This is a genomic window from Ornithinibacillus gellani, from assembly GCF_003730295.1.
GTDB lineage: Bacteria > Bacillota > Bacilli > Bacillales > Amphibacillaceae > Ornithinibacillus_A > Ornithinibacillus_A gellani.
Window position 1 is genome coordinate 230,687 of sequence record NZ_QTSZ01000037.1, and the last position, 115,343, is coordinate 346,029.

Annotated in this window: 113 protein-coding genes, 5 tRNA genes, 1 other RNA gene, 1 pseudogene, 1 riboswitch and 1 other annotated feature (2 of these 122 running past the window's edge); of the genes and pseudogenes, 13 read left to right on the forward strand and 107 right to left on the reverse strand. The window is 37.1% G+C overall.

Annotated elements, in window-relative coordinates; genetic code table 11:
• From DX933_RS11545 to rpmG, 6 genes are all read right to left on the reverse strand, one after another.
• On the reverse strand, positions 1-69 hold the start of the coding sequence (locus DX933_RS11545; protein WP_123316585.1) for a YqgQ family protein. It extends 135 nt beyond the left edge of the window; the window shows 69 of its 204 coding nt (coding positions 1-69); its start codon is at positions 67-69; its stop codon lies off the left edge, out of view.
• Positions 70-103: 34 nt separating this feature from the next.
• A complete protein-coding gene (locus DX933_RS11550; RefSeq protein ID WP_123316586.1) occupies positions 104-1,651 on the reverse strand; it encodes a rhomboid family intramembrane serine protease in 1,548 nt (515 codons plus the stop codon).
• A gap of 190 nt (positions 1,652-1,841) precedes the next feature.
• Positions 1,842-2,024, reverse strand: coding sequence for a hypothetical protein (locus DX933_RS11555; protein WP_123316587.1), 183 nt, complete (start codon positions 2,022-2,024; stop codon positions 1,842-1,844).
• Positions 2,025-2,086: 62 nt separating this feature from the next.
• On the reverse strand, positions 2,087-3,094 hold the full coding sequence (locus DX933_RS11560) for a ThiF family adenylyltransferase (RefSeq protein WP_123316588.1): 1,008 nt from the start codon (positions 3,092-3,094) through the stop codon (positions 2,087-2,089).
• Between the two features lie 12 nt (positions 3,095-3,106).
• Positions 3,107-3,655, reverse strand: a complete 549-nt coding sequence (locus DX933_RS11565; RefSeq protein ID WP_123316589.1) for a 5-formyltetrahydrofolate cyclo-ligase — start codon at positions 3,653-3,655, stop codon at positions 3,107-3,109.
• A gap of 124 nt (positions 3,656-3,779) precedes the next feature.
• A complete protein-coding gene (gene rpmG / locus DX933_RS11570) occupies positions 3,780-3,929 on the reverse strand; it encodes a 50S ribosomal protein L33 (RefSeq protein WP_089062448.1) in 150 nt (49 codons plus the stop codon).
• A 187-nt stretch (positions 3,930-4,116) separates the two neighbouring features.
• Here rpmG and DX933_RS11575 point away from each other — a divergent pair, with 187 nt between their 5' ends.
• On the forward strand, positions 4,117-4,458 hold the full coding sequence (locus DX933_RS11575) for a hypothetical protein (RefSeq protein ID WP_223805952.1): 342 nt from the start codon (positions 4,117-4,119) through the stop codon (positions 4,456-4,458).
• A 20-nt stretch (positions 4,459-4,478) separates the two neighbouring features.
• Positions 4,479-5,084: a hypothetical protein gene (locus DX933_RS11580; RefSeq protein WP_123316590.1), complete on the forward strand. Its 606-nt coding sequence runs from the start codon at positions 4,479-4,481 to the stop codon at positions 5,082-5,084.
• A 46-nt stretch (positions 5,085-5,130) separates the two neighbouring features.
• On the opposite strand, the gene DX933_RS11585 is transcribed toward DX933_RS11580, so the two are convergent.
• From DX933_RS11585 to DX933_RS11630, 10 genes are all read right to left on the reverse strand, one after another.
• On the reverse strand, positions 5,131-7,266 hold the full coding sequence (locus tag DX933_RS11585) for a peptidoglycan D,D-transpeptidase FtsI family protein (RefSeq protein ID WP_123316591.1): 2,136 nt from the start codon (positions 7,264-7,266) through the stop codon (positions 5,131-5,133).
• Positions 7,267-7,323: 57 nt separating this feature from the next.
• Positions 7,324-8,595 (reverse strand): MFS transporter, encoded by a 1,272-nt coding sequence (locus DX933_RS11590; RefSeq protein WP_123316592.1) that lies wholly within the window; start codon positions 8,593-8,595, stop codon positions 7,324-7,326.
• A 151-nt stretch (positions 8,596-8,746) separates the two neighbouring features.
• Complete coding sequence (locus DX933_RS11595) at positions 8,747-9,355, reverse strand: superoxide dismutase (RefSeq protein ID WP_123316593.1); 609 nt, start codon at positions 9,353-9,355, stop codon at positions 8,747-8,749.
• 386 nt (positions 9,356-9,741) lie between these two features.
• Positions 9,742-9,814, reverse strand: a tRNA-Phe gene (locus DX933_RS11600).
• Between the two features lie 96 nt (positions 9,815-9,910).
• A tRNA-Ser gene (locus tag DX933_RS11605) sits at positions 9,911-10,003 on the reverse strand.
• A 9-nt stretch (positions 10,004-10,012) separates the two neighbouring features.
• Positions 10,013-10,089 (reverse strand) — tRNA-Ile (locus DX933_RS11610).
• A gap of 16 nt (positions 10,090-10,105) precedes the next feature.
• Positions 10,106-10,181: transfer RNA gene (locus DX933_RS11615), tRNA-His, on the reverse strand.
• Positions 10,182-10,201: 20 nt separating this feature from the next.
• A tRNA-Met gene (locus DX933_RS11620) sits at positions 10,202-10,275 on the reverse strand.
• 417 nt (positions 10,276-10,692) lie between these two features.
• Complete coding sequence (locus DX933_RS11625) at positions 10,693-12,315, reverse strand: Na/Pi cotransporter family protein (RefSeq protein ID WP_123316594.1); 1,623 nt, start codon at positions 12,313-12,315, stop codon at positions 10,693-10,695.
• A gap of 200 nt (positions 12,316-12,515) precedes the next feature.
• Positions 12,516-13,148 (reverse strand): NfeD family protein, encoded by a 633-nt coding sequence (locus DX933_RS11630; RefSeq protein ID WP_123316595.1) that lies wholly within the window; start codon positions 13,146-13,148, stop codon positions 12,516-12,518.
• Positions 13,149-13,223: 75 nt separating this feature from the next.
• Here DX933_RS11630 and DX933_RS11635 point away from each other — a divergent pair, with 75 nt between their 5' ends.
• The gene (locus DX933_RS11635; protein WP_123316596.1) at positions 13,224-13,565 is read left to right on the forward strand and encodes a hypothetical protein; all 342 of its coding nucleotides are present in this window, start codon (positions 13,224-13,226) and stop codon (positions 13,563-13,565) included.
• A gap of 101 nt (positions 13,566-13,666) precedes the next feature.
• On the opposite strand, the gene DX933_RS11640 is transcribed toward DX933_RS11635, so the two are convergent.
• Positions 13,667-14,071, reverse strand: coding sequence for a hypothetical protein (locus tag DX933_RS11640; protein ID WP_123316597.1), 405 nt, complete (start codon positions 14,069-14,071; stop codon positions 13,667-13,669).
• 172 nt (positions 14,072-14,243) lie between these two features.
• On the opposite strand from DX933_RS11640, the gene DX933_RS11645 reads away from it, so the two are divergent.
• Entirely contained in the window at positions 14,244-14,528 is a 285-nt protein-coding gene (locus DX933_RS11645; protein ID WP_123316598.1) for a DUF2624 family protein, read from the forward strand.
• 49 nt (positions 14,529-14,577) lie between these two features.
• On the opposite strand, the gene DX933_RS11650 is transcribed toward DX933_RS11645, so the two are convergent.
• The 38 genes from DX933_RS11650 to gpr form a co-directional block, all read right to left on the reverse strand.
• Entirely contained in the window at positions 14,578-15,474 is an 897-nt protein-coding gene (locus DX933_RS11650; RefSeq protein WP_123316599.1) for a deoxyribonuclease IV, read from the reverse strand.
• 19 nt (positions 15,475-15,493) lie between these two features.
• On the reverse strand, positions 15,494-16,819 hold the full coding sequence (locus DX933_RS11655; protein ID WP_123316600.1) for a DEAD/DEAH box helicase: 1,326 nt from the start codon (positions 16,817-16,819) through the stop codon (positions 15,494-15,496).
• A gap of 76 nt (positions 16,820-16,895) precedes the next feature.
• Positions 16,896-18,011, reverse strand: coding sequence for a Nif3-like dinuclear metal center hexameric protein (locus DX933_RS11660; protein WP_123316601.1), 1,116 nt, complete (start codon positions 18,009-18,011; stop codon positions 16,896-16,898).
• A complete protein-coding gene (locus tag DX933_RS11665; RefSeq protein ID WP_123316602.1) occupies positions 17,989-18,711 on the reverse strand; it encodes a tRNA (adenine(22)-N(1))-methyltransferase in 723 nt (240 codons plus the stop codon). Before DX933_RS11665 ends, DX933_RS11660 begins: the two co-directional genes overlap by 23 nt.
• A 225-nt stretch (positions 18,712-18,936) precedes the next feature.
• Entirely contained in the window at positions 18,937-19,308 is a 372-nt protein-coding gene (gene cccA / locus DX933_RS11670) for a cytochrome c550 (protein WP_123316603.1), read from the reverse strand.
• Between the two features lie 442 nt (positions 19,309-19,750).
• Positions 19,751-20,866, reverse strand: coding sequence for an RNA polymerase sigma factor RpoD (gene rpoD, locus DX933_RS11675; RefSeq protein WP_123316604.1), 1,116 nt, complete (start codon positions 20,864-20,866; stop codon positions 19,751-19,753).
• An 89-nt stretch (positions 20,867-20,955) separates the two neighbouring features.
• The gene (dnaG, locus tag DX933_RS11680) at positions 20,956-22,770 is read right to left on the reverse strand and encodes a DNA primase (protein ID WP_123316605.1); all 1,815 of its coding nucleotides are present in this window, start codon (positions 22,768-22,770) and stop codon (positions 20,956-20,958) included.
• Positions 22,771-23,306: 536 nt separating this feature from the next.
• Positions 23,307-24,113 (reverse strand): pyruvate, water dikinase regulatory protein, encoded by an 807-nt coding sequence (locus tag DX933_RS11685; protein WP_123316606.1) that lies wholly within the window; start codon positions 24,111-24,113, stop codon positions 23,307-23,309.
• A gap of 15 nt (positions 24,114-24,128) precedes the next feature.
• Positions 24,129-24,773, reverse strand: a complete 645-nt coding sequence (locus tag DX933_RS11690; protein ID WP_148667372.1) for a helix-turn-helix transcriptional regulator — start codon at positions 24,771-24,773, stop codon at positions 24,129-24,131.
• 120 nt (positions 24,774-24,893) lie between these two features.
• Positions 24,894-26,978, reverse strand: a complete 2,085-nt coding sequence (glyS, locus tag DX933_RS11695) for a glycine--tRNA ligase subunit beta (protein ID WP_123316608.1) — start codon at positions 26,976-26,978, stop codon at positions 24,894-24,896.
• 1 nt (position 26,979) lies between these two features.
• The gene (glyQ, locus tag DX933_RS11700; protein WP_123316609.1) at positions 26,980-27,858 is read right to left on the reverse strand and encodes a glycine--tRNA ligase subunit alpha; all 879 of its coding nucleotides are present in this window, start codon (positions 27,856-27,858) and stop codon (positions 26,980-26,982) included.
• A 305-nt stretch (positions 27,859-28,163) separates the two neighbouring features.
• A complete protein-coding gene (gene recO / locus DX933_RS11705) occupies positions 28,164-28,907 on the reverse strand; it encodes a DNA repair protein RecO (RefSeq protein ID WP_123316610.1) in 744 nt (247 codons plus the stop codon).
• A gap of 36 nt (positions 28,908-28,943) precedes the next feature.
• Positions 28,944-29,090, reverse strand: coding sequence for a YqzL family protein (locus DX933_RS11710; RefSeq protein ID WP_123316742.1), 147 nt, complete (start codon positions 29,088-29,090; stop codon positions 28,944-28,946).
• Between the two features lie 194 nt (positions 29,091-29,284).
• Positions 29,285-30,187, reverse strand: coding sequence for a GTPase Era (era, locus tag DX933_RS11715; RefSeq protein WP_123316611.1), 903 nt, complete (start codon positions 30,185-30,187; stop codon positions 29,285-29,287).
• Positions 30,188-30,483: 296 nt separating this feature from the next.
• On the reverse strand, positions 30,484-30,846 hold the full coding sequence (locus DX933_RS11720; protein ID WP_223805953.1) for a diacylglycerol kinase family protein: 363 nt from the start codon (positions 30,844-30,846) through the stop codon (positions 30,484-30,486).
• On the reverse strand, positions 30,836-31,300 hold the full coding sequence (gene ybeY / locus DX933_RS11725; protein ID WP_123316613.1) for an rRNA maturation RNase YbeY: 465 nt from the start codon (positions 31,298-31,300) through the stop codon (positions 30,836-30,838). The genes DX933_RS11720 and ybeY overlap by 11 nt, the downstream gene beginning before the upstream one ends.
• A complete protein-coding gene (locus DX933_RS11730) occupies positions 31,300-33,438 on the reverse strand; it encodes an HD family phosphohydrolase (protein WP_123316614.1) in 2,139 nt (712 codons plus the stop codon). The genes ybeY and DX933_RS11730 overlap by 1 nt, the downstream gene beginning before the upstream one ends.
• Positions 33,439-33,516: 78 nt before the next feature.
• Entirely contained in the window at positions 33,517-34,476 is a 960-nt protein-coding gene (locus DX933_RS11735) for a PhoH family protein (RefSeq protein ID WP_123316615.1), read from the reverse strand.
• A gap of 47 nt (positions 34,477-34,523) precedes the next feature.
• Positions 34,524-35,735, reverse strand: coding sequence for a sporulation protein YqfD (gene yqfD, locus DX933_RS11740; protein ID WP_123316616.1), 1,212 nt, complete (start codon positions 35,733-35,735; stop codon positions 34,524-34,526).
• 50 nt (positions 35,736-35,785) lie between these two features.
• Entirely contained in the window at positions 35,786-36,070 is a 285-nt protein-coding gene (gene yqfC, locus DX933_RS11745; protein ID WP_123316617.1) for a sporulation protein YqfC, read from the reverse strand.
• Between the two features lie 270 nt (positions 36,071-36,340).
• The gene (locus DX933_RS11750) at positions 36,341-36,895 is read right to left on the reverse strand and encodes a hypothetical protein (protein WP_123316618.1); all 555 of its coding nucleotides are present in this window, start codon (positions 36,893-36,895) and stop codon (positions 36,341-36,343) included.
• A gap of 29 nt (positions 36,896-36,924) precedes the next feature.
• Positions 36,925-37,917, reverse strand: a complete 993-nt coding sequence (gene floA / locus DX933_RS11755) for a flotillin-like protein FloA (RefSeq protein ID WP_123316619.1) — start codon at positions 37,915-37,917, stop codon at positions 36,925-36,927.
• A 69-nt stretch (positions 37,918-37,986) separates the two neighbouring features.
• On the reverse strand, positions 37,987-39,318 hold the full coding sequence (locus DX933_RS11760) for an NfeD family protein (RefSeq protein WP_123316620.1): 1,332 nt from the start codon (positions 39,316-39,318) through the stop codon (positions 37,987-37,989).
• 238 nt (positions 39,319-39,556) lie between these two features.
• Entirely contained in the window at positions 39,557-40,003 is a 447-nt protein-coding gene (locus DX933_RS11765) for a GatB/YqeY domain-containing protein (RefSeq protein ID WP_123316621.1), read from the reverse strand.
• A gap of 14 nt (positions 40,004-40,017) precedes the next feature.
• Positions 40,018-40,194 (reverse strand): 30S ribosomal protein S21, encoded by a 177-nt coding sequence (gene rpsU, locus DX933_RS11770; RefSeq protein WP_047183793.1) that lies wholly within the window; start codon positions 40,192-40,194, stop codon positions 40,018-40,020.
• A gap of 143 nt (positions 40,195-40,337) precedes the next feature.
• Complete coding sequence (gene deoC, locus DX933_RS11775; protein ID WP_123316622.1) at positions 40,338-41,009, reverse strand: deoxyribose-phosphate aldolase; 672 nt, start codon at positions 41,007-41,009, stop codon at positions 40,338-40,340.
• A gap of 172 nt (positions 41,010-41,181) precedes the next feature.
• Positions 41,182-42,540, reverse strand: coding sequence for a tRNA (N(6)-L-threonylcarbamoyladenosine(37)-C(2))-methylthiotransferase MtaB (mtaB, locus tag DX933_RS11780; RefSeq protein ID WP_123316623.1), 1,359 nt, complete (start codon positions 42,538-42,540; stop codon positions 41,182-41,184).
• Positions 42,541-42,637: 97 nt separating this feature from the next.
• Positions 42,638-43,396, reverse strand: a complete 759-nt coding sequence (locus DX933_RS11785) for a 16S rRNA (uracil(1498)-N(3))-methyltransferase (RefSeq protein WP_123316624.1) — start codon at positions 43,394-43,396, stop codon at positions 42,638-42,640.
• Positions 43,397-43,411: 15 nt separating this feature from the next.
• Entirely contained in the window at positions 43,412-44,350 is a 939-nt protein-coding gene (gene prmA / locus DX933_RS11790) for a 50S ribosomal protein L11 methyltransferase (protein WP_123316625.1), read from the reverse strand.
• Positions 44,351-44,601: 251 nt separating this feature from the next.
• Positions 44,602-45,726, reverse strand: a complete 1,125-nt coding sequence (dnaJ, locus tag DX933_RS11795) for a molecular chaperone DnaJ (RefSeq protein ID WP_123316626.1) — start codon at positions 45,724-45,726, stop codon at positions 44,602-44,604.
• A 254-nt stretch (positions 45,727-45,980) separates the two neighbouring features.
• Entirely contained in the window at positions 45,981-47,810 is a 1,830-nt protein-coding gene (dnaK, locus tag DX933_RS11800) for a molecular chaperone DnaK (protein ID WP_123316627.1), read from the reverse strand.
• Positions 47,811-47,839: 29 nt separating this feature from the next.
• A complete protein-coding gene (grpE, locus tag DX933_RS11805; protein ID WP_123316628.1) occupies positions 47,840-48,424 on the reverse strand; it encodes a nucleotide exchange factor GrpE in 585 nt (194 codons plus the stop codon).
• 104 nt (positions 48,425-48,528) lie between these two features.
• Positions 48,529-49,563 carry a heat-inducible transcriptional repressor HrcA gene (hrcA, locus tag DX933_RS11810; protein WP_123316629.1) on the reverse strand — a complete coding sequence of 345 codons (1,035 nt, stop codon included), beginning with the start codon at positions 49,561-49,563 and terminating at the stop codon, positions 48,529-48,531.
• A 76-nt stretch (positions 49,564-49,639) separates the two neighbouring features.
• Positions 49,640-50,797 (reverse strand): radical SAM family heme chaperone HemW, encoded by a 1,158-nt coding sequence (gene hemW / locus DX933_RS11815; RefSeq protein ID WP_123316630.1) that lies wholly within the window; start codon positions 50,795-50,797, stop codon positions 49,640-49,642.
• 88 nt (positions 50,798-50,885) lie between these two features.
• The gene (gene lepA, locus DX933_RS11820; protein WP_123316631.1) at positions 50,886-52,694 is read right to left on the reverse strand and encodes a translation elongation factor 4; all 1,809 of its coding nucleotides are present in this window, start codon (positions 52,692-52,694) and stop codon (positions 50,886-50,888) included.
• Between the two features lie 206 nt (positions 52,695-52,900).
• The gene (locus DX933_RS11825; RefSeq protein WP_123316632.1) at positions 52,901-53,212 is read right to left on the reverse strand and encodes a hypothetical protein; all 312 of its coding nucleotides are present in this window, start codon (positions 53,210-53,212) and stop codon (positions 52,901-52,903) included.
• A gap of 5 nt (positions 53,213-53,217) precedes the next feature.
• Positions 53,218-54,381, reverse strand: coding sequence for a stage II sporulation protein P (gene spoIIP, locus DX933_RS11830; RefSeq protein WP_123316633.1), 1,164 nt, complete (start codon positions 54,379-54,381; stop codon positions 53,218-53,220).
• A gap of 183 nt (positions 54,382-54,564) precedes the next feature.
• A complete protein-coding gene (gene gpr / locus DX933_RS11835) occupies positions 54,565-55,659 on the reverse strand; it encodes a GPR endopeptidase (protein ID WP_123316634.1) in 1,095 nt (364 codons plus the stop codon).
• Positions 55,660-55,831: 172 nt separating this feature from the next.
• Between gpr and rpsT the strand changes: the two genes are divergently transcribed.
• Positions 55,832-56,095 carry a 30S ribosomal protein S20 gene (gene rpsT / locus DX933_RS11840; RefSeq protein ID WP_123316635.1) on the forward strand — a complete coding sequence of 88 codons (264 nt, stop codon included), beginning with the start codon at positions 55,832-55,834 and terminating at the stop codon, positions 56,093-56,095.
• Positions 56,096-56,173: 78 nt separating this feature from the next.
• Here the strand turns inward: rpsT and holA are convergent, their stop codons facing one another.
• Positions 56,174-57,205: a DNA polymerase III subunit delta gene (gene holA / locus DX933_RS11845; protein WP_123316636.1), complete on the reverse strand. Its 1,032-nt coding sequence runs from the start codon at positions 57,203-57,205 to the stop codon at positions 56,174-56,176.
• A gap of 347 nt (positions 57,206-57,552) precedes the next feature.
• Between holA and DX933_RS11850 the strand changes: the two genes are divergently transcribed.
• Positions 57,553-57,687 carry a YqzM family protein gene (locus DX933_RS11850; RefSeq protein ID WP_123316637.1) on the forward strand — a complete coding sequence of 45 codons (135 nt, stop codon included), beginning with the start codon at positions 57,553-57,555 and terminating at the stop codon, positions 57,685-57,687.
• 93 nt (positions 57,688-57,780) lie between these two features.
• Here the strand turns inward: DX933_RS11850 and DX933_RS11855 are convergent, their stop codons facing one another.
• The 11 genes from DX933_RS11855 to DX933_RS11905 form a co-directional block, all read right to left on the reverse strand.
• Positions 57,781-60,066 carry a DNA internalization-related competence protein ComEC/Rec2 gene (locus tag DX933_RS11855; protein ID WP_123316638.1) on the reverse strand — a complete coding sequence of 762 codons (2,286 nt, stop codon included), beginning with the start codon at positions 60,064-60,066 and terminating at the stop codon, positions 57,781-57,783.
• Between the two features lie 4 nt (positions 60,067-60,070).
• Positions 60,071-60,637 carry a ComE operon protein 2 gene (locus DX933_RS11860; protein WP_123316639.1) on the reverse strand — a complete coding sequence of 189 codons (567 nt, stop codon included), beginning with the start codon at positions 60,635-60,637 and terminating at the stop codon, positions 60,071-60,073.
• Positions 60,638-60,735: 98 nt separating this feature from the next.
• Entirely contained in the window at positions 60,736-61,326 is a 591-nt protein-coding gene (locus tag DX933_RS11865) for a helix-hairpin-helix domain-containing protein (protein ID WP_123316640.1), read from the reverse strand.
• Positions 61,327-61,438: 112 nt separating this feature from the next.
• Complete coding sequence (locus tag DX933_RS11870; protein ID WP_123316641.1) at positions 61,439-62,194, reverse strand: class I SAM-dependent DNA methyltransferase; 756 nt, start codon at positions 62,192-62,194, stop codon at positions 61,439-61,441.
• A 7-nt stretch (positions 62,195-62,201) separates the two neighbouring features.
• Positions 62,202-62,549, reverse strand: coding sequence for a ribosome silencing factor (gene rsfS / locus DX933_RS11875; RefSeq protein ID WP_123316642.1), 348 nt, complete (start codon positions 62,547-62,549; stop codon positions 62,202-62,204).
• On the reverse strand, positions 62,550-63,122 hold the full coding sequence (yqeK, locus tag DX933_RS11880; RefSeq protein WP_123316643.1) for a bis(5'-nucleosyl)-tetraphosphatase (symmetrical) YqeK: 573 nt from the start codon (positions 63,120-63,122) through the stop codon (positions 62,550-62,552).
• Positions 63,115-63,678, reverse strand: a complete 564-nt coding sequence (locus tag DX933_RS11885; RefSeq protein WP_123316644.1) for a nicotinate-nucleotide adenylyltransferase — start codon at positions 63,676-63,678, stop codon at positions 63,115-63,117. The genes yqeK and DX933_RS11885 overlap by 8 nt, the downstream gene beginning before the upstream one ends.
• A 39-nt stretch (positions 63,679-63,717) precedes the next feature.
• Positions 63,718-64,011: a ribosome assembly RNA-binding protein YhbY gene (gene yhbY, locus DX933_RS11890; RefSeq protein ID WP_123316645.1), complete on the reverse strand. Its 294-nt coding sequence runs from the start codon at positions 64,009-64,011 to the stop codon at positions 63,718-63,720.
• A 1-nt stretch (position 64,012) separates the two neighbouring features.
• Positions 64,013-64,858 carry a shikimate dehydrogenase gene (aroE, locus tag DX933_RS11895; protein ID WP_123316646.1) on the reverse strand — a complete coding sequence of 282 codons (846 nt, stop codon included), beginning with the start codon at positions 64,856-64,858 and terminating at the stop codon, positions 64,013-64,015.
• A 17-nt stretch (positions 64,859-64,875) separates the two neighbouring features.
• Complete coding sequence (gene yqeH, locus DX933_RS11900) at positions 64,876-65,976, reverse strand: ribosome biogenesis GTPase YqeH (RefSeq protein WP_123316743.1); 1,101 nt, start codon at positions 65,974-65,976, stop codon at positions 64,876-64,878.
• Between the two features lie 2 nt (positions 65,977-65,978).
• Positions 65,979-66,494 (reverse strand): YqeG family HAD IIIA-type phosphatase, encoded by a 516-nt coding sequence (locus tag DX933_RS11905; protein WP_123316647.1) that lies wholly within the window; start codon positions 66,492-66,494, stop codon positions 65,979-65,981.
• Between the two features lie 726 nt (positions 66,495-67,220).
• Here DX933_RS11905 and sda point away from each other — a divergent pair.
• From sda to DX933_RS11920, 3 genes are all read left to right on the forward strand, one after another.
• Positions 67,221-67,361 (forward strand): sporulation histidine kinase inhibitor Sda, encoded by a 141-nt coding sequence (gene sda, locus DX933_RS11910; RefSeq protein WP_123316648.1) that lies wholly within the window; start codon positions 67,221-67,223, stop codon positions 67,359-67,361.
• Between the two features lie 229 nt (positions 67,362-67,590).
• Entirely contained in the window at positions 67,591-68,604 is a 1,014-nt protein-coding gene (locus DX933_RS11915; protein WP_123316649.1) for a DUF1646 family protein, read from the forward strand.
• A gap of 291 nt (positions 68,605-68,895) precedes the next feature.
• Complete coding sequence (locus DX933_RS11920; RefSeq protein WP_123316650.1) at positions 68,896-69,270, forward strand: sigma-70 family RNA polymerase sigma factor; 375 nt, start codon at positions 68,896-68,898, stop codon at positions 69,268-69,270.
• Here DX933_RS11920 and DX933_RS11925 read toward each other — a convergent pair.
• The 5 genes from DX933_RS11925 to DX933_RS11945 all read right to left on the reverse strand — a co-directional run bounded on the left by DX933_RS11925 (position 69,267) and on the right by DX933_RS11945 (position 76,675).
• The gene (locus DX933_RS11925) at positions 69,267-70,757 is read right to left on the reverse strand and encodes a recombinase family protein (protein WP_123316651.1); all 1,491 of its coding nucleotides are present in this window, start codon (positions 70,755-70,757) and stop codon (positions 69,267-69,269) included. The genes DX933_RS11920 and DX933_RS11925 overlap by 4 nt on opposite strands.
• A 274-nt stretch (positions 70,758-71,031) precedes the next feature.
• Positions 71,032-73,323, reverse strand: a complete 2,292-nt coding sequence (metE, locus tag DX933_RS11930) for a 5-methyltetrahydropteroyltriglutamate--homocysteine S-methyltransferase (RefSeq protein ID WP_123316652.1) — start codon at positions 73,321-73,323, stop codon at positions 71,032-71,034.
• Positions 73,324-73,356: 33 nt separating this feature from the next.
• A complete protein-coding gene (locus DX933_RS11935; RefSeq protein WP_123316653.1) occupies positions 73,357-75,195 on the reverse strand; it encodes a bifunctional homocysteine S-methyltransferase/methylenetetrahydrofolate reductase in 1,839 nt (612 codons plus the stop codon).
• On the reverse strand, positions 75,192-76,319 hold the full coding sequence (locus DX933_RS11940) for an aminotransferase class I/II-fold pyridoxal phosphate-dependent enzyme (protein ID WP_123316654.1): 1,128 nt from the start codon (positions 76,317-76,319) through the stop codon (positions 75,192-75,194). The genes DX933_RS11935 and DX933_RS11940 overlap by 4 nt, the downstream gene beginning before the upstream one ends.
• Before the next feature lie 176 nt (positions 76,320-76,495).
• A complete protein-coding gene (locus DX933_RS11945; protein ID WP_123316655.1) occupies positions 76,496-76,675 on the reverse strand; it encodes a YezD family protein in 180 nt (59 codons plus the stop codon).
• Positions 76,676-76,818: 143 nt separating this feature from the next.
• Positions 76,819-76,921, reverse strand: a riboswitch (SAM riboswitch).
• Between the two features lie 84 nt (positions 76,922-77,005).
• Here DX933_RS11945 and DX933_RS11950 point away from each other — a divergent pair.
• A pseudogene (locus tag DX933_RS11950) lies at positions 77,006-77,422 on the forward strand (sigma-70 family RNA polymerase sigma factor); the annotation flags it as partial.
• A 67-nt stretch (positions 77,423-77,489) separates the two neighbouring features.
• Here the strand turns inward: DX933_RS11950 and mtnN are convergent.
• From mtnN to DX933_RS12035, 17 genes are all read right to left on the reverse strand, one after another.
• Complete coding sequence (gene mtnN / locus DX933_RS11955) at positions 77,490-78,179, reverse strand: 5'-methylthioadenosine/S-adenosylhomocysteine nucleosidase (RefSeq protein ID WP_123316657.1); 690 nt, start codon at positions 78,177-78,179, stop codon at positions 77,490-77,492.
• Between the two features lie 17 nt (positions 78,180-78,196).
• On the reverse strand, positions 78,197-78,883 hold the full coding sequence (locus DX933_RS11960) for a YrrS family protein (protein ID WP_123316658.1): 687 nt from the start codon (positions 78,881-78,883) through the stop codon (positions 78,197-78,199).
• A gap of 369 nt (positions 78,884-79,252) precedes the next feature.
• Positions 79,253-80,626, reverse strand: a complete 1,374-nt coding sequence (locus tag DX933_RS11965; protein ID WP_123316659.1) for a type VII secretion protein EssB/YukC — start codon at positions 80,624-80,626, stop codon at positions 79,253-79,255.
• Between the two features lie 24 nt (positions 80,627-80,650).
• The gene (locus DX933_RS11970; RefSeq protein ID WP_123316660.1) at positions 80,651-81,550 is read right to left on the reverse strand and encodes a serine/threonine protein kinase; all 900 of its coding nucleotides are present in this window, start codon (positions 81,548-81,550) and stop codon (positions 80,651-80,653) included.
• Positions 81,551-81,574: 24 nt separating this feature from the next.
• Positions 81,575-82,507 (reverse strand): PP2C family protein-serine/threonine phosphatase, encoded by a 933-nt coding sequence (locus DX933_RS11975; RefSeq protein WP_190279506.1) that lies wholly within the window; start codon positions 82,505-82,507, stop codon positions 81,575-81,577.
• The gene (locus tag DX933_RS11980) at positions 82,504-84,039 is read right to left on the reverse strand and encodes a DUF6382 domain-containing protein (protein WP_123316662.1); all 1,536 of its coding nucleotides are present in this window, start codon (positions 84,037-84,039) and stop codon (positions 82,504-82,506) included. Before DX933_RS11980 ends, DX933_RS11975 begins: the two co-directional genes overlap by 4 nt.
• A gap of 21 nt (positions 84,040-84,060) precedes the next feature.
• Positions 84,061-84,579 carry an A24 family peptidase gene (locus DX933_RS11985; RefSeq protein ID WP_223805955.1) on the reverse strand — a complete coding sequence of 173 codons (519 nt, stop codon included), beginning with the start codon at positions 84,577-84,579 and terminating at the stop codon, positions 84,061-84,063.
• Positions 84,580-84,612: 33 nt separating this feature from the next.
• A complete protein-coding gene (locus tag DX933_RS11990; protein WP_123316664.1) occupies positions 84,613-85,206 on the reverse strand; it encodes a TadE/TadG family type IV pilus assembly protein in 594 nt (197 codons plus the stop codon).
• A 24-nt stretch (positions 85,207-85,230) separates the two neighbouring features.
• Positions 85,231-85,827, reverse strand: a complete 597-nt coding sequence (locus DX933_RS11995; protein ID WP_123316665.1) for a hypothetical protein — start codon at positions 85,825-85,827, stop codon at positions 85,231-85,233.
• Between the two features lie 99 nt (positions 85,828-85,926).
• Positions 85,927-86,586 (reverse strand): hypothetical protein, encoded by a 660-nt coding sequence (locus DX933_RS12000; protein WP_190279507.1) that lies wholly within the window; start codon positions 86,584-86,586, stop codon positions 85,927-85,929.
• 21 nt (positions 86,587-86,607) lie between these two features.
• Complete coding sequence (locus tag DX933_RS12005; protein ID WP_123316667.1) at positions 86,608-88,872, reverse strand: TadE/TadG family type IV pilus assembly protein; 2,265 nt, start codon at positions 88,870-88,872, stop codon at positions 86,608-86,610.
• Between the two features lie 35 nt (positions 88,873-88,907).
• Positions 88,908-89,513, reverse strand: coding sequence for a TadE/TadG family type IV pilus assembly protein (locus DX933_RS12010; RefSeq protein ID WP_123316668.1), 606 nt, complete (start codon positions 89,511-89,513; stop codon positions 88,908-88,910).
• Between the two features lie 30 nt (positions 89,514-89,543).
• Positions 89,544-89,735 carry a Flp1 family type IVb pilin gene (locus DX933_RS12015; protein WP_123316669.1) on the reverse strand — a complete coding sequence of 64 codons (192 nt, stop codon included), beginning with the start codon at positions 89,733-89,735 and terminating at the stop codon, positions 89,544-89,546.
• A 40-nt stretch (positions 89,736-89,775) separates the two neighbouring features.
• Positions 89,776-90,639: a type II secretion system F family protein gene (locus tag DX933_RS12020; RefSeq protein WP_123316670.1), complete on the reverse strand. Its 864-nt coding sequence runs from the start codon at positions 90,637-90,639 to the stop codon at positions 89,776-89,778.
• 6 nt (positions 90,640-90,645) lie between these two features.
• Positions 90,646-91,596, reverse strand: coding sequence for a type II secretion system F family protein (locus DX933_RS12025; protein WP_123316671.1), 951 nt, complete (start codon positions 91,594-91,596; stop codon positions 90,646-90,648).
• The gene (locus DX933_RS12030) at positions 91,589-92,785 is read right to left on the reverse strand and encodes a CpaF family protein (RefSeq protein WP_123316744.1); all 1,197 of its coding nucleotides are present in this window, start codon (positions 92,783-92,785) and stop codon (positions 91,589-91,591) included. The genes DX933_RS12025 and DX933_RS12030 overlap by 8 nt, the downstream gene beginning before the upstream one ends.
• Before the next feature lie 64 nt (positions 92,786-92,849).
• Entirely contained in the window at positions 92,850-93,965 is a 1,116-nt protein-coding gene (locus DX933_RS12035) for an AAA family ATPase (protein ID WP_190279508.1), read from the reverse strand.
• A 599-nt stretch (positions 93,966-94,564) separates the two neighbouring features.
• Between DX933_RS12035 and DX933_RS12040 the strand changes: the two genes are divergently transcribed.
• On the forward strand, positions 94,565-95,986 hold the full coding sequence (locus DX933_RS12040; RefSeq protein WP_123316673.1) for a TcaA 3rd/4th domain-containing protein: 1,422 nt from the start codon (positions 94,565-94,567) through the stop codon (positions 95,984-95,986).
• A 226-nt stretch (positions 95,987-96,212) separates the two neighbouring features.
• On the opposite strand, the gene greA is transcribed toward DX933_RS12040, so the two are convergent.
• The 15 genes from greA to cymR form a co-directional block, all read right to left on the reverse strand.
• The gene (gene greA, locus DX933_RS12045; RefSeq protein ID WP_123316674.1) at positions 96,213-96,689 is read right to left on the reverse strand and encodes a transcription elongation factor GreA; all 477 of its coding nucleotides are present in this window, start codon (positions 96,687-96,689) and stop codon (positions 96,213-96,215) included.
• Positions 96,690-96,868: 179 nt separating this feature from the next.
• A complete protein-coding gene (udk, locus tag DX933_RS12050) occupies positions 96,869-97,501 on the reverse strand; it encodes a uridine kinase (protein ID WP_123316675.1) in 633 nt (210 codons plus the stop codon).
• Positions 97,498-98,160: an O-methyltransferase gene (locus tag DX933_RS12055; protein WP_123316676.1), complete on the reverse strand. Its 663-nt coding sequence runs from the start codon at positions 98,158-98,160 to the stop codon at positions 97,498-97,500. The genes udk and DX933_RS12055 overlap by 4 nt, the downstream gene beginning before the upstream one ends.
• A gap of 88 nt (positions 98,161-98,248) precedes the next feature.
• Positions 98,249-99,367, reverse strand: a complete 1,119-nt coding sequence (mltG, locus tag DX933_RS12060) for an endolytic transglycosylase MltG (protein WP_123316677.1) — start codon at positions 99,365-99,367, stop codon at positions 98,249-98,251.
• Between the two features lie 253 nt (positions 99,368-99,620).
• Positions 99,621-99,911, reverse strand: coding sequence for a DUF1292 domain-containing protein (locus DX933_RS12065; protein WP_123316678.1), 291 nt, complete (start codon positions 99,909-99,911; stop codon positions 99,621-99,623).
• Positions 99,912-99,924: 13 nt separating this feature from the next.
• Positions 99,925-100,338, reverse strand: a complete 414-nt coding sequence (gene ruvX, locus DX933_RS12070; RefSeq protein WP_123316679.1) for a Holliday junction resolvase RuvX — start codon at positions 100,336-100,338, stop codon at positions 99,925-99,927.
• Entirely contained in the window at positions 100,339-100,605 is a 267-nt protein-coding gene (locus DX933_RS12075) for an IreB family regulatory phosphoprotein (RefSeq protein WP_123316680.1), read from the reverse strand.
• Positions 100,606-100,687: 82 nt separating this feature from the next.
• Entirely contained in the window at positions 100,688-103,330 is a 2,643-nt protein-coding gene (gene alaS, locus DX933_RS12080; RefSeq protein WP_123316681.1) for an alanine--tRNA ligase, read from the reverse strand.
• Between the two features lie 67 nt (positions 103,331-103,397).
• Positions 103,398-103,606: a binding site (T-box leader), on the reverse strand.
• Positions 103,607-103,654: 48 nt separating this feature from the next.
• Positions 103,655-104,728, reverse strand: coding sequence for an AI-2E family transporter (locus DX933_RS12085; RefSeq protein ID WP_123316682.1), 1,074 nt, complete (start codon positions 104,726-104,728; stop codon positions 103,655-103,657).
• A 42-nt stretch (positions 104,729-104,770) separates the two neighbouring features.
• Complete coding sequence (locus tag DX933_RS12090) at positions 104,771-104,959, reverse strand: hypothetical protein (protein WP_123316683.1); 189 nt, start codon at positions 104,957-104,959, stop codon at positions 104,771-104,773.
• Positions 104,960-105,033: 74 nt separating this feature from the next.
• Positions 105,034-107,346: an SF1B family DNA helicase RecD2 gene (recD2, locus tag DX933_RS12095; protein ID WP_397316465.1), complete on the reverse strand. Its 2,313-nt coding sequence runs from the start codon at positions 107,344-107,346 to the stop codon at positions 105,034-105,036.
• Positions 107,347-107,366: 20 nt separating this feature from the next.
• Positions 107,367-108,020, reverse strand: a complete 654-nt coding sequence (locus tag DX933_RS12100) for a tetratricopeptide repeat protein (protein WP_123316685.1) — start codon at positions 108,018-108,020, stop codon at positions 107,367-107,369.
• 67 nt (positions 108,021-108,087) lie between these two features.
• Positions 108,088-109,200 carry a tRNA 2-thiouridine(34) synthase MnmA gene (gene mnmA / locus DX933_RS12105; RefSeq protein ID WP_123316686.1) on the reverse strand — a complete coding sequence of 371 codons (1,113 nt, stop codon included), beginning with the start codon at positions 109,198-109,200 and terminating at the stop codon, positions 108,088-108,090.
• A gap of 9 nt (positions 109,201-109,209) precedes the next feature.
• Complete coding sequence (locus DX933_RS12110; protein WP_123316687.1) at positions 109,210-110,358, reverse strand: cysteine desulfurase family protein; 1,149 nt, start codon at positions 110,356-110,358, stop codon at positions 109,210-109,212.
• A 30-nt stretch (positions 110,359-110,388) separates the two neighbouring features.
• The gene (gene cymR / locus DX933_RS12115; protein WP_123316688.1) at positions 110,389-110,808 is read right to left on the reverse strand and encodes a cysteine metabolism transcriptional regulator CymR; all 420 of its coding nucleotides are present in this window, start codon (positions 110,806-110,808) and stop codon (positions 110,389-110,391) included.
• Between the two features lie 276 nt (positions 110,809-111,084).
• Here cymR and DX933_RS12120 point away from each other — a divergent pair, with 276 nt between their 5' ends.
• Both DX933_RS12120 and DX933_RS12125 read left to right on the forward strand, forming a co-directional pair.
• Entirely contained in the window at positions 111,085-112,362 is a 1,278-nt protein-coding gene (locus tag DX933_RS12120; RefSeq protein ID WP_123316689.1) for a replication-associated recombination protein A, read from the forward strand.
• A gap of 136 nt (positions 112,363-112,498) precedes the next feature.
• Entirely contained in the window at positions 112,499-113,152 is a 654-nt protein-coding gene (locus DX933_RS12125) for an RsfA family transcriptional regulator (protein ID WP_123316690.1), read from the forward strand.
• 37 nt (positions 113,153-113,189) lie between these two features.
• On the opposite strand, the gene DX933_RS12130 is transcribed toward DX933_RS12125, so the two are convergent.
• The 3 genes from DX933_RS12130 to aspS all read right to left on the reverse strand — a co-directional run.
• Positions 113,190-114,113 (reverse strand): fumarylacetoacetate hydrolase family protein, encoded by a 924-nt coding sequence (locus DX933_RS12130; RefSeq protein ID WP_123316691.1) that lies wholly within the window; start codon positions 114,111-114,113, stop codon positions 113,190-113,192.
• Between the two features lie 497 nt (positions 114,114-114,610).
• Positions 114,611-114,793: non-coding RNA, 6S RNA (gene ssrS, locus DX933_RS12135), on the reverse strand.
• A gap of 91 nt (positions 114,794-114,884) precedes the next feature.
• Positions 114,885-115,343: the 3' end of an aspartate--tRNA ligase gene (gene aspS / locus DX933_RS12140; RefSeq protein WP_123316692.1), read on the reverse strand. It continues 1,323 nt past the right edge of the window; the window shows 459 of its 1,782 coding nt (coding positions 1,324-1,782); its start codon lies off the right edge, out of view — the gene reads right to left on this strand; its stop codon occupies positions 114,885-114,887.

A 115,343-nucleotide genomic window follows, 5' to 3' on the forward strand; every position in this document is an offset into this window, starting at 1 on the left:
TCGATTTCCTACATAAATAAATATTCCAAATCGCTTTAATAGCTGCTGTACATCATACATATTTTTCATATTTAACCAGCCTCTTATTTATACCGACACAGTATTATTTAGCAGTTTCACCCGTTATTTCTTCATAAAGCTCTTGATACATATCATCATCTGGATTCAATTCATATGCTTTTCGGACGGCCTGATCTGCCTTTTCTGTTTCCCCTGTATCTTGATACAGTATCGCTAAATTAAAATATGCTTCCGGAAGCTCATCTAGAGCGATAGACTGTTCTAAATCTTTGATGGCTAGATCATATTTTTCCATACCGATATAAGCATAGGAGCGCTGAAATAGCAGAACACTTTCGAAATCTCCCGGATTTTCTAATGCTTTTGTTGCACGGTCGATAATTTCTTCATATTCATTTTCCTGTACCAGCTCTTCAATATGTGCCAATTGGTAGGCAGCATTATTTTCGTTATTCTCTATTCCAAAATAAATTAATCCAATACTGGCCAGGACATAGATAAGAATAGCTGTTGCTTGCGTAAGCAGCTTACGTTTGCCGGGAACTGATACAATGGCTGCAGCAATAAATCCAGCAATCAAACCTCCAATATGTGCACCATTATCAATTTGTGGAACAGAAAAGCCAAAAATAAGATTGATAACAATTAATACTAATACATTGGTGCCCATCGTTTGGAAAAACAAATGCCTATATTGTGTTCCAAAAAACAATAGAGCGCCAAAAAGTCCAAATAAAGCCCCTGATGCTCCTGCAGATACACTCATGGAAAAAGTAAAACTTGCTAGTCCACCACTAATTCCCGCTAACATATAGATGATAAAAAATCGCCATGAGCCATAAATTCTTTCCACAAGTGTTCCTAAGTAATACACAGCTAACATATTCATTGCCAGATGGAGAAAACCAATATGTAAGAACATCGAGGTGATGATACGCCACCATTCCCCATCCATCATGATGGCGGGATTATACTTTGCACCAAATTGGATGAGTGTCTCAATTGAATTACTGCCACCCTTTAATTCCAATACAATAAACATGAGAATATTTAACGCTAAAATGATGTATGTTAGCAAAGGTTTTCCAAAGTGAAATACACCTTCAGTTTGTTTACGCTGATGTTCATACATGCTTTCCAGTTCTTGTTTATGATGTTCAATTTCTAAAGATAAATTTTCCTCTGAAACTAGATTGTGAGTGCTTTCTTGCTCCATACCAGTTGTCTTGAAATAACGCGCTTCTTCCTGTTCAAAGTTATTTTCATCCATATAATATACATGCATTGCAATTGGCTTTTTTTCACGCAGTACCATTGGCTTTTTCAAAAGCTCCCAATCATCTACAGGAGTATGTTTTGCAATATAAACATTATGAATAATGATCTGTTTTCCTTGCAGCAATTTCCCCATTGATTTTACGCGTTGAAACACACTACCAATATCCTGTTTCAAATGATTTTTCCAATTATAATCCTTATGAAAAATCCTTGTGATAATAGATTGTTTATCTTGATATTTTACCAACCATATTTCTTCGTTCTCTTCATTAATATGGAGTATTTCAAAATGATGTTGTTTTGCCAAATGATTGGCAAACGAATACATTCTATATACTTCTAAATCATTCATTCGATTTCCTCCCTACACCACATCATACCAAAACAGTTATAAAAACACTCTTTTAATCACTTCTTTTATTCAAAAGATATATCTTTTGAACCATCCTAACACATTTATTACAGCTTATGACCATTCATAAAAAAATAAGTACCCAGTAAAGATCCAGGTACTTATTTTTGGATATACAGAACCGTTTGTATCATGATTGGGAATCCATGATTTCCAATGCGCTTTTTTTTACGATTGGAACCTTCATGAATGAACGAACTGCTATTTTTCTAAACACGCCAAATTTCATCAATACGTTTAAAATACGATAACGCAGCTTCAATATAAAAAACACAGAAATCAATATTCCTAGGAACACATATACATTTCTCATCCTTTGCACCCTCTTTACCAATGGTGCACTTAGTTATTTTCATAATGATAGGATATTATGCATTAGGAACCTATATAACGGTCGTACCATGCGCGTGCTTCAATCGGGTCTTCCGTTCCTTGCACAAGTACCCTGCCATCCGGGAACAGAACAAATTCTTTTTGAGCGTCTACGTGTGCTTTTAATAAAAATGGTGTTTGTTTCACATCTGCTATAGATGACAGTTGTTTTCCCCACTGTGCTAAATCAATACTTTGTTTCTGATGGATTTGTACTGTATTTCTTCCACATAAAACAGAGGTGTCTGATGATGGACTTCGCTCTAGCGCAGGAAATGTATCGTGGGTACAAACAGGACATGCTGAATCCTTTGATTGTAAGCTAATGTCATAGGATTGATTTCCCCATATATCTATCGTTTGTAGTGTGCCACGTAGCGCATCCAGATTTCCAGTCAGGTATTTTAAAGCTTCCGTTACCTGCAATGATGAAATGATGTCAACAACTGGTGAAATCACACCTACTGTATCACATGTCTGTCCTGTTCCAGCACCTTCTTTCACATGACACCGTAGACAAGCAGTTGTATGCGGTATAAACAACGCCGTCATTCCTCTTGAACTAACTACGCCACCATACGCGTATGGTATACCACGCTGAAAGCATATGTCATTCATTAAAAATCTTGTTGCAAAATTGTCCGTTCCATCTAATACAATATCCACATCTTTCGTTAGTTCTTCGATATTTTCATTAGAAACATGTCCGACAATTGCTTCCACCTGGACTTGGCTATTGATGTTAGAAAGTTTTTCTTTGGCAGCAATCGCTTTTGGCAATGCATTGGCAACATCGCTTTCATCAAATAACATTTGTCTTTGCAAATTACTTGCTTCAACAACATCCCGGTCAATTAGGCGAATATTCCCCACACCTGCTCGAACCAAATGATTACTAATTACTGTGCCTAACGCACCGACCCCAACTACCAGCACCCGACTCTCAGCAAGTCGTCGCTGTCCTTGTTCTCCAATCGGTTTAAAAAGAATTTGTCTTGCATATCGATTCATCGTCTTCCCCCCTCACCCATCATAAATAATGAGATGCTCTACGCTACGGTCGAAAGGCTCTGCTGGAATTTCTTTTGTGAATTGCATGGGATGCAGAAGAGACACCGTTTGATTTGGAAAATTAGTGAGGAAACGATCATAATATCCACCACCAAAACCAATTCGATATCCACGCTCATCAAAAACAAGTCCGGGCACAACAAGTAAATTAATATTTGTCTTGTTGACGCGATGTGAATCTGTTGGGATTGGTTCTAATAAATTATAATAAACGGTTTCCAATTGATCATAGCTTTCTATTATATAAAATACCAATTCTTTTGATTTTGGATTACATTTCGGAACACAAATATTCTTTCCCTGATTCCAACCTGCTTCAATAATCATTCTTGTGTCCCACTCAAAGCCTTGCGATATCGTAATACCGATTACTTCCGCGCTCTCCCAATAAGGGGATGCAAGTAGTTGTTCCGTCATTCTTTTTTCAATAGTTTTACGGTAATTGACATCTAGACTTTGCATTTGATGTATAAGTTGTTGTCTCCATGCTTGTTTATTCATAAACGCCCGCCTCCATGATTAAGTTTACACGCTAACAAAAGTATACCTTAAGACGAAAGTATAAGAAAAAAATTGATGGTATTAAAAAAACCCTCGATATGTACATACAAGGGTTTTTCAATACTTATTTTGTTTCACGATGAAGCGTGTGTTTTTTCAAACGTGGGCAATATTTCATAAGCTCAATTCGCTCAGGATTTGTACGCTTGTTTTTCGTAGTAATATAATTACGTTCACCAGATTCAGTGCAAGCTAATGTAATGTTAACGCGCATGGTTTTCCCTCCAAACTATAAAATCTTACCATTTCATTATCGGTAAAAAATACATCTCTGACTTAATTATAATAGCAGATATTAAACATTCTATCAACAGACAAAGGAAAATTTTTTATGGTTTATACTTTTCCAATTGTATGGTATAAATAATAGAGTATTGTATTACAATTGGGAGGGCAAGAAAATGTTGATTTATGTTGGAATAGCGATTATCGCAATCGCTGTGATACTGTTTATATTATCATTCTTTATGAATGATCGGTTCGAAAGTCTGGAAAGTCAAATTGAACAATTATCCATATCGACCATGCAGGATGCATATCAAATGAAAAAGAAAATCAAAATTCTGGAAGAGGAGCTACTAACCAACTCAACTGATACGCAGCAAGTTGCAAGCAGGGATTTCCAACCACTGCTTATCCAAAAGGTGTATGAGCTATCACAACAAGGTTACTCTCCGACAGATATCTCTAAAAACACAGATCTAAGTGTGCATGATATACAAACAATACTAAAAAATTATTAATACAAAGATAGGTGAATACGATGAGAAGTCCGATACGAGCATTTTCTTTAGGCCTCTTTGCTGCTGGACTCATCATCCTAATATCATCCCTGTTCTTTAACACCTCTGAAAAGAGAGCTGAAGAATATCCAGTGGATGATATGATAAATATTATGAAGGATGAAGGGTACCGTGTCATGTCAGAATCCGAGTACATTGCTTTGTCGTTACAAAAAGATGATGAACAACAAAAAGCCAATGAAGATACAGAGAAAACGGATAAAGATGACAAGCAGGATCAAGCAAAAGACGACCAGACAACCGATTCGAAAGATAACAGTAAGAAAGAAACAGACAAGAAAGAAGACAATACAAAAGATAAAACATCTGAACATGAAAAAACAGATAAAAAAGATGACAAGAAAGATGATAAAGATAAGGTTGTTACATACACCTTAAAAATTGAATCAGGTATGCCTTCTTCTACAATTGGTGATTTACTAGAAGAAAATAAAGTCATCAAGGATGGCTCGAAATTCAATAAATACTTGGAAGATGAAGGTTACAGCTTAAAGATTCAGCTGGGTAACTTTAAAGTAAATAGCGATATGACGTTTAATGAAATAGCTAAATTACTTACAAAATAACTTAAAGCAGCATTTCCATTTTGGGAAATGCTGCTTTATTCATTACTTATTCATCTGAATCTGTTTCTTCCTCTTTTGTATCCTTCGCCTTCTCTTCGCCTTGATCACGTTCTTTCTTCAATTCAAAATACGTATCTAAAATCCCCTCACCTATCTTATGCTGGATTGGATGCTGGCCACGTACACTGCCTAAATAAGGGACGATTACAGCAAAGGCAATTTCCGGCTCGTCATATGGTGCATAACCAATTAACGATAAATTCTCAGTATAAATTTTATTCCCATTTACAAATACTTCGTTCTCCGCTGTACCTGTTTTACCAGCAGGTTTATAGTCCTTATTCGCAAAATAACTATATCCCGTACCACCTGGAGATTGCAGTGCTTGACGGAAACCTTCTTGAACTCGTTTGATATAACTACTATCCATTTCAACTCGATTAAGCACTTCTGTATTTTTGCTTCGATAAATGGTACCCAATTCATCTTCCGCATTACCATCGGGATTCCGTATTTCCTTTAAAAAATGTGGTCGAACACGATAGCCATCATTTGCAATTGTGGCAACATATTGGGCCAATTGCATAGGGGTATAGGTATCATACTGTCCAATTGCAAAGTGTAATAAATTACCAGCTTGTGGAGTTTGTCCAACATATCCTGTTGATTCAAAAGGAAAATCGATTCCTGTTTTTACACCGAGTCCAAACTGATAAAAATAATTACGCATTTCCTGAAACGCACTATTATTAAATTTAACAGAAGCGTTATTTGGAAATGGATTCCGATAATCTCCGCCCATACGAAGGGCAATATAAAACATGTAAACGTTAGAAGATCTTCTTAGGGCATCCAAATCGTTCACATACCCTAGATTCATCCAAGAACCCATCTTTTTCGTTCCAGCAATTTTTAATGGTCGGTCATAAAAAGCATCCCCTGGCGAAATGACACCGGATTGATAGCCTGCCAGTACGCTGGCACCTTTTACGGTTGAACCAGGACGGTGTGCATCATATAAGGTGCGGTAGGAATTATCGACAAATTTCTTTTCATCCCGATCATAATGCTGTCCTGAAACTGCGAGAATCTCACCCGTTTGAGGATTAAGCACAACTGCAAGTGCATCCTCTAAAAATCTATTTTGATACGGGAACTTGTTGATTGCAGTTTTAAGCTCTTTACGAACAACCTCATCTACTTTTTCCTGGAATTCCATATCAACAGTTAGGACGAGATCTTTACCTCGTTCCCCTTTTACAACGGTTTTTGTGTCGACAATTTTTCCATTTTTATTGGTTGAATATTGTATTTGTTCCTTACGTCCTCTTAACACATCCTCATATTGCTCTTCTAATCCACTCGTACCAACTCTATCGTTACGACTGTATCCTTTTGCAAGATAATACTGAAGCTTTTCAGCAGGTAAGCCAATTTTTTCAGTAGAAATATTTCCGAGTATATTTTTGAATGTTTCATCATACAGATACTCTCGGTTCCAATCGGTTGTCGCGTTAATACCAGGTAATTCATCCAGATGCTCGGCAACCTTGGCATATTCCTCGGAGGTCACATTTTCGTTCTTAACAATCTGCGGTGTTAAAGAATAGGCTTTGTCTAATTCTCTTTTTATCAGGATGATATGTTCATCCTTCTCTGTTATTTCAGCAAGTTCTTCGTCTGTTATTCGCTTTAAAATCGTCTTATATTGTTCAGCGTTCGACAGTTTTTCAAGTTCACCGTCTTTCAATTTTGCCACAGCCTCTTCTTCATGTAGCAAATACCAGTACTCCTTACGTTGACGTTCCGAAATAGACTTTAATTTAGCTTTTTTATCTTTTTTATCGGTCGTATCATACATCGTAATATAATTCGATAACTTTTGAGCAAGCTCTAATTTATCCTTTGCCTGTACACCCTTTGGCGGGGTATAGGTTATGGAATATAGTGGTTTATTATCCACGACTAAATCATGATTCCGATCATATATCTTTCCACGTGGTACTGGAATTTTCGTTGTATCCTTCACTGTTTTATTGATTTCTTCTTCATATTTCTCACCATTTAGAATTTGAACAACTCCAAGCTGGATGATCAAAACAGAGAACATCAAAAATACAATAAAGAATAAAATATTTAATCGAAATGGAAGTTGTGCTTTTTTCTTCTTTTTCTTTATCATATTTTTCTCCCCCTTGAATTTACCTATTACATTATAACATCTTTTTTATCTTTATGATTAACGATTTTTTTCATCAGATAATTGTTCCTTTACGAGTAACTCTTTTTCTTCTGTCGTTTGTAAGTAAATGTTTTTGATAAGGGGGTAAATCATTAAATGTCCAACTCCAAATAAAATAAGTAAATATGGAATAACCCTTTCTATATCTAAAAAGATGGCAGATACAATAAAAACGGAAATGGACAGCACCCTGCCTAGATTTATGAACAATTCCCGAATCACAATGTATTCAATTCGCATTTCCTTTGCTTTCCATGCCTTGCCAATAACATCATATGTTAGGGATGCATAAGGTACATTAATTAATGGATAGGCTATGCCGATAATTACCGCATATATTATGAGCGATTGGTAGTTCATTCGATATAAAATGATAAATAGGGATGCATATAAAACCAAGCTGCCATATAAAATAAATATTTTTCTTTTCGTTGGAGTAATTAATTTAATTGCAACAAAATAAACCAACAAAGACATCCCGGAAAAAGCTAAATTAAATACGCCAAGATAAAATTCACTCTTTGTTATTAAGTAAACCCAAATGGTAATTACAAATGCAAAGATACCTTCACGCAATCCCTGAAAAAAATGGGCATACAATATACGTTGCCAATTTTTATTATGATGTCTTTCATCTAAAATCCTTTTGAAATAAAATCTTCCCTCTGCGTGTCTGCGTCTAAGGAAAAAGCTGCAAACAACAGCAATGATGAATAGCATAAATGAAATACTAAATATCCACGTATATCCTGTTGCCTCAGGTAACTGCGTAATGATATATCCCGCAGCAATTGGTCCAGCCATACCTCCAAAGGATTGTAATATACCGAGAAAGCCATTAAAGAAATCTCTTGTTTCCGGCTCCGTAATTTCAAATGTCAATACATTATAAGCCAACCAATAAAAGCCGTATCCAATTCCCAACACAATACCAAGCATAAAGTTATACGTTGCTGCTTGTTCACCGAGTAAGAGGACGATGATGAAAAATAATGATAAAAAAATGACTCCCATTCGTAACACAATAACCCTTTCGATGCGCTTAGCCATTTTACCAGCGATATAAAAAGAAAGTGGTTGAAATAAAAAAATTGCTAAGTTATACATAGCAATTGTCATGTAGTCCCCCGCCTGACGCCATAGGTAGATATTGACAAAAGTATTAGACAGAAATATTCCCAATGAATATAATCCACCAATAACAAGCAAGATGACTAAATCCCGATTAATTTCATGACGACTCATAAATGATTGAACCATTTTATTCATATCTGAATTGCCCCTTTTCATCTTTCATTAGTGTTGGCAAAACAGATATGGATATACAATATTTCATAGGAATTATGATTTATTCAGCACCAATCCTTTAAAGCAATAGGAGCATATCCAAGTGGATATGCTCCTATATTTTTAATGAAAATTATTTAGCTTCATTGTAGTTCTTAGCAACTTCATCCCAATTTACAACATTCCAGAATGCTGCGCAATATTCAGGACGCTTGTTTTGATATTTTAAATAATAAGCATGCTCCCACACGTCTAATCCTAGTAAAGGAGTTTTACCTTCCATTAGAGGGTTATCTTGGTTAGGAGTACTAATTACATCTATTTCTCCATTATCAAGAACGAGCCATGCCCAACCGGATCCAAAGCGCGTTTTTGCAGCAGTTTCAAATGCTTCTTTAAATTTATCAAAGCTACCAAACTTTGCATCAATTTTTTCTGCTAATTCACCAGAAGGATTTCCGCCACCGTTTGGTGAAAGAGTTTTCCAGAATAGGCTGTGGTTAGCATGTCCCCCACCATTGTTTCTTACAGCGGTACGGATATCTGCTGGTACAGCATCTAAATTGCTGATTAAGTCTTCCAATGATTTAGATTGTAGATCAGCATGACCTTCCAATGCACCATTTAGATTCGTCACATACGTGTTATGATGCTTTGTATGGTGAATGTTCATGGTTTCTTTGTCAATTGTAGGTTCTAGTGCATCATATGCATAAGGTAGTTCTGGTAATTCAAATGCCATTATAATTCCTCCTCTAATAATTTGGATATTAAAAAGGAATGAAAATTCACCCTTTCCTATTCAGATTATCAAAGCAGCACTTAGGTTGCAAATCATATGCATGTTGATACGCACATGTCTACAGACACACAAATCCTACACTTTAGGGTTAAAGCCATTCAATTATCCGTCCTCCTTATCCTTCCAAGCTTCATGGCGGTCTACGAGTTACATTGGCTTCCTTGTTTAGAAAGACAGTATCTATATGGCATAATCATGATTTATTATTCCAGTTTTTTATATGATGGGAATAAGCTTTTCCAATATTTCTTCCATATTTTACGCATATGTTGTCGGTTTGCATAAAAACAGCATAAAAAAACAAGCGTTTTCGCTTGTTAAAAAAGTGGCTCGGGACGGAATCGAACCGCCGACACAAGGATTTTCAGTCCTTTGCTCTACCGACTGAGCTACCGAGCCATGTAATATTAGATTTTTTTGTTGCAATTCTGATGTCAGAGTTCTTTCATCGAACATTCATTGATATTCCACAAAATATGTATTACTTAAATAAAATGGAGGAGGAAGAGGGATTCGAACCCCCGCGGGCTTTGACACCCCTGTCGGTTTTCAAGACCGATCCCTTCAGCCAGACTTGGGTATTCCTCCGAGTTTTAATGGTGGACCCTGCAGGACTCGAACCTGCGACCGATCGGTTATGAGCCGATAGCTCTAACCAACTGAGCTAAGGGTCCGAATAGCTATTATGTATGGGGCGATCGATGGGGATCGAACCCACGTCTGCCGGAGCCACAATCCGGTGCGTTAACCACTTCGCCACGATCGCCATAGGTGTGATGATTAGGATAGCGGCGGAGGGGATCGAACCCACGACCTCACGGGTATGAACCGTACGCTCTCGCCAGCTGAGCTACGCCGCCATTAATTTCCAGGTTGGTATGGAAGATATGATTCATTACGAAATCTTGGCTTAAAATAATTGTCGAAAGGATAACAACGAAATTAAATTTACCATGTAGAATGATTTCTGTCAATCATTTATTTAAGTTCATTAAAAACATGTGTTTGAAACAACAATTAATACTATAGCACTTTCAAAACTTGTTTTCAATAGTTAAAATGCAAAAGATATTATATTCTTGATGATGAGACAATAAAAATATAAATAACCTTACAATTCAAGACCGTTTAGTCTCCTAACAGCGGAAAGTAATTCCGTTATTTAGCGTGTCGATAAAAATTTCAAACAGGTCTCTACTGGCTGTTCATCTGTGTTAAAAGTGTTTTCATTTCCGAAATTTACAAATAAGGAGCTGCGTTAGTCAGCTCCTTATACATTAACTCAATACTTCTTCCGCTATGTTAACTGCATGGTCACCAATACGTTCTAAATTACTGATTATGTCTACGAATACAATGCCTGCTGAGGCATCACATACGCCTTCATTTACGCGAATGATATGTTTTTTACGATATACGCCTTCCATCTTATCAATTTTATCTTCTTTCTGTACAACAGCAAGTGCTTCTTCACGATCCATGGTGTCAAGTGCTTTAATGGCTTGTTTCACCGTAAGAATCGTTAAATCAAACATATTATTCAAGTCTTCCTGGGCCTGCTCGGTAATGACAACTTTATTAGAAATTTTAAAATCAATTAATTCAATAATATTTTCAAAATGGTCACCAATTCTTTCAATATCCCTCACCGTATCCATTAATGCAGTATGCTTTTCACTTTCCAGTTCAGACATGGATCCGCGTGAAATATCAACTAAATAATTGGTAATATGCCGATCTAAATTATTTAATGCACCTTCTATTTGTCTAGCCATTTCAGCGTGTTTTTGCTGATGGCTAGTCAGATATGCATTCGTTTCTTCTAGACCTTGAAATGCATATTCTCCCATACGAATTAATTCGGCTTTTGCTTGATCCAATGCTAGTGCTGAAGATTGCTGTACAAAAATTGGATCCAAGTGCTTTGGATTATACTCAATCAGTACATCCTTACCTGGGATGATTTTAGTTACCAGCCATGCCAAAGCACCTATAAACGGAAACTGGATAATGGTATTCATGATGTTGAAATTTCCATGCGCAAAAGCAATGGTCATCGCAGGATTTAGATCCAACGCCTGCTGTAGATACCCAATATAAACCGTGAAAATTCCAAGCAATAGCATGAATACGACTGTACCAATGACGTTGAAAATCACATGGGTTAAAGCAGCACGCTTCGCAGCAACACTTGTGCCAATTGCAGCTAATATAGCTGTGATGGTTGTACCAATATTATCTCCAAACAACACTGGGATTGCTGCTTTTAGCTCTATTGCCCCTTCGGTAAATAATCCCTGTAAAATACCAATTGTTGCACTGGAGCTCTGTACAATTAAGGTAAACACTGTACCAATTACTACTCCTAAAATAGGACTATTACTCATACTTTGGGTAAGTTCATGAAAAGTTTCCAAATCACGTAATGGCGACATTCCGCTACTCATCAAATCCAGACCAAAGAATAATGCTCCAAAACCAAAGACAGCCTGTCCCAATGCATTTATTTTTTGGTTTTTAAAGAATAAAATTAAAAAGCTTCCTACAGCTATGATTGGTAAAGAATATGCCCCAAGGTCAAAACCAATAATGAATGCTGTAACAGTAGTACCGATGTTAGCACCCATAATTACACCGATAGCTTGTCTTAATGTCATAAAACCTGCATTAACCAATCCAACAGTTAATACCGTTGTCCCAGAGCTACTCTGTATTAGCACCGTTACGACTATACCAGCCAGTACACCCAGAAAAGGATTACTCGTAAATCGATCAAGTATATCACGAAGACGATCGCCAGCTGATTTCTGTAATCCTTCCCCCATAAATTTAATTCCAAGCAAGAAAATCCCGAGTCCACCCAAAAAATCAAATAATAATCTCTGTACATCAATATCCACTGGTTGCGACTTCCTTTCGATAATCATGTAGTTATGTATGATTTCATTATTCTGCATGCTAGTCCATTTGTAAATGGTACGCTAACAAACTTTACAATCATTTAACAATCGGTTCATATTGTCATTAGTATTTTCTATAAACAAAATAAAAACCGGCAGAAGTTGAATATCATCTTCTACCGGTAAAATCAATTATTGAATCAATCTGTCAGTTCTTCTACCATAATCTTTGTTCCATCTACTTGAACAACTTTTACCTTTGTATGTTTCGGAATCCATTGTCCATTGGATACCGCACTATAATCTTTATTATTAATTCTTAACGTACCTACAGGTCGAAAATCATTCAGTGTTTCCCCCGTTTGATTGATTAATGCAGCATATTCCTCACTTAAGGAATTATAACCGGCTTCTGTGGAGAGCTGATCTGTCAAAGCAATCTTTGTCCACATCTCTCTTCTCTTAAATACCTTAAGGAAAAGCAATGAACCTGCACCACCAAGCAGGACGCCAAGCACCCCGTACATACCTGCTACAAAGGAAGGTGCTGGTAATGCGACGGCGATAAACATACTGGCAACCCCTAATGTTGCCAATGTACCATCGTTGAGCAATTTACCATCAATAATAATCAGTAATAAACCAATGAAATAAATAATAAGCATAAGCATAAGAGAACCTGTCTCTAAGTAAACAGAAAAATATACAGTTATAAAACCGATTCCTAATAAAGCGAATAATCCTCTCATATTGACAAGTATTTCACCAATTAAAAACATCGTTGCAAAACCAGTAATTAATAACCCGATCCAATCATGAGAAAATATTTCCAATATGTCCCCCTCCTTACCTTTCACTACTTATACGCAATACCCTTACAGAATGTTTCACTAAAAGGAGAAATTTTATTGCGCTTCTTAAAAAGGTTAAGTTTATATGTATTAATATTTCTCGTACTTACAAGTATATATAAAGATTTAACAATTGGGTCCACCCCAAAACGTCAAGAAAACGAAGAATCTGCTTCTATCAAACACGTAGCCTTTGTCGTTATTAAGCAAAAGGTACTGCCAGGTGATTCTTTCCTTACCATCATTGAGCAAATAAATGCACCACATATTTTTTTGATGAATGTAGAGCAGATGAGAGCAGATTTTATGATGTTGAATCCGAATGTAAATCCAAATGAGCTGCAAGCACATACGTACTACTATTTCCCATTATACCACGCTGGGGAAAATACGGAATAACAATTGTCTTCTTAAAATAGTTCAATAAAAATTATAAAAAAACCCGTGGAAACAATGCTTTCGTTCCACGGGATGTACTGGTATTGATATTTGTTTTAAAGTCAAAAGGTAAATGGTGCGATAAACAATCGAAGTACAATTGCTACTGCACCAGCAACGATTGCAATCGTACCAAGCGTCTCCGCATGACGACTTCTTGCTACAAAACCTACAATAATCCCTGCCGCTCCCAAGATAATTGGCAGCCAGAAAAAGGATATCGCAGATAAAGCAATCGCTATCCAACCCATTGCTTTACCACTTACATGCGCATCATCCGTATCAGAATCAGCTTGACGAAAATCTGCCCTGTCTGGTGTTAATTCAGCCGCTGTTTCTTCTTCTCGTTTGCTAAATGCGGTAATGTTTTCAGGCGCATCATAGGTAATTGGTTTTCTTGGTTCTCCATTACCTTGTGCACGTCCGTCTTTTGTGTCATCAGGATTTTTCATATCCCACGGCTCCATATACAAGACCTCCTTTATCGTATTGAGGTGCAAGTATAGTTTGTGAAGACAGCGGTTGAATTATGATGTTATTTTTTGGACAACCATTATATGTTAATGTCATTTTTTCTGGTGACATTACGAGTATGTTGCTGCATATAATAGCACCAATCAAATAAAAGGAGCTTTGTTCATGTCGAAATTTATTCAAGAACTAATTTTAATGAAGGTAAAACAGCTAAAGAAAAGAGACCTCATACATTATGGCAATACCTATGGCTTCTCATTGACTGATCAGGAGGCTAGTCAGATTATCCACTATATACAAACCCAACCATTGGATTTATTTTCAATACAAGGTAGAAAAAACATGCTAAGGGAACTTGCCGCTATTACGAATGAACAGACGGCTGCAAAAGCAGAACGTTTATTTTATGAAATCGTCCAATCTTATGGTGTGGAGTCGCTTTTTGAATAAGTCATCGTATAAATAAAACAGCACCCTAGTAAGGTGCTGTTTTATTTATTTATGCTTGCTCCATTATTTTTTCTTTTAGATTTGGATCAAAATTGCCGTCTTTGATCATCTTGATTTCAAATTGATAAGGTGGTTTTTTGTTTTTCTTATCTTCCCCTACATATGGTGTTTCTAAAATCTTCGGTAATTCTTTTAATTGTGGGTGGTTAATCACACCATGTAAGGCATCAAAACCAATATGACCAAAACCAATATTTTCGTGACGGTCCTTTCCTGCACCACGTTCATTTTTACTGTCATTGACATGTACAACCTTAATTCGATCTACACCAATAATATGATCAAATTCATTTAAGACACCATCAAAGTCGTTTACAACGTCATAACCAGCATCATGAATATGGCAGGTATCCAGGCAAATAGATAGCTTTTCATTATGGGTAACCCCATCAATGATTCGCGCAAGTTCATCAAAGCTTCGTCCAATTTCAGTACCTTTACCAGCCATTGTTTCCAGCGCAATTTGTACATCATCTTCTTTTACAAGGACTTCATTTATACCTTCAATGATTTTTTTAATGCCAGCCACATCTCCCGCGCCAACATGAGCACCTGGATGTAATACGATTTGTTTTCCCCCAAGTGCAGCTGTTCTTTCTATCTCACTTCTCAGGAAACGAACACCTAAATCAAAGGTCTCGGGTTTAACCGTATTAGCAATATTTATGATATATGGTGCATGAACAACCATATCCTGCATGCCATGCTCTTTCATATGTGCTTGACCTGCTTCAATGTTTAATTCTTCAATTGCTTTTCTACGTGTATTTTGTGGTGCACCAGTATAAATCATAAACGTATTTGCACCATAGCTCGCTGCTTCCTCACTCGCACCCAATAGCATTTTCTTTCCACTCATGGAAACATGAGAACCTATTTTTAACAAAGCAAACACTCTCCCCAAATTATTTTCTTCGATTTCTATTTGATTTCTCTTTCTTTTGCAATTGCTTTTTGATTGCTTCTTGCTGCTTTTTCATTTTTTTCTTATAACCAGGTTTAACCTTTGTTGGTTTTTTTACCCTTTTCCATGCTTCTTTATCCAAATCCGTTGCCGTTTGTGTTCTTAACTGGCGTTTATTCCATGGTTTGGCATCCGTCCATTCCCCATCTTTTACATCACAATACACAAATGATAACCCTCTTTTTTCAAGCAACTTTAACATCGGTATATCTTGTTCTGTGTACAAACTTATCACTGTACCTTCTAGTCCTGCACGAGCTGTTCTACCGCTACGATGTATATAAAAGGGCTCCTCTTTTGGCAATTGCGCATTGATGACATGACTAACTCCTTTAATATCAATCCCTCTCGAAGCTAAGTCTGTGCATACAACATATTGATACCGTAGATTCTGTATTTCTTTAACGACTCGTTTTCTTTGTCTTGGTGTTAAACCACCATGAAGTAGACCCACATCCAGTCCTTGCTGCTGCAACTTCTCCGCCAATTGATCCGCATTATCTTTTCCATTTGTAAAAATAATGGCCAAATAAGGCTGTATTACAGTGGAAAGATGTTTAATAACCTTTGCTGCATCACGATGACGTAAATCAATCATTCGATGTTCCATTAATTCAGGAGATATCTTTTGATCGATTTTGACATACAATGGATTCTCCAAATATTTTTTAAAGAAATGCTCTAAACGTGTTGGAATGGTAGCTGAGAAGACAAGCAGCTGTACATCCGAATGAGAGCGAACCAATAATTTATCAATATCACTAATAAAACCCATATCTAACATTAAATCTGCTTCATCAATAACAAATGCTGTTGCAGAAAATATAGAAACTGCACCACTTTCAACCATATCCAAAATTCTGCCAGGGGTACCTACAATAATATCAGGTGCAGTTTTCAGCTTGTCCTGCATCCGTTGCTTGTCCGTTCCGCCGATAAGCAGTTTTGCCGTCCATACTTCTTCTTTATTCGTGTATTGAATCATACGTTTTACTTCATCAAAGATTTGACTGGCTAACTCTCTAGTCGGCGCGGTCAATACAAGTTGAACATCCTTACTTTGTTCCTTCAGTTGATTGAACAAGGGCAGTAAGAATGCATGTGTTTTCCCAGATCCCGTCTGAGATTGTCCGATAACACTCTGCCCATTTAAAATCGCCGGTATTAACTCCTGCTGGATTTCTGTTGGTTTAATAAAATGCAGTTGCTCCACAGCTTGTTTAATTAGCGGTTTAAAATCGAATGAATCAAACGATTGGTTTTTCATCTGAAAACTCCTTTTGCCAAGCTACCGAAATACAATATTTTGATAACTGGCGACTAATATATCTCATTTCTAGATACTAAATAAATGTAAATGGTTCTGTATCAACATTTGAGCCTAACACTTCTATTTCGGTTTGATGAAGCTGTGCTTTCAAATAAGATACCGTCCCATTAATCATCACTTTTTCAACGTGATGTCCAGGATCAATTAAAGTTATTCCATCCAATTTACCATCTAAAGCTGGGTGGAAGGACAAATCTCCAGTAATAAATGCATCAGCTCCTGCTCGGATCGCAGCATCAATATATTTCTCCCCACTCCCCCCAAGTATAGCAACACATGTAGCTGAGGACTCTAAATTACCTGCAATACGTAGATTGTCTACTTGATAAGCTGATTTGACAACTGAACATAATTCTGCGGTCGTCATTTCTTTTGGCAGCATACCAATTCTTCCCAAGCCTAAATTATTTGTTTTATTTTGTAATGGATATATATCATATGCCGGTTCTTCATACGGATGGGCAGCTATCACAGCAGCCAATGTATCGTGAAGCAAACGTTGTGGTACAATTGTTTCCACCTTTTTTTCTGCGACCTCTTCCAACTGATGTGGTGTTCCGATAAATGGAATGGTGTCTTCTAATGGTTTAAACGTTCCGATACCTTTCGTTTGAAAACTGCAATGACTATAATTTCCAATATGGCCTGCACCATGCACAGCAAACGCATCAAGAATCTGTTCAATATGTGTTTCAGGTACATACACTGCTAATTTATATAATGGCTCTTGGTAAGTTACAACTAGGGGCTTACGGTGTTGTAAATTTAAGCAATCCGCTAACATATCATTTACACCACCGGCAGCAATATCTAAATTCGTATGAGCTGCGAACACAGAAATTCCGTGTTGAATCAGTTTCTGGATGATTCTTCCTTTTTGTGAATCCATGTCCAGTGTATGAATTGCTTTAAAAAGTAAAGGGTGATGTGCGATAATTAAATCGATCCCCTTTTCGATTGCCTCATCCACTACAGGTTCTACAACGTCAAGCGTAACCAATATTTTACTTACCTCTTGCTTATAAGAGCCAACCTGTAGACCGACATGATCCCAATCATAAGCGAGATGCGCTGGTGCCCAATCTTCCATGATTTGAAATACATCTTTATTTGTCCAGTTTTTTGGCAATTTGCAGCTCCTCCTCCATCCATTTGCATTCTGCTTTAAATTGATTTACTCTTTTCTCCGACGCATGCACTGAATGTTCCATCTGCTTTATTATCCGTTGCTGTTTTTTATATATGGCCAACCATTTATTCATAAAATCATTACTTTTATTTTTCCGTAAAATAGGTCCAAACAACAAATCCTTTTCAGAAAGTTCCAGTGATTGTTGATCATGATTCTTTCTGGCACAAATGATTTCATATAAATGACCATTCTCTTCAAGTAGCTTTTCCGATTCAATTGTGTATCCATTATCCATAAACCATTGACGTACACTTCGCTCATCTATGTTTGGTTGGACAATTATTCGGTCTACTTTATCTAGTTTCTTTTTACCCGCTTCCAGAATGGACGTAATTAACGATCCCCCCATCCCCGCTATTACAATTTCATTTACCTCATTATCGTCTAGAATAGATAACCCATCTCCCAGCCTAACATCTACACGTTGTGTAAGGTTATAAGCCAGAACGGTTTGTTTTGCACTTTCATATGGTCCTTGATTAATTTCACCTGATATTGCGTGGGCTGTTGGATCATTCATACAAACAAAACAAGGTAGGTAGGCGTGATCTGAACCAATATCAGCAAAATTTGCGCCTTTGGGCAGTAGGCTCGCAACTAATTGCAATCGTTTAGAAAGCTTTATTTGTTTACTCATTATTTACCCCTTGCATAGAATTATTATCATACATTCATATTCGCTAACCATAACGTATCATCACATAAAAAAATAGTAAAACAGGAAGCATATTAATAAGGTAAATCATCAACAGGTATGGAGTAATAAATTGGTTTTCATTCAGTAATACGTCTCCTACGAAAAAACGTGTTTTAATAAAGAAAAGCTTTCTGTTCTAGGCAGAAAGCTTTTCTACTTATTCATTTACTTTTTTTCACCAAGCCATTCCGCCAATGCTGCGGCTTCTTCATCACCAACAAGGCCACCAGGCATACCGCCATCTGTACCTTTTATGATAATTTCTTTAATTTCATCAGCCGAATGATCATTTCCAACCTTCGTGAGATCTGGAGCACTTCCACCGGATAAATCTGAACCGTGACACATTGCGCAGTTCTTCTCAAAAATCTCTTCCGGCGCTGCAACTTCTCCGCCTTCAGCCTGTTCTTCTCCGCCCTCAGCAGCATTGTTAATTTCTTCACGCTGATTTACACCGATCACAGAAATGAATATTACTGCTAAGATCCCCACAACAGCAATAATTGCATAAGGGATAACAGGGTTCTTACTGCTCATTTTGCTTCCTCCTTATGTATTCCCATAAAACATGATGATAATGACAAGCTATCTTTATATTACTCGATAACTACAATTGTTTAAAGGGAAAGATATAATAAAAATTAAAAATTGAAGTAAAACCAGTACATATTATACCAATAATCAGCATGAACAGTAAAACAATTTCCGACTGTTCACGATTCGTTCACAATTAAAAGTTTTATATCATCTGTCTCATGAATGCATTTATGTTAAAAAATCAAAACAAATTTGCAAAACCATTTCATATTTAGTAAAATGAATATCAAATCATGAAAACGGTACCATACGTTGATAAAGAACTTTATTCTTACTTTGTGCTGAAATAACATACAAAAGTGCAAGGAGCCTACTTTGTAACAACAGTCGGTACATTAGCCTTGCACAGTTGTATAGTTAAATCAATTAGCTATCTTGTGGTTTATTCCAAGAAATCCTTTAGTCGTTTACTTCTACTAGGGTGTCTAAGTTTACGTAACGCTTTCGCTTCTATTTGACGAATTCTTTCCCTTGTCACGCCAAATACTTTTCCAACCTCTTCCAATGTTCTTGTACGGCCATCATCCAAACCGAAACGAAGTCGAAGCACATTTTCTTCACGGTCTGTAAGCGTATCTAATACATCTTCCAACTGTTCTTTCAATAACTCATATGCTGCGTGATCAGACGGCGATACCGCTTCCTGATCTTCAATAAAGTCACCCAAATGTGAGTCATCTTCCTCACCGATTGGTGTTTCAAGCGAAACCGGTTCTTGTGCTATTTTAAGGATGTCACGGACTTTATCAGGAGTTAATTCCATTTCTTTACCGATTTCTTCTGGTGTTGGTTCACGACCAAGATCTTGTAACAATTGGCGCTGAACACGAATCAACTTATTGATTGTTTCCACCATATGAACTGGAATACGAATAGTCCGGGCTTGGTCAGCAATTGCTCGAGTTATTGCTTGACGAATCCACCAAGTTGCATAGGTACTAAATTTAAACCCTTTGCTGTGATCAAATTTCTCCACAGCCTTCATGAGACCCATATTACCTTCTTGAATTAAATCCAAGAATAGCATACCACGACCAACATAGCGTTTCGCAATACTAACAACCAAACGTAAATTAGCTTCGGCCAATCGTCTTTTAGCTTCTTCATCTCCAGCTTCGATTCGAGTTGCTAATGCAACTTCTTCATCGGCAGATAATAAATCCACTCGACCAATTTCTTTTAAATACATGCGAACAGGGTCATTTATTTTAATTCCCAAAGGAACACTTAGATCGCTAACATCAAATTCCTCTTCTTTGGATATTTCCTTCATATTTGGATCCTCATCTGATTCGCCAATAACTTCGACTCCCTGCTCTCCAAGGTACTCATAAAATTCATCCATCTGATCCGATTCAATTTCATAATGGGACAAGCGATCCGCGATCTCTTCATAAGCCAATGTTCCACGTTTTTTCCCCATCTCAACCAGGACATCTTTTGCCTGTTCCAGCGTTAGCTCTGTGTCTTTGGTTTGAGAAGATTTTTCTTCGGCCATGAGTCCCCCTCCTTCCAATAGCTACTTTCCAATTTAAATTCAGTCTACTTGCTGTTTACATATATAAGCTTATTACATATAACAAGAAGTTAATAATGCTCTTTCATTTGTTTCTTTAATAAAATAATCTGCATTGCAATTTCTGCCGCTTTCATTGGATCATCCTGCTGTTCGGCAAGTTTCTGCTGCTGCTTTAAATGCCTCATACTTGCCAAATCTTTATTTTCGGAGCGAATGATTCGTATATAATCATTTATTTCCTTATCAGTTATTTCACCATATATCGGTATCATCGCAATCTCGGAAATATATTTCCTGTGTGTTTCGTCTGTTAATCGTTCTATAAACAAACTTACATCTGCGTCCTTACCTTCTTCATAAAATGCATAAAGATAAGTGGCAATTACTTTATGCATTTCAATATTAAAATCCACTCCTATTTCTCGCTGAACCTTATCAGCAATAGAAGCATCTTGCAGCATATAAGCAATCAATTGCCTTTCCGCATTATGAAACGCGGGAAGTAAACGCTTTGGTTTGATAAAATGATTTGTCTTATTAGTATATCGGTCTTTTTCCCTATTATCCTTGACTTTAACCGATTGCTGGCGATATGCTTGTACTTCCTGAAGTAAAGTATCTGCCGACAAATCATATTCTTTTGCAAGCTCCTGTACATAATATTCCCTTTCCACAGGGCTTTCAATCAAAGCAATTCGCTTTAATACTACTTCAATATACTGAAAGCGATCTCCTTCAACCTGTACATTATAATCTTTTTTTATATATCTCATAAAAAAAGACATATACGTGTCGCTCGCGTCAATAATATGCTTCTGAAAAGCTTCCGCCCCGTATTCTTGGATATATCCATCTGGATCCAATCCTTCGCCAACATTTGCTACCTTAACAAGGCAGCCTGCATTTTGAAGAATTGCTGCAGCTTTATATGCGCCATCCAACCCGGCTTGATCAGCATCAAAACAAATCACAACCGTATCAACATAGCGTCTTAATAATTTCGCTTGCGATTCGGTCAGTGCAGTTCCCATTGTAGCGATACTATTTCTGACACCAGCTTGGTAGGCGGAAATAACGTCCATATATCCTTCAAACAATACTGCTTCATTTTGCTTGCGAATATGCTTTTTCGCTAAATCAAAATTATAAAGTAATCTTCCTTTTTGAAACAATTCACTTTCTGAACTGTTCAGGTACTTGGGTCCTTGTTCTGTAATCGTTCTACCAGCAAACGCAATTGTCTTACCAATATGATTACGGATTGGGTAAATCACTCGACCTCGAAAGCTATCCGTTATAGAATGATCATCATTTAATGATAATAAACCAGCTTTCACGAGCATGGATGAATGGAAGCCTTTCTTTTCTAAAAAGGTTTTTGTAAAATCATTCACATTGGGAGCAAATCCCAATTTAAACTGATCAATCGTTTCATCCGTTAATCCTCTGCCTTTAAAATAGGCATAACCCTCTTTTCCATCCTTTGCATGGCGAAGCAAATGATTATAAAGCTTCGTTAACCATTCGTAAGCAGAAAGAATATCTTGATTTTCTTTTGATATGGAGTTTTCTTGCTGCATGGTTGATTCAGGAAGACTAATCCCAGTTTTAGCAGCCAAATATTTTAAGGCTTCAAAAAACGAAAATCCTTCCATTTCCATCATAAAAGTTATGACGTTTCCGCCTTTACCACATCCAAAGCAGTGGAAAATCTGTTTTTCTTGAGTAACAGAAAATGAAGGTGTATTCTCCCCGTGGAATGGGCACAGACCAAAAAAGTTTTTCCCCTGTTTTTTAAGTTGAACATACTCACCGACAACATCAACAATATCATTGGATTTACGAATAGATTCAATTGTTTCTTCAGGTATTTGATTCGACATTCATCCCACCAAGCTTTATCGTTTATTTAATACATTTAAATAAACACATTTTATAGTAATTCGATATTCCAATAAATAATCCTCCAATATTCGACAAATTTCTTTTCTGAAAAATCGCCTCTCCACTGCATTGCCCCTCGATGAGGAACGTAACTCATTGCTGTTTTAGGCGTTTTTAGTTTAAAATACCTCATTTTTGGTATTTATAAACTTTATTCATTTGGCAAGTATCTGCACGTAAAATTAAAATTTTACCCCAAATAATTACCCTGTTATACATTATTCTACATGACTGCTTTAAATTCCTTCTTGAAAATCAATGTTTTATTTTTCAGAATATCTTTGTCCGTCAAACATAAACATTGGAGGTATAAAAAGGTACTTAGCAAGTACTTTTAACACAAAATCTAATTATAATACACATTCTGTTAAAATACTATTTTTTTATCTTCCTTTTGGATCGAAATAAAAAGATAAACATTTTGTTAAATCACACAAAATGCTTACCTTTTAATTCTACTTTACATGTATGTTTCTTATTTCTTTTGGATAAACTGTAATATGATATTAGCTGTTTCTTCTACTGCTTTATTAGACACATCAATAACATGACAGCCAATCCGGCCAACCACTTTATCAAAGTATTCCAATTCGTGGTGAATCCTTTTAATGTTCGCATATGTTGCTTCATCAGCAAGTCCAAGTGCTTTTAATCTTTCTTTTCTTATATCATTTAATTTATCTGGTCGTATACGTAAACCAATACATTTTTCAGGATCAACATCGAATAATTCTTCAGGTGGGTCAACCTCTGGTACGATTGGTACGTTGGCAACCTTTAATCGTTTTAATGCAAGATATTGAGATAATGGTGTCTTTGACGTCCGAGAGACACCAATCAAAATAATATCAGCTCTCGCTATGCCTCTTGGATCTCTTCCATCATCATATTTCACAGCAAATTCAATTGCTTCTACTTTTTTGAAGTAATCTTCATCCAGCTTATGAACAAGTCCTGGCTCCAGCCTTGGTTTTGTATCAAATACTTCCTCCATCGCATGAAGCATCGGCCCCATAATATCTACTGCCTTGATATTCAGTTTTGTTGCTTGTTCATTCACATAATTGCGCAAAACCGGATCGACTAGTGTGAAACCAATCATTGCGCCATTTTCTTGAACAAGCTGCATTGCATCGTCAATAGTTTCCACATCATCCACATAAGGGATACGTTGAATTTTGTATTCCCCATTATTGAATTGGCTTAAGCCCGCTTTTATAACTAACTCTGCTGTCTCACCAACGGAATCCGAAAGTACATATACTAGTGGCTTGGCTTCCATTTACTAGCCCCCTCATTATATATGCTCGTCTGTAATTAATTCGACAAACACCTTTGTAATCGTTGTTTTGGTGATACGACCAATCACTTCTAATCCTTGTTCTGTATCTTTCACAACTGGAAGACCATCGATTTGTTTCGTAATTAATTGCTTTGCTGCATCAATTAATAAATCGTCTTTTCGACATACTGCAATATTTGGCATCCGAGTCATAATAATATGTACAGACAAGGAGTGCAAATCTTGATTGCCAATACTGGCACGCAATAAATCTTTACGAGATAATACACCAGTTAGACATGAGTGAACATCCACTACAAAAAGTGTTCCAACATCCTCCAAGAACATGGTCGAAATTGCATCATAAACGGACATTTCTTCATTTACTACAATAGGTATGGAAAGATGCTCATGAATTTTATACTTTTTAATTTTCTCTGTCAACAACTCCGTGCCCGTCTTGCCGGTAAAGAAATAGCCGACCCTCGGCCTTGCATCCAAAAATCCAGCCATCGTTAAAATAGCGAGATCAGGCCGTAATGTTGCTCTCGTTAAATTCAGCTGCTCCGCAATGTTCTCACCCGTTATTGGTCCGTTCGCTTTTACGATTTCCAGGATCTTCTCTTGTCTCATTGACAGTTCCACATCATCACCACCCATTATTCAGTATGTCATACTACTTTTCAATATTATATATGATTGGGCCATAAAAAGAAATCTATGTCATACTTTTGTGCGAAATAATGTGGATATTAGCTAAAAAACACAGAAACTATTTACTTATCGTTGGTGCTGCTTCCATTCTACACTGCCAAAATCTGCGTAATCAATGATAAGCTCTGCAATATACTTAATTAATGCTAAGCGATTTTCTCGTAATTTTTCATCATCGACCATGACCATATTATGGTCAAAGAATTCATGAATCGGATTCGCTAGTGCACTAAGCTGCTCCAGCGCCTCTGTAGCATTTTGATTTTCTTTAGCTGCTTGATATGAATTCGTAATTTCCATTATCTTATCATGCAACGCTGACTCTGAAGGCGTTTCAAAAAGCTCCGGTTGAATGGATGTAGACTCTGCCTTTTTTGCTAAATTTAAAATCCGAACGAGTGCTTCTTGTATATTTTTGAATTCTATATTATTTCTTTGCCGCATAAGTTCCTTCGCTTTATTGACAGAATAAGTTAAGACACCTATTTCATTACTTAATATCGCTTCAATCACATCTGGTTGAACAGATATTTCTTTTAATAAAAAGGCAGCTCGTTGGCGAACAAAATCTTTCAATTCTTCTATAGTTGGAACATTTGTATCCATATTGTCTAAAGATTGATATACGTCAACTGGTATATGAATAAGTTTTTCAACGGTTATATCCCAATCATGCTCTTGCATGATACGAAGAACACCAATTGCTTGTCTTCTCAATCCATGCGGATCCTGTGAACCAGTTGGTCGTAATCCTGCAAAAATGCAGCCAGCAATTGTATCTAATTTATCTGCTACACTTACAATTGATCCAGCAACCGTTTTAGGTAGATCGCCATTAGCATGATTTGGCAAATATTGTTCCCCAATTGCGATGGCTGTGTCTTTATCTTCACCAAAGTGGATAGCGTATTTCATTCCCATCAACCCTTGAAGCTCCGGAAATTCATTCACCATATTGGTAACAAGATCAAATTTACATAGCTCAGCAGCACGTTTTGTGATCTGTTTCTCGTCATTACTAAGATTTAATTGGTTTGCAATTTCACTTGCAATTTGAACTACTCGATTAACCTTTTGCTGATAAGTACCTAATTTTTCTTGGAATACAACCCGTGATAACTTATCCTGGAACGTTGCGATGGACTGTTTTCGATCCTCATCATAAAAGAACTGCGCATCTGCAAGACGAGCATGGAGTACTTTTTCATTTCCACGAGCTACCGTATCCATTGCATGCTTATCTCCATTTCGTACTGCTGCAAAAAATGGTAATAACGATCCAACTGCAGATTTCACTGGAAAATAACGTTGATGCTCCTTCATAGAAGTAATCAACACTTCTTCTGGTAGGTTCAAGTAGTTTTCGTCGAAATTACCTACAAACAAGCTTGGATATTCCACAAGATTACGTACTTCCCGCATTAATGATTCATCAATTGCAATTGTAAAATGCCGTTGTTGTTCTAATTCCTTCATCTGGTTTCGAATCATTTTTTCACGAACGTTTGATTGCACAATGACAAATTGGCTTTTTAATGTTTCTACGTATGCATCTGCAGTGTGTATTTGTGTGTCTGCACCTAGGAAACGATGGCCATGGGTTATATTTGAGCTTTGTACACCGGCAATTTGAAAAGGAATGACCTGCTCACCATACAACGCAGTAATCCAACGTATTGGTCTGATAAATTTCATTTGACCGTTTCCCCAACGCATATTTTTTGGGAAATGCATGGAGGTGATCTCCTGTTGAAAGTCCGGTAATAATTCAATTGTACGCTTTCCTTCTATGCGTTTATTGATATGGATATACTCCACACCTTTTATTTCTTTCACATAAATATCATCTGTTGTTTTTCCTTGGCCTTTCGTAAATCCAATGGCGGCTTTTGTCCAATTTCCTTCACTGTCTTTCGCGATTTTAAGAGCCGGTCCCTTACTTTCTTCTTCAATTGTCTCTTGTTCTGTTGCAACATTTTTCACGAGTACCGCAAGTCTTCTAGGTGTAGAATAGGATTCAATGGCGTTAAAAGAAATGCGCGAGGCGTGTAGCCAATTATGCATTTTATCTGCTAATTGTTTTTCTGATGCATCAATAAATCTTGCTGGAAGCTCTTCTAATCCAATTTCAATTAAAATAGACGCTGTCAATTTAATTTACCTCCTTTTTCAACATTGGGAAACCAAGTCTTTCTCTTTCAGCTACATATGCCTTGGCAATATTTCTTGCTAGACTTCTAATTCTCCCAATATAACCTGTTCGCTCTGTCACAGATATAACCCCACGTGCATCCAATAAGTTAAATGTGTGCGAACACTTAAGGACATAATCATAAGCAGGAAAAACGAGTCCCTTATCCATTGTTGCAGCCGCTTCTTTTTCGTACATAGTAAATAATTGGAACAACATTTCTGTATCAGATTCTTCAAATGTATATTTAGAATGCTCGTATTCTGGCTGACCAAAAATATCCCTTACTGTAACACCCGATGTCCACTCTAAATCAAACACATTATCTTTGTCTTGGATATAAGAGGCAAGTCGTTCTATGCCATAGGTGAGTTCCACAGCCACTGGATTTGCTTCCAATCCACCGATTTGTTGGAAATAGGTGAACTGCGTAATCTCCATACCATCTAGCCAGACTTCCCATCCAAGCCCCGCAGCCCCGAGTGTCGGGTTTTCCCAATTATCCTCTACAAAACGAATATCATGTTCCAATGGATTAACACCCAGTGCTTTTAATGATTCCAAATAAAGTTCTTGTATACGATCCGGTGATGGCTTCATAATCACTTGAAATTGGTGATGCTGATATAATCGATTAGGGTTTTCGCCATAACGACCATCAGCTGGTCTTCTAGACGGCTCTACATATGCCACATTCCATGGCTCAGGCCCCAAACTGCGGAGCAATGTCATTGGTGACATCGTACCAGCCCCCTTTTCAACATCATATGCCTGCATTAAAATACAGTTTTGCTTGGACCAATATTCTTGTAACGTCAAAATCATTTTTTGAATGTTCACTACTGTTGCACTCCTTTTCTAATAGGTAAAGCAGAACATCATGAAAAAGCCGTCCCTATGCCTAAATTATAGACATAGGGACGGCTTATTACCGCGGTTCCACCCTACTTGCCCAGCCTTAGCTGTGCCACTTTATATCATACTGCTCCGAAGGCTCCTTTCCCTATAGCATCCGTATCCAGCTCTCACCAACCTGGATTCGCTTCAATAGATTACACAAGGTACTCTTCTTCATCTAAACAGCAAATGTATTAATAAATATGTAAAAATCATACTGATATATTGTTCATTTGTCAACTAAACCACTATTTTAGCACGTCTAATTGCTTTAAAACTTTTTTTGTTTTTAAAAAATATCCACCATATCGATCATAATAAGCATCTAATAACTGCCGAATCAATTGGATATTTTCTTCTTTCACAGATATGGAGCTAACTTGGTCTAAACTAACATTTGCAAACAAATATAATAATCTAGGAACAGCTGAAGGCAATGGTATACTGTCGGGATCTTTCATCTTACAGCTGTTGCATAATAGGCCGCCCTCCACAATCGAAAAGTGAAAGGGGGCAGACGTTGACCCACAATTCACACACTGATTAACAACTGGCGCAAATCCACCTGTTCTAAATAGCTTCATCTCATACATCATAATCGGAATATCTGCTTGATCATGCTCATTAATCCAATCAATCGTTTGACGTAATTGTTCAAACAAGAAAGCATCTGGTTTTTGTTTATCGACCAGCTTATCTGTGAGTTCCATTATAAAAGCCGTATATGCCGTCTTAAAAATATCCTCACGAATCTCGCGAAAGGAATCCAGAATTTCACCTTGCTGAATGGAACTCAATCCTGTTGATACATATATGAGATATTGACCATAGACGAATGGCTGTGTGGAAGCAGCCATTCGACTTTTAGGTTTCTTCGCTCCTCTAGCAATTGCTGAAAATTTCCCGAGTTTTTTACTAAAAATCGTTACAATTTTATGTGATTCCCCATAATCTTGTGTTTTCATAATAAACCCTTCAATTTTCTCAAGCACCTTTCCACCTTCTCCCAATGAACCTTTATCTATCTTTTATAAATTTGTGTCTTGCGTTGCAGCCTCTGAGTTTGCTGGTGAATGGTGCTCACTTGCTTGTGGTTCATCTTCCAACTCTTTCAATAACAAATAGGCTTCAATATTCCCTGTTTGACTAAATATTTTCCAAGTCAAGTCAATCACAAGAAAAACCACCTTTCTTAACCAATGAAAAAGCTTATATGCATCCATCTAGGCACAAATCCTTTAGCAAACAATGTGTTCACGGCTTGCTACAGCTAATTGGTCTATGCAAATATATTACAGACAATTCAATGACTGCCTATTTATAGATTTTCCACTCTGAAGAAAACAATGACATTTAAAATTTACCAGTATTAATATTCATCATTTCGGAACCCTAGCTGATATAGTTGAGATTGTTTGTTTCTCCAATCCTTTTGCACTTTTACCCAAAGTTCAAGATATACCTTTGATCCGAGTAAAGCCTCTATATCCGCTCGAGCTTTACGGCCGATGTTTTTTAGCATCGATCCTTGTTTACCTATTAAGATTCCTTTTTGGGTACTTCTTTCCGTGATAATCGTCGCTTGAACGAGTAATTTTTCATTTTCACGTTCTTGAATATTTTCAACGATAACCGCAACTGAATGTGGTATTTCTTCCTTCGTCAATTGCAGTACTTTTTCACGTATAAGCTCACCGATAATAAAGCGTTCGGGATGATCTGTTACTTGGTCCTCTGGATAAAATTGTGGTCCTTCAGGCATGTGTTTTTTTAACACTTGCAGCATATGCCCCACATTATTTCCTTCCAAAGCAGATATCGGAATGATTTCTTCAAAAGAATGCTTATCTTTATATTGTTCAATTAAGGGTAATAACTCATCTGGATGAACAAGATCAATTTTATTAATAATAAGAAAGACAGGTCGCTTCACACGGTTTAAAAGCTCTAAGATATATTGATCTCCCTTACCATAACCTTCTTTCGCATTAATCATAAACAATACTGCATCTACTTCATTTAATGTGTTCTCAGCTATTTGGACCATAAAATCACCGAGTCGATGTTTTGGTTTATGAATACCTGGCGTGTCAATGAAAATGAATTGTGCATCCTTATCTGTTAACACACCTTGAATTTTATTTCTAGTTGTTTGTGGTTTGTCACTCATAATTGCAATTTTCTGGCCGATTACTCGATTCATAAACGTGGACTTCCCGACATTTGGTCTACCAATTATTGCAATAAAACCTGATTTATAATGCTCCGTCATGTATGTTCCTCCATTGATGCATCTTTAAGAGACCATCTGATTTTATTATCTTCATTTTTATTATCTTTTATCATACTATAAAAAAGTCCAAGTTTCATGCATTCGACAAAAGATGTAAAAACATACTTTTCTTCGCTTCTGAAACAAGGAATTTGTCGAATGATATTCATCGAAAAATAAAAAAATAAAAACCACCTGCTTGGTGGCTTGTAATTATCGTACGTATGCGTATTCTTGATACATCAATTCTTTCTAAAAGTAAATTACTAGATGGAAATGAAAGGCTATCTGTTGTATTAAAAGAACTTCCACAATTTTGGTAAGAAAATAAGGAAGCCTACTATGACAGAAATGAATGCGGCTATAAGGACACTGCCGGCAGCAATATCCTTTATTGCTTTGGCAGATGGATGTATGTCTGGTTTTACATAGTCAATTATTTTTTCAATCGTTGTATTGCACATCTCGGCTGTAAGAACCAGACCTATGACCACTAAAATGGTAACCCATTCCAGTCGATTTAATGATAACACTATTCCCGCCACCATCACGATTCCGATGAAAACAAGATGTATTCGAAAGTTTCGCTCTGATTTCATTACCTGCAAAATACCGTCCAAAGCATGGCGAAATCCAATACCATGTTTCTTACCTTTCAAGACCAAACTCCTCCAGTAATTCATCCTGACGACCAAACATTTTCTTCTCGTCTGCCTCATTCAGATGATCGTATCCGAGTAAATGAAGGAATCCATGTACGGCTAGAAAACCAATTTCTCTTTCCAATGAATGTTCATACTCTCCTGCTTGTGCTTTTGCTCGATCAATTGAAATTACGATATCGCCTAATACAAGCGGTAAATGATCGCCGACAATTGGTAATTCTCCTTCTACAGGCTCTTGCATTGCGAAGGAAATCACATCGGTTGGACGATTTTGCTGTCGGTAATTTCGGTTTAATTCCTGAATTTCAGCGTCATCAACGAAGTTAACGGAGAGCTCAGCTTCATTGGTTACCGATTCTTTCGTTGCTGCAAAGCGTAGCAAGTCTTGAAGCATCGTGATTATGTCTGATGAAACAGACGCCGTCCGGTCATGAAAATAAATGTGCATTATTTTGCCTCCTTCATTGGGTATTGAATTCTGGAATGGAATATACCCTTTAGTGCCTCACAAATTGTTTGATGAACTGTTTTTAATTCATGAATTGTCAAAGGACACTCATCTAGTTGTCCATCCATTAAACGATCATTTACAATCGAAGAAACAATTTCATCAATCTTTTCTTCTGTTGGTTCTTTTAATGAACGAACCGCCGCCTCCACTGAATCACAAATACAAATAATTGCTGCTTCTTTCGTTTGTGGCTTCGGTCCAGGATAACGAAAATCTTGTTCTGTCACGTCTTCGTTACATTCCTTTTCCTTATAATAGAAAAACTTCAATAGAGTTGTTCCATGATGCTGCTTGGCAATATCAATAATTTCCTTTGGCATTTTATGCTTCTTCAGTAATGCCGCACCATCATACGGATGATTAATGATTATTTCCGCACTTTGTGTCGGCGGAATACTATCATGTGGATTTTTAATAGATAATTGATTTTCAATAAAATAATGGGGGCGAACCGTCTTCCCAATATCATGATAATACGCACCCACTCGTGCGAGCAATCCATTTGCACCAATTGCATCACAGGCTGTCTCACTTAAATTTGCTACCATAACAGAATGATGATAGGTTCCTGGTGCTTCCGTCAATATTTTTTTCAACAATGGTTGATTGGGACTGGAAAGCTGTAATAGCTTAATGTCAGATAGGATGCCCAAACCAGTTTCAAAAAAAGGCAATAATCCAATGGTTAATACCGCTGATAGGAATGCAGATGCTATTCCAAATCCTGATTGGATAAGAACATCATTCCATGCATATTTTTCAAACGACAGAAATAGAAATATAAGGACACAAACAATGTTAATGATGGACATGCCTATTCCTGAACGAATGATTGCTAATCTGTCTTTTACATTCATTAAAAAGATAATCGCAGCCAATTGTGAAAAAAAGAAATAAATGCCAGCTTCTACATTTAACGAGCCAGGAATTTGTCCGTTGAAAATAATGCTGCCAATGATGGCATATAATGCTGCCATGACTATTGCTAGTCTTTCATTGATTAACTGCTTGACTAACAATACACCAGTTGCCACTGGAACAACAATGAAGAGCTGATTCGATTGAGTAGTGTATAGACTTACTATTTTCATTAGCGTAGCCACAACAACACTAATTAATACGATGGCTGCAACCTTGCGTAAATCAAACATTCGCTTGCGATATAATAAATATAGTTCATAAGCCATTACGAGTACGATTAATAATAAGAGTAAAGCAAGCCCAATCACAGGATATACATTACGTTCTTTATTTAATAGACCAACCAATTTAAGTTCCTCATATATTTCATTCGTAATCGTTTGACCCTCTCGTACAATAATTTCTCCTGCACGAATGACTACTGGCTCCACATTACTTGCTGCTTCTTTTCTAGCTTGATCTGTTTTATCATAATCAAAAAATGAATTTTCTATTACTGCAAAACTACTTAAATCGATTAAAGTATTTTTCATTTGATCATTTAAATTAGAGAATTTTATAGATTGTTTTAATTCGGCTGTTGCACTTTTTATATTCTCTGTACGAACGCCACGATTCATGACCTCTTCAAGTGATGTGACAAACATTTTTTTTGCGCTTTTCCTATCTTCTGCTGGCGTTTCCAGTAATGTTACGAGAATTTTTTCCTCTATATTTTCAACAATTTCATTGGAAAGAATAAGCTTCAGCTTCAATAATTTTTCATGTGTTGTACGTACTTCAACATCTTTATCATTTTTTTTATCCGACTTTGTATTATCAGATTCCAGCTTGTCAATCGCATCAAATATTTCCTCGGTATAATCCATTCGTTCCTGGGTGATTTCATTATTTATATCATAACGATCCTCAACTGCTTGAACAGTTTCTCGTGTTTTCCGTTCGGTTTCTTGCTCATTTTCAATCGTAATTGGAGAGCGAATGGTTTCCTTGGCAATGCCAAAACGTTCGAGGTCATATGTTTGTGTATAAACATTATTTAATGTCAGCAAAAGCAAAAAAACAGCAAGCAAAAGCAAGGATAGGCTAGCTGTTATCCATTTGGCATTTAAATGATCCATAAATTGTTTGATAGCTGTTAGGATTTTTTTCATCATTACACCTCATTCATTGCGACGATGATATAGAAATAAGACCCTCCCATAGGGTCTTACCTCTAATATGAAAAACATTCAACTTTTACTGTCATATGCAGCGATAATTCGCTGTACCAGTGGATGACGAACCACATCTGTTTGTCCCAGATGGATAAACGAAATACCCTTTACTCCTGTTAACAAACCCGTGGCTGCTTCTAAACCTGAGCGAACACCCTTAGGCAAATCAATTTGTGTAATGTCTCCTGTTATAACCATCTTTGATCCAAAACCTAAACGCGTTAGAAACATTTTCATCTGTTCTGGTGTTGTATTTTGTGCTTCATCCAAAATGACAAACGCATCATCCAGCGTCCGACCTCTCATATACGCGAGCGGCGCTATCTCAATGGTCTCTCGTTCAATTAATCGGAGTGTGTGTTCAACCCCAAGTACATCATGAAGTGCATCATAAAGTGGACGTAAATATGGATCCACCTTTTCCTTTAAATCACCTGGTAAGAATCCTAGGCTTTCACCTGCTTCTACTGCTGGTCTTGTTAAAATAATTTTCTTAACAAGACCATTTTTGAGGGCATGGACAGCCATCACGACTGCGAGGTACGTCTTACCTGTACCTGCAGGGCCTATTCCAAACACAAGATCATGGCTCCGAATTGCGGCAATATAGCTTTTTTGACCCAATGTTTTGACACGAATAGATTTACCTTTTGCATTTTTTGTGATGACATCTTCAAATAAAGTTTCAAATTGATTTAATTTACCTTTTTTGGCTAGATCAATTGCATAAACAACATCCCGCTCAGCTACTGTCAATCCTTTTCGAATAACTGCAAGAATAGCTTGCAGAATTGCCTGGACAAGCGCTATGTCCGTTTCATTGCCCGAAACACTTATTTGTTCGCCTCTCGTCACAATCGATACCTGTAGCTCATCTTCAATATGCTTTAAAAATTTATCATTAATACCAAACAATTGCAACGCTTCATTCGGCCCTGAAAGCTCCAAATTCATAGTGCGTAGATTTTCTGACATGTTCTATCTCCTTGGTTTTTTACGTTTGCCCGATCACAAATTCTTACTCATTCCGAACGAGCATCAATTGCTTTTGCAGTTGCTATATTTTCCTCTACGGTAAAGTATAAGTTCATTTTAACTTTACCATGCTCCACGGTTTCATGCAAAAGTTTTTCAGACACGATTTTTGCTTTCGGTCCCAATTGAAGCTGTAATTGTTCTTTTGCTTGCAATTTGCCGGCTGCCAATGCTTCTTCGCGGGTACGCGTGTCTTGAAAAATTATTTTTTCATTCCAAGTTGATTTTATAAATTGAAACGGCAATTTCCATTTTAAAAAGTAAATATCATGTATGTCCCTATCGACATCATATGCAACAAAATCTGGATCCTTAAAACCCCAAATAGGAAGAACCAACTGTTTCGTTCCAAAATAAAATTTATTCTTATGTTTTCCTGTTAATAGCTCATAAGATGCTTCTAGTGGTACAGTCGTCTCCACCTCGTACCATGTTGTAGCAATAATTTCCCCTGTTGCCGATACAAGTTGTGAAGTCTGTTCCTTTTTCTCTTCCTGCTGTTCCGTTTTTGTCAAATTGCCGGCTACAAGTAAATCACCTTTTTGAACCAGTTCATTCCGCTCTACCATTGGTATTCCCTTTGATACATAGATACGCTGAATTACTCCTTTTTTTGCTGCAACCAAATCTCGCGGTCCGGTAACTTTTTCTTCTTCAACCAAGACCTTTTCGATTCCTTCTAAATAAAAGGTTGTCCCTTTTTTATGGACACCAACCCATAATAATTCTGGTATATCTTCAATGAGCTGTTGTTGTATTTTACCCGCGCCATCCAATGAAAAGGACCAAACTCCTCGATGAACGCCATATGAGGTTAATTGTTTATATATTTTTTCCTCTATTTCCTTTGGTACCCCAGTTACTTCAACCTTCCAAATGATATTGGAAAGGAACACAATTAACGACAAACTTAATATTAATGCGATCATCATCGCTTTTCTTGCTAAAAACCGTTTTACAGCAAAGGGGAGACCTTTTTTATGTGTAAACGTAATGTGTTGTCCTTTTCTTTTAATCTTACGTAAATGTTTTAGATCCTGTAATCTCATATTAGCTTGATACGTATCCATTGCTATTTTACGTACTTGCCAAAAAATAATTCCTTTTTCTGAACATGCTTGTAGGAATTCTTCTGGATGTTCACCTTTGATAGCTATCGTAATATAACCGGTAAGAAATACACCCTGAATATGCTTCATCTTATCCCCCTCATTGCTAACGTTGTAACTTATAGCGTTATATACGTTATTTAAGCGTCCATGATAAATTTCACTTCTAAAATTTTACCTTCAAGTAAAATTTCCTTAGGAAGCATTGTTTTCATAACGAAGGAGGATCCGATGATTTGTATCGCGCCGTTAGCAGATTTCAACTGAAGCTCTGTATTCGTAAAAGTAAGCAATCCGCGATGATTTTCCACATATATATGTATATCCCCAATGATGGTAATGCGTGGAAGCTCCAGCATGACATCTGGTGGTAAGGATAGATGATTGATAAGCCAAGGTCTGATTCGGCGCTGCCATTTTTTCATGCAGATCGTTCCCCCTCTCATTTATACGTATGAAATAAGCGGTGTTTTCAGAACGGAATGCATTTGTTTTTCATAACTCATAAAGCAGCACCCTTTTGTAAGTCAAGTATGTTACATCCATCAACTGCAATAGGCTCCCATATAAACTGTATTACGCGAAGTAATGTGGAATTGCGAAACAGTTAACATGACCGCACGGCTTAACTATATTTACAATTTTAAAAAACCATCTGCACTTAGACTAATAAGCACAGATGGTTTTAGCTCTAACTATTTTTTTCTTTGCTCCAATATGGTTTGATATGGTTTTCTTGCCCTTGGTGGACCAAGTACTTCTGCCATCACAATACTGTCGACGAGACCTCTTTGATTCAATTTATTTCTAATTTGTTTTTTAAACCTGCGTTTATGATGGTTAATCGCGTCCGGATTCTTCACTTCATCGTCGATGGAAGCACCTAATCCATGATGCAAGTGACCATTCTTTTTGCCTGAAGCGCTTTGGTTTAAATTAGTCTTATATTTTCCAGCTAACTTTTCCAATTGCTGTTGTTGCATCTCTTCAACAGTTGGCGAAGTAGTGTGTGTGGTTTCTTTTGTTTGTTTTTGCTGCTTTGCTTGACTCATCGTCTTTGATGCTGTTTGACGTGGCCCAGAAGGTGTTCTCGCTGGGCGAGGGGTCGGGGCATGCCTTGGTTTATCCCATGGCTTTTCCTTTTTCTCGCCTTGTTCTTTTTCAGCATTTGAAAAAAACCTATAAAGGGCACCGATGATAATTATAATGAGAATTGGATTACCAAAAATCAGATCAAATAATTCATCCATCTTAATCCTCCTTTACAGTCAGATTGGAATTATTGATCGTTATCTTCGTGTTCTTCCTTCGTTAGTTTACCAATGGTATCCCGCATATCTGTATCGGCATCAATGTTTTTATAATTCATATAATCCATAACACCCAAGTTTCCGGAACGTAGTGCTTCTGCCAAGGCTTTAGGAACCTCTGCTTCTGCCTCAACCACATGTGCGCGCATCTCTTGTACACGAGCAACCATTTCTTGTTCTTGTGCGACAGCCATTGCACGACGTTCTTCTGCTTTCGCCTGTGCGATGTTTTTATCTGCCTCTGCTTGGTCTGTTTGTAGAATAGCTCCAATGTTTTTGCCGATGTCCACATCTGCAATATCAATGGATAAAATTTCAAACGCAGTACCTGCATCCAATCCCTTTGCTAATACCGTATGGGATATGGAATCAGGATTTTCCAATACTTGTTTATGTGTCTGTGAGCTACCGATTGTACTAACAACCCCCTCACCAACACGAGCGATTACTGTTTCTTCGCCAGCTCCACCAACAAGTCGGTCAATATTTGCACGAACAGTAATTCTTGCTAATGCTTTTACTTCAATACCATCCATTGCAATACCTGCAATAAACGGTGTTTCAATTACTTTAGGGTTAACACTCATTTGCACTGCTTCCAATACATCTCTACCTGCAAGATCAATTGCAGCGCCACGTTCAAATGTTAACTCAATATTCGCACGATGTGCAGCAATCAGTGCGTTAACAACGCGATCTACGTTACCCCCAGCTAAATAATGACTCTCTAGTTGGTTTGTAGTAACCGTTAGCCCCGCTTTATGGGCTTTGATTAACGGATTAATAACCCGATTTGGTACAACTCGACGAAGTCTCATACCCACTAGCGTAAAGATACCAACTTTAACACCGGCTGCAAGTGCACTAATCCATAGCATTACCGGAATGAAAGTAAATAAAATTGCGACTGCAATCAATATAACCGCAATTATAATGATTGGCATTAAATCCATAACTTCCATGTTTTATTCCTCCTGTATTTGGATATTTTATGTTAACCGGCCATGATATCACCGGACAACCGTATTATACTATACTTCTCTTACTACGACACGAACTCCTTCAACTTTTACAACTTTAACCTGTTGATTAGGCTGGATGAAACTTCCTTCCGAGACAACATCGATAAATTCATTGTCAAATTTTGCTGTACCAGCTGGACGTAATGGTGTAACAGTTACGCCCTCCAACCCAATTAGTTCTAATCGATTTTCAGATGAAACATAGCCCTGTTCCGTAGTTGTGCTATCACGTAAAATAATATGTCGGAACAAACCTTTCTCCATACCAATTGTTTTGAATAGAATAACGGATGCAATAACAGAAACTAAAAATGCAATACCAATGCTGAGTGACATATGTGCGATGTCTGCTCCTGCCAGGAATAAAGAACCTATCACAGCACCAGCACCAAGTAAACCAATAATACCGCCGGCAACAAAAAATTCAGCAATGATTAACCCAAGGCCTACAATGAGCAATATGATGGCTTCCATACCAGCCAATCCAGCTACCACATGACCATAGAAAAATAATACAAGTGATACAAGACCCATAATACCTGGCACACCAAATCCTGGAGAATAAAGTTCTACGATGAGCCCTAGACTAGCAATGGATAGTAGAATGGGAACTACAACAGGATTTGTTAAAAATCGTGCTACTTCCTCTGCGGGTGTTGGCTCCGACTCTATAATCGTAGCATGCTTTAAACCGAGCTCATGTAGCAATGCGACTCGGTTATTGACGATTCCCTCAGCATATCCTACTTCAACTGCATCATTAGGCCCCAACGTTAAAAATTCACCTTTACCAGCACTGTATTCTGGTAAATCAATATCTGGATCTGCCATCGCCGCAGCATAAAGTGGATCCCTTCCCTTTGATTCAGCTGCACTCTTCATTGCAGCTAACCAAGCTGATTGTGCTTTTTTATCAGCGGCATTACCATCTGAGGTAATGACACCACTTGCACCCATCGTAGCTTGTGGATTCATATAGATTGTATCTGTATTTAATGCCAGATAAGAGCCGGCAGAATATGCCCTGCTAACGATATAAGAGGTGGTTGGAATTTCAAGCGATTGCAATAGTTTTCCAATTGCTTCCGCAGAATCTACTCTTCCACCAGGCGTATCGATTTCAAAAATAATATGATCAGCACCCTCTTCTATCGCCTCTCCTGTTACTCGTTTCATAAATGCTAGCAAACCTTGCTCTACTTCTCTTTCAATTGGAATAACATAGACAAGGCTATCCTCACCATCCGCAAAAACTGCCTGCTTTTGTATATCTGGATAAAATAAACCAATAGTAATGAGCATCATTGCCAGTATGTAAATCGTACTTTTTTTCCCCGGCATTACCCTTCACCCCCATCCCTTATATATTTTTACGTATCAATGTCATTTTAGGTTTCAAAAATTTTTGCATTCTATGTAATAGTATCATAAAAACATACCGTTAACCCATTGGATATTCATTATTTCAAACAGATTAGATGTTAATAAATAAAATCGTTTCAACATATTTTCATATATAATTTAAAACAAATAAAAAGGCCCCTACCTAGAATTCTAGACAAGAACCTTTTTATTATCATCAACTTAAATGCTTTTGCACAAGCTGATTAATTTTTGCTCCATCAGCCTTTCCTTTTACCTTAGGCATGATGGCGCTCATTACTTTACCCATATCTTTTTTAGAAGTTGCTCCAACTTCTGAGATCGTTACCTGAACGATTGCCTCCAGCTCATCATCTGTAAGCTGAGTCGGCATATATTCTTGTAAAATATTGATTTCATCTTCAAGTTTTTTAACAAGATCTTCGCGTCCAGCAGACTTAAATTCTTGGAGGGAATCTTTTCTTTGTTTTAATTCTCTTGATAAAATAGTTAATTCTTCGTCCTCGGACAATTCCGATTTACCAAGTTTTATCGATTCATTCTGTAATGAAGCTTTCACCATACGGATAACAGCAAGGACATCCTTGTTGCGATCTTTCATGGCTTGCTTCATATCTGTATTCAGTCGTGTCAGTAACGACAATTCAAGCACCTTCTTTAGTATTTACGCTTTCTAGCTGCCTCTGATTTCTTTTTACGGCGCACACTAGGTTTTTCATAATATTCACGCTTACGATATTCAGATAGTGTACCACTTTTCGACACACTACGCTTAAAGCGACGAAGAGCATCCTCAAGAGACTCGTTTTTACGAACGCGAGTTGTATTTGACATGCTAATTTCCCTCCCTCCGAAGCACAAAACAGTTTGTACAGGCATCGGATTGTTAATCCTTACCTTCCGTAATTATAATATATACATTCTTCTAGGTCAACTGCTTATTTTCAAGCATTCTCTAGGAAATAATCAAATCTACATTAATAATCTGTATGTGCGGAATCTCCTTCAATAATTGCTATTCCAGCACTTGCCCCAATTCGATTAGCCCCTGCTTCAATTACAGCAATTGCATCTTGTTGATTACGTACACCCCCAGAAGCCTTCACTCCGATATCTTTTCCGACAACCTCTCGCATTAATTTAACATCCGCAACCGTAGCTCCTCCACCGGAAAAACCAGTAGACGTTTTGACGAAATCAGCACCTGCAGCAACTGCAAGCTCGCATGCTCGTCGTTTTTCATCCTCCGTTAATAATGATGTTTCAATAATTACTTTGACCAATGCTTCGCCGGTTGTCGCCTTAACTACAGCTTCTATATCTTGTCGAACAACGTCGTCCATGCCGGACTTCAAAGCACCAATATTGATCACCATGTCCACTTCGTCTGCGCCATCAGCAATGGCTTGCTTTGTCTCAAATGCTTTTATTTCGGTAGCACTAGCTCCCAAAGGAAATCCAATAACCGTACAAACCTTAACCGAAGAATCCTTTAACTGATCCGCACAAAAAGACACCCAATAAGGGTTTACACATACAGATGCAAACTTGTATGTATCTGCTTCCTTAACAAGCGTTGTAATTTGATCTTTGGTTGCATCTGGTTTCAGTAATGTATGATCGATATACGTTGCAAATTGTATAGACATATTTATACTTCCTTCCATTCTTTGTTATACACTTCACCGTTATAATAGCATGTATGCGTTGATAAATCTAATAACCAACTAGGTTTTGAAATAATATAATCGACATTTTTTATAAAACATATGCAATAGTAAAAAAACAAGTTCGGCCACATTATGGCTGAACTTGTTTTACCTATCTACTGGAATGCGTAGCATGATCCATAATCCGTACAAATTGACCTTCACTATATGGATAACCAGCTTTTGTTATCTTAACGCGGGCAAGTTTTCCAATCATATCGGGTGTACCCTCAAATTGTACCTTTAAGTAATTATCAGAATATCCGACGAGCATATTTGGATGTTCTGTATCGACAACTCTTTCTTCCGGGATAATTTCCAATACCTCATCTTCATAGCGGGAAGCATATTCTTTCGCTAGCTGGTTAGATAATTCAATGAGACGATGTACACGATCATTTTTGACATCTTCATCAACCTGGTCATCCATTCGTGCGGCAGGTGTTCCTGTTCTTCTAGAGAAAGGGAATACATGTAGTTCAGCATATCCGACCTTTTGAATAAATGAATAGGTTTCATTAAATTCTTCCTCTGTTTCTCCAGGAAAACCAACAATTACATCTGATGTGATTGCTAAATCCGGAAGTGCTTTACGAATCTTTTTGATCTTTTCGTAATAATAATCACTAGAGTACTTTCTTCTCATTCTAGCTAATACAGAATCTGATCCGGACTGAAGTGGTATATGCAAATGTCGAACAATCTTCTCAGATTGATCTAGTACTTGAATTACTTCTTCGGTAATTTGACTCGCTTCTATTGAAGAAATGCGAATTCGCATTAAACCTTCCACTTTTGTTTCCAAATCCAAAAGAAGTTTTGCAAAATTATAATCCGTCATATCTTCTCCGTAGCCTGCCGTATGAATCCCGGTAAGTACGATTTCCTTGTATCCAGCATCCACAAGCTTTTGTGCTTGTTCGATTACATTTTCTGGATCTCTGGAACGAAGCAAACCACGTGACCATGGAATAATACAAAAAGTACAGAAATTATTACAGCCTTCTTGAATTTTCAATGAAGCACGCGTTCTATCCGTAAACACAGGCACATCCATTTCTTCAAACACACGATTTTTCATGATATTCATCACACCATTGACAGGTTCTCGTGTTTTCTGGTGTTCTTCAATATAACCAATCATATTTTTTCTATTTTGTGTACCTACAACAACGTCCACACCTGGAATTTCTAAGATTTCACCTGGTGACGTTTGTGCATAACAACCTGTTACACATACGATTGCCTCAGGATTTTTCCTTACTGCTCGCCGAATAATCTGTCGACTTTTTTTATCACCGGTATTGGTTACAGTACATGTATTGATTACGTAGACATCCGCTTGTTGTTCGAAATCAACACGTTCATAACCTTCCTTCATGAACATTTGCCAGATTCCTTCTGTTTCATAATGGTTTACTTTACAACCTAAAGTATGAAAACTGACGGTTTTGGGCAGCTTTTCAGCCATTTATATAGCATCCTTTCATTAACTTTATAGTTTAGTTTAATCGTGTTTTATCATATCACAAAAATATAGGAATCGAATACAGAAAACCTGTTTAAAATCATTTACTTGTCAATTCCTCTAGATGGTAAGAAATGCTTGCTAACACATATAATGCTGCTGTTTCTGTTCTTAAAATCCGCGGTCCCAATCGAACAGGAATAAAATCATGTTGCTTAAGCAAATCTGCCTCACGCTCCGAAAATCCACCCTCTGGTCCAATACACACCAATACGGATTGCCCATTTTCAAGCGCTTGTACAGTAGTAGAAAAAGAATGAAATTGTGAAGTTTTTGCTTCCTCTTCATAGGCGAATATACGATGATCATAAGATTGGCCTTCATGTATTAATTCATCTAAATCCATCAACGCTCTCATTTCAGGGATTTGATTCCGATGACTTTGTTCACTGGCTTCTTTAATAATTTTAGCAAATCTCGTCTGTTTTTTTGCTTGTTTTTTATCATCCCACTTTACAATAGAACGATCTGCCTGAAAAGGAATAAAACAAGCAGCACCCAATTCCGTTCCCTTCTGTAATATAAAATCCATTTTATCGCCTTTGGGAAGCCCTTGTGCTATGGTTACAAATACAGGCAACTCTGGTTGCTCACTTAGCCATTCGATAATTTCTGCTTCTACTTCCTTACCATCCTGATCAGCTATGCGACAAATTGCTGCTTGACCTTGCGGATGATTACATATGATTTTATCATGGATATCAAAGCGCATGACACGTAGTATGTGGTGCGCATTATCGTCCTTTATGGTAACTTTCGTATCCTGCCAATCTTCATTTGGAATGAAATATCTTTGCATATAAATACACCTGCTCTATGAATGCTTTTGTGCCACAATCGCAACCCAGTCTTCTAATTCATTTATTTCTACCACATGAAAACCAGATTGTTTTAGTCGCTCTAACACGAGACTCTTTTTATCTTGAATAATACCGGATGTGATGAAATATCCCCCAGGAAGGAGCTGTTGAAACGCATCATCTGTAAATTGAATAATAATATCGGCTAAAATATTAGAGACAATCATATTTGCTTGCACAGAGACATTTTCCAATAAACTGTTTTGTTGTATATGAATGTGATCAAGTACTCGATTAATCTCTGCATTTATTTTTGTACTGCTTACCGCTACTTCATCTAAATCATATGCATATACCTTTTCTGCCCCCAGTATGACTGAGGCAATGCCAAGTACACCAGATCCGCATCCAACATCGATTACGGTATCTTTTTCTTGAATATACTTCTCAATTGCTTGTAGACAAAGCTTTGTCGTTGCATGTGAACCTGTCCCAAATGCCATTCCGGGATCAAGCTCAATAATTTTTTCATGAGAAGAGGCTTCATATTGTTCCCACGTTGGAACAATTGTAAGCGTGTCGGTTACTTGGATTGGTTTATAATACGTCTTCCACGCTGTTGCCCAATCCTCTTCATGTACTTCTCGTAGCGCCAATTCATTGTTCCCAATATCAATGTCAAACTTCATTAAATCCCCAATCGCCAATCTAATTTTTTCAATTCTTTCATTGGAAGCATCCGTTTCCGACAAATATGTCTTGATGTACACACCCTCAGTAGGGTAATCGTCTGGATTTAATTCAAACACTTCACCAAATTTGGATTCATGTTCCCGCACAAGGTCTGCTGGGTCTTCAACCACAAGTCCGCTAGCACCTCGTTCACTCAAAATATTTCCAATTGGCTCAATTGCTTCATTTGTTGTGTGAATACGAAGCTCATACCATTTCAAATGACATCCACTCTCTTCATCTAAGTATTTGATACATAGAAGGTCAATAAAAAAAGCGAACAATGGTTACATGTAAATACTATTTTAGATTAAACGCACCACAATAGAAAAGATAGAGATGCGGATAGTCAATACCCGCATCTTACCACATATATCCTTCACGTTTCTATCTATGATCCTCTAATGTATCCTACGTATTCTACATCCATTCATGTTCGCTTTTCATTATAGAGGGTCAGGCTTAACCAACCCTATTCCCCTTTAAATGCCTTTTTGAATCGTTGAAAGAAAGAACCGCCTTGTTCATCTGTAGCATCATGACCACCAATTTCATTAAATTCACGCAGCAATTCTTTTTGTCTTTCCGTTAAATGCGTAGGTGTTACGATTCGAATATGAATATGCTGATCTCCTGTACCATATCCACGAACGTTTGGTACACCTTTCCCGCGTAAACGGAACACCTTTCCTGTTTGTGTGCCCGCAGGGATTTTCAGCATAACCTTACCATGCACAGTCGGTACTTCTATTTCATCCCCAAGTGCTGCTTGGGTATAGGTTAATGGTACTTCACAGAAAATATTATCGCCCTCTCGTTCAAAGAAATCATGTGGCTTAATTTGAACGACAACATAAAGATCTCCTGGAGGACCTCCATTTATTCCTGCCTCTCCTTTTCCGGATACACGAATTTGCTGTCCATCATCAATACCGGCAGGAATAGTAATCGAAATTTTCTTATGTTTTTTCACTCTTCCTGTACCACTACATGTTGAACATTTGTCAGGTATGATTTTACCCGATCCATTACAATGATGACAGACCCGTTTATTAACCACACGGCCAAATGGTGTATTTTGTTCTGTGTTTAACTGACCTGTACCGTGACAGTGGGAGCAAGTTTTTGTTTTCGTTCCTGGTTTTGCTCCTGACCCGTGGCAAGTATCACATTCTTCTTCCTTTGGAATCGTAATTTCGGTTTCTTTTCCAAACACAGCTTCTTCAAATTCCAATACCATTGTATACTGTAAATCTGCTCCTTGGCGTGGTGCGTTAGGATCTTGTGTCCTGCCTCCACCCCCAAAGAACATATCGAATATATCTCCGAAGCCTCCAAAGTCTTGCGCACCACCAAAACCTCCGAAACCTTGCCCTTGGGCACCGGCATGACCAAACTGATCATACTGGGCGCGTTTCTGTTCATTACTTAATGTTTCGTAGGCTTCTTTAGCTTCTTTAAATTTACCTTCTGCATCCGGTTCCTTGTTGACATCCGGATGATATTTTCTAGCGAGTTTTCGGTATGCTTTGCGGATCTCTTCTTTAGAAGCGTCCTTACCAAGCCCGAGAACCTCGTAATAATCTCGCTTGCTCACTTGTAAATCACTCTCCCGATACACTTTTGCATAAGTCCTATCTTATCATTTTAATACATTTGATAGCAAATAAACGCTTATTCAGCCATCATGTAAAGTAACCATTTACGTTGGATGTAGTACACGGCTTTGTTGATTGTAAAACCCACCTGCCAAGCCTGGTAATTGAAATAATATGATGCTTGCACTTTCCTTACTATCAAAAAAGTCAAAGCCAAGGATTTCCTGACTTTGACTTTTGGATCTAGCTTATTTTATTTTTGTTCTTCGTCATCGACTTCTTTATAATCAGCATCAACTACATCATCATCTGCACCTTGTTCAGATTGTCCTTGTTGTGCTTGTTGTTCTTGTGCCATCTGTTCATACAATTTTACAGATAGCTGTTGCACTTGCTCTTCAAGTGCTTCTTTCTTCGTTTTAATAGCCTCTAAGTCTTCTCCTTCTAATGCAGACTTAAGCTCTGCCTTTAGGTCTTCAGCTTTTTGCTTATCTTCATCAGATACTTTATCACCTAGGTCTTTAATTGTCTTATCTGTAGTGAAAATTAATTGATCAGATTCGTTTCGAAGATCAATTTCTTCTCGACGCTTTTTATCTGCTTCTGCATTTTCTTCTGCGTCTTTAACCATTTTATCAATTTCTTCATCACTTAAACCAGAAGAAGATTTAATCGTAATGGATTGCTCTTTATTTGTACCAAGATCCTTCGCGCGAACATTTACAATACCGTTTGCGTCAATATCAAAGGATACCTCAATTTGTGGTACGCCTCTCGGTGCTGGTGGAATATCAGCCAATTGGAAGCGTCCAAGTGTTTTATTATAGTTCGCCATTTCTCTTTCCCCTTGCAGAACATGGATATCAACTGCTGTTTGATTATCCGCTGCTGTAGAGAATACTTGGGAATGGCTCGTAGGTATCGTTGTATTTCTTTCGATTAGCTTTGTAAATACGCCACCCATTGTCTCAATTCCTAATGATAGAGGAGTTACGTCCAATAGTAGCACGTCTTTTACATCCCCTTGAAGGACACCACCTTGAATCGCCGCACCAAGTGCCACAACCTCGTCTGGGTTAACCCCTTTTGAAGGCTCTTTACCTGTTTCGCGTTTGATGGCTTCTTGAACTGCAGGAATTCGTGTAGAACCACCAACAAGTAATACTTTATCAATATCGCTTGCAGATAAATCTGCATCGGATAGCGCCTTGCGTACTGGTGTCATCGTACGCTCTACCAATTCACTAGTTAATTCATCAAATTTGGCACGTGTTAAAGTCATTTCCAAATGCAATGGTCCAGCATCCCCTGCTGTGATAAACGGAAGTGAAATCTGTGTTTGCGTGACTCCGGATAAATCTTTTTTCGCTTTTTCAGCAGCATCTTTCAAACGTTGTGTAGCCATTTTATCTTTGGAAAGATCAATGCCATTTTCTTTTTTAAATTCTTGTACCATATAGTCCATTACTAATTGGTCAAAGTCATCTCCACCAAGACGATTGTCCCCAGCAGTTGAGATAACTTCAAATGTTCCATCACCAATATCTAGAATAGAAACATCAAACGTACCTCCACCAAGGTCATACACAAGTATCGTTTGGTCTTTATCACCATTATCAATACCATATGCCAAAGCTGCTGCAGTTGGCTCGTTAATGATACGCTCTACTTCTAAACCAGCGATAATTCCCGCATCTCTTGTGGCTTGACGCTCAGCATCATTAAAATATGCCGGAACAGTAATAACTGCTTTATCTACTTTTTCACCAATATAATCCTCAGCATATGACTTTAAATACTGAAGGATAATGGCTGAAACCTCTTGTGGCGTATACTCTTTACCGTCAATTACTTCTTTATGATCTGTACCCATATGACGCTTTACAGATTGAATGGTATCTGGGTTTGTAATTGCTTGACGTTTGGCAACTTCACCAACTTGTCTTTCTCCATTTTTAAATGAAACAACAGAAGGTGAAGTACGATTTCCTTCCGGGTTAGGAATAACGACAGCTTCGCCACCCTCCATTACGGATACGCATGAATTTGTAGTTCCTAAGTCAATACCAATAATTTTACTCATTATATTTCCTCCTTAACCAAACCACTAAATTATTTATTTACTTTTACCATTGCTGGTCGAATCACACGATCTTTAAGCATATATCCTTTTTGAAATGCTTCAACGATATGGTTGGATTCCACATCTGCTTCTTCCACCTGCATTACAGCATGATGAACATTTGGATCAAACGGTTTTCCAACAGTCTCTATTTCTTCTACACCCTCAGATTTCAGCGCATCTATTAATTGACGGTGAACCATTGACATTCCTTCCGCGTAGCTCGCGTTTTCCTCCGTCAGCTCTACCTGTAATGCACGTTCGAAATTATCCAATGCAGGTAATATTTCTTGAATTAAATCCTGCGACTTATACTTTCGATCGGCTTCTTTCTCTTTCTGGGTTCTTTTTTTGAAATTATCAAATTCTGCTTGTAACCGTACATAACGATCAAATACTTCTTGTTTTTCCTGTTCAAGCTTGGCCAATCGTTCCGCTAAAACGTTCACGTCTTCCAGCGTTTCTTCCACTTCCACTTCTTCAGAAGGTTCATCCACGGTTGGTTCCGTCTCTTCATTTAAGATTGTTTCTTCCTCATTTTCGTTTGCAGGCTGCTCCTTATGTTTTTGATTCAAAGCTGCCACCTCCACTATTCAATTCAATCAAATGCATCCGTACAGTATAAAGAGGTAATGAGTAGACAATCAATCTCATTACACTCTTTCCACAATGCTTTGTTTTATTGTCCATTGTTTTTATACCATATATATAGTGCATCTGTCATTTCATTTGCAACTGCATTTAGTAAAGTCATCACTTTACGATATTCCATCCTGGTCGGACCGAGTAATGCGATGGTGCCTTGCTGACCTTTATCCAAACTATATGTTGCAGTAATCATACTAAAATCCTTGATTGCTTCGAATTTATTTTCATGACCTATCGTAACATTCATACCTGATTGCATATTGCTGAACAACTGAACGAGTTCATCTTTATTCTCCATCATTGTATAAAAAGAACGAACTTTTTCAACATCTTTAAATTCAGGTTGTGTTAATATATTGGACTTTCCACCTATATAAATGTTGACTGGTTGCTCACTAAAAAATGCATGTTTCAAATAAGAATAGGATCTTTCGTAATCTTGGACATACATTTTCATTAAGGTAACTACTTCTGTATTCAACACATCCTGAAGATGAATTAATGGTACACCATGTAGACGATCATTTAAAATATTTACCATCTTTTCCAGATCTGATGCAAGTATCTCCACCGGTATGGTGAAGGATCTGTGTTCTACATGACCTGTATCAGTAATTAAAATAGCTACAGCCTTGTGTTGAGATAACGGCACAATTTGCAGTTGCTTTAATTTTGTTTCAAAAACTTCTGGACCAAGGATGATGGAAGTATAATTCGTTAAATCTGATAATATCTCAGCAGATTTTTGTACGATTTCTTCCATTTCAAAGAAATCATCCTGAATAATATGCTCCATAATATTTAATTTGCTTTGCGTCATCGTAGGAACAATCACATGATCCACATAATAGCGATAGCCTTTTTCAGAAGGAATCCTGCCAGAGGAAGAATGTGTTTTTTCCAAATATCCCATATCTTCTAAGTCAGCCATTTCATTTCTTATTGTTGCTGGACTATAGGAAACATGTCCTTTTTTGGAAATAGCACGAGATCCAACTGGATGAGCGGATTCGATGAATTCATCAATGATGACTTGTAAAATCAACAACTGTCTATCTGTTAGCATGATGTTCACCTCTGTTAGCACTCAACCTTACCGAGTGCTAATGCTATTAATAAATTATCAAATCCTATATTTTTTGTCAACGCAGATGATTCAAATCCTCTTCATCCAATAAAAATTTCTCAAAAACATCATTTCCAAACAATCTTCCCTGTTCAGTTAAATGCACACCGCTCGCATTTTCTGCTAACCAGCCTTTATGAATTAATTCATCTATTTGTTTTCGATACACGTCATCATACGAAAAACCATATCGTTCTTGGAATAGTTTTTTATCTACACCCGTTAATTTTCGTAACCCCAGGAAAAATTCTTCTTCCAGCTTTTCCTTCAATCCAATTGGGACGACTTGTAATACAGGTTGTCCATCTTTCATGGCCTGTTTTATATAGGCTGGTAGGGGTCTTATATTACCTGTTCTTTTTCCAGGCAAATAACCATGTGCTCCGGCACCAAATCCATAGTAATAGTCATTGCTCCAATACGTTAAATTATGCTTGCTTTCATAGCCTGGTTTAGCAAAGTTGCTAATTTCATATGCGATGAGCCCTTTATCATGCATAGACTGTTGCAGACGCATGTACATTTCAACCTCATCTTCATGCGGTGGTCGATGCAATTGTCCTTTTTTATGACGATTATAAAAAATCGTCTTTGGTTCAATCTGCAATGAGTATGATGAATAATGCGGTAAATCAAAAGATAATGCCTCATCAATAGTATGTTGGAAATGATCTACCGTTTGATGTGGCAAGGAATAGATCAAATCGATGCTTATATTATCGTAATGATACTGCTTTAACCAATGTACTGTTTCATAAACATCTTTGACGGTATGCGCTCTTCCCAATTCTCGTAGCATTTCATCATCAAAAACTTGAACACCAAGTGAAAACCGATTGACACCATACCCTCGTAATAATTGAATCTTTTCTGGATCGATATCACCTGGGTTTGCTTCAATCGTAAATTCCTCACAATGATTAATATCAAAAAGATCAACGATTGCATTAAATAACGTTGTTAATTGGGCTATATTTAATGAGGTAGGTGTTCCTCCACCAATATAGATGGTGCGAACCTTTTGTTTTCCTCTGGGCACATTCTGTTTCATTTCATTCACCAATGCATCAATATATTCCGTTGCGAGTGCTTCATTATAGAAGAATTTTGTGAAATCACAATAATGACAGATATATCGACAGAATGGGATGTGTATATAAACCGAAGAAATCATTTCATTCATCCCCTTTCAGGTAGGTTATCCGTATAAAAGAAAAGAGGAAAATCTTTTGCAGCATATGCTAAAGATTCTCCTTTCGCAATTAATCGTCATCCATCTTAAGAACAGCCATGAATGCTTCCTGTGGTACTTCCACGGACCCTACCATTTTCATTCGTTTTTTACCTTCTTTTTGTTTCTCAAGTAATTTCCGTTTACGAGAGATGTCCCCACCATAACATTTTGCCAACACATTCTTTCGCATTGCTTTTATAGTAGAGCGAGCTACAATTTTATTTCCAATCGCTGCTTGAACAGGTACTTCAAATTGTTGTCTTGGAATCAAATCCCTCAGTTTGTCTACAATTTGTTTCCCTCTTTCATATGAAAAGTCACGATGAACGATAAAAGATAATGCATCAATTTTCTCTGCATTTAATAGAATATCCATTTTCACCAGACTGGATGGTTGATAGCCAATCACTTCATAATCAAATGAAGCATAGCCTTTCGTTTGTGATTTCAACTGATCAAAAAAGTCATATACAATTTCAGATAATGGAATATGATAAATTACATTCACACGAATATCATCCAAATATTGCATGTCAATAAACTGTCCACGTTTTTTCTGAGAAATTTCCATTACTGTTCCTACATAATCATTTGGAACCATAATGGTCGCCTTAACAAAGGGTTCCCTAATCTCTTCAATCACTTGAGGATCGGGCATCATGGATGGATTATCCACAATAATTGTCTCATGATTCGTTTGTTCCACCTCGTAAATAACACTTGGTGCTGTCGTAATTAATTCGATATTAAATTCTCTTTCGATACGTTCCTGGATAATTTCCATATGCAATAATCCGAGGAAACCACAACGAAAACCAAATCCTAGCGCTTGTGATGTTTCAGGTTCATATTCTAATGCGGAATCATTTAATTCTAATCTTTCCAACGCTTCTCGCAAGTCATTATATTTATTAGAATCAATTGGATACAGACCGCAGAAAACCATTGGATTTAATTTCCGATAACCCGGTAATGGCTCGTCAGCCGGGTCTTGTACATGTGTAATGGTATCGCCGACACGGGTATCACCCACATTTTTAATCGATGCGGTTAAATAGCCAACATCTCCAACATGAAGTGCATCTTTACTTTCAGGATTTGGTGTAAATACACCAACATCATTCACTTCAAATGTTTTACCAGTGGCCATCATTTTGATTTTATCACCGACTTTTACGGAACCTTCCTTCACACATACATATGCAATCACACCACGGTATGGATCATATAACGAGTCAAAAATTAAAGCTTTTAAGGGACTATCTTCATCACCAATCGGTGCGGGAACCGCCTCTACAACACGCTCTAGAATATCATCAATACCAATATTCGCTTTCGCAGAGGCTAAAATAACGTCATCTGGGTCAATCCCTATAACGTCCTCTAATTCTTTTTTTACACGTTCAGGATCTGCATTTGGCAAATCAATCTTATTGATAACGGGTATAATTTCAAGATCGTTGTCCATTGCCAAATATACGTTTGCCAATGTTTGCGCCTCTATACCTTGTGCGGCATCCACAACGAGGATTGCACCTTCACATGCTGCAAGACTTCTCGACACTTCATATGTAAAGTCGACATGCCCTGGTGTATCAATTAAATGGAATACATAGTCATCACCAGACTTACTCGTATAATGAAGCTGCACAGCATTCAATTTAATCGTAATACCACGTTCTCGTTCTAAATCCATCGCATCTAGTATTTGTTCTTTCATTTCTCTTTGAGTTAAAGCTTTTGTATTTTCCAATATCCGGTCGGCCAAAGTTGATTTTCCATGGTCGATATGGGCGATGATTGAAAAATTACGTACTTTATTTTGTTTTTTTACCATGAATGATGTCCACTCCTACATGTCTTCTAACATTCAATCGCAAAAGAAATAAACATTCGCTATTAAATAAATATCTACTCTCTGATACGTTGTCAGCTAGGATTGATTATAGCAATTGATACAGGCAGTTTCAAGGTTGAAATGTATAGGTACCTAGCATATTTACGAAATATATAGCGCCCATGAAAAAATTCATTCCAATACAATTAGAAAAATAACTTTGCAAATTGATACATTAATTGAACAATGATTTCAAAGAAACCCTTCATTCCAGCCTCTAATATGGATGCTGTTTTTTCGGTGAGCAATTGTTCTCTAGCTGGTGAAGGTTGTTGTTCCACAGCCGTTTGTTCTACTGTTGCAGTGCTTTTGTTTGTTGGTGTTTTTGTTTTCTGTGGTATTTCTATCGCAGCATCTGGTACTTCAGGCTGTGTCGATTTACTATGATCAACCCCATACAACACTCCACCTAAAAAACAAATAGCAAACAATAATAATATGGTAATAAGCCGAAACATAATTATCACTGCTCCGTTTCTTTATTTACTTTTTCAGCTTCCCAATAATAATCACTAAAAATATCTGCCAAAATATCAACTGTGCGATATATCTCTTCCAAAGTATTGTCTACTCCGCCAATTTCAATAATAATGGCATGATCAAATAAATCTTGATTAAAAACGCCATTCGTTTGCTTCCCTTCCTTTGGTAGAACATTTCGACTCAATCCGGGGTAATCTTTTTCCAGAAGTTTATGTAATGTCGCACCAAAAGCGGCATTTTTTTTGTAGTTCGGATTTTCTTTACCAATAACTATCATTATTTTTGCGTAATCTACCCCATCAATCGTTACAGTTGTGATATCTCGTCTCATCGAATCACGATGTAAATCAAATACATATTGAATATCTTTATTGGTAGCCAATGCTTCTTTGACAATATCTCGTGACGCTCGATAGGATTGTGGATACTCCCAGCCCTTCTTCTTTAATGCGAGCATCGTATCCGTTTGATCAACTTGTGCACCAATACCATTTGCTTGTAAAGCCTGTGCAAATCGGTCACTAGCTTTCGTAATATTAACCTCTTTATGCTGCGCCAAATTTGGGTCGGTTACACCAGGCAAATGCGGAAAAAATGATTCATAATTATGGGTATTATATATAAAAACCACATTTTTCTTACCTGTAGTCAGATTTCTTTCTGGGTTGGACGGATCATATGCTGGACTTTCTTCATCCATCACAGCTTCGCGATCTTTGATAATATCATCCAGAGGCGGTGGTGATTCATAAGCTAGCTCCATATGGCCAATTTCCTCACTCGCAGTAGCTTGCCATTGTTGATACATACCAATTCCCGGAAGTTCACTACCAAATAAACTTATTGGATCATCCGGTTTCATACTTGTTAACATTTGCAAGACCGTTTTTGTTCCCGGCAATTCAAATACATCGGAAAATTGTATTTGAAGCGCCGTGTTTTCCATCGCTAATAAATGAAAAAATGTGTTTGCTTCCATACGTTTCGTCCAATTCGATACGGTATCAGATGTCCAACGATTTGATGTCGTACTAGTAAGTAAACCAATCAAGAAAAATAAGGTGATAACTAACAATACAGAAAAACATAATTGTTTCATTAATAGTGGGAATCTGATTGACTTTATAGGAAATCTTCTATTCATTCTTCCACCTCTCTACTTCCAAATGACCTGTTTAATAGATTCTATGCAATTTCTAATTTAATAGACCATTTTTCAAGCGTGGAAATTGTTTTTTGGTTGATGTCCTTTTACCTCCGTGTGTAATATTTTCCAACAAAAAAACTGCAAGCATACTTTTTGCCTGCAGTTAAATCCAAGAATTATTCAGCGAGAATAAAATGCGAGGTTATCAACATCCACGGTTTCATGTAATGATGCATTAATTCCATTGGCTAATAAATGAGACATATCAATCATAAAACCGTCTACTTCTTTTGGTGTAACCATCATATTATGTCCAGTCGGTGTGAGCACTTCTTTAATAAGTGCACGTTTATCTTCTTCAGACAAAGTACCAATCATTCCCAGAAATGCTTGACGTTTTTCCGTATCGGGCATATGCTCTTCGGTTAATTTTGATTTACCAAAAGTAAAACCACCAGGTGATAATGCATTTGCAGGGCGATCTTTATCGCTCCATTCCTTTCCAAGATGCTTCAGCATATAATCGATTGTATCACTGGTGATCGTAACAGCATCAACTACTGTAGGAACCCCAATAGCAATAACTGGAACACCCAATGTTGCTTTACTCAATTCTTTTCTCTTATTACCAACCCCTGAGCCCGGGTGAATACCTGAATCCGAAATTTGAATCGTTTCATTAATCCTTTCAATTGATCGAGAAGCAAGTGCATCGACTGCAATAATAAAATCCGGTTGAAACTTTTCCACAATACCATGAATAATATTACTTGTTTCCATACCAGTTACTCCCATAACGCCAGGTGATACAGCTGAAACGGGACGGTAGCCTTCAGATACAGTTTCCATATTTAATTCAAATAGATGATTCGTTACCATGACTTTTTCAACAGTCATGGGACCTAGTGCATCTGGAGTAACATTCCAATTCCCCAACCCGACAATTAAGGCTTTTCCATCATCTGGAATATCATTATCTCGAATAAGTTGTTCTAGTTCCGCAGCTAATATTTTAGCTGCATTGGCTTGACTCTTTGTATCTTCATTTTTTACGCCATCAGCGTATATGGTGATATAGTTTCCGGGTTTTTTACCTATTTCCTTCCCACCTGCTTCATCAATTTGTACGTGGGAGACTTGTATCCCTGCTTCTGTCCGTTCCTTCGTAATAATACCTTGAATTTCTTTCGGTTTTTCTTGTTGTTTGATATACATGTCTTTTGCTTCAACTGCTAAATCTGTCCGAACACTGAAATTATTTTCATCTTGTTTCATAATTTCCATCCTTTCAATCCTATTCGGTTTTATTAGCGTATACAGTTGTAGCAAAAACATACTTTTAAACCAAATTTAATATCGTTCATAAATGTTGCGATTAATAAACTGAATTGGTAAAATAAAAATGTAGCTTTTACTTTATGTTTGATTATTTTCGGAGGTGTATGGAATGGCAAACACAGTATCGTCCAATAAGCGAGTTCGTATTAATCAAGACAAAAGAAAAGTAAACCAACGTACAAAATCTGATATGCGTACACAATTGAAGCATGTCAATGAGCTCATTGCCAGAAATGATTTGGAAGGAGCTAAGACTGCACAGCAAAAAGCTATCAAAAGCATTAATAAAGCCGTTAATAAAGGTGTGGTTCACAAAAACACCGGGAATCGTCAAAAAGCACGACTTGCGGCACGTATTGCCAATTTACAATAAAACATGGCGGTTCACTCGCTAACACATATGTTTAAAAAGCCTGCAATCGGACAAAATCCAATTTGCAGGCTTTTCATATTATGACAGTTTTACACTATCATCTTGAATTAAATTGTATAACAGTAATTCGAATGCCAGGTTCTTCTCCATTTTTCCTTGCTTCATCGCGGCATCTGTGTTGGCTAAATTATCCATAACTTGTTTAAGACGATCCATTGAAAACCTGCCTTCACGATTCCAGGCGATTTTTATCACATATGGATGGGCACCAATTTGTCTTTGAATTTGCTGCTGCGTGTAGCCCTTCTGCTTAAGTAACTTCACTCGTAACATGGTACGAAACTGAAAGGCAAGCAGGGCAATTAGAGCAATCGGTTCTTCCTTCATTATCTGTAATTCCTTAGAAATCGAAATTGCTTTATGTAGATTACGCTCGATTACAGCATCAGCCAGCATCATAGAGGAGCTGTTAGCCGTTCTAGATATCAAATCTGCTGCAATCTCTTTTGTCACAATCCCGTCTTCTCCAACGTAAAGGGCAAGTTTTTCTACCTCTGATTCCAGCATCTGAAGATTACCTGACAGTTCGGATTCAAATATCTCATATGCGTGTGAGTCGATTGTAATTCCTTTTGCTTTTGCCAATTGGTTGAGCCATTGATTGATATCTCCTGGTTTTACTGGATTACATTCTACTACTGTACCCCGTTTTTTAAGTAGCTTTACTAATTTTTTTCTTTCATCGACTTTTTCATAGGGAGCAATAATAACAAAAACGGAATAATCCACTGGCTGCTCTAAATAGCGTTCAAATGCCGTTAATTCATGCTCAAAAGCCAGCTTATCCGGCTTTGCTTTTAGAAATACTGGATTTGTAGCGATGATTAACTTTCTGTCACTAAAAAATGGATAGGTTTCCACATCTGCAATTACATCTTCTATGGGCGTTTCTTCCAGGTCATAGACAACCGCCTCTTCGTCTTTTGTCAAAACACTTTCAGCCAAAGTGGTTTTTGCGCGCTGGATAAAATATGATTCTGTACCATATAATAAACAAACAGATGGAATTTTTCCTTGTTTGATCCGTTTCAATAATTCATTAAAGTTCATGAAAACCACTCCGTTATCGTGATACCTTTAATCGTAATCTGTCTGTTTTAGAATAGCAAGTAAAAAAATGATGGGCCTGTCATAAACAGCCCCACCACTATCTATATTAACATTTCCAGTCATCATCTAATGACAAGAAATGATAGCTTTAGTTTTCTCCTTATGAACCATATTTATTGCTGACAACACCTTCTAAAGCTGGTGTGAGTTGCCAATATTTCTCGTAAATTCTAAGTCTTTTTATACCTATGACTTATCGGCAATCCAACTAGCGTGATTTTTGAGGTTACCGGTAGATTTTATTTTTAATTTGATTTATAATGTAAATGATATAGGAGGGGTAGATTATGAACGAATTTGAAAAAAACGTACAATCAAAAAATAGCGATGTCGTTGATTCCATCAAAGGATTTGGTTTTTCATTTCTGTTTTTTGTTTTAATCTTCGCAATCGGTGTCACCATTAGTGTTATTGGTTCATAAGTAAAATAACATTTTTCATGAGGGATAATCTCCCACCATACATAGTAAAAGAGACTGCATTTGCAGCCTCTTTTTTCGTTTTTACCGTTCATTTCATGGTTCTATTTGTAAATAGCTTTGAAATAGCCTGTTATTCTGTTTCCCTTCCTGATAACGATAAATAACCGCTCCGTGCTGAGGTGTTTGGAATACAAATATTCCTGCCTCATGCAATGTGGCTATTACCTCTGGTGCTGGATGACCATAACGGTTTTTAATCCCAGCTGAAATGAAGGCATATTTCGGCTGCACATGATTGATAAAATCTTTATCTGAAGATGATTTGCTGCCATGATGACCAATTTTGAGTACATCCACCGGTATATTTGGATTTTGCTCCAGTAAAATTTTTTCAGATGGCTTACCCGCATCCCCCATAAATAACCAATGTAAACCAGCAAATTCACTCTGGATTATAAGTGAATTCTCATTTGCATCTTTCTGATCAATAGATGGAGCAAGAACATTAAAAACATGGTCACCAATTTTCCAACTCTCGCCGCTTTTCACTCTCTTGATTTCGACATCCTTCATCCAATATTCATTTGGATAAAACGTGCTGACAAGAACTTGTTTCACACGAAAATCTTGAATCAAATACGGTATGCTACCTACATGATCCACATGCTCATGACTTGCAAAAATCGCGTCAATTTCATATATTCCTTTTACATGAAGATAAGGCTTCAACACTTGACGATACACCTTATCTGAAATCTTTTCATCCTGAAAATGAAAGGTTGCACCTGCATCAATCATAATCACACCCTTCCGATAAGGTAATTCGATTATAAATGCATCCCCCTGCCCCACATCCAGCATGGTAACTGTGCCTTCAGAAGAAAAATAGGGACGAATAAGCAGGATCATCATTATAAAAACTGCCATTGTGTGATAATAAAATGATCGTTTCAGGCGTCCACTTTGTGCAAACATCATTCCACAAATAAATACAGCGTAATATATTATCCCGAACAGAAATGGTACCTCACCAAATATCCAAGGGTAATTTGCAACTTGATCAATATAATTAATAAGTTGGATAACACTTGTCATCAACTTTTTGAAAACAATATCTATCAGATTGGGGATAACTGGAAGATAGACCATTATAGCTAATATAAACATAAGCGGAATTACAACAAATGAAAAGTAAGGTACAATTAATACATTTAAGAGAATAGACAGAGGCTGAACGATATAAAAGTAATGAAATTGTAAAGGCAGGATAATCATTTGTGATATGAAACTAATACGGAGCATGGAAATGAATAGACTTGGCGATTTTGCTATCCAAGCCGAAGATAATAATATGCCAAATGTAACTAGAAATGAAAATTGGAAACCGACATGATATATGAGGGATGGATTTAGAACAATTAACAGGATAAATACAATACTAATTCCATCAACTGTACTGATGTACATTCGCCATTTAGATAAAAGAATAAATAACAAAACCATCAGGCTTGCTCGCCAAACAGAAGGTTCACCGCCTGCAATGATCGCATAAATAGGTAAAAAGACAATCATCAACCAATCCGCTTTTTCTTTTGTTAAGATGCCCAGTTTTATACTAATAAAATAAAGCAGTCCAACAATTAATCCTATATGCAGTCCTGAAATGGCGAGTAAATGTGATAAACTCCAGCGCTGAAACATATCAATGGTTTCCTCAGATAACTTCGAGTCATCTCCCAAAACCAATGCATGAACCCACGAACTTGTGTGTTCACTGTACACAGCTGATACTTTTTCTTTCAATCTTGTCTGTAACTGATAAATATTGTGTAAAGGAGATGTCCCTTCGCACTGAACATCCTCTAATGAAGTCATTTCGAAACGAAAACGAATCCCTTTTTCTGCGAGATACCGTCCATAATTAAATTCACCAGGATTTCTAGACCCTTCCAGCTGCATTGCTCTACCCTTAATGGTACAAACGGCACCGGTGTAAATTCTGGTATGTAATTCCTTATTAGACTGCGACGGATTTGATAGATAATAATGTACCAAATATAAATCATTTTTCTGTTTATCAAGGAACTGAAATTGCAGCATTTTATCAGTAAATTGGACATTTCCTTTAATGGTTCCAGACATGAACCGAATACTTTCATTAGGCGGTGTCTCAAACTGATTAGAAATGGTGGGGATATAGTATGAAAAAAAGAGGAAGCATAGGAAGGAGATGATAACCAGTAGTTTTCGAAGTCGTTTAGTAACATACAGGAGCACAAGCCATGCTATAAACATGATAGGGATTATCATTTGATTAAACATGGTGTTCAGTGCCCCTGCTGCTACTGAAATCGCAACAATATGCCAATTGCCTCGCATCTATTTAATTTGCAAAAATTTGATGAGCTTGATGTTGTATAGATGCCAAGGTATCATCGTCTAATTGTTCCTTGTCCCCCAATAACTGAATCAGCTGCTTCACAAATGCTTGTTTTTCCTGGAAGTTTGTATCTACAGCCAAATCCTTTAATTCCACTTTTTTCGTTTCTACTCCTGCCTCATCAAACAATTGTACTGCATATGGATGATTTTTATAATCCGCTGCATAATATACCGTTTTAATTCCACTTTGGATTAACTGCTTACAGCATTGGAGACAAGGAAAATGCGTCACATAAATATCAGCATTTTCTGTAGGTACACCGAATTTCGCACATTGCAATAAAGCATTTGCTTCCGCATGAACCGTTCGTACGCAATGACCGTCAATGACATAACACCCATCATCTACACAATGAACACTACCAGATACGCTGCCATTATATCCTCCTGCAATGATCCGTTTATCACGAACAATGGTAGCACCAACCATTAATCTTGTACATGTACTACGTAAAGAAAGCAAATGACTCTGTGCCATAAAATATTGATCCCATGATATTCTATCCATCTTCATTCCTCCCTGTAACATTCTTTCCCTATTTCAGTCATTATCTGTTTGATTAAGCACTTTCAGTTTATAGCGAAGATAGCCTTCCCGTCAATTACTTATGGAACTTGGATTGCATCACGAATATTTTCCAGCGTTTTCTCTCCAATTCCACTAACTTCTAGTAAATCTTCTATTGTTTTAAAAAAACCATGCTCATCACGATGTGCAATGATTGCCTGTGCCTTGGAGGGGCCAATACCATTTAACGTTTGTATCTCCTCCTGACTCGCATAATTTATTCGAACCTTGTCCCCTGCTTGATCATTTATGGCTAACTTCTGGTTCTCATCTCCTTCTCTCGGTACGTTTATTATCATTTCATCCTGTACTTTTTGTGCTAGATTAACACTGGACTGATCCGCATCGTCTAAAAATCCACCTGCCATTTGAATCGCGTCATGTATTCTTGCATTATGTATTAGTTCATAAACACCAGGATTTGCAACTGCACCTTTAATATCCACTAGTACTTGCTCCGATGTCGTCTCATTAACTGGATTAGACTCACTAAATTCTTGGTTTTCATCGGGAGCAGCTTCCAGTAATGTACCACCAGCTGTTTCATCATCTTTGATTATAAATAAAAAAACGAGTAAAACCACGCCGATTATTATTGGAAATAAATGTTTTTTGAGGTTTTCAATCATTGAGGCACAACCTTTCAGGGGTATTAAGAAGGGCAAAGGGGGATTTCTATAATATATGTTTCGACAAATGTTACATTAATCCTGCATAAATAAAAACGATCAGAATCTCCATTTATTCTGATCGTTTTTCTGCTATAAATATAATTCGTTCTGCATCATCTGGTAAAATTTGATTTTCTAATTGAAAATCACCAATAATACGAGTAATTTGGAAGCCCGTCCTATTTAATAATTTTTTATAAACTTCAATAGGAAAGGTTTGCTGATGATGATATTCATCGTGCCTTGCATAACTGCCATTACTTTGCTTACTAAAAAAGGTAATGTCATGAAACATTTCACCTTGCTTATTTCCTTCTGAACATAACCAAATATAAGAACTGTCATCCGTTACATCGGCAAACGTTTGATTAACCATGTTTTCCCGGACATGGTATAAAGAATGAACATCAAACAAAAACATTCCGCCATCCTTGAGTGTTGAAGCAGCACCCGAAAAAACACGTAATAGATCTGCTTCCGTATGAATATAATTCACTACATCACAAAAGCTAATAGCCGCGTCTTGGTCTTGAATACCTTCTATCTCTCGTATATCTTGATTGAGCCAAGTAATAGGTAAATGAAAGCGGGCTGCTTTTTCCGCAGCTACAGAAAGCATCTGATCTGACAGGTCAATACCGGTCATTGTATAGCCTTTTTGTGCAAGTTTAACCGTAATTTCCCCAGTTCCACAGCCCAAATCAACGACTCGTTCTGCTGACACTTCCATATCCTGTAAGACATTTTCGGTGACACGCACCCACTCATCGTAAGGGGCTATCTCCATAAATTGGTCATAAAAGATTGCCATATCCTCATAAGTCATGTCAATACTATTCCAATTCTAGAGATACAGGAGCTGCATCTCCCCACAATCTCTCTAAATTATAGTAACTTCTCTCATCTTTATGAAACACATGACAAACAATATCTCCAATATCAACAAGTACCCATCTTCCTTGCTCTAAGCCTTCCATTCTTTTAATGGTGACTTCTTGTTCATCTAGCGCATCCTTTATCCCTCTTGCAACTGCCTGAACCTGTCTTTCAGTATTACCATGACAAATTAAAAAATAATCAGCAACTAAAGATAATTCGTCCATATCTAAGGCAATGATATCTTCCGCTCGCTTATCATCACATGCTTTAGCCGCTAATTGCAGTACATCTATTGCTTCCATTTACAAACCTCCATTTATTTTTCTTGTTAAATCATTATATGCGAAAAAGCTATCCGGATAAACGGATTGATTTTGACTTAGTAAATAATGAATTGTACGTTTTGATATTTCTTGAGCTGCAAGCGTTATATTCTCTTTTGCCATTCCCCTGACTTCCTCTACACCAGGAATTTCCCTACCGGGCTCTATATAATCTGCTACAAAAAGTATCATCTCAAACAAACTCATATGTGCCCTGCCTGTTGTATGGTATCGAATCGCACGAAGAATATCAGGATGATCGATACCATATTCCTGCTGAATTAGTATTGCACCAACAGGACCATGCCATAATTCTGTATGGTAATGAAGCAAGTCTTTTGGGAGCGTTGAATTGATAATAATTCTTTTCATTTCGTCTAGATTTCGATATTTTGCATAATCATGAAAAATTGCTGCTAATTCCATGTTTTCAGCAGCAATGTGATACGTTTTTGCAAGCTCTAATGCTGTGTCCATCACACGAATTGTATGCTGAAATCGCTTTTCAGGAAGATGTTGTTGGATACAAGCAATTGCCTCCGTTTTATTCATATAAACCATGCTCCTTTATAAATGAATAAACGTCTTTAGGTACTAAATAACGAATTGACTTCCCTGCTGCAGCTCGTTCACGAATAAAAGTCGAGGAAATATCAATCGCTGGAACATCAATGATCTGAACGGGAAAGGCAGTTTCCAATGTATAGCCACTTCGTTTTACCCCAACAAACTTTACTAATTTAACAAGCTCCTCAATTTGATACCACTTCGGCAAATACGCAACCATATCTGCTCCTATTAAAAAATAAAATTCATACGACGGATATTGTTCAACAAGCGTGCTCACAGTGTCCATTGTATATGATTTACCCATTCGTTCCAATTCAATGGTATTCATTTTAAAATGTTCATGATCCGCTGTTGCTAGTTCTAACATATGCTGTCTGTGAGACACAGATATAGCAGAAGCTTGTTTATGTGGCGGCTCATATGTCGGAATAAACCAAATTTCATCTAATTCAAGCGTATCTCGCACATATTCCGCAATGATAAGATGACCCATATGAGGCGGGTCAAACGTGCCACCTAATAATCCAATTTTCTTCATTTTCCCATACACCTTCCCTTATACCGACGGGATTTACTACTATTGTGGAAGCTGAATTTGTTGATTGTCTTTTGATGGTTTATATAAAACAATAATATTTCCAATAATTTGTACAACCTCACTTGCTGTGCCATCTTGAAGTTCTTGTGCAACAGTTTCTTTGTCGTCTAAACAATTTTGTAAAATATTAACTTTAATTAACTCACGCTTTTCCAATGCTTCACCAATCTGGATTAGCATATTTTCATTTACCCCATCTTTACCTACTTGAAAAATAGGATCAATATGATGTGCCTTCGCACGTAAAAATCTTTTTTGTTTTCCTGTTAACATGTTAATTACCCTCCAATTTCAATTGCAGCTTTTTTTCTAAATCTTCTACGTCAGTATTCTTTCCAGTCCATATTTCAAAGGCCGCCTGCGCTTGATAAAGTAGCATCGTATGACCGTGGTGAATGTGAGCCCCTCGATTTTTAGCATCTAGTAAAAAAGACGTCATAATTGGTTGGTATACGATATCACTCACAATACTACTTGTTTGCAAATTATCCAAAGAAATTATTTGTTCATGCTCATCTGGTTTCATTCCAACTGAAGTCGTTTGAATAATGACATCATATTTTCCAAGTTGTAATTCAGCATCTTCTATTTTTAGTATGGTGGATTCTACATGCCCTTTATGCATATGTGTGATATTACGTGCTCGAGCAGTTGTACGATTAGCAATATCTATCTTGGTCATACCTGAGCGGGCTAATCCATCATAAATACCCCTTGCCGCACCACCTGCTCCAATAATGAGTATATGAGGATTTTTCCCTGAAAAAATTTTTGGATATGCTTGCTTCAATGATCGCACATAGCCAATGCCATCTGTGTTATAACCAATCCACTTATCATGTTGTATCACAACCGTGTTCACTGCACCTACACCAGCCGCAGATGCATCCAAATGATCCAAAAATGGTATGATAGCTTCCTTATAAGGTACGGTAACATTAAAACCATGTATGGAAGATGCTTTTAATTGTTTCATTTGCTCATGAAACAACTCATTTTTTTCGACTTCCAATAACTGATAAGTACCTTGCAAGCCAGCTTTCTCCAATAAATGGCTATGTATCCATGGAGATAGCGAATGCTTAATTGGACTGCCTATCAGCCCCAATTGATAATTCATACATCCCGCCCCTTTATTTATAGCAATGATTTTCTAACGGATATAGACACACCTTTAGGTGCAAATGCATCGATTGATTTTTGCTCATCTAATACGCTAACCCATCCAAGTCCAGGAAACACAATATCCGTTCTTCCTTCTTTAATTCGGAAAGAACTCCGAACAAGCAGCGGCAGCATGGTTAATGTATCTTTATCTGGCGGCGATAGCATTTCACCAATATGTTTGTTATATAATTCATCTGCATTTTCCAGCTTGGTACGATGTATCGGTAATCCATTCGCAAAATAACATACAAAGGATGTTCTTTCCCCTTTTACAAAATCCAGTCGTGCTAATCCACCAAAAAATAAAGTTTGACCACTATTTAATTGAAAAATACGAGGCTTAATCTCTTTGTTCGGTGTAATTATTTTTAAATCTTGATTCGATACATAATGTGCCATTTGCTCGTGATTAACAATACCAGGCGTATCAATAAGAGAAGCATGATCATCTAAAGGAATTTCAATAAAACCAAGAGTAGTTCCTGGAAAATAAGAAGTTGTAATCACATCATCCATCCCAATAGACTGATCAATCAATCGATTAATAAACGTCGACTTGCCAACATTTGTCGTTCCTACAATATAAACGTTTTGTTTGTTACGATAATGGTCAATTAAGGAACCAAGCTCCTGAATGCCGTCTCCTTTTTTCGAGGAAATAAGCGCAACATCCTCCACTTTAATACCTGCTGCTTTGACTTTGCTTTGTAACCACTGTGTCAGTTTACGACGATTGGTTGATTTTGGAAGTAAATCTATTTTATTTGCAACCAATAATATGGGATTATCACCAGTTATTCTTGGTAAACTACTGATCAAGCTTCCTTCTACATCAAAAATATCAATTAAATGGACGACAAGCCCTTTTGTATCTCGTATACTTGCCACCATTTGCAAAAAGTCATTATCGGTTATCTCAACATCTTGAAGCTCATTGTAATGTTTTAATCGAAAACATCTTTTACATAAAAGCGTCTCCTTTTTCAATGAAGAAGCAGGCGTATATCCCGGCATTTTTGGGTCATCTGTTTGAATTTTCGCGCCACATCCCTGGCAGTATAATTCTTCCACATTTATTCCTCCCATGTAATTTTCCCCTTTTTCCGGAAATAGTTCAAAATCTTTCTTTCCATCATTCGATTCACTCTTGTAATTTTTTCGTCCGTTTGAACAATTGGAACAACTAATATCGTATAAAAGCCGGCTCGATTTCCTCCCAATACATCCGTCATTAGCTGGTCTCCTATGACAACAACCTGATCCCGTTGTAATTCCATTTCCTTTGCAGCAGCTATAAAAGCTCTGCGTAGCGGTTTTCGGGCACTGAACATGAAAGGTACGCCAAGTGGTTCTGAAAAAATTTGGACCCGCTCCTGTTTATTATTAGATATTATTGTAACTTTTATATTTTCCTCTTGCATGGATTCTAACCATTCCACCACCTGTGGGGTTGCATTCTTTACATCCCATGGAACAAGTGTATTATCCAAGTCCGTTATGATTCCACGAATTCCCATTTCTTTTAAGGCAGTTGGATTAATTTCGAATATAGATTTCACATGTTGATTTGGCAAAAAATATTTAAGCAAGTTCAAGACACCTCAATTTTCCTTCTCTGTCATCCTAGACCTCATTCATAGGTTTGATTGCAGTCAATATGGGTAATTATACAATATAAATCCATCCTATCGTACTATTTACGCTAAATAAAGCAAATTTATCACAGATTAACTGGCTGTAAGACCCCCACTCCAATATTCTTTATTGATAGCAAGAATTGTAAGCGGAGGGTCAACAGCCAGTAAAGGCCTGATTGGTTCAACTAACAATCCGTTGGGGAAGGGCCAAAACCCCACGGATTGAAGTTTCACTTTATCACAGATTAACTGGCTGTAAGACCCCTACTCCAATATTCTTTGTCGATGGCAAGAATTGTAAGCGGAGGGTCAACAGCCAGTAAAGGCCTGATTGGTTCAACTAACAATCCGTTAGGGAAGGGCCAAAACCCCACGGATTGAAGTTTCACTTTATGGATGGGTTGTTCAAATTTCGTAGAGTTCTGTTAAATATGTAAGAATCTTGGATAAATCGTTCGACAAATTCCTTCTTTTTTTGCGCTGTGGATAACTTTATCAACATAATCCACAATGAAATTACAAGCTTTACGAGGATTATTGTTTCTTTATCAACAAGTTATTAACATCCTTCTGTTAATAACTGTAACTTGTCCGGTTTGTTTATTCGTGATAAATTGAAATTACTAAAACTTTGACTCGTGGAGAAATAGTTTAATTAAGATTAGGAGGGCTGCACGAATGGAGCATTTGTCAGATGAATTATTAATTGAATCATTCTATAAGGCAAACGAATTAAAATTAAGCCCCGATTTTGTAGCATTGATTAAAGAAGAAATTTCACGTAGGAATTTAGCACATCGAATCAAATATACGAGTTAAGACCGACTCCAACATAGACGGAGGCGGTCTTTTTTTCATATAATTATTTAAAATAAAGGCTTTATATTTGTCACTTTACGTGTATCACACAAGAGATAACTTTTTGTTTTGTATTTTTTCATCGTGTAAAATAATTCTATAATCAATTAAATTCCAGCTGATTGGGTATATACTAAAATGAATGTATAGATTTATTTCAGCAAAAATCAACTTGTAAAGGATCGATGATATGATACTTGGATTAACCATTGTTTTAATTCTTGTCTTATTCTTGCCATTCTCTGTTAAACTTGTCGAACGAAATCTCGAAGTTTTCCTATTTATCATGGGAGTATCCGCTGCTATCATTAGTGGGGTGCTAGACAAGCAATTAATATTGAAAGCTTTAGAAGACCCAATTTACATCACTTTAGCTGTACTTGTAGCAGGGCTATTATTTAGATGGTTTAAAGAACCAATGGAGAAAGGTATTATTGGAACAAGCAAAGCCATGCCATTCGGTTTATTTATTGCTTTATTCGTAATTATTCTAGGACTTATCTCTAGTATCATTACCGCCATTATTGCTGCGATTATTTTAGTAGCGGTTGTTACCGCATTACCATTGGATAGAAAGTCAGAAATTCGCTTGGTCATTCTTGCATGTTTTTCTATCGGAATGGGTGCAGCACTTACACCAATTGGCGAACCACTTTCTACGATCACAATTAGTAAATTGAATGCCGATTTCTTTTATCTAATTCGGCTAATTGCCATCGATATTATACCGGCAGTGATTATTTTCGGTATTTTAGCTGCTGTATTGGTCAAACAAGGTATATCAGATGACAGCCTTGCAGCAAATTCCACCAAAGAGTCCTATTTGGAAATCATCATACGAAGCCTTAAAATTTATTTATTCGTTATGGCGTTAACTCTTTTGGGAGCTGGCTTTGAACCGTTTATTGAAAAATATTTATTGGGATTGAGTCCACTCATTTTATACTGGATCAATATGATTTCTGCCATTCTGGATAATGCTACATTGGCTGCTGCCGAAGTAAGTGTAGCTATGGAGCCACAAACCATTAAAGCTATTCTATTAGGCTTATTAATTAGTGGTGGCATGTTGATACCAGGTAATATCCCTAACATCATTGCAGCCGGAAAATTAAAAATCACAAGCTTAGAGTGGGCACGATTTGGTGTGCCGATTGGTTTAATTGCAATGGTTACTTATTTCTTGATTATTTTATTCTTTTAAAATTAACACGATGAATTACAGACCGCTCCGGAAGTGTACAGAAATCTTGAAAAAGTACTGGCTCACAAGCCAATTATTATGTTTCATTTCAAGATTTCCCATTCCATGTACATTTTCCGGGGCTTATTTTATGCTATATGTCGATCTCCTTTTCGATCATACTTATCCCTTGTTATATCAAATTTACGATTCGCCACACTGTCCTTCTGATGGACATACACAATTTAGATAATGTTACATATGAATGGTGTATAGGCAAATGCCCAACAGGCCATAAGGAGGTGTTTCATATTGTCTGGAATCTTAAGTGTCTTGGCATTACTTGTGAAAGAAGCTGTATTTTTTGTCTCCTACGTGAAAAACCATGCATTCCCACACCCGCTATCCTCTGAAGACGAAGCAAAATATATAAAGGAAATGCAAAACGGTAGTGAAACAGCGAGAAATAAGCTAATTGAGCATAACCTTCGTCTTGTAGCTCATATTGTTAAAAAATTTGAAAATACCGGGGAAGAGGTAGAAGATTTAATATCCATAGGTACCATTGGGCTTATTAAAGGTATTGAAAGCTACTCAGCGGATAAAGGAACAAAGCTTGCTACGTACGCTGCAAGATGTATTGAAAATGAAATTGTAATGACAAAAGGGTACCACCGTTTATTTTAAAACGTGGTGATTCGAATCATATCTGCATGAATGACTTCGACTTCCTGTATCAGCATACGTATAATGGTCTGCTTTTCGGTTATGGTTAATCTTCTTTCCTCCTGAGATAATGTACGTTTTACTACCTCTCTCCAATTCGATATCCTCGGTTTTGTATCTTGTTTGTTTATTTTGTTCATTAAGACCTGCCATTTATGTAGCATTGATTTCTCCTCATCTTGCAATTGTTTAAGCTGATATTTTATTTCCTGTAAATCAATTTCATCTCCTATACCAATTAATTGTATGATCCGTTTCTGTGCTAATCTTACGTGATGGATCTTTGTCTGCAGGTGGTCGATTTCAGCTTGTGATTGTACTTTATTCGGAGTGTATATAAGTGATTTAAGTTGAGGGGAACTTGCTATTTTAGATTCTATTGTTGTCCATACTTGATGATTTAATTTACTTTCGCTCATCATCCTGCCGCAACCTTTTGATTTCGCTCCAGCATAATTTTTCTTACACACATAAACAAAATAATCTTTACCATGAGATTTCGTTCTTCTGCCATTCATCGTCTCACCGCATCGTCCACACCTTACGAGGCCAGATAATAAATATGGATGGCGATTGTAACCGGCATGTCTTCTTCTGGCATTTTTGAGTAGGGCTTGGGCGATTTTAAATTGTTTTGGTTCAATAATTCGTGGAATGTTTGTTTCAACCCATTCTTCTCTTGGTCTAAGCCTGCCGGTTTGGTAAGGCTCTCCAGCTTGTTTTCTTACATAATCTCCTTCTGTATCATGTTTATTTTGATAATATGTACCTGTATATGCTTCATTTAATAATATTTGTCTCACAACTTGACGATGCCAGACACTTGCTCCTCTTTTTGTTGGGACTCCTAGTTCTGTTAAATGTCGTGCAATCCCATTCACACCTTTAAAATTAGAATCTGGACTTGTGAAATAATTAAATATCATTTGTACCACTGCTGCTTCTTGTTTATTAATCTGGTACATATTTTCCGCTTTACTATAATCATATCCATACAAGCCACTATTCTTTACGACTAATCCAGATTTTGCTTTTCGATATCGACCAGTCATCGTATTATGTTTGATTTTTGCTTTATCAAATTCTGAAAAAGCACCCCTTACTTGAAAATATAATTGTCCTTCCGCATCATTTTGATAATTACTTTTTACAAATGCCAAGTGAACTTGGTTTTGTTCCAGCTTTTCCGTAATAAGTAACTGATTTAATAATTTACGTGATAATCTGTCTGGGTCGTAACAAATAACCTTTGTGATCAGGCCTGCATCGACATCGTTCAACATTCGGGTCAGAGCAGGTCTATTCAAGATTTCACCGGTATATCCTTCATCAATATAAGCGGACCATTCATCCGTATTTGCTATTTCCTTACAATCCTCAATTTGACCTGCTATACTGAACCCCTTCAACTGTTCCTCTGTTGATACCCTTGCATAAATCGCTATCATCGTTATCAAGTTGCTCCTCTCGGCTCCGTTCTAAAATATATTGTAGACAGTCCTTCATTCTTTGTTCAAAATATGGCCCTTTATCAAATTTAACCTCCATTTTACATCACTCCCTTTTACAAGGTATGTGATGCATGTTTGTCCGTATTCAAATGCGATTGCAATTCAGTATAGAATAAACGAAAGCAAAGGACACATGGAATCCTTTACTTTCGTTATGAAAAACTTTAACTATCCGAGCTTATTTTCAAAACTGATCCTACATGAGAGGGTGTTATTGTTTTAAAGTAGTTAATTGATCTTGTCTAACTTCCTTCGCTGCTTGCACCATCACTTTTAAGGCATCGATTGTTTCTGGTTCTTTTCTTGTTTTTAGTCCACAGTCCGGATTAACCCAAAATTGAGTCGGAGAAATACTTTGTAAAGCCCGTTCAATATTTGCCTTTACTTCTTCAACGGAAGGGATACGTGGACTATGAATATCATAGACTCCTAAGCCAATTTCTTTTGTATACGTATTCTGTTCAAATGTTGATACGAGTTCGCCATGACTACGTGATGTCTCAATAGAAATAACATCGGCATCTAAAGCATCAATACAATCAAATATATCTTCAAAATTAGAATAACACATATGGGTATGAATCTGTGTTCCTGCCTTAACTGTTGCTGTAGCTAGGCGAAATGCATAGGCTGAAGCATCAAGGTATTTCTTCCATTTTTCCTGATTCAATGGGAGCCCTTCTCTTAATGCTGGTTCATCAACCTGAATAATTTTTATGCCATTTTCCTCCAGTGCTTCAATTTCCTTTTGTAAGGCAAGCGCAATTTGCTTCATAATGTCATAGCGCGGTGTTGTATCATGAACGAACGACCAATTTAGTATGGTTACTGGACCAGTTAACATTCCTTTTACCGTTCGCTCTGTTAAGGATTGGGCAAATACACTCTCCTTTACAGTAATTGGCTGCTCCCATGATACGTCTCCAAAGATAAGTGGTGGTTTCACACATCTGGAGCCATAGGACTGGACCCACCCATATTCTGTCACACTAAATCCTTTCAATTTTTCGCCAAAATATTCCACCATATCATTTCGTTCAAATTCTCCGTGAACCAACACATCGATATCCAGTTCTTCCTGGATGGTAATCCAACGTTGTATCTGGCCCTTAACAAATTGCTCATATGCCGCGTCCGTAATTTTGCCTTTCCTCCATTTTGTTCGCGTACTTCTAACTTCAGGCGTTTGCGGTAAGCTACCAATCGTCGTAGTAGGAAGTAATGGCAGTTTCAGGCTTTCTTGCTGTGTTTTTATTCGATCTGGAAAAGCAGTATCTCTGCTTGCATCCTCTGATGTAAGATCCGTAATTTTATTTCGAACGGATTGATTAGAACGATAGGTTGCATGTAAATTATTTAATGCAGCTGTCGCACTTTCTATTTCCTTAGCAATCGCGTGTCTCCCGGACTTTATTCCTTTGGTTAGTGTTACCACTTCGTGAATCTTATCATCCGCAAAGGATAGACCATCTAAAATAACTTGATCCAGCTTTTTTTCTAATGATTTTGTGACAGGTACATGTAATAATGATGAAGAAGGCTGTACGATTAGCTGTTCTTCATGTACAAAACGTTTAATCGTTTCAAGCAAGCTTAATTTATCTTCTAGATTTGCCAGCCATACATTTCTACCGTCCACAATTCCTGCGGCCAATACCTTATCTTTTGGAAATCCATATTCCGTTAAAAGCTTCAGGGAATCCCCGTGAACAAAATCAAGACCAATTCCCTTTACTGGTAAGTTTTTGATTCTGTCATAATGGAATACTTTTTCAAAATATGTCTGAAAAATAATATTTATTGCTGGAACCTGGTTTGCAAAATGGTTATATACTTTTTCTGCGATACGAATAATTTCCTCTGGTACATCCGTTGAAAAAATGGGTTCATCCAACTGGACCCAGGTTGCACCTGCATCCGCTAACTCCTGCAACACTTGAGTATATAACGGTAGAAATGTATCAACTACCGCCTCAAAATCACTTCCATCGTATCCTTTAGACAAGGATATGTAAGTGATAGGGCCTAAAATAACAGGTTTCCCATCAATTCCAAGTTTTTCTTTTGCTTCATTGTAATAGGTTAAGGCACGATTTTCCACCAATGATGGTTTCATGCCATTTAATTCAGGGACAATATAATGGTAATTTGTATTAAACCATTTCGTCATTTCTGAAGCTACAGCATCGTCCACTCCACGTGCAATAGCAAAATACGTATCTAAATCTACTTTTCCACCTTCATAGGAGAAACGTTCTGGTACAACACCAAATGAAATAGATGTATCCAAAACATGGTCGTATAATGAAAAGTCACCAACAGGAATTAAATCAATACCTTGCTGCTTTTGTTTTTTTAAATTATGGAGCCTAATTTCATCTGTGATATGAATTAATTCTTGTTCTGAAATATTACCATTCCAAAAGTTTTCCAATGCCCGCTTCCATTCGCGGTTTTCTCCAATACGCGGATATCCTAAGTTAGAGCTTTTAATTGTCGTCATCTCTTTCCCTCCAAAATTTTATAAGTACATACTTCAAACCAATTGTTTAAATGCTTTTTGCTTTGTTCGTTCATGAATATAATGAACCAATTCAATCATCATGTCGTACCGAAGAAATGGAGTAATTAAATATACTCCATTAAAATATACCAAGGCTTCATCGATTAATTGTTTGGTAATCTGTATAGATTCTTCAATCGATGCAGCAGCGTCATCCGAAACTTGCTTCATCCTTGCCCGAACGTCATCGGGTAATTTAATTCCAGGTACCTCATTGTGCAGAAATTCTGCATTCCTGGAAGAGGTTAACGGCATAATGCCTACAAATATTGGAACGTTTAAATGTTTGGTTGCTCCACTTAATGTACGGAAAACACTTTTTTCATATATTGGCTGCGTTAGAATATAATCGGCACCATGTGCTAGTTTTTTGTCCAAACGTTGGACGGCTCTTTCCATATTAGCCACATTTGGATTAAATGCCGCTGCCACGGAAAACGACATTTTTTCACGTAATGACTGTCCGGAAAATGATACGCCTTGATTACCCTTTTTAATTAATTCTATTAATTTAAATGAATTAACATCGAATACGGATGTTGCTCCGGGAAAATTACCAATTTTAGTTGGATCTCCTGTAATTGCTAATATTTCCGTAATGCCAAGTGTGTGCAACCCCATTAAATGAGCTTGTAAACCAATCAGATTACGGTCACGACAGGTTAGATGAACCAATGGCTTGATCCCCATCTGTTGCAGCTTTACTGCTATAGCAACATTCGATATACGTGGTGTTGCAAGAGAATTATCTGCCAACGTAATCGCATCTATTCCTGCAGCCTGAAGTGCCTCAGCGCCTTTAAAATATTCATTCGTATCCAAATGCTTCGGTGCATCCAATTCCACTATTATTGTCGGCCTTTCTTTCGCTAATTCTGCAATTGATGTTTCCGTTGGAGTACGTTCCTTCAATACTTGAATTTCTTCAATTTGTTTAACATCCTTTCTTTGCAAAGGTGCTAAACCTTTTAACCCCTCGGAAATTGCTCGAATATGCTCTGGTGTCGTACCACAACAGCCGCCAATTAAACGTACACCCTGATCACGAAAGTCCTTTGCACAGGCTTTAAAATAGTCTGGTTCATTTTCATAAAATAGTACGCCATCTCGATAAGCTGGTAAACTAGCATTTGGGTATGCAGCCAAATATGCTGTATTTGGCAAAGCTACAGATTCTAATGAAGCAATCATTTGGGCGGGACCAAGCCGACAATTCACCCCAACAACATCTGCACCGGAAGAATCTAATACCTTTAATGCTTCCTGAAGTCTCATGCCATTCTCAAGAATGCCTGGTTCATGCATCGAAACGTTCGTTATGATTGGAAGATCCGTCTCCTCCCTTGCAATCGCTAATACCATTTGCAGCTCCGTAAAATCATAATAGGTTTCCAGTACGAGCCCATCCACCCCTTCAAGCAGCAAACAATATAATTGTTCTCGGAAACTTCTTTTAATTTCTTCTGGTGACTCAACATGATTTTTCCCACCATGGATTCCACCAATATTCCCAATAATATATGACTTGCCTTTGCTTGCTCTTTTAGCAATACGAACCGCTGACTGATTGATTTGTTTTACTTGTTCTTCCAATCCATATCGAGCGAGTTTAATATAATTTGCTCCATAGGTATTTGTTTGTATTACCTCTGAGCCAGCATGTATATATGCCTCATGGATATGTTGAATTTGTTCTGGATGTGTCATATTAAGGGCATCAAAGCTGCGATCCACACCATGTGAATATAAAATGGTTCCCATGGCACCATCAGCAATCACCATGTTATTTTTCAGCTTTTCTAGTAATTTCAAATTGTTTTCACCTCGAGCCTCGACACCCTTTCGAATGCTTGTTTAAGATCAGCAATTAAATCATCTGGATGTTCAACCCCAACAGATGCACGTAATAGTCGATTCGATAAACCATAAGACAACCTTACATCTTCAGGGATATCCCCATGCGTTTGCGTGGTTGGATAGGTTAAAAAGCTTTCCACTCCTCCTAAACTTTCAGCAAATGTAAAAATATTTAATGCTTTTAAAAATGGTTCGACAAGTGCTTCCTCCGTCAATTCAAAACTGAGCATACCACTGCGACCAGGATAATAAACTGCTGTTACCAGTGGATGAGATTCCAAATATCGTTTTACTGTTCTGGCATTAATTTCGTGCTGATTCATTCTTAGTGCTAATGTTTTTAGCCCACGAATTAAATTCCAACAATCATAAGGTGACAACACAGATCCAATAGAATTATGCAGGAAAGCTAGTTCTTCCGTGAGTTGCTTGCCTTTTACAATTACAAGTCCGGCAAGTACATCATTATGGCCAGCCAAATATTTTGTAGCACTATGTACGACAATATCTGCTCCCTCATCAATAGGACGTTGGATATAAGGAGAATACAATGTATTATCAACAATGTGCAATATATGATGATTCCTTGCAATCGCCGACACCTTTTGCAAATTAGCTGTTTGCATTAATGGATTCGTTGGTGTTTCAATAAAAATTGCTTTTGTATTTGTTTTAATGAGTTCGGATATATCTGCTTCATCTTCTCCATCCCAATAAGAAAACTCAAAGTCATATTTTTCTTGCAGCACATTAAATAATCTGAAACTGCCACCATAAATATCACGAGAAGAAATAAAATGTGATCCTTTTTCAAATAAACTAAATACAAGATGAATGGCCGCCATGCCAGAAGACGTTGCAAATGCTTGATCACCTCCTTCTAATTTAGCAATCGCTTCTTCCAGCACTGTTCTTGTTGGGTTTCCCGTGCGAGTGTAGCTGTAACCCTCTTCCACCCCAATTTTGTCATGTCGATATGCTGTTGAAAAATATAATGGTGTACTGATTGCGTGATGCGTTTCATTTTTCTGATTGCCAATTTGCACTAAAAATGTTTCTGCTTTATTGTTTGTAGACATCGTTTCCATCCTTTCCTTGGATTATTTTTCTCTATATTGTTTAGATATTTCCTAACACTTCAATAATGCTCTTGAATTCACTTGTTCTGTTTTAAGCTACAAAAAAAGACATCTAACACATTCCATCTAATTATAGAAGGAAGTGCAGATGCCTTTAGTTGTCTAATCAGCATCCATTATTTAGTTTTAGTTATGCGTTTTAGCTTTTGCTTCGGTTGGTTTGGGAATCTTCTTTTTTCGGTTGTTTCAATTTGGGTTATTTTCCCTTCATGAACAACGATATGGATTGTTCCATAATTAATTTCTTCCAGATTTTCTAATATATAATCCAATTGTTCATCATTATATTTGCTCACTATACGTCTCCCTTCCTTTTCACATACTGTCAATTTGGTTGATTTATGCCTATGATCGAGAGCTTATTATTCGTTTCGTTTTTCACATAAAAAGACCCCTTCTTTTCATAAGAAGAGGTCGAAATATCCATATGTAATCGCTCTTCTTATCTGTCAGGCATGACGCTTGCTGGAATTGGCACAGTACTATTCAAGTCTGTTGCCGAGGCTTCAAAGGGCCAGTCCCTCCACCTCTCTTGATAAGAAATTATTTAACTATTTAAATTGTATTATCACTTTACACTCTTTATGAAGAGAAGTCAACTGTATTTTTTCAATTGTTCCAATAATTCTTATGACAATGGCCGGAAATTGTACTCCCCACTTGTCTTTACAAATGAAATACTAATGCATCTCCGTGCACTCAAAAAGGTAAAGAAAGATGTTTCATTACATGATCCGATTGGCCAGGATAAAGAAGGAAATGAAATTAGCCTGATTGATATTTTGGAAGCTGAAAATGAAAATATTTTAGAGTTTATCCAATTGAATATGGAGATTGAGAAAATGCAGGATTATTTTTCTATTCTGGACAAAAGAGAACGTGAGGTTATTGTCTACCGTTATGGATTAAACGAATTTCAAGAAATGACGCAGCGAGAAATTGCGCAAAAACTTAATATTTCCCGAAGCTATGTTTCGCGTATTGAGAAGCGTGCCTTAATGAAAGTTTTTCATGAATATTTCAGAAGGGAAAGACAAGGATAACATGACGAAAACCTCTCTCCCATCCCAATGGTTGTACTCGAATGAAAGAAAGGTTCACGTATTCTAATCAAATATCCCGCAGTAATTTCATAGTAAGCTCTGCTGCATTTTGGGCAGCTTGTTTAATGAAAGTGTCAAATGTTATCGAAGATTCTTTTCCTGCTATATCAGAAAGTGCCCGAATAATTACAAATGGTTTCTGATACTGATAGCAAACTTGTGCTATCGCTGCTGCTTCCATTTCAGCAGCAATCATGTCAGGAAATTGCTGACGAACATCTGCCACACGTACTGGGTCAGACATAAAGGAGTCCCCTGTAGCAATCACACCAATTTCAGCGCGTATAGACATCGCATCAATTATATCCTTCGTCTTTTTCACAAGCTGTTTGTCTGCATGAAACGCAGCTGGCATACCTGGAACCTGACCATATACATAGTCAAATGCAGTCACATCTACATCATGATGCAATACTTTACTAGAAATAACAAGATCGCCAACCTGCAATTTATCCGAAAAACCACCAGCTGAACCTGTATTAATAATAAAATCAGGTGTAAAGCGTTCATGTAAAATAGTTGTTGCCATTGCAGCATTTACTTTACCAATTCCGGATTTGAGTAACACAACCTGTTGATTTTCCAATTGCCCACTTGTAAATTGGCAGCCAGCAATGCTCCAACTTTCCACTGTTGTCATATTTTCTAGTAATAATTCTACCTCTTCATCCATCGCACCAATAATACCAATTGTCATGCCATTTCCCCCATTAATCAATAATCTACTTCTTTAAGCTGCTCTACCTTTGTTGGCTGCCAGCCTCCATCATCATTCCATGAAAGATATACTCGGTAAATTTCCGTAATTTCATTGTTCGAAACCGTAGCAACTACCTTTTGGTCACCACCATTGCCAATCCAATGTTCAATCATATCATCTTCCGCAAGCCCAGTTGCATACGTTACAGCCTGCCTAATCTCGATACGGTCTGCTGAACCATCATCATAAGTCGTTGTGTGTGGACCTGTCTGTTCTGTACCAACAGGCTTCCAATTACCTGTATATGCTTCAATTACGTTTGGATCATCCGTGCTCTCTACAGGTTCTGTTTTCACTTCTTCCTCATCTGAAGCATCTTCGTCTTCTTTATCTTTCTGTGAATCTTCTTGATCTTGATCCGATTCGTCTTTTGACTCATCTGTTTGTTTATCATCTGCATCGGATTCATTGGTATCTGCAGACTCGGTATCTCTCTCATCAGTGGACTCTTGAATTTCTACGTTATTTTCATCCTTTTTAGCATCATCCTGCTTGTCTTTGTCACCGCCACCAAAAATCCATATACCAATTAATACAATTAGTAGAACGGCAGCTAATATGGAGAGAATCGTAATAGTTTTAGTGTTTTTTCTTCTTTTTTCAAATTTATCAACACGTGTATTTTTATCCTGATCTGTCATTGATCTTCTCCTTTCATCCTTACCATTCTATAATAGCATAACTTTAATAAACGGATAAACTTCTATCATTAAGATTAAATAACAATTTCAGATGGTAAAAAGATGAATTTAAATTGTTATGAGGCTGGGACAAAACATAAATTATCGGTTTAAAAGACGAACAATCACATGAATTAGCTCAGGGAATATACGTAGACTCCTGTGGGAGCAAAGAGCCATATAAGACCCCGCAAGGCGAAGCCTGAGGAGGCTTATTGCTCGCCCACGGAATGCGAAGTATATTCCCTGAGCGGGGTGTCCTACTTATTAAATGTTCGCTTTTTGATTGGATAGAAATAGTATTGTCCCAGCCTCATTTTTTGTACAATTCTATTTATTTAACTTTTTCAGTTCCTTTTCTATTTTGTCTATTTGCTTCTTTTTATCATCTTTATCTAACTTTTTATCTTTTTTCAAGTGGGCAATCTTTTGCTTCAGACTCTTTTCTTGTAAATATTCATTTTTCATTTGTTTCGCAAGCTTTAATGCTTCGTCTGGATTTTGCAATTGTAAATAGCTTTGAGCAGCCAGCAGCTTGGATCGCTTATGGTCAGATACTTCTTGTGCAAGGTCAATTACCTGATCATATTCTTTTTTCAACCATGCTTGTTCTACCTTCACTTCGGTTTTCTTCGCGGACACATTTAATATAATATCATTAGCTTCATCTGTTTGAAGTGCAGCAAGTGCATCTACTGCTTGTACCTGAAATGCTTTGTGCTGTGAAGCTTTTTGTAAACTATCTGCTGTATTCAGCTTGAGATACTGTTGAAACAATACCGATTCAGCAGACTCATCCAGATGTGGGACAGATTCCAGTGTTTGCGCAGCTTTCTCTGGATCGTCAGCTAATGCAAATTGATAGCCTTCACGCACGGTCGCTTCATCCTTCAATTTATCCTTCATGTCCGTATATTGTTCTTGATTCTTTTTATTCGTTGCTTTCATTTCGGACACCGTATTTGACAATGGAAGCACCTGGAATATATACAAAACAACTAAACCGATTAAGATACCGACAAGGAGTGCCGTTAACGGTGTCCATTTCGTTTGTTTCCCTTTCGTCATTGGGGATTTTGGTGTTTTTACTATTTTATTTGTAGTAGATTTAGACGTAGGTTTTGCTTCTGTTCGAATGGCCTTTTCCAACTCCTGAACAGAATTAGCCTGAAGAATGGCTTTGATAAAAGGTTGTGCTTGTATTTGTTTGGAAACATTCCCTTTTTGTATCTCTGCTAAGCTGTTATTAGTATATAGAAACAACAAAATATGCTTTAATCCAGTTACATACTGCGTCGCAGACATATCCATTGGCGGGAGAACAGATCGAATTCCCCGATGGGCAATTTTTAGATCTCCCTCAGCATTTACGTAAATATTATTCGGATGAATAATCGTTGTATATTGTGTACCAACTAGCTTGTCAACTTTTAATATGTTCAAAGCAATTTTATCTTTTATAACTGGCTTCACTGCTCTTTTTTGTATCAAAGATTGGTAACTTTTCTCTCGTTTATAATATAACTTAATCACATGTTCATCGACTGTATAATGTTGACAATCAAAAAATAATGTATCTTTTCTTTTTAATTCATCCAGCTGTTCTGCAGCTTGAAGATTTGTTAGCTTTTGAGGGATTTCATAAATCAGAACATCATCATTTTCTGTTATGGTTCCAAATTGTAATGCATATTCATTCCCCATATCATCGCCACCTTCCACACCCCACTATAATATAACGAATAAAATAATCACCATTACGAGTATCGAAACCATAATTCCAAATGCTCGTTTTACTTGTGAGGGTTGTCTCTTCCGTTTATTTTTTAACCTATCATTTGCTTTTAATAATTCTATCTTTGCTTCTCTTATATCTTGAAAACGCTTGTCTGGTTCCAATTCAACCATTTGATTCACTGCATGAATAAGTGGTTTTGGTAATCCTTTCACCAAATCCTGAATCTGCTTTTGTGTGACATAGACATATTTTCCACCTGTAAAAAGATAATACATGACTGCACCAAGTGAAAAAATATCGGTACGTTGGTCTGTCTGTTGTTTTTCAAATTGTTCCGGGGCAGCGAACCCAACTGTACCAATTCGTACTGTATCTGATAATTGATTTTGGCGAAACTTTCTAGCAATACCAAAGTCTATTAGTTTGATGGTACCATCATGCTGTATCATAATATTAGCTGGCTTTAAATCCCGATAAATAATTGGATCTTCTTGCTTATGTAAGTAATGAATTACCGTACAAAGCTGAATTGCTATATCTAGTATTTTCGTAGTGGGAAGTGATTGGCTTTCAGCTATAAAATAATCAGAGAGTACCACACCATCTACATATTCCATAACCAAATAAAAATATTGATCACTTGTAAAAAAATCAACAATTCTAGGTAAGTTTTGATGGTCCAACTCACTTAACAGCTTTGTTTCATCTCTTAATTTACGTGATAACTTGTTAGAAACATTGGACACTTTTACAGCCCACATACGATCTGGATATGCCATTTCCGAAACGAGAAAAACCTCTGACATTCCGCCAGAAGCAATATGCCGCATCACCTTATATTTATTATTTAAGATGGAATTATTTTCTATAAGTATACCGTGTTTACTCATTTACTAACTCACCCATCTCTTATTTTATCGCTTTAAAAAAGATAAAAATGCATTTTTTTTACTAGGAACGGTATTCGCAATATAAGGATTCCGAACAAGCATTAACGTGACATTATCCTTCGCCTGGGAAAAATTGGAGAAATTGATGAGATATTCACATATTGATTGTAAATTGACATACTCTTTTTCCAAATTAACGAGCATATTTTTGATTTCATCATTGGAAAATAAAGAATGAAAACCATCACTGCAAACAAGAAATAAATCACTGGAATCGTACGTACCAATCCGATTGAAGGGCTCAATATGTTCTTCCAATCCAAGGCATTGTGTCAAAGCGTTTCTTTTTGGATGTGTCCTCGCCTGTTCCTCCGTTAATTTTCCTTCCACTACCTGTTTGGCAACCCAGGAGTGATCTTCTGTTAGTTTCACAAGCTCTGGATTAGCTTCCAATAATTCTGTTTGCTCATCTTCTATCAATTCTTGTAATCTGTTTGCATCCTTCGATTCGTGAAAATATTGCTGTAAACCATAGCTCCAGTCTTTCATCCGATATATTCTACTATCTCCAATATGAATGACAGCATAGGAACCATGATATAAAATAAGTAAGGAAGCAGTTGTACCCATTTTTTTTCCGATGTGTTTTCCTGTTACAATGATCTGCTTATTAATTTGCAATAACAGGGTTTTGGCTTCTTTTACAATATGTTGCATAGGTTCCTTTTTTTTCATTAATTTTAAAATGCGTTTATCCCACCATTTTTGAATGGAAGTTATGGCAATACGACTAGCTTCGTCTCCTACCTGGTAGCCTCCCATCCCATCTGCAACTACAAACAACGCAATTTCTTTTCCTTTTGAATCATTTGTAATTCGATGCAGATGTGAATCTTCATTTCTGTTTTTTTTCATTCCTTGATGTGTTGCTACCCCAGTTTGCCAATTTCTACTCATTGTGTATGACTCCATTGAAAGATATAGTTTGCTTTACCTATTTCGATTTTATCATTTTCATTTAAAGCATAAATTTTATAAGGTACCATCACATTATCATTCAGCTTCGATCCATTCTTGGAACCTAAATCCTTGATGCCATAGCTAGCAGCATCTATTTGAATGATTTCAGCATGAATTCTTGAAACACCAATTGCTTTTTCTTCATAGTTGACAGAAGCAGCATTTCTACCTATTAAAAAGTTATTAGCACTGACAACAATTTTTTCTTCTTGGCCATCGTCTAATTGTTTAATAAGTAAGGGAATAGCGACTATTTCTGAATCCATCGATAATGCTGCTTCATCGTCTCCTAGTAAAACAGTGTCGTCATTTTCCTCTGAAAGTAGTGTTGTATCCTGTTCTGTAGAAGGAATAGACTGTACACTTATTGCTTCAGGTTGAAAAGACATTTCAGGTTTTGTATTTACTGTTTGTGGTGAAACGACAGGTGAATCAAATGTCTGCGCACGTTTAGTCGGTGATTTTTGCTTTGGTTCTGCTTGTTTTGGCTTCGGTTTTTGTTTTTCAGTGACAGGCTTTTCTGGCTGTTCGACTATTACTTTCTTAGCACCGGGGCGCCAAATTTTCATAAATATGAATACACCTGCAAGAATAGCAACTGAAATGCCAATACAAATGCTAAGCATCATCTGTGTTGTATTCATTTCATATAGTTTCCAAGTAATACCAATAGCTAATAATGCTCCAGCCCAAATATATACCTTTGTTCTTGAAGTTAAAGGTGGCAGACTTCGCTTTGTTTTCTGTTTCGTAGTGACTTGAGTCGTACTTACTTCCTCCGCCACAGCTTGTGGTTCCGTCGAAGTGTCATTGGCCTGTCCTGTACCATCTTGGAGCTGCTGTGATCCTTGTGAAGAAGTAATTTGATTCACATTGGAACGTAAAGATACAAGCTCTAATAACAATTTCTTTAAGCCTTGAAGACTGAATGAACTTTGCTTCATATAATTAAGCACACTTTTAAATTCATTAGCTTGAAGGCCATCCACTTCTCCGGCTAGATCAGTAAGTAATTTTTTCACATCTTCTTCAATTGTTGTATCTCGTTTCATTTCTTTTACCGGTAGATAGGCTAAGCGAACATCACTTGTATGTGCACCAATATAAACAAAATCTGTATGTAAAATAAAGTTATTTTGGTTGAGCATATAAGCGCTACTATCTTCCAATGCCGTTACAATAGCCAAAAACAATTGATAATAATCATTCATCGTTGTACTATTGTCTCTAAAATATTTAATTACCTTTTGTTGTGAAGTAATATCGAAATGAAGCTTTGCTGCCATATCAATGTGTTCAACACTAAGAGGTAACAAGTGCGGGATTGGATTTGATTGAATCATTTTTAATTGGACTGTATGCATGTCATCTTCCGTTAGATTTCGACCATTTCTTTCACTAAAAATGATAGATTGACCATTTTGATAAGAAAAGTCATATTGTAGTCCATTGATTGACATTGATTCCATGAATCTTTCCTCCTGTTAACGTCAAATAAATGTATAGTAATAAGTCATTGCAACTGCTGGAATAACAGCATACATAAACGGAAACCTTGTGGCTTTTGTCGTTTTGTATTCTTCTAGACTTGAGAGGTCCTTTGAAAATATAGAACCAAGAATATGAAAAAATGCATTCATTAGCTTCTGAAGGAAGGTTTTGGTAAAGAGTAATATAATAATAGCAATAATCCCAGCAAAGATAATGGAATACATCATCATATATAAAACCATTTGCACTCCAACAATTGCACCAATTGCAGCAAAGAGTTTCACGTCTCCTGCTCCAATTGCTTTAAATATATAAAGCACCATAAAAATTCCGCCCGCTACCAGCAATCCAAGAAATGAGAAAATGAGCCCATCAACACCATCTAAAATAAGGTGAAGCAAGATTCCTGCAAGCATCCCCCCGGCTGAAAGCCAGTTTGGTATCTTATGTTTTCTCACATCTATAATAAAAGCAGCAATTAAGAATATAAATAGAATATAATCTGCAACTTGCAGCAAAATAAATCCCCTCCAACTGGCACTGCTACCTGTTTATGATCCATTCCATAAGCGCTCATAAGCTGTTTTTTTCAAGACAATCGTTTTATCTACAAAAGGAATGGTAATATCAAATACATATTCAACGTCTATCTCCAGATAGCGCCCGCTTCCAAAAGCTAGACTTGGAAGCTCCACCTTGGTAACATGTAGATTTTCAGGTTTAAAAAAGTTCCAATTTCCTGTTGCCTGCTTAAATTTATCTTCTAGAATGGGTTCCACTGCAGAAGCTGCCAAACCTTCAAACAGATTTTCAACTGATGCAGCAATATCTATACCAAAAAACTGAAGACCTTCGTTCGCCCATTCAATAGCACCAGTAATGTCAATCTGATTTTCGTTCTCAATGGACTTAATTTTATCGTCAATGATGGAAGTTACGCTACTTTTGGCAATATCGGCAGGATATGCATATGAAACAACGAGTTCGGTAGTTTCTGATGCGGCCTTATATAAAGCCATATCTGCCACAGCCAGTCTGATAAGTGTTGCCAAAAATACAATAAACAGCATGAAAAGTGGTAAAATCATCGCCGCTTCTAACGTAATGCTGCCATTTTCTTTACGTATGAATTTTCGGATAGCCATCACCCCTCTAATTCCGCACAAGCCCTATTCTGCGTCTTGAGCATTAAACTCCCAAGAAACTTTATTAAGATAGTATTCATATCCAAAATAAATGATATATTGATCTGTTTTTTCATCAGCAATCATTAATATATCACCTGTTTTTTCCTTACCTGTTGGAATGGTATCTCCTTCATTCATAGAACCGTCAAACTGCGAAATCTTACTTCCCATACCAAGTAAATCTTGTCGTTTCGTTATTTCTCCATTTTTTAGTGCATCCGCTTTGGAACCATCTACTAAAACAGGATATTCAACACCCTGTCTAGGTATATCAACTTCGCCGTGATTTTTAATCGTGAAATTACCCAAAACATAATTTTCCTTTTGTCCATTCAATTCGTCACGTAATGAAACGGAATTTAAGGTAATTTCAAGGATATTTCTATTTTTAACGTCAACGATAAAACCCGTTTCACCAATTTGGAGACCAAATTGATCTTTAATTTCAATTGGATCGCTATTCGCATCTGCAATTAATTCTTCAGGCACAGGGCTTTTTTTCGTTTCTTTTTTATCCGAATTACTGCAAGCTGCTAATACAATAGCTATAAAAATTAAGGCAATAAATGTTTTTTTCATTCTATACTCCTTTGAGATGTTGCTTCATTAATCATTTCTATAACATTATGATAATAAGTTGATTGGCTGAATATTAATTCAGCCAATCGAAAGCTTATATTACTTTAGGTCTTCTGATTTAATATTCCAGATTACTTGATTACTACTTCCACCAGCTACATTTCCACTCACTTTACGGAAATAATACGCATCCGCTTCAAAAACTTCCGTAATAAATTGTGCGGACTGTTCTTCACCTGGTTCAATTTCTCCTTCAAAATCTTTAACAGCATCAAATGCACCAACGGCTCCAATCGAACCAGAACCCTCCAAATTATCCGTTACTTCCATTGCTCCAATAACATCTTCTGCATTTAATGCTTTATCACTTGTATTTTTTATCGTTACATCTAGTAGAATCCAGTCATCCAATTGTGATTCAATTCCTTCAAAATCATAGCCTTTTAGTTCAGCTGCCGATACAGTCATATCATACGTTCCCAGAGTTGTATCGAAATGGCCAGTGTCACCTAACACCAAATCTAGTTGATCCTCTCCGTCTATTTCTCCAGGCTTACTTTCTTCATCATCAGCATTCTCTGCTTCTTCATTTTCATCATCAGCATTTGCATCTTCATTATCTTGATTCGTGTCATTGCTTTCCCCGGATTGTTCTTCGGATTTTCCTTCGTCGTTATTCTCCTTATCTTTGTCGCTGCATGCTGCAAGCGTACCAATACTTAAAATTAACACTGCAAAAATAGTTAATAGTTTTTTCATCATAAACACCTCTCCAAAGAATTAATAAGAAAAATTAACCTTCTTTTCAATATAGAATTCATTTCCTTCGACACGACCATTAATTGCATCCGTATTTTCCAACATTTCAATGATTTGTGGTAAAAACCATAGTTTAACAGTTGCAGTAGCATCTGCTGAAACATAGGTTGGTGCCTGTTCCAGATCACTACTTGTTTCTAAATCAGTTACTGCCATGAGTCTTTCAAATTTGCCACCCTCAAAGTGAAGCAATAAAAATAATCTTAGATGATCCTTGTAATCCATTTTTGGCATAATGTTTTTCTTTGTAAGTTTTACATGAAATAAATTGACTGGCTTTCCATCAGTTATATTTACCATGTCTTCATATGTCATCATAAAAGCATATGCGAGAGCATATACCCACATATAGGGACCAAAAACTTTTGCTTCCTTTTGCATAAATCCGGCGGCTAAATTCAACCCAAACCTTACCATTGTTATTTCACCAATAGCAGCAAAATAATTAAGACCATGGCCATTTAATCCATAGATTACATACTCCACTTGATTATTATCGAATTTATTTGCGTCTGAGCCGCTTTTTTCAAAGTCATGGCTATTATAGCGCAACAGTATATACTCATTTATATAAACTTCATCTCTCGCGTTTAGCAACATATCCCCGATTGCTTTAAACAGATTATCTAAAAATCCAAGAGCCTGATCTGCAGCAGCATCCTTATCATCCATCTCAAACTCTTCATTGTTATTCTCAATAGCATTCCCGTATTTTTCCGCTTTTTCGCGAAGTTGATTGTAATTTTCTTGGTCTTCAGCTATTCCTTTGCCTTCGTTAATACCTTCTTCTATTTCCTCCAAAAGATCTTTATTTTTATCTCTTTCCTCATCGCCTTTTTCTTCTTCTTCTTCCATCTTTTCTTTATTATCTTCATATTTTTTTCGATCTTCGTTGTTCTGTAACAAATCCAATGCCTTATCAATTTCTTCAAGGGTTTGTTCATAGTATTTTCTGGAATTTTCAACGTGATTTAAAATACTATTTTTATTATTTCCATTCCCTTCGAATTTTGCATCAATTGCCTTTAAAAATCCACTTTCCATTTTTTTAATTAATGAGTTGGTTTGTTCGGGACCTTGGCCATTCTTCAACTGTTTTAGTGCTTCTTCTATTGCATCATGAAGCTCCGTAAAGAATTCACCTTTTATTACATAATCATCCAAGGCTCCTTCATCCATTCCAGTTCCTGGCTCAAGTTCATCGGCAATCTCTTTGGCATCATCATAATCATTCGTGCCACCGCTTGATTTATGTTCTTCAATTTTTTCCTTAATTTCTTCATTTAAATCATCGGCCTCTGATACTTTCTCTAAGGCTTGCTCCAATTTATCAGCTGCGGAATTTGATGTTGAAATAATTCCATCAACGAGTGTTCTAGCATTCGTTATGAAATCAGAAGTATGATCTTTTTTATCCTGAATGGATTCACCTTCATCTTCACCTTCTTCGCTATCCTCATCCTCGTCCTCTGATTCTTCACCGTCCTCATCTTGCGCAATAGCTTCCATATCCTCTCTATATCGACTATGCCAATAGAAAATATCATACAGACGATTTACTTCCGGATACTCAGAATGATTTTCATTACTTCCATTCATAATTTGATTCTGCTTTTTCTTCAATATTTCCTTTGCTTCCTTTAGTAATTCTTCTACTTCATCCAGAAGCTCTTCTCGTTCCTTGGAAAGTTCATTCAACGATTTTGATATCTTAACATAGTCAGAAGTTTCTTCCACTAATTCGGAAACAGAGAGAAATTGGGTGATTATTTTTTCGCCTACAATGACCGGAGCTTTATATTTCATTTCTTCTAAAATTTGATAGCGTAAAATGTCCTTATTTGCCAGACTTCTTTCTAAATTTAAATTTAGATTTGTTTCCGCATCAACGGGATTAAGTCCCAGCAAATCAAAACCATCACCATCACCTGACTCTAGATTCTTTGCAAAAACCTCTTTGAAGACGGAATTGGCTTCACCTGAATCCCCATCAAATGCAAACAATCCTTTATCCTGTAGTTTCGTATTATAAGATGCCATTGTTGAACGGAGCGCTGTTCTTGCTGCAGTTTCAGTTTGTCTTTCCGCGATAATTATTCTTGCATAATCTATCAGCACCGCATTAAATAAAAATAAAAATAATGCGATCACAATCAAATAAATAGAAACTGCACCACGTTCATCAATGAAGAATTTATGTATGAATTTTTTAGTTATTTTTTTCAAAGAAAGCCCCCCTTTTATCGGGTGCGCGGTTCATATCATTCCTCTTTATTAAAAAAAGGAAGATATTTTGCAGCGTATTCTTTAAATTTTTTAAAGCCGAAAATCATAAAATCCGTATTTCGAATCATTTCTGTTTGGTCCACAATTGGATGGCTAGCTGTTGCTCCGACTTGGCTGACACCAAGCATATCTGAAATCACCTCTGGTAATGCGAGTTGTTTATTTAAAGATACATTAATCTTTTGTAAAAATAGTCCATTATCAAAAGTAATGTTACCAGCATATTCTCCAGCTCTTGCCTTCTTTTTGGAAACCACCCCATTGTCACTGAGATTCAACCCGAATTTATTGAAGCCATTGTTAGATGTAATCCTCCAATATAATCCGTCCCCGTTAAAAGTTACATAATCAGACTCACCAAGCTCTCTTGTAGACATGTCCATGGTACTACTTTCCCAAGATTGGGCCATTTGACTAGCCAGCTGGTTTGCCTTATATTGCAGGGTGACTTTCTCATAAACTACTAAACTGAAAAAGACGAATAAAAGGACCAAGATAAGTAGGATTGGAAATAGTAATGTTGCCTCAATTGTGAAACTTCCTTTTTCTTCTTTGCCAAAGTTATGAACATCTGCACGCATGATCTTAGTCCTCCCTTCATCTTTTAGTTATCATTCAGATGGATTAAAATTATCAATATTATCATTTCCGAAGCCAACTAACTTTTGAATCCAACCAATAATTGTTTTTCTAAACAACAAGGCAATAAATACAATAACTGCGATAATGAGCATAAGCTCTAGTGTTTGTAACCCTTCCTCATCTTTCCAAAATGTAGTCATAAAATTTTTGAACTTTGTCATCCTTCTACCTCCTGAATAATTTTATATATAATAGCCCACTTTACATAATCGTAATAGCAGGATATCCAACAATAATCATAACGGTAACGAATATTAAAATGAGTGGAAACACCAGCTTAGAAGAAGCCTCTTCACCTTTGGTCTTGGATAATGCTTTACGTTTTTCCCATAATTCATGGGATAGCTCACGCATTGCAACGATGAGATCATTTCCACCCTTACGATAGTTAAGTAAAATAGTCGTAGTAAAAATGGAAATCTCTTGGATTCCACATTTCTTGCTCAGATCATTTAACACTTGATGAAATGGTTCATTACTAACCATTTTATTGACAGTATCCGTTAACTCCATAATTAATGGTGACTTCATATCCTTTGCAGTCGTTACACATCTGACGAGCGCTTGTTGTACTGTCTCACCAGCGTTGACTAGCAGGATGATTTTGTTCACAACTTCCGGTAGTTCCATTAAGATCTGGTCACGACGCTCTTTTTCCTGGGAAGATAATTTACTGACCATAGCAAATGGCATCATAATAACAAACATCAATCCCACAACAAGTATGGTTACGTCTCCCTCGGCTAGTGCAGTGAACATAAATGTTCCCAATAGACAAATAAGAACGGTAGAAAACAGCTGAGCGATATACATTCTTGTATGCTGTAGCGCTGTTCGGTTTCCATATAAACTAATCATCTTTTGCTGTACTTTGGAAATTTGACTGTAAAACCGCTCCATTATTTTTAAAGAATCAATTAAATATAATGAAACAGGTGCCATAAATAAGAGTGGATACTTGTCCTTAAAGCTATCAATAATCACTTCATAACGTGTGCCAACCCTTAAAGATAAAATAAAATAACAGATGATAATAGCAATGGCAATCCCCATATAGACAAACATGATTCATCACACCTTTATATTCATAATTCGTTGACCCAGCCAGTACGAAAACACTAAAATCATTAGGCACACAGTCATAATGATGGGGCCGTTTTTTTCCCATTGATACATCGGTGCTAGATAATCACCAGCACTATATTTTAATAATAGAATCATGGCTAAAGGGGCAATACTCATAATTTTAGATTCAAATTTCTTTTGCGCTAGCATAACAGCTACTTCTTGCTGGATATCAATTTTTTCTCCAATAATATCGGATGTTCGTCTAATCACTTCTACAAGGTTTCCACCTGTTCGTTTACATGTTATAAACACATTTGAAAAGTTTTGAATATCCTCGATATCAGACCTTACACTAAAATCGCGAATAGCATTTTCAATTGTTTCTCCATTTTCTATTCGGCGATTGATAATTTCAAACTCCCGAATAATATATGTGTTAGGATCTGGATATAGTAAATACAAATCTGCTACAACTTCTTTAAAGCTGTTTTCCATCGATCTTCCTGCAGCAAGTGAGGAAGAAAGCGAAGAGATTGCTTCTTTAAATTGTAGTCTTAGCTTTTCTTTGCGTTGTTCCAGCAACTTCTTTTTCTGTATTTTCGGATAGAATAGTCCACAGGCAGCTAAAATGAATGAAGCAATTATGCTCTCATAAAATAAATAGCCGATAAAAAAGAAGAAGCTCGCTGCAAGAATCGCATAATATATATATTGTTTTACGGATAAATGATAGGTAGCATAGTCAACTAAATGTGTGTCAAATTGCCGTTCATTTTTTTCTTTAATCTTTTCCATGAAACGATGTTTTCTTAACATCTCGAGCTCAGTATTTTTTTCCGATGATTCTAAAGAAACTTCATCCTGATTTTTTTCCTTCTTCTTTCTATTGGCTACAATGACAATATAGGTTACAACCAGCGTAATAAGAACAATGATAATTAATATATCAGTCAAGCTGTTCACCCACTATCATTGGTTCTTCCACTTTTATTCCCGCAAGTTGCGCTTTCGTTTTATTTTTAATACTGTTTCCTGTTGCTCTTAGTTCTCCTAAAACAACACCAGTCTCTGTTTCTCCCTCTTCAATAAATTCATACAATGGATTTAATTCAACTTCCCCGTCTTTAACATCTAATACCTCACTAATGGATACAACTTTACGTGTATTATCACGTAGCCTTGTCAAGTGAATCATGATATCAATTGCCGAGCTGATTTGTTTACGAATAACACCTACAGGAAGCTCCGCGCCATTTAATACCATCGTTTCTAATCTACTAAGCATATCTTTGGTTGAGTTAGCATGTCCGGTGGATAAAGAACCATCATGTCCTGTGTTCATTGCTTGCAGCATATCTAGCGCTTCTGCACCGCGAACCTCCCCAACTATAATGCGATCTGGTCTCATACGAAGAGAGGAACGAATTAAATCTCGAATCGTAATTTCTCCTCTTCCCTCTGTATTCGCATTTCTTGTTTCCAGACTTACAAGATTGGGTATTCGTTTAATTTGTAATTCCGCCGAATCCTCAATTGTAATGATTCGTTCATTTGTTGGAATGAAGTTTGATAGTACGTTAAGGAACGTTGTCTTACCAGAACCAGTTCCCCCGCCAATAAAAATATTATATTTAGATATGACAAGTTTTTGTAGAAAATCGGCCGCTTCCTCCGTGATAGAATTTTTTTCAATCAAGTCTTCTATCATTAATGGTTTATCAGGGAATTTCCGAATCGTCATGACTGGTCCCTTCAAAGCGATCGGCGGTAGCACGACATTCACCCTTGACCCATCCTGCAAACGCGCATCAACAATTGGTGAAGATTCATTTACAACTCTATTTACTCGCGAAACAATCGCTTGGATGATATCTTCCAGCTTTTGTTCACTTTCGAATTGTATGTCTACCTGTGTCGTTCTTCCATTTCGTTCTATAAATATTTCCTTATGATTATTAATCATGATTTCAGTGATTTCTGGATCATCTATTAACGGTTGAAGGATGTCATAGCCACGAAATGCATTGTAAATACGCTCGACTAAATATTTAATTTCACTTGATTTAAGTTTTTGTTCCTTTGCATAGTCAAAAACAGCCACTTCAACATATTCTTTTAATTCTTCATTCTTAATGGAATGCATTAAATCTAACGTTTCTCTAAGCTGTTGAATAAGCTTTTTGACAACTTCATCCTTCCCGTTCAATTTATTGTACTCCTTCCTGTTCACGAATTACTTTATCCTGTAAAATAGCTTGGACTTCTTGGTTAAACAATTCATGATTAAGTACTTCTGCACTCTGATTTAACGTGATCCATTCTTGTACAAATGGCAAATATCCTTCTATCACCAATTCTGATTCCCTAGCAGCCTGGACAACTTCATTCGTAAATTTATTTACAATAAAAGTAGATTTATCCTTTAGGATGTTTTCTTTACCAAAAATCTTCTCTTCTGCTTCTAATATGGATGTAACTTTTTGTACACTTTGAGCATCATTACTGAGTAACCAGATAATTTGATCACTTTCCAATAAAGCACGTTGATTTCTTTCATGCAACGAACTATCTAAATCAATAATTATAAAGTCGTATGTGCCTGTTTCGACTATTCCGTTTAACAGCCGTTCTACATCTTCACTATTCAGTTCCAGCATTTCCAAAGCATTGAGTTCAAAATCAAAATAATCAACCATTGAATAAGGATCATATTTCTTTAACGATTCAATTTTGGATAATAGCTGGGGGGATTTAGCTTTCACATAATAAAACAATTGTAAAGATGGATTATCCGCCTCCGACGAGAAAAACAGCTCAGTAGACTGCAGCAGTTCAAGATTCAAATAAAATACTTTATAATTTCTTAATGCCAGCTGTTTACTCATATTCGCAGCGACGGTAGATTTCCCAGTACCACCTGATGGAGAATAAACGGAAATAACTTTCGCCTTCCTGCTTCTTGCAAGCATACGACCTGCATGCTCATTTTCCTCGTAATAAATAGAGAGAATATTTGATACCAACACATTTAAACGTTGATATCGATAAACGGAATGACTTTCTTCATGCGCTACCACTACATCATCATCTAAATAAATAATTGTTGCATCGCCTGTAATCGGAATACTATTATTGAAAAGCTCCCGTGTCGTTAAAAGAATATCAATACTATCATTCTGTTCAATAAAAGATTGCAGCTTTGCTGTCTCTGAAAAATAAGAGATAATAAAACGATCTCCTTCACTAGCATGCCGCATAAAGCTTGAAAAAGATTCTAAATAATCAACATTACTATCTGCAATTACCATTCGAATTCGTTTCACAACTGACACCACCATAAAGTTATAGATGATTGCAAATTCAATATTTCTGTATGACTGAGATAATATTACTAAATTTGTCATAAAAAAATAAGATGAAAATATAAAAACGGTTCATATGTACTAGTAAGACCGTATAATATCTTGAATTCAGAGTATTTAACCTGTAAGATCAACTATTTAAACATATGACACGAAAGATGGGAAGCTATATTACTATTAATGTTCGATATTTAGACAAAATACGACAAAAACCTACCATTCCTAATCCTTACATTCGGTTTCGCCAAATGTATTCAAATTGGTAAATCATATCATTGGTAAATAAAGTAATTTAATTAGGTTGCAAGACTCAGGAAAATATAACCAATAACTTGCTGAATTGCCATGATAAAATTGAAAATGTAAAGTTGCTGTAACATTGGTAATATCTAATTTTTATCAAAATAACACATGGAACCATTCTCCATTTGATTTAATCCGCATATATAGAATGATTTCCTAATCTATTTGATAACATGATAAAAACAGTTCATAAGTAATATATTATTTTTCAAGCGATATGCTACGCTTATATAAAATGATATAAAGGAGAGAAAAGAATGAAGTGCAAGCACTGCAACCACCATGTAGATCCTGAAAAGCAGGATTTCTGCCCAGAATGTGGAAAAGCAATCAAACAAAATGCTAAAACAACTAAAAAAAGTGGTGGTAAACGAGGGTTATTCCTGATTATTGGACTCATTTCAATCATTATTACACTGAGTGTACTTTTTTTTATTGCCAAGGAAAAGTTTGACCCCATACATAAAATTGAGGCATTTCAGCAAGCAATTGAGGATAAAGATATAGATAAGTTACAAGATATACTTATTTCTAATGACCCAGATTTAAAACTTTCAAAGGATAAAGTTCAAGCTCTTATTGAATATTTAGATGCACAACCAGAACATCTGACTACAATAATAGAATCTCTCAAACGTCATGCAGATAATGATAACGATAGTGAAACGGATGTTTTTGCAACTATTCAATTACAAAAAGCCGGTAAAAAATGGTTGATCTTTGATGATTATCAGCTCACATTAATTCCTGGTTATATTCAGATTTCTACCAAGGATCATCCGGTTGAATTATATATTAATGACGAGCAGGTAGGAACTTCGGAGACAGACAAAGGATTTAATGAAACATATGGACCATTCGTGCCAGGGAATTATACGATAAAAGGTGTTTTTAACGCTGATTATTTAACAAGCGATGCTGAAGAGCAATTGGAACTATTTCAATTAGATAATGAAACGGCAGCAGCTGCAATCGATTTAAATTTAGCTGAGCTAACGGTTGAATCAAAATTTGCAGACGAAGCTATTTTGTATATTAATGGGGAGAAAACCGATATCAAAGTTACAAAAGGGTCACAGACAATTGGACCATTTCCAATGAATGATACTTTTGAACTTCAGCTTGGTACAGCTTACCCATGGAAAGAAATCAAGAGTGATGTAGTAACAAGCGACCAATCGGTCATTCAATTCAAATCAAAGCCACTTTTGAATGAGGAAGAGGAGGAAGAAATTATGAAAGTCGTAAATGAAGTGTTTTCTTCCTATACAGAGGCATTAACTAAAAAGGATAGCAGTCTTCTTTCAGAACACGCAACAGATAATTTGAAAAAAGACTTAGATAAAAAGTTAAAAGAAGTAAAGAAAAGTAATCCCGAGTATGAAGGAAAGCTAATACGTACCCAGTTTAAGAAAAGATGGTTTGAAGACCCAGTATACGATGATAAAAAGCAGGTCTATGTATTTAGTCCAGCAGTCATGCTTACCTATTATGAACCAAAAGGAAATTTAGGCTATATCTTCGAAGGTGATAAAAAGCATGAATTTCTACGTGCCAGGGAATTAAAGGTGATCTTTGATGAAGATAGTGATATGTGGAAGGTGGATTCTCATAAGGAAGAGCATTTCTTTGTATTCGATGACGATCCTTCATTTGAATTAGATAAAAAGAAACAGTAAAAGAAAATTAGTGATACACAACAAAAGAGTTTCAGTAAATTAATTTTTACTGGAGCTTCTTTTCATTTTATTGAATTAACTTCGCATCCCACGGGCCAGACTCCACTGCCATAGAAAGAAATTTAGCTTCTATGTCGCTTAATACTTTGTTCCATATGATTGTTGTTTCCACATAAAAAGGAAGCGTGCCGTACTGGCAGTGCTTCCTTGTTTTATGTGAAAGGTATTATTCTACACTAATAATTTTAACTTGAATATCTCCACCAGGTGTCGCAACAGATACCTCTGTTCCAATTTCGTGACCCAATAGGCTTTTTGCCATTGGAGAATCATTTGATATCTTTCCTTCAAATGGATCTGCTTCTGCACTACCTACGATTATATATGTCTCTTCATCACCATTAGGTAGTTCTTGGAAGGTAACTGTCTTACCCAAGGATACAACATTGGAATTATTATCATCATTTTCTATAATAACTGCATTACGAATCATTTTTTCTACCTGAGCAATGCGGCTTTCCACAAATGCCTGTTCATCTTTAGCTGCATCATATTCCGAGTTCTCGGAAAGATCTCCAAAGTCACGAGCGACTTTAATACGTTCGACAACCTCTTGACGTCGATCGTTCTTTAGGAAATGCAATTCCTTTTCCAGTTTCTCTTTCCCCTCAATTGTCATATAATAGTTTTTCTCTATTGCCATTCCAAACACTCCTTTTTTATCACTGCGCAAATATTGCGTTTCCATCTTATTTCATACAATAATATTTATATCGTATTTTCATTTAATTAGTACATATATGAACCGCTTCTCAATTGACCCATACACTATTCATTACTATGGCAGATTTATTCATTAATTTCAATACATAGTGTTTTACATTATACCCTATTTTTCGTCAAAATTGTTTCAATTTTTGTTGCCATAATATCAATGGCAACATGATTATTTCCACCTTCGGGAATAATGATGTCTGCATACCGCTTGGTTGGTTCTACGAATTGAAGATGCATAGGACGGACATTACTGACATATTGATCAATGACAGAATCCAATGTTCTTCCTCTCTCTTTAATATCACGTAACAGACGCCGTACAATTCTTAAATCAGCATCTGTATCAACAAATACTTTGATATCCATCAATTCAACCAGGCGTGGGTCTTCAAGGATTAAAATACCTTCGATTATAATTGCGTCCCTCGGCTCCACTTGAACCACTTTATCTGATCGTGTATGAAGCTTGTAATCATAAATTGGCTTTTCAATTGGATGGTTGTCAATTAACTGCTGGATATGCTGTATTAATAAATCATTATCAAAAGCAAGCGGATGATCATAATTAGTTTTTAAGCGTTCCTCAAAAGGAAGGTGACTTTGATCTTTATAATAGTAATCCTGTTCTATGACAAGAATGTGTTCATTTGGGAATCGTTTGCAGATGGAACGTGTTACAGATGTTTTTCCGCTACCGCTACCACCAGCAACTCCAATAATGACCGGTTTTTTCTTCACGCTTGATCTACTCCCTCTTGGTTATTTTTATAACTGATGGCGACCCCATCGCCAATAGGGATAATTGTACTTGTGTAAGCTGAATGATTAAATAACTGTTTATTATACGCACGCAACCGTTGTATAACCGTCTTAAATCGTTTGTTTTCGAGCTCGGGATTAGCGACATACCCACGAAACAGAACATTATCTGAGATGAGCATGCCACCTGAAGCTAACATTGGATCGGCAGCCTCAAAAAATCGTTGGTATTGCCCCTTTGCCGCATCAATAAAAATACAATCAAACACTTCACCAGCTGTTGCTAAAGCTGGGATTATTTCCAAGGCATCCCCGTGGATCACTTTTATTTGTGAATCCTTTTTTAATTTTTTAATGTTTTGAACTGCCTGTTGATAGCGGGCGTTATCCAGTTCAATCGTTACAATCGAGGCATTGGGATTTGCCTCTAGCATTCGAAGTGCAGAGTATCCAATAGCTGTCCCAACCTCTAAAATACGTCGGGGCTGATGCAATCGAATCAGCTGCATGACCAATTGCATACTTAAACAATCCATAATAGGAACATGATCTGCTTTTGCTTGTGTCTCTAATTCTACTGCCCAGCCAGGTGTTTCAGGAATTAAATGTGACAGATAATCCTGTAATTCTTCGTTCATGTCTAACCCTCTTCTGTCGGATTTTGTCAATTTTTCGTCCACCATAAAAATGGAAATGTGAACAATTCGTCCACACTTCCCATTTATTCTATTTAATATGCTCTTTCTTTAATTCCAAATGTTCATCATATGTTTCAGCGTAAAATATGTTGCCCTCTTGATCATGCAAGAAATACATATAATCATTGTCTTCTGGATCAACTGTTGCACGTAACGCACTTTCACCAAAATTAGAAATTGGTCCAATTGGTAAGGCATCAATCTTATACGTATTATATGGTGAATCAATTTCCAAATCCTTTAATAATACTTTTTCTTTGTGTCCCCCAAGAGCATACAATACTGTGGGGTCTGTTTGCAAGCGCATACCCTCATCCAAACGATTATAAAAAATACCGGATATTTTATTACGCTGATCTTCATTCGTTGCTTCGTTCTCAACAAGTGACGCAAAGGTAATGGCCTCGTGAACCGTTAAATCCCTTGCTTCAATAAGGTCAATATTATCAAACACGACTGCTTGTGTTTTGTCCAACATCACTTCAATAATAGATTCCAGTGAAGGCTTTTCTTCGTAAAAATCATAGGTAGCTGCAAATAGGTACCCTTCTAATGGTGTTCTTATCCCTTTTTCCAAAATATCATCAGTGAGTATTCCTGGATAGCTCTCCATCAATTGCTTTATAAAATCAGTATCATTCACTTTTTCCAGAAATTCCTTTGCTGTATAATCCAATTCATTCGCATAAATTTCTGCAATTTGATCAACCGTTTTACCTTCAGGAATGGTGACCCGATGGACAGGTTCTTTTATTATTCGACCTTCTTTTAACGAAGCAATGATTTGATTAATTGTCATCGATTTCGTAAAAGTATATTCCCCTGCTTGAAAATCAGATTCATTCTTAAATTTTATGTAAAAACGAAAGATACGCGCGTCCTTAATGATGCCATTTTCCTCCAATAAATTTGCAATGCTTGAAGTAGTGGAACCCATCGGAATTTCTACTTCAATACCATTTTCATTATCAGGATCAACTGGCTCTAAGGAAGACTTCACATATTTATAACCAGAATAAAGTCCAATTAGAAGGATAAGTAGAATGGAAACAATAATGATTGCAACAATTTTTCTAACTGTCCTAGCTTCTTCGCTTCGAGCAACCACATTGTCTCGATACGTACTCGTCTTTTTCTTTTTAGACATGCATCATTCCCCTCTCATCTGGTATATTATACTAAATATAAACAAGAAGTGCCATACCCTGACAAATATTGCATGAAAACTGTCTATATCAGTAACCATTCATAATTTATACCATGATAAAACATTGCTCTTTACAAATTATGTAGAAAGTTTAAACAGTAAAGCTCTTCTTCCTCACACAAAACAATGTTAAACAAGAAAGACTGATGTCAGTTGACATCAGTCCCTATATCAAGTTGCAGCTTGTAGCATCTTACAGCTCCAGGTCCTCTTCATCTGCCAATGTATTTAACATTTCTTCAACGAGTTCCCACTCTTCATCCGTCTCGATTGGGAAGAGAGCCAAATCGTTTTCATCTTTATCTTTTTCCTCATAGCGAAAAGCATAGACCTCTACTTCATCATCATCCTTTTGTTCAACTGGAACAACAGCAATATAAGAGTGTTTGGTTTCATCAACATCAAAGGTGAATAATACTTCAAATAAGTGTTCTTCACCATTTTCATCCGGAATAATAATTCTTTCTTTTTCATCTAGTGCCATACAATCACTCCTATTATTTTTGATCAAGATAGCCCTGTAAAATCATCACAGCTGCCATTTTATCAATTACTTGCTTGCGCTTTTTCCTGCTTACATCTGCTTCTAGTAAAATGCGCTCCGCTGCTACAGTAGTTAGACGTTCATCCCAGAGAGCTACTTCTATCCCATGCACGCTTTTCACATGGTCGGCATATCTTTGGGATGCTTCACCACGTTCACCAATAGTACCGTTCATATTTTTGGGCAGTCCAATAATAGCTTTTCCAATTTCATGTGTTTTTATAATGGTGCGTAGTTGTTTGTCTGCGGAATGGATTTGATTCTCATTCCAATGAATCGTAGTAAGTCCTTGAGCTGTCCAGCCTAATGCATCACTGACCGCAACTCCAATTGTTTTTGAACCAACATCCAATCCAATTAATTTCATTTACTTCCCCTTCTGCTGTTCAATATAATATTTGACTAGTTCTTCGATTACTTCGTCACGCTCCACCTTTCGAATCAGGTTGCGTGCATCATTGTATCTGGGGATGTATGCAGGGTCACCAGACAATAAATACCCAACAATTTGATTGATTGGATTATAGCCTTTTTCCTGAAGCGCTTGATGAACAGTCAATAGTATTTCTTTAATATCCTGGTCAAAGGGCTCGTCGGAAAAATTAAATTTCATTGTTTTATCTATGGAGCTCATCGTGACACCTCATTCCATTTATACTATCTTTTATCATTCTAACATGTTTAACGGATTTATTATATCATTTTGCGGTGAAGTTCTATTCTATTTTATTATCTTTAACATATGTTTGTACATATGTTAATGCTGCATCGACTCCGTTTGGATTCTTTCCGCCTGCCTGTGCCATATCTGGTCGACCGCCACCGCCACCGCCGCAAAGCTTGGCAGCATGCTTAATGAGATTTCCGGCATGCAGACCCTGATTAATTAAGTCCTTTGTCACACCAGCAGCAAGCTGAACCTTTCCATCTGTAACAGCGGCAAGCAAGATAATTCCAGATTCCAGCTTCGCTTTCAAATCATCAACCATATTTCTTAATTGATTCATGTCTTTAACGTTTACTTGCTGTGCAAGCACCTTTACATTTTTAACTTCTATTACTTGTTCTAGAATAGAACCAGCTTCAACGTTTGCTAGTTTTGCACTTAAAGATTCGTTTTCTTTCTGCAATGTGCGAATTTCATGATGCAAATGGTCAATTCGCTCTGGTACTCTGTCTTCTTTTGTTTTTAATATATCAGCAGCAGCTGATAAAACGGAAAGCCGCTGATTGACATATTCATAGGCAAACTTGCTTGTCACAGCCTCAATACGACGAACACCTGCCCCAATACCTGATTCAGATACAATTTTAAATAAACCAATTTCTGCTGAAGTTTGAACATGACACCCTCCACAAAGCTCCATACTATAATCATCTAGTTGAACAACACGGACTGTATCTCCATATTTTTCTCCAAATAGAGCCATTGCACCTTTTTTCTTCGCTTCCTCAATCTGCATAAGGTTGATTTCTACAGGTATTTCCTGCCATATCTTTTCATTTACAATATGCTCAATTTCTGCAAGTTCTTCCTCCTTTACAGGACCAAAATGAGAAAAGTCAAAACGTAACCGTTCTGCCTGAACGAGGGAACCCGCTTGATTCACGTGATTTCCCAAGGTATCCTTTAATGCCTGATGCAATAAGTGTGTTGCAGTATGATTTTTAACAATTTCTGACCGTGATTGACGATGGATCGATGCTTGAACTTTTTCACCTACTTGCAACTGACCTTTTAAAAGCTCTACCTGGTGAATATGCTGTCCTTTTGGAGACTTTTGAACATCTTTAACTCGGGCAGAAGCTGTATTGGATTGAATTGTCCCTGTATCAGCAATTTGACCACCACTTTCCGCATAAAATGGTGTTTTGTCTAATACAATCCATACGGTATCACCAGCTTTTGCAGTCGTAACGAATGCTTTATCCTTGATTATTGTTTTTATTTCCGCGTCGGTGGACATTTGCTCATAGCCAATAAATGCACTTTCAACATCTATTTGACTCAGTACCTCATCCTGGACTTTCATCGAATCTACTTTCTGGCGGGCACTTCTTGCGCGTTCACGTTGCTTTGCCATCTCCTCTTCAAATACTGTCTCATCTACTGTAAAGCCTTCTTCTTCCACAAGCTCTTTTGTCAATTCTACAGGAAAGCCATATGTGTCATATAATTTAAACACATCGGTTCCCGGAACAACGGTTTGATTATTTTCCTTTTCTCGTTTTATTATTTCTGTCAACATTTCCAAGCCTTCATGTAAGGTTTCGTGGAAGCGTTCTTCTTCCATTTTTACAACGCTAACGATAAAATCCTCCTGAGCCAATACTTCTGGGTAATAAGATTTCATGATATCACCAGTTGTATGAACAAGTTGATACATAAAAGGTTGATCAATACCAATTTGTTTTGCGAATCGAACAGCACGCCTTAGCAATCGACGTAAGACGTATCCTCTACCTTCATTGGAAGGAAGTGCACCATCCCCAATCGCAAATGAAATTGTACGAATATGATCTGCAATAACTTTATAAGCTGTATCTGTTTTATTATCTATGCCATATTTTCGGCTTGCTAGTTCTTCAATCTTATGAATAATAGGAAGGAATAAGTCTGTTTCAAAATTCGTTGGTGCATCCTGGATAATGGAAACAACTCGCTCCAATCCCATACCAGTATCAATATTCTTTTTTGGCAACGGGGTATATGTGCCATCTGGGTTATGATTGAATTGTGAAAATACCAGATTCCATATTTCTAAATAGCGTTCATTCTCTCCACCCGGGTACAGCTCTGGATCCTCAGGGTTGGATCCATACTTCTTCCCACGATCATAGAAAATTTCCGTATTCGGTCCACTCGGGCCTTCCCCAATATCCCAGTAATTTTCCTCTAAGCGAATAATTCTTTCTTCTGGAAGTTGAATCATATTTAGCCATAAGTCATATGCTTCATCATCTTCAGGGTGCACGGTAACAGAAAGTAATTCCGGATCAAAAGCCAACCATTTTTCATCGGTAAGAAATTCCCATGCATACTGGATTGCTTCCTTTTTAAAATAGTCACCAATTGAAAAGTTGCCTAGCATTTCAAAAAATGTATGGTGTCTGGCAGTAAAGCCCACATTTTCGATATCATTGGTTCGTATAGATTTTTGTGAGTTAACGATTCGTGGATTATTCGGAATTTCCCGGCCATCAAAATATTTTTTCATTGTTGAAACACCACTATTAATAAATAATAGTGATGGGTCATCTTTCGGCACAATTGGTGCACTAGGTTCTACATCATGTCCTTTTTCTTTAAAGTAATCCAGAAACATTTGACGAACTTGTGCAGACGATAACTTCTTCATTTCTATCCCTCCATTAGATTATCCTTATTTACAATTTAAACATGAAAAAAATCCCATCACTGCATATCGCAGGGACGAGATTGTTCGCGGTACCACCCTTATTATGAGCAATAAATTGCTCATCACTTATACATCATAACGTGATGCATCCGGCGAGGATTAGTCGCACTCCGGTCCAGCTTTCCACAGATCATTTGCCAGGATTTTTTTCAGCCTTATGAAAATCCCTCTCTGATTGCATGTATTCCGTGTACTTTCTACCTTCAACGTATTGTATAAACATTTAGTTGTTTGACGTTATTATAGAAAACAATTCGATAAAAGTCAATGAACATCTATATCCGGATGATGATATATTTGCTCCACAACTACTTTCATAATGGTTAATATCGGTACAGCAACAATCATTCCAATGACACCGCCAAGCTTGCCACCTAATAATAAAACAAAAATAATCGCAACCGGATGAATATCTATACTTTTTCCCACAATATATGGAGCAAGGAAATTACTTTCCAGAAGCTGAATAATAAAGATTGCGATTAACACAATCATAGCAAGTTTTGTTGAGACAGCCAATGTAAGCACTACTGCAGGTACAGCACCAATGATTGGACCAAAATATGGGATAATATTGGTGATGCCTAAGATAATAGCTAATAATAAGGCATAGTTAAGGTGAAGGATATAAAATACAAGATAAGATGCTCCAGTTACAATTAAACTAATCAATAACTGACCCCGAATATAGCTTCCGAGTTTTTCATCAGCTGCATGCAGGGCTAGACTGCATCGTGCAAGATATTTTTTAGGTATGAACCGTTTAAAAAACAGCTTCATTTGTGTAAAATCCTTCAAAAAATAAAATACAAGTACTGGTATGACGGTCAATAGAATAATGATATCGACAATTTTTGTAATCCTACCTATTACACGTACAAGCATGTTTTCCATAGAAGATTCCATCCCCAAAATTAACTGATCCAATTTATCATGGAATGTTTCTGGTAAAAAGGAGGTGGATTCATATAGTTGAAGCAGCATTGCTTCGTACATGGTCGTTAACTGAGGCAGTTGTTCTTCTAATTCCCGGAGTTGGATTACAATCATCGGATAAATACGATAAAGTAAGTAAGCTCCACCACCAAAAAACAATATATAAATGAATAGGATTGCCAACCATTTAGGTATGCGAAAACGATGTATGTAGGCAATGATTGGATATAGTAAATAAGCAATCAATGCTGCAATTACAAATGGTGCGAGCACTTGCCATATTAGTTTTAATACTGCATCATAAAATGGAAATAGCTTTACGAGCAAATAGAAAAATAAAAATATGAAAATACCTGTTAAAATCCAGTACAAAAAATGCGAACGTGGTTCCGGCAGGCGCATTCGATTCTCTCCTTCGTATAGTAATATTAGAAATACGAAGACCTACCAATGAATCTTCCGTTCATCCGCCGTAAATAAATCATCTAAAGAACTTAATGAACCATCCGCTTCTACTTGATGCAGATTCCATTCATTCCCAAGCATGGTTATCTCTATAAAACAATTCCAACAATAATATTGCTGTGTACCTATTTTTCCGATATCCTTGCTGCGACAGTTTGGGCAATGCATATGCACCACATCTCCCTATTTAAAAATAAAGATATGATGATATCCTTGCCAAACCTGCCTATATTTATACATATTCACATAAAATCATATGGTGATATATCTGCTTCTTCATCTGTTTCAACTTGTACAGATCCTAACCTTTCCGATAGTTGCTCTTTGAGATAAGTATATCTTCTATTTGTATCAATTGTCTGAACACCACGTAGAAACGCATCCTGTTCACCGCAAATAATTAAAGACTGTTTTCCTCTCGTGATGCCGGTATATAGAAGGTTCTTTCTTAACATACGATAATACGCAGACACAATTGGCATTAATACAATTGGAAATTCACTTCCCTGTGCTTTATGGATGGAAATACAATATGCATGCATGATGTTTATATAATCTTTTCGTTCATATACTACCTCGCGATCTTCAAATGCGACGACTAGCTGTTCCATTTGTTCCGCATTTTCATTTTCACGAAAAATAGCTACGATTTTACCAATGTCGCCATTATAAACCCCATCTTCCGGTTGATTGACGAGTTGAATAACTTTATCTCCAACGCGAAAAATTGCATCTTGTACGTGGACTTCTCGCTTTTGCCTTGTTTTAGGATTTACCAGCGCCTGCAGGGCCTTATTTATCTCTGTAATACCAGCCCTAGAACGGTACATTGGTGCCAACACCTGAATATCTTTATCATCAATACCTTTGTGCAATGCTTTCGCATATACCTTGGTAATGACGTCTACCACTTGATACTCCTGACAGGCAATAAAGCTAAAATCCTTATCATTATGTAGGGACTCACGTTTCATATCATCATTTTTTATTTGGTGGGCAAGCTGGATAATTTTAGAACCTTCTTGCTGACGGTAAACCTCATGTAAGCTAACATATGGAATTTGGTCATTTCCTAGCATATCTGTTAATACCTGGCCAGGCCCAACAGAAGGTAATTGATCCTCATCCCCTACTAGTAAAACCTGCATATCATCCGGAATGGCCTTAAACAATTGATTTGCGAGCCAAATATCCACCATAGAGAATTCATCCACGATTAAATATGCACCCTTCAATTGCTCAAACTCATTTTTTTCAAATCCATCTTTTCCATCCCAACCTAATAATCGATGGATGGTGAAGGCGGGAAGTCCTGTAGATTCGGTAATCCTTTTAGCCGCTCTACCTGTAGGGGCAGCTAAAACAAATGGATAATCAGCTCGATCTTCATAGTCACTTGGTTCCAATGATTTATGATGTATTTGTGCATAAGCTTTTAATATCCCTTTAATGACAGTTGTTTTACCTGTTCCAGGACCACCCGTTAATACCATGAGCTTCTTTTGAAGCGCATTTTCGATGGCATCAAACTGTTCTTTACCGTAGCTCAATGATTCTTCTTCTTCAATGTCACCGATAATTTGCAGTAATTCCGCGGTTGTCGTCATATCATCGACAGTTTGAGAAAGCAGTCGTTGAACATGTGAAGCAAATCCATCTTCTGCATAGTACAATGATGGTAAATAAACCCGCTCCTCTTGAATAATTATTTTTTTCTCCTTATTCAACTCCGCTAGACGCTGTAGGATGGTTTCTTCTTCCAAAGGTTCCATTGGACGATGCAGTAGTTGTTTTACCTCGCTTACACAGGAATCAAGCGGAACATATACATGTCCATCCTTTACATTTTTTTGCAATATATATATACAACCTGCCCCGATACGATTCGGATGCACCAATGATAAATTTAATATACTGCCAATCTCGTCCGCAGTTTGAAAGCCAAATCCATCTATATCGAAAACAAATTGATATGGATCTTGTTCCAATAGATGAATGGTTTCTTCTTTGTATTCATGATAAATTTTTTGTGCCATTTTTAAGCCAATACCATACTCAGATAGTTGGACTACAACGTGATCAAACCCCTGATTTTCCTGTAAAACTTTCACAACATTTTTGGCTGCATCTTTATTTAAACCCGGTACACGGTTCAAGATACTGGGATCATTTAATATTTTTGAGATTGCTTGCTCACCTAGTGTATCCAGCATACGTTGCGCTGTTTTTTTACCAATTCCATAAAACAAATCACTAGATAAATAGGCAATAAGACCATCCCTTGTTTCCGGCACAAAAGCTTGATAACTCGTAACGTGGTATTGAGTTCCAAATTTCACATGATGCTCAAAATGTCCATAAAACTGGTAGACCTTTCCCTCCTGTAAATTGGAAAAATAGCCTTTTATAACAATTTCCTTGTCACGCATATCTGTATTTGTTTCGAGCACATTGATTTTTGCAATCGAAAAGTGTTCTGCAGCATTGTGAAAAATGAGATGCTGCAATTCACCTTTAATATATAGCTTCTCAACAGTCTCCTCATTTGTTTCCACGATGCTCTCACCCTCACTATTTACAGTGCTTCTTCTACTTTATTTTTTGCATTTGCTGCCAGTACATGGTTGGGCTGTATTTCCAATGCCTGTTTGAAATGGACCAACGCTTCCTCAGGCTTATCATAGAACATTGCAATGACTCCTAAATTATAATGCGCATCGGCATGCTTTTCTTCCAGCTGTAATACCGCATGAAACACCACTTCCGCTTCTTTAATATACTCCGCCTGTGCTAATGCTAAACCGTAATGAAAACGAATTTCAGCATCGTCCGCAGCTAACTCAGCAGCACGCATTAAATATGGTATAGCCAGCTTTGTTTGATTTTGATTCACAACGGATTGACCAAGCATGAAATAAACGTCTGCTTCCTGTAATCCCGCATCTATTGTTTTTTGATATGCTATCTGAGCCTCATTAAATTGCTCTTTTTCGTATAAAACATTACCAAGACCATAGTAAGCTGTCGCCGTCGTACTATCCAATGCAATTGCTTTCTCAAAAAATTGTTGCGCATGATCATTGTCTTCCATATGCATGAGTAAATTACCAAAATTCACATAACCAATCGGATCTTTAGGGTTATCCTCAATCGTTTCATTGAAAAGCTTAGCTGCTTCCTCGAATTTTTGTTTTTGCATATATTGTATTGCCTGTGATGTTTTATCCATGTAAATACCTCCCCACTGGAATAAAGGATCACTTCCATCTCTTAATGGATAGTGATCCCTTCATGTTTTATCCTACATAATCTAGAAAAATGTCACCTTTGACAATTTGATCAATGGTTCCTCCACCTAAACAAACCTCACCATCATAAAACACAACTGCCTGACCTGGAGTGATGGCACGTTCCGGTTGATCAAATTGTACATCAACACGACCATCCTCACGTAGCGTAACAACCACTTTGCTATCTTTCTGCCGATATCGGAATTTAGCAGTGCATTCAAACCGTTGCTCCAAATCTTCTGGATGTATCCAATTAACGTCAGAAGCAACAAGACCAGTAGAGTATAGCTTTTCATTTGAAAATCCTTGTTCAACATACAATATATTTTCTTTTAGGTTTTTGCCGATTACAAACCACGGGTCTCCAGATCCACCTATCCCCAAGCCTTGCCTTTGTCCAATTGTATAATACATCAAGCCATCATGGCTACCTTTGATTTCACCACTTAATGTCTGCATTTTTCCAGGTTGTGCCGGCAAATAATTACTTAAAAATGTTTTAAAATTACGTTCACCAATGAAGCAAATGCCTGTACTATCTTTTTTATCCGCGGTAGCTAAACCATTTGCCTTTGCAATAGCTCTGACCTCTGATTTAGGCATATGCCCAAGTGGAAACATCACTTTTTTTAGTACATCGGCAGATAATTGATTAAGGAAATAGGTTTGATCTTTATTATCATCCACACCGCGAAGCATTTCAACTTTGCCATCACGATTACGAATTTGTGCATAATGTCCAGTTGCTAAGTAATCAGCACCCAAATCTAATGCATGATCTAAAAATGCTTTGAATTTAATCTCTTTATTGCACATAACATCTGGATTTGGTGTTCTTCCAGCTTTATATTCATCAAGGAAGTAGGTAAACACCTTGTCCCAATATTGTTTTTCAAAATTAACCGCATAGTAGGGAATTTCCAACTGATTACAAACCCGAATAACATCCTCATAATCCTCTGTTGCTGTACACACACCAAATTCATCTGTGTCATCCCAATTTTTCATAAATATACCTATTACTTCATAACCCTGCTGTTTCAGCAGTAGAGCTGCGACTGACGAGTCTACTCCACCACTCATTCCTATTACAACGCGTGTATTCTTATTTTGATTCATGTTTGTCACCTATCTTTTACGTGTTAAACGCCGCATAATATTTCCTATCCGTTCGGCAGCTTCTTTCATTTCATCCATCGTATTATACAATCCCAGACTAAAACGTATCGAGTTTTTGGCCCGCTCATTTTCAGAACCATACATAGCAGTAAGGACATGTGATGGTTCCACTGACCCTGCAGTACAAGCACTTCCACTCGATGCAGCAATTCCAGAAAGATCAATATTCATTAACAGCGCTTCAACCTGTGTCCCTGGAAAGCTAATGTTAATAATGGTAGGCAATGCTAGATTTCTATCACCATTAATATGAAACATAATCTGTTCATCCGTTAAACAATCGATAAAATGCTTCATCAATTTTGTATAATGTTTTTGTTTATCTTCTTTTTGTTTCATGGCTAGTTCAATTGCTTTACTAAAACCAACGATACCAGCAACATTTTCAGTACCAGCACGCTTCTTTCGTTCTTGTTCCCCGCCATGCTGTAATGGTTCCACTCGTAAATTCTGATTTACAAAAAGAAATCCGACTCCTTTTGGACCATTAATTTTATGAGAGGAAACGGTTAATAAATCAATCCCTTGTTGCTTGACATTTATGTTGATTAATCCATACGCTTGTACTGCGTCTGTATGGAAATAAGCCTGATGATTCCGTAGTAAATCACCAATTTCATCAATCGGCTGCTTAACCCCTGTTTCATTATTCACATACATAACTGTAACTAAAATTGTTTCCGGTCTAAGGGCTGCCCTTACATCATCTACTGAGATTTGCCCATTTTCATAAACTGGTAGATACGTTACTTCAAAGCCATTTCGCTCCAAATATGCAGTTGCATGTAATGCTGCATGATGCTCCTGCTTTGTCGTGATTATATGATTTCCACTTTCTTTATTTGCAAGTGCTGTTCCGATAATTGCCAAATTATCCGCTTCTGTTCCACCGCTAGTGAAAATGATTTCTTTTACATCTGCGTGGATACTTGCTGCTGCAGTTGTCCGGGCTTGATCCAACAACTGTCTTGCCCGTCTCCCCACCGCGTGTACGCTTGAAGGATTTCCATAATCCTCTTGGAAAACCGGAATCATTGCCCCAACAGCTTCCTGGTGCATCGGCGTAGTAGCAGCATGGTCCATATATATTTGTTTCATGATTAACCTTTCCTTCCTAACTCTAATTGCTTAAATATAGAACATATATGCGTCATTGGAGGAGTCTCCCTCCGTGGTAATTAAATCCTCCAAAGTAGTATGATCAAGAACACCCTTCACTGCATCACGAATTCGTAACCATAATGCTTGCTTTGCTGGTTCCTCATCCTCTATTCCTTCCACTACCGTAATCGGCCCTTCCAATGCACGAATGATTTCACCAGCATTGATTTCCTTTGGTTCCCTAGGCAGTACATACCCACCATACGCACCACGGATACTTTTAATCAAACCTGCATTTCGAAGTGGCGATGCCAATTGTTCCAAGTAATGCTCTGACAATTGATTGTTCTTCGCTATTTTTTTTAATGGCGTAGGTCCTTGCCCATAATTTTTTGCTAATGCGATCATAATGGTTAAGCCATACTGTCCTTTTGTGGAAATCTTCATTCGTTATACTCCCCTATTTTATCCATTTAAGAAATATATTTAATCTTCCTATTATCGTTCCATTTTTATCACGTTCCATTATAGCATGAATGCATTCCTTCATGCACAGATACAATCCGACTATCATCAGAATTTCCTTTTTGAAACCTTATCAATGTCTATACGCACGTCTCATTCTATAACCAGAACAAATGATCGTTATTGTTCAAAAAATAAATCTACATATGGTATACTTAATCAATTAATCATTATATTTTATGTAAAGGATGAATAGATTTGAAACAGCAACCTCTTGCTTATCGCATGCGGCCAAATCACATTTCTGAAATCGTAGGACAAGATCATCTTGTCGGAGAAGGAAAAATCTTAAATCGAATGGTACAAGCGGAGCGACTAGCATCGATGATCTTATTTGGACCACCAGGAACTGGAAAAACCTCTATGGCAATGGCCTTAGCAAAAAGCTTAAAGCTTCGGGCCAAGCTATTGAATGCTGTAACGGACAAGAAGAAAGATATGGAAATTGTTGTGGAAGAAGCAAAAATGACGGGACATATTGTTATGATTTTAGATGAGGTACATCGTCTCGATAGAGGGAAGCAAGATTTTCTATTACCTTATCTGGAAAGTAACTTAATAACCTTGATTGGCTGTACAACAAGTAATCCGTATCATTCCATTAATCCAGCAATTCGCAGCAGATGTCATTTATTTGAATTATATTCACTCACCCCTGATCAAATAATGACAGCCCTAAAGCGTGCTGCAATAGATCCCGATAAAGGTCTAGGGGAATATACGATACAAGTAGATCAGGATGCTTTCGAGCATTTTGCTAATAGTGCAAATGGTGATATGCGTTCTGCCTTAAACGGGCTAGAACTTGCTGTTTTTTCTACACCTAAAAATGAACAAGGCACCATCATTATAAATCTTGAAACCGCTGAAGAATGTATGCAAAAAAAGAGTTTTTCTCACGATAAAAGCGGTGATGCGCATTATGATGTCCTTTCAGCATTCCAGAAGTCCATCAGAGGATCTGATGTAGATGCGGCACTCCACTATTTAGGTAGATTAATTGAGGCGGGAGATTTGGACAGTATCGCGAGAAGAATGATTGTCACAGCTTATGAAGATATTGGGGTTGCCAATCCCCAAGCTGGGCCGCGTGCCATTGCAGCAGTACAAGCCGCTGAACGGGTTGGTTTTCCTGAAGCACGGATTCCATTATCAGTTGCAATTGTCGAGCTTTGTCTATCACCAAAATCAAACTCAGCATATCAAGCCCTTGATGCAGCCCTTACAGACATACGTGCTGGAAAAGCAGGTGAAATCCCTGCTCATCTAAAAGACTCACATTATCAGGGAGCTAAACAACTAGGAAGAGGTATCGACTATAAATACCCTCATCAATATGATAATGGCTGGGTGAGTCAACAGTATTTGCCTGACACTATTAAAAACAAGCGGTATTATTATCCTAAACAAACCGGAAAGTTTGAACAAGCAATGAAACAAGTACATGATCGAATTTTACAGGATAAAACGAAATAACATAGGTATAATTCTTTTTCCAAGCGGTAAAACTAGAAAATGATAGATGGGAAGAAATGCAATTCAGATAGATTTCACAACTGATCATGCAATGAAAACCATTTTCAAAGGAACCGTAGGATAAGGAGTGAACTGTATGGTAAAGGTTAGACAAGATGCGTGGTCGCATGAGGATGATTTATTGCTTGCTGAAACCGTACTGCGACATATTCGCGAAGGTAGTACACAATTAAATGCGTTTGAAGAGGTTGGCGACCAACTTAATCGTACTTCTGCAGCATGTGGTTTTCGATGGAATGCAGAAATTAGAAATAAATATAATGATGCTATTGACCTGGCAAAACGCCAAAGAAAAGAAAAAAAACGTGCAATGCAAGGTAATAAACCTAAAAAACAACAACCTGCATTGACCATCCCAAACGAAAGAACAGCTACTATTCCAGCACAACCATTTCAACCCGAATCACCACTTACGATTGATACTGTCATCCAATTTCTTTCTAGCATGAAACATCAATTTTATGCTTCAGATCAATCTGAGCAAGCGCTAAATCGTGTGCAGCATGAGAATAGAGACCTTAGGGAGAAAATCGCCAGCTTAGAGAATAAACTAAGTAAGACAGAAGAACAATTAAATACTGTTCAAGAAGACTATCAAGTATTTCTGCAAATTATGGATCGGGCCAGAAAAATGACTGTCCTAGATGATCAAGGGTCCCTGAAGGCTCCAACTTTTCGTATGGATAAAAACGGTAATTTAGAACAAATGATTCAAGGAATGAATGGATAACAAACATATTAGTCTTCTCAATGAAATAGACGGCAGCCTAATCACTGCCGTCTATTATTTTGTTTTCCATCCAGCCGATTTTTTCTATTTCCAGTCTAACAACATCACCAGGCTGCAAAAATATTTGTGGCTCCATTCCAAACCCTACCCCATCAGGCGTTCCTGTCATAATTAAATCTCCGGGTTCAAGCGTAATTAAATCAGATATAAATTCAATTAAATAAGGGATATCAAATAGGAAATGCTTTGTATTGGATGACTGTCTTTCTTCCCCATTCACATAAGATTTAATTGCTAGATTTGTCGGATTCATAATTTCATCCGAGGTTACAATCCAAGGTCCAATTGGCGTACTATTGTCCAAGGTTTTACCTTGCAACCATTGTGGTGTTCTCTTTTGTAAATCTCGAGCGGAAGTATCGTTGCCAATTGTATATCCGGCCACATAGGATAATGCATCCTGTTGTTTCACTTTACTTGCCTTTTTACCAATAACTACAGTTAATTCAACCTCATAATCTAACTTATTCGTTTTTGGTGATTTCACAATCGGTTGATGGGGACCGATTAATGAATTACTGTATTTTGCAAATAAAACAGGGATAGTCGGAATATCACTTTTCATTTCCAGTGCATGTGCACGGTAATTTCTTCCCACACAAATAATCTTTCTTGGATTTGGAATTGGTGTCGTTAATGTCGAATGATGTGCCTCTATCGTTTGCAAACGAGCCCCATTGACTTTCAACAGATCGTATATCTTTTTTACAGCTTCAATGGCAGGTAATCCAGCATAATAAAATTCATCGGGACTTAATGGGAAGGAGTAATCATCCCCTTCTTTTTGTAATAAAGGGTCATTTTGCACATCATGCTGAATCTCTTGAAGGCTTGTTATTCGATTATTTTCAAGAATGCCAATTTGCAATTGAGATTGATTTTGAAATGTAACTAGCTTCATGATTCTCCACCTCCATATAAATTGTTAGTTGAACCAATCAGGCCTTTACTGGCTGTTGCCCCCCACTTATCCATGCTTGTTATTAACAAAAATTCTCGATGTGGGAGCTTACAGCCAGTTAAACTGTGATAAAGTGAAACTTCAATCAGTGGGGTTTTTTTGCACTTCACCCACTGATTGTTAGTTGAACCAATCAGGCCTTTACTGGCTGTTGCCCCCCCACTTATCCATGCTTGATATTAACAAAAATTCTCGATGTGGGAATCTTACAGCCAGTTAATCTGTGATAAAGTGAAACTTCAATCCGTGGGGATTTCCGCACTTCCCCCACGGATTGTTAGTTGAACCAATCAGGCCTTTACTGGCTGTTGCTCCCCACTTATCCATGCTTGTTATTAACAAAAATTCTCGATGTGGGAGCTTACAGCCAGTTAATCTGTGATAAAAATAACCCGGCTTTCACATATTGCGAATACCGGGTCTTTTGTTCATTTATGTATAATCCCAATAGTGCCGTCCAATATAACTTTTGATCCCGCTCCAGGCAGGTGGGTGCCCTGTTCAATGCCTTCTGTGCTTCCCCTATTACAGGGCATGCACGCAACATTAAAACTTTTCAGGCTCCCAAATCAATAGTGTTCGGTCAAAATGTTTGGATTGGACGCACACATCAGGATTTCTATTTCGTAACTTCATTTCTAAAAATATTTTATCATACACATTTGGATTTTACAATCTTTCCATGCACATTGTACATGATTTGATACAAAACTACTGGATAGATTTATCTTTTTTTGTTGCTAATTGAATGGACAATTCATCAAGCTGTTTCGTATCAACAGTACTTGGTGCTTCTGTCATTAGATCTGTAGCGGAAGCCGTCTTAGGGAATAAAATAGTATCTCTTAAATTATTTCTTCCCGCCAGCAGCATGACAATACGATCCAATCCAAGTGCAATCCCACCATGTGGCGGTGCACCATATTCTAATGCATCTAATAAGAAGCCGAATTGTTCTCTTGCCTGTTCTTTAGTAAAACCAAGTACTTGAAACATTTGATCCTGCAATTCTTTTTTATGAATTCGTAAGGAGCCGCCACCAAGTTCATAACCATTTAGAACCAAGTCATATGCATTAGCACGTACATTTGCGGGATCCTGTAATAATTGATCCGTATCTTCCTCAAATGGCATTGTAAATGGATGATGCGCTGCAAAATATCGCTCTTC

What these genes read in the sequence shown, in the direction of transcription:
- DX933_RS11550 (WP_123316586.1), bottom strand. Translation starts at nt 1,651, where the DNA reads ATGAATGATTTAGAAGTATATAGAATGTATTCGTTTGCCAATCATTTG.
- DX933_RS11555 (WP_123316587.1), bottom strand. Translation starts at nt 2,024, where the DNA reads ATGAGAAATGTATATGTGTTCCTAGGAATATTGATTTCTGTGTTTTTT.
- DX933_RS11560 (WP_123316588.1), bottom strand. Translation starts at nt 3,094, where the DNA reads ATGAATCGATATGCAAGACAAATTCTTTTTAAACCGATTGGAGAACAA.
- DX933_RS11565 (WP_123316589.1), bottom strand. Translation starts at nt 3,655, where the DNA reads ATGAATAAACAAGCATGGAGACAACAACTTATACATCAAATGCAAAGT.
- rpmG (WP_089062448.1), bottom strand. Translation starts at nt 3,929, where the DNA reads ATGCGCGTTAACATTACATTAGCTTGCACTGAATCTGGTGAACGTAAT.
- DX933_RS11575 (WP_223805952.1), top strand. Translation starts at nt 4,117, where the DNA reads ATGTTGATTTATGTTGGAATAGCGATTATCGCAATCGCTGTGATACTG.
- DX933_RS11580 (WP_123316590.1), top strand. Translation starts at nt 4,479, where the DNA reads ATGAGAAGTCCGATACGAGCATTTTCTTTAGGCCTCTTTGCTGCTGGA.
- DX933_RS11585 (WP_123316591.1), bottom strand. Translation starts at nt 7,266, where the DNA reads ATGATAAAGAAAAAGAAGAAAAAAGCACAACTTCCATTTCGATTAAAT.
- DX933_RS11590 (WP_123316592.1), bottom strand. Translation starts at nt 8,595, where the DNA reads ATGAATAAAATGGTTCAATCATTTATGAGTCGTCATGAAATTAATCGG.
- DX933_RS11595 (WP_123316593.1), bottom strand. Translation starts at nt 9,355, where the DNA reads ATGGCATTTGAATTACCAGAACTACCTTATGCATATGATGCACTAGAA.
- DX933_RS11640 (WP_123316597.1), bottom strand. Translation starts at nt 14,071, where the DNA reads ATGGAGCCGTGGGATATGAAAAATCCTGATGACACAAAAGACGGACGT.
- DX933_RS11645 (WP_123316598.1), top strand. Translation starts at nt 14,244, where the DNA reads ATGTCGAAATTTATTCAAGAACTAATTTTAATGAAGGTAAAACAGCTA.
- DX933_RS11655 (WP_123316600.1), bottom strand. Translation starts at nt 16,819, where the DNA reads ATGAAAAACCAATCGTTTGATTCATTCGATTTTAAACCGCTAATTAAA.
- DX933_RS11665 (WP_123316602.1), bottom strand. Translation starts at nt 18,711, where the DNA reads ATGAGTAAACAAATAAAGCTTTCTAAACGATTGCAATTAGTTGCGAGC.
- cccA (WP_123316603.1), bottom strand. Translation starts at nt 19,308, where the DNA reads ATGAGCAGTAAGAACCCTGTTATCCCTTATGCAATTATTGCTGTTGTG.
- rpoD (WP_123316604.1), bottom strand. Translation starts at nt 20,866, where the DNA reads ATGGCCGAAGAAAAATCTTCTCAAACCAAAGACACAGAGCTAACGCTG.
- dnaG (WP_123316605.1), bottom strand. Translation starts at nt 22,770, where the DNA reads ATGTCGAATCAAATACCTGAAGAAACAATTGAATCTATTCGTAAATCC.
- DX933_RS11685 (WP_123316606.1), bottom strand. Translation starts at nt 24,113, where the DNA reads ATGGAAGCCAAGCCACTAGTATATGTACTTTCGGATTCCGTTGGTGAG.
- DX933_RS11690 (WP_148667372.1), bottom strand. Translation starts at nt 24,773, where the DNA reads ATGGGTGGTGATGATGTGGAACTGTCAATGAGACAAGAGAAGATCCTG.
- era (WP_123316611.1), bottom strand. Translation starts at nt 30,187, where the DNA reads ATGACGGAGCATTATAAATCAGGTTTTATTGCAATAATTGGTAGACCA.
- ybeY (WP_123316613.1), bottom strand. Translation starts at nt 31,300, where the DNA reads ATGCACATTTATTTTCATGACCGGACGGCGTCTGTTTCATCAGACATA.
- DX933_RS11730 (WP_123316614.1), bottom strand. Translation starts at nt 33,438, where the DNA reads ATGAAAAAAATCCTAACAGCTATCAAACAATTTATGGATCATTTAAAT.
- DX933_RS11735 (WP_123316615.1), bottom strand. Translation starts at nt 34,476, where the DNA reads ATGTCAGAAAATCTACGCACTATGAATTTGGAGCTTTCAGGGCCGAAT.
- yqfD (WP_123316616.1), bottom strand. Translation starts at nt 35,735, where the DNA reads ATGAAGCATATTCAGGGTGTATTTCTTACCGGTTATATTACGATAGCT.
- yqfC (WP_123316617.1), bottom strand. Translation starts at nt 36,070, where the DNA reads ATGAAAAAATGGCAGCGCCGAATCAGACCTTGGCTTATCAATCATCTA.
- DX933_RS11750 (WP_123316618.1), bottom strand. Translation starts at nt 36,895, where the DNA reads ATGGATGAATTATTTGATCTGATTTTTGGTAATCCAATTCTCATTATA.
- floA (WP_123316619.1), bottom strand. Translation starts at nt 37,917, where the DNA reads ATGGAAGTTATGGATTTAATGCCAATCATTATAATTGCGGTTATATTG.
- DX933_RS11760 (WP_123316620.1), bottom strand. Translation starts at nt 39,318, where the DNA reads ATGCCGGGGAAAAAAAGTACGATTTACATACTGGCAATGATGCTCATT.
- rpsU (WP_047183793.1), bottom strand. Translation starts at nt 40,194, where the DNA reads ATGTCAAATACAACTCGCGTTCGTAAAAACGAGTCTCTTGAGGATGCT.
- deoC (WP_123316622.1), bottom strand. Translation starts at nt 41,009, where the DNA reads ATGTCTATACAATTTGCAACGTATATCGATCATACATTACTGAAACCA.
- mtaB (WP_123316623.1), bottom strand. Translation starts at nt 42,540, where the DNA reads ATGGCTGAAAAGCTGCCCAAAACCGTCAGTTTTCATACTTTAGGTTGT.
- DX933_RS11785 (WP_123316624.1), bottom strand. Translation starts at nt 43,396, where the DNA reads ATGCAAAGATATTTCATTCCAAATGAAGATTGGCAGGATACGAAAGTT.
- dnaK (WP_123316627.1), bottom strand. Translation starts at nt 47,810, where the DNA reads ATGAGTAAAATTATTGGTATTGACTTAGGAACTACAAATTCATGCGTA.
- hrcA (WP_123316629.1), bottom strand. Translation starts at nt 49,563, where the DNA reads ATGCTAACAGATAGACAGTTGTTGATTTTACAAGTCATCATTGATGAA.
- hemW (WP_123316630.1), bottom strand. Translation starts at nt 50,797, where the DNA reads ATGATTTCTTCGGTTTATATACACATCCCATTCTGTCGATATATCTGT.
- lepA (WP_123316631.1), bottom strand. Translation starts at nt 52,694, where the DNA reads ATGGTAAAAAAACAAAATAAAGTACGTAATTTTTCAATCATCGCCCAT.
- DX933_RS11825 (WP_123316632.1), bottom strand. Translation starts at nt 53,212, where the DNA reads ATGTTTCGGCTTATTACCATATTATTATTGTTTGCTATTTGTTTTTTA.
- spoIIP (WP_123316633.1), bottom strand. Translation starts at nt 54,381, where the DNA reads ATGAATAGAAGATTTCCTATAAAGTCAATCAGATTCCCACTATTAATG.
- gpr (WP_123316634.1), bottom strand. Translation starts at nt 55,659, where the DNA reads ATGAAACAAGATGAAAATAATTTCAGTGTTCGGACAGATTTAGCAGTT.
- rpsT (WP_123316635.1), top strand. Translation starts at nt 55,832, where the DNA reads ATGGCAAACACAGTATCGTCCAATAAGCGAGTTCGTATTAATCAAGAC.
- holA (WP_123316636.1), bottom strand. Translation starts at nt 57,205, where the DNA reads ATGAACTTTAATGAATTATTGAAACGGATCAAACAAGGAAAAATTCCA.
- DX933_RS11850 (WP_123316637.1), top strand. Translation starts at nt 57,553, where the DNA reads ATGAACGAATTTGAAAAAAACGTACAATCAAAAAATAGCGATGTCGTT.
- DX933_RS11855 (WP_123316638.1), bottom strand. Translation starts at nt 60,066, where the DNA reads ATGCGAGGCAATTGGCATATTGTTGCGATTTCAGTAGCAGCAGGGGCA.
- DX933_RS11860 (WP_123316639.1), bottom strand. Translation starts at nt 60,637, where the DNA reads ATGGATAGAATATCATGGGATCAATATTTTATGGCACAGAGTCATTTG.
- DX933_RS11865 (WP_123316640.1), bottom strand. Translation starts at nt 61,326, where the DNA reads ATGATTGAAAACCTCAAAAAACATTTATTTCCAATAATAATCGGCGTG.
- DX933_RS11870 (WP_123316641.1), bottom strand. Translation starts at nt 62,194, where the DNA reads ATGACTTATGAGGATATGGCAATCTTTTATGACCAATTTATGGAGATA.
- rsfS (WP_123316642.1), bottom strand. Translation starts at nt 62,549, where the DNA reads ATGGAAGCAATAGATGTACTGCAATTAGCGGCTAAAGCATGTGATGAT.
- yqeK (WP_123316643.1), bottom strand. Translation starts at nt 63,122, where the DNA reads ATGAATAAAACGGAGGCAATTGCTTGTATCCAACAACATCTTCCTGAA.
- DX933_RS11885 (WP_123316644.1), bottom strand. Translation starts at nt 63,678, where the DNA reads ATGAAGAAAATTGGATTATTAGGTGGCACGTTTGACCCGCCTCATATG.
- yhbY (WP_123316645.1), bottom strand. Translation starts at nt 64,011, where the DNA reads ATGTTAACAGGAAAACAAAAAAGATTTTTACGTGCGAAGGCACATCAT.
- aroE (WP_123316646.1), bottom strand. Translation starts at nt 64,858, where the DNA reads ATGAATTATCAATTGGGGCTGATAGGCAGTCCAATTAAGCATTCGCTA.
- sda (WP_123316648.1), top strand. Translation starts at nt 67,221, where the DNA reads ATGGAGCATTTGTCAGATGAATTATTAATTGAATCATTCTATAAGGCA.
- DX933_RS11915 (WP_123316649.1), top strand. Translation starts at nt 67,591, where the DNA reads ATGATACTTGGATTAACCATTGTTTTAATTCTTGTCTTATTCTTGCCA.
- DX933_RS11925 (WP_123316651.1), bottom strand. Translation starts at nt 70,757, where the DNA reads ATGATAGCGATTTATGCAAGGGTATCAACAGAGGAACAGTTGAAGGGG.
- metE (WP_123316652.1), bottom strand. Translation starts at nt 73,323, where the DNA reads ATGACGACAATTAAAAGCTCTAACTTAGGATATCCGCGTATTGGAGAA.
- DX933_RS11940 (WP_123316654.1), bottom strand. Translation starts at nt 76,319, where the DNA reads ATGTCTACAAACAATAAAGCAGAAACATTTTTAGTGCAAATTGGCAAT.
- mtnN (WP_123316657.1), bottom strand. Translation starts at nt 78,179, where the DNA reads ATGACAATTGGTATTATTGGTGCGATGGATGAAGAGGTAGAATTATTA.
- DX933_RS11960 (WP_123316658.1), bottom strand. Translation starts at nt 78,883, where the DNA reads ATGACAGATCAGGATAAAAATACACGTGTTGATAAATTTGAAAAAAGA.
- DX933_RS11965 (WP_123316659.1), bottom strand. Translation starts at nt 80,626, where the DNA reads ATGGGGAATGAATATGCATTACAATTTGGAACCATAACAGAAAATGAT.
- DX933_RS11970 (WP_123316660.1), bottom strand. Translation starts at nt 81,550, where the DNA reads ATGAGTAAACACGGTATACTTATAGAAAATAATTCCATCTTAAATAAT.
- DX933_RS11975 (WP_190279506.1), bottom strand. Translation starts at nt 82,507, where the DNA reads ATGAGTAGAAATTGGCAAACTGGGGTAGCAACACATCAAGGAATGAAA.
- DX933_RS11980 (WP_123316662.1), bottom strand. Translation starts at nt 84,039, where the DNA reads ATGGAATCAATGTCAATCAATGGACTACAATATGACTTTTCTTATCAA.
- DX933_RS11990 (WP_123316664.1), bottom strand. Translation starts at nt 85,206, where the DNA reads ATGGCTATCCGAAAATTCATACGTAAAGAAAATGGCAGCATTACGTTA.
- DX933_RS11995 (WP_123316665.1), bottom strand. Translation starts at nt 85,827, where the DNA reads ATGAAAAAAACATTTATTGCCTTAATTTTTATAGCTATTGTATTAGCA.
- DX933_RS12000 (WP_190279507.1), bottom strand. Translation starts at nt 86,586, where the DNA reads ATGAAAAAACTATTAACTATTTTTGCAGTGTTAATTTTAAGTATTGGT.
- DX933_RS12010 (WP_123316668.1), bottom strand. Translation starts at nt 89,513, where the DNA reads ATGCGTGCAGATGTTCATAACTTTGGCAAAGAAGAAAAAGGAAGTTTC.
- DX933_RS12015 (WP_123316669.1), bottom strand. Translation starts at nt 89,735, where the DNA reads ATGACAAAGTTCAAAAATTTTATGACTACATTTTGGAAAGATGAGGAA.
- DX933_RS12020 (WP_123316670.1), bottom strand. Translation starts at nt 90,639, where the DNA reads ATGTTTGTCTATATGGGGATTGCCATTGCTATTATCATCTGTTATTTT.
- DX933_RS12030 (WP_123316744.1), bottom strand. Translation starts at nt 92,785, where the DNA reads ATGCATTCCATTAAGAATGAAGAATTAAAAGAATATGTTGAAGTGGCT.
- DX933_RS12040 (WP_123316673.1), top strand. Translation starts at nt 94,565, where the DNA reads ATGAAGTGCAAGCACTGCAACCACCATGTAGATCCTGAAAAGCAGGAT.
- greA (WP_123316674.1), bottom strand. Translation starts at nt 96,689, where the DNA reads ATGGCAATAGAGAAAAACTATTATATGACAATTGAGGGGAAAGAGAAA.
- DX933_RS12055 (WP_123316676.1), bottom strand. Translation starts at nt 98,160, where the DNA reads ATGAACGAAGAATTACAGGATTATCTGTCACATTTAATTCCTGAAACA.
- mltG (WP_123316677.1), bottom strand. Translation starts at nt 99,367, where the DNA reads ATGTCTAAAAAGAAAAAGACGAGTACGTATCGAGACAATGTGGTTGCT.
- DX933_RS12065 (WP_123316678.1), bottom strand. Translation starts at nt 99,911, where the DNA reads ATGGCACTAGATGAAAAAGAAAGAATTATTATTCCGGATGAAAATGGT.
- ruvX (WP_123316679.1), bottom strand. Translation starts at nt 100,338, where the DNA reads ATGAAATTAATTGGATTGGATGTTGGTTCAAAAACAATTGGAGTTGCG.
- DX933_RS12075 (WP_123316680.1), bottom strand. Translation starts at nt 100,605, where the DNA reads ATGAGCTCCATAGATAAAACAATGAAATTTAATTTTTCCGACGAGCCC.
- alaS (WP_123316681.1), bottom strand. Translation starts at nt 103,330, where the DNA reads ATGAAGAAGTTATCGTCTGCACAAGTTCGTCAAATGTTTCTGGATTAC.
- DX933_RS12085 (WP_123316682.1), bottom strand. Translation starts at nt 104,728, where the DNA reads ATGCGCCTGCCGGAACCACGTTCGCATTTTTTGTACTGGATTTTAACA.
- DX933_RS12090 (WP_123316683.1), bottom strand. Translation starts at nt 104,959, where the DNA reads ATGCATTGCCCAAACTGTCGCAGCAAGGATATCGGAAAAATAGGTACA.
- DX933_RS12100 (WP_123316685.1), bottom strand. Translation starts at nt 108,020, where the DNA reads ATGGATAAAACATCACAGGCAATACAATATATGCAAAAACAAAAATTC.
- mnmA (WP_123316686.1), bottom strand. Translation starts at nt 109,200, where the DNA reads ATGAATCAAAATAAGAATACACGCGTTGTAATAGGAATGAGTGGTGGA.
- DX933_RS12110 (WP_123316687.1), bottom strand. Translation starts at nt 110,358, where the DNA reads ATGAAACAAATATATATGGACCATGCTGCTACTACGCCGATGCACCAG.
- cymR (WP_123316688.1), bottom strand. Translation starts at nt 110,808, where the DNA reads ATGAAGATTTCCACAAAAGGACAGTATGGCTTAACCATTATGATCGCA.
- DX933_RS12125 (WP_123316690.1), top strand. Translation starts at nt 112,499, where the DNA reads ATGGTAAAGGTTAGACAAGATGCGTGGTCGCATGAGGATGATTTATTG.
- DX933_RS12130 (WP_123316691.1), bottom strand. Translation starts at nt 114,113, where the DNA reads ATGAAGCTAGTTACATTTCAAAATCAATCTCAATTGCAAATTGGCATT.